The 100,865-nt window shown below is 59.0% G+C and carries 96 protein-coding genes and 3 pseudogenes; 57 read left to right on the top strand and 42 right to left on the bottom strand.

The annotated features are described in order from the left end of the window. Positions 1-369 precede the first annotated feature (369 nt). From JFC13_RS17880 to JFC13_RS17855, 6 genes are all read left to right on the top strand, one after another. Positions 370-1,527, top strand: coding sequence for a 3'-5' exonuclease family protein (locus JFC13_RS17880; protein WP_232488764.1), 1,158 nt, complete (start codon positions 370-372; stop codon positions 1,525-1,527). Between the two features lie 6 nt (positions 1,528-1,533). Beyond that, entirely contained in the window at positions 1,534-1,779 is a 246-nt protein-coding gene (locus tag JFC13_RS17875; protein ID WP_198398400.1) for a hypothetical protein, read from the top strand. 52 nt (positions 1,780-1,831) lie between these two features. Further along, complete coding sequence (locus JFC13_RS17870; RefSeq protein ID WP_198398399.1) at positions 1,832-2,605, top strand: HNH endonuclease family protein; 774 nt, start codon at positions 1,832-1,834, stop codon at positions 2,603-2,605. A 147-nt stretch (positions 2,606-2,752) separates the two neighbouring features. Beyond that, the gene (locus tag JFC13_RS17865) at positions 2,753-3,139 is read left to right on the top strand and encodes a hypothetical protein (RefSeq protein WP_198398398.1); all 387 of its coding nucleotides are present in this window, start codon (positions 2,753-2,755) and stop codon (positions 3,137-3,139) included. A 278-nt stretch (positions 3,140-3,417) separates the two neighbouring features. Then, positions 3,418-4,044 carry a hypothetical protein gene (locus tag JFC13_RS17860; RefSeq protein WP_198398397.1) on the top strand — a complete coding sequence of 209 codons (627 nt, stop codon included), beginning with the start codon at positions 3,418-3,420 and terminating at the stop codon, positions 4,042-4,044. A 66-nt stretch (positions 4,045-4,110) separates the two neighbouring features. Next, positions 4,111-4,860, top strand: a complete 750-nt coding sequence (locus JFC13_RS17855; RefSeq protein ID WP_198398396.1) for a DUF4352 domain-containing protein — start codon at positions 4,111-4,113, stop codon at positions 4,858-4,860. Position 4,861: 1 nt separating this feature from the next. Here JFC13_RS17855 and JFC13_RS17850 read toward each other — a convergent pair whose 3' ends face one another. Then, positions 4,862-5,032, bottom strand: a complete 171-nt coding sequence (locus JFC13_RS17850) for a hypothetical protein (protein ID WP_198398395.1) — start codon at positions 5,030-5,032, stop codon at positions 4,862-4,864. Between the two features lie 234 nt (positions 5,033-5,266). Here JFC13_RS17850 and JFC13_RS17845 point away from each other — a divergent pair, with 234 nt between their 5' ends. The 3 genes from JFC13_RS17845 to JFC13_RS17835 all read left to right on the top strand — a co-directional run bounded on the left by JFC13_RS17845 (position 5,267) and on the right by JFC13_RS17835 (position 7,255). Beyond that, a complete protein-coding gene (locus tag JFC13_RS17845; RefSeq protein WP_198398394.1) occupies positions 5,267-6,163 on the top strand; it encodes a hypothetical protein in 897 nt (298 codons plus the stop codon). A gap of 8 nt (positions 6,164-6,171) precedes the next feature. Further along, the gene (locus JFC13_RS17840) at positions 6,172-6,681 is read left to right on the top strand and encodes a hypothetical protein (protein WP_198398393.1); all 510 of its coding nucleotides are present in this window, start codon (positions 6,172-6,174) and stop codon (positions 6,679-6,681) included. Between the two features lie 256 nt (positions 6,682-6,937). Beyond that, positions 6,938-7,255 carry a helix-turn-helix domain-containing protein gene (locus tag JFC13_RS17835; protein ID WP_198398392.1) on the top strand — a complete coding sequence of 106 codons (318 nt, stop codon included), beginning with the start codon at positions 6,938-6,940 and terminating at the stop codon, positions 7,253-7,255. A gap of 516 nt (positions 7,256-7,771) precedes the next feature. Here the strand turns inward: JFC13_RS17835 and JFC13_RS17830 are convergent. After that, positions 7,772-8,974: an IS110 family RNA-guided transposase gene (locus JFC13_RS17830; RefSeq protein ID WP_198398391.1), complete on the bottom strand. Its 1,203-nt coding sequence runs from the start codon at positions 8,972-8,974 to the stop codon at positions 7,772-7,774. A gap of 1,149 nt (positions 8,975-10,123) precedes the next feature. On the opposite strand from JFC13_RS17830, the gene JFC13_RS17825 reads away from it, so the two are divergent. The 13 genes and pseudogenes from JFC13_RS17825 to JFC13_RS17770 all read left to right on the top strand — a co-directional run bounded on the left by JFC13_RS17825 (position 10,124) and on the right by JFC13_RS17770 (position 21,738). Further along, positions 10,124-11,143 (top strand): variant leucine-rich repeat-containing protein, encoded by a 1,020-nt coding sequence (locus JFC13_RS17825; protein ID WP_198398390.1) that lies wholly within the window; start codon positions 10,124-10,126, stop codon positions 11,141-11,143. A 651-nt stretch (positions 11,144-11,794) separates the two neighbouring features. Next, the gene (locus JFC13_RS17820) at positions 11,795-12,241 is read left to right on the top strand and encodes a hypothetical protein (protein ID WP_198398389.1); all 447 of its coding nucleotides are present in this window, start codon (positions 11,795-11,797) and stop codon (positions 12,239-12,241) included. A gap of 113 nt (positions 12,242-12,354) precedes the next feature. Continuing rightward, the gene (locus tag JFC13_RS17815) at positions 12,355-13,572 is read left to right on the top strand and encodes a hypothetical protein (RefSeq protein WP_198398388.1); all 1,218 of its coding nucleotides are present in this window, start codon (positions 12,355-12,357) and stop codon (positions 13,570-13,572) included. 14 nt (positions 13,573-13,586) lie between these two features. Further along, entirely contained in the window at positions 13,587-13,994 is a 408-nt protein-coding gene (locus JFC13_RS17810) for a hypothetical protein (protein WP_198398387.1), read from the top strand. A gap of 145 nt (positions 13,995-14,139) precedes the next feature. Beyond that, on the top strand, positions 14,140-14,451 hold the full coding sequence (locus JFC13_RS17805) for a hypothetical protein (RefSeq protein WP_198398386.1): 312 nt from the start codon (positions 14,140-14,142) through the stop codon (positions 14,449-14,451). Between the two features lie 5 nt (positions 14,452-14,456). Continuing rightward, positions 14,457-14,693, top strand: a complete 237-nt coding sequence (locus JFC13_RS20100; RefSeq protein WP_456298617.1) for a DUF7768 domain-containing protein — start codon at positions 14,457-14,459, stop codon at positions 14,691-14,693. Then, positions 14,594-14,824 (top strand): annotated as a pseudogene (locus tag JFC13_RS17800) (DUF7768 domain-containing protein); the annotation flags it as partial. The gene JFC13_RS20100 and the pseudogene JFC13_RS17800, both read left to right, overlap by 100 nt. Next, entirely contained in the window at positions 14,821-15,411 is a 591-nt protein-coding gene (locus JFC13_RS17795) for a hypothetical protein (RefSeq protein ID WP_198398384.1), read from the top strand. The pseudogene JFC13_RS17800 and the gene JFC13_RS17795, both read left to right, overlap by 4 nt. Next, entirely contained in the window at positions 15,398-16,495 is a 1,098-nt protein-coding gene (locus JFC13_RS17790; RefSeq protein ID WP_198398383.1) for a hypothetical protein, read from the top strand. The genes JFC13_RS17795 and JFC13_RS17790 overlap by 14 nt, the downstream gene beginning before the upstream one ends. Continuing rightward, on the top strand, positions 16,495-16,977 hold the full coding sequence (locus JFC13_RS17785; RefSeq protein ID WP_232488774.1) for an HNH endonuclease: 483 nt from the start codon (positions 16,495-16,497) through the stop codon (positions 16,975-16,977). The genes JFC13_RS17790 and JFC13_RS17785 overlap by 1 nt, the downstream gene beginning before the upstream one ends. A 129-nt stretch (positions 16,978-17,106) precedes the next feature. After that, positions 17,107-20,454, top strand: a complete 3,348-nt coding sequence (locus JFC13_RS19720) for a peptidoglycan DD-metalloendopeptidase family protein (RefSeq protein WP_198398382.1) — start codon at positions 17,107-17,109, stop codon at positions 20,452-20,454. 190 nt (positions 20,455-20,644) lie between these two features. Further along, positions 20,645-21,118: a hypothetical protein gene (locus JFC13_RS17775; RefSeq protein WP_198398381.1), complete on the top strand. Its 474-nt coding sequence runs from the start codon at positions 20,645-20,647 to the stop codon at positions 21,116-21,118. Next, on the top strand, positions 21,115-21,738 hold the full coding sequence (locus JFC13_RS17770) for a hypothetical protein (protein WP_198398380.1): 624 nt from the start codon (positions 21,115-21,117) through the stop codon (positions 21,736-21,738). The genes JFC13_RS17775 and JFC13_RS17770 overlap by 4 nt, the downstream gene beginning before the upstream one ends. A gap of 93 nt (positions 21,739-21,831) precedes the next feature. Here the strand turns inward: JFC13_RS17770 and JFC13_RS17765 are convergent, their stop codons facing one another. Then, positions 21,832-22,197, bottom strand: coding sequence for a hypothetical protein (locus JFC13_RS17765; protein ID WP_198398379.1), 366 nt, complete (start codon positions 22,195-22,197; stop codon positions 21,832-21,834). After that, entirely contained in the window at positions 22,194-22,691 is a 498-nt protein-coding gene (locus tag JFC13_RS17760) for an ImmA/IrrE family metallo-endopeptidase (protein WP_198398378.1), read from the bottom strand. Before JFC13_RS17760 ends, JFC13_RS17765 begins: the two co-directional genes overlap by 4 nt. 442 nt (positions 22,692-23,133) lie before the next feature. On the opposite strand from JFC13_RS17760, the gene JFC13_RS17755 reads away from it, so the two are divergent. The 5 genes from JFC13_RS17755 to JFC13_RS17735 all read left to right on the top strand — a co-directional run bounded on the left by JFC13_RS17755 (position 23,134) and on the right by JFC13_RS17735 (position 29,663). After that, entirely contained in the window at positions 23,134-24,234 is a 1,101-nt protein-coding gene (locus JFC13_RS17755; protein WP_198398377.1) for a hypothetical protein, read from the top strand. Positions 24,235-24,325: 91 nt separating this feature from the next. Then, entirely contained in the window at positions 24,326-24,673 is a 348-nt protein-coding gene (locus JFC13_RS17750) for a hypothetical protein (protein ID WP_198398376.1), read from the top strand. A gap of 73 nt (positions 24,674-24,746) precedes the next feature. Further along, entirely contained in the window at positions 24,747-25,616 is an 870-nt protein-coding gene (locus JFC13_RS17745; protein WP_198398375.1) for a hypothetical protein, read from the top strand. Positions 25,617-25,619: 3 nt separating this feature from the next. Then, a complete protein-coding gene (locus JFC13_RS17740) occupies positions 25,620-28,865 on the top strand; it encodes a hypothetical protein (protein WP_198398374.1) in 3,246 nt (1,081 codons plus the stop codon). Between the two features lie 378 nt (positions 28,866-29,243). Beyond that, complete coding sequence (locus tag JFC13_RS17735; RefSeq protein ID WP_198398373.1) at positions 29,244-29,663, top strand: hypothetical protein; 420 nt, start codon at positions 29,244-29,246, stop codon at positions 29,661-29,663. Positions 29,664-29,815: 152 nt separating this feature from the next. Here JFC13_RS17735 and JFC13_RS17730 read toward each other — a convergent pair whose 3' ends face one another. From JFC13_RS17730 to JFC13_RS17630, 21 genes and pseudogenes are all read right to left on the bottom strand, one after another. Next, a complete protein-coding gene (locus JFC13_RS17730; RefSeq protein ID WP_198398372.1) occupies positions 29,816-30,403 on the bottom strand; it encodes a PIN domain-containing protein in 588 nt (195 codons plus the stop codon). An 18-nt stretch (positions 30,404-30,421) separates the two neighbouring features. After that, a complete protein-coding gene (locus tag JFC13_RS19540) occupies positions 30,422-30,730 on the bottom strand; it encodes a helix-turn-helix domain-containing protein (protein WP_232488763.1) in 309 nt (102 codons plus the stop codon). A 510-nt stretch (positions 30,731-31,240) separates the two neighbouring features. Further along, entirely contained in the window at positions 31,241-32,077 is an 837-nt protein-coding gene (locus tag JFC13_RS17720) for a C40 family peptidase (RefSeq protein ID WP_198398371.1), read from the bottom strand. A gap of 780 nt (positions 32,078-32,857) precedes the next feature. Then, the gene (locus tag JFC13_RS17715; protein ID WP_198398370.1) at positions 32,858-33,439 is read right to left on the bottom strand and encodes a YdhK family protein; all 582 of its coding nucleotides are present in this window, start codon (positions 33,437-33,439) and stop codon (positions 32,858-32,860) included. A gap of 344 nt (positions 33,440-33,783) precedes the next feature. Then, positions 33,784-35,205 carry an NADH-quinone oxidoreductase subunit N gene (locus JFC13_RS17710; RefSeq protein ID WP_198398369.1) on the bottom strand — a complete coding sequence of 474 codons (1,422 nt, stop codon included), beginning with the start codon at positions 35,203-35,205 and terminating at the stop codon, positions 33,784-33,786. 15 nt (positions 35,206-35,220) lie between these two features. After that, positions 35,221-36,717, bottom strand: a complete 1,497-nt coding sequence (locus tag JFC13_RS17705; RefSeq protein WP_232488762.1) for a complex I subunit 4 family protein — start codon at positions 36,715-36,717, stop codon at positions 35,221-35,223. Further along, positions 36,714-38,549, bottom strand: a complete 1,836-nt coding sequence (locus JFC13_RS17700) for an NADH-quinone oxidoreductase subunit 5 family protein (RefSeq protein WP_198398368.1) — start codon at positions 38,547-38,549, stop codon at positions 36,714-36,716. Before JFC13_RS17700 ends, JFC13_RS17705 begins: the two co-directional genes overlap by 4 nt. After that, positions 38,546-38,848, bottom strand: a complete 303-nt coding sequence (locus JFC13_RS17695; protein ID WP_198398367.1) for an NADH-quinone oxidoreductase subunit NuoK — start codon at positions 38,846-38,848, stop codon at positions 38,546-38,548. Before JFC13_RS17695 ends, JFC13_RS17700 begins: the two co-directional genes overlap by 4 nt. Continuing rightward, positions 38,845-39,408: an NADH-quinone oxidoreductase subunit J gene (locus JFC13_RS17690; protein ID WP_198398366.1), complete on the bottom strand. Its 564-nt coding sequence runs from the start codon at positions 39,406-39,408 to the stop codon at positions 38,845-38,847. The genes JFC13_RS17695 and JFC13_RS17690 overlap by 4 nt, the downstream gene beginning before the upstream one ends. A gap of 3 nt (positions 39,409-39,411) precedes the next feature. Continuing rightward, positions 39,412-40,350, bottom strand: coding sequence for a complex I subunit 1 family protein (locus JFC13_RS17685; protein WP_198398365.1), 939 nt, complete (start codon positions 40,348-40,350; stop codon positions 39,412-39,414). Beyond that, positions 40,340-41,581 (bottom strand): hypothetical protein, encoded by a 1,242-nt coding sequence (locus tag JFC13_RS19535; RefSeq protein ID WP_232488761.1) that lies wholly within the window; start codon positions 41,579-41,581, stop codon positions 40,340-40,342. The genes JFC13_RS17685 and JFC13_RS19535 overlap by 11 nt, the downstream gene beginning before the upstream one ends. Next, positions 41,572-41,895, bottom strand: a complete 324-nt coding sequence (locus tag JFC13_RS17675) for an NADH-quinone oxidoreductase subunit A (protein ID WP_198398404.1) — start codon at positions 41,893-41,895, stop codon at positions 41,572-41,574. Before JFC13_RS17675 ends, JFC13_RS19535 begins: the two co-directional genes overlap by 10 nt. Before the next feature lie 106 nt (positions 41,896-42,001). Next, on the bottom strand, positions 42,002-42,376 hold the full coding sequence (locus JFC13_RS17670) for a metal-sensitive transcriptional regulator (RefSeq protein WP_198398364.1): 375 nt from the start codon (positions 42,374-42,376) through the stop codon (positions 42,002-42,004). A 394-nt stretch (positions 42,377-42,770) separates the two neighbouring features. Then, the gene (locus tag JFC13_RS17665) at positions 42,771-43,805 is read right to left on the bottom strand and encodes a cation diffusion facilitator family transporter (RefSeq protein ID WP_198398363.1); all 1,035 of its coding nucleotides are present in this window, start codon (positions 43,803-43,805) and stop codon (positions 42,771-42,773) included. Next, positions 43,806-44,171, bottom strand: coding sequence for an ArsR/SmtB family transcription factor (locus JFC13_RS17660; protein ID WP_198398362.1), 366 nt, complete (start codon positions 44,169-44,171; stop codon positions 43,806-43,808). Between the two features lie 858 nt (positions 44,172-45,029). Then, positions 45,030-46,253, bottom strand: a complete 1,224-nt coding sequence (locus JFC13_RS17655; protein WP_198398361.1) for a DUF1015 family protein — start codon at positions 46,251-46,253, stop codon at positions 45,030-45,032. Further along, entirely contained in the window at positions 46,247-47,518 is a 1,272-nt protein-coding gene (locus JFC13_RS17650; protein WP_198398360.1) for an MFS transporter, read from the bottom strand. The genes JFC13_RS17655 and JFC13_RS17650 overlap by 7 nt, the downstream gene beginning before the upstream one ends. Next, positions 47,515-48,504, bottom strand: coding sequence for a 2,3-diaminopropionate biosynthesis protein SbnA (gene sbnA, locus JFC13_RS17645; RefSeq protein ID WP_198398359.1), 990 nt, complete (start codon positions 48,502-48,504; stop codon positions 47,515-47,517). Before sbnA ends, JFC13_RS17650 begins: the two co-directional genes overlap by 4 nt. A 1,041-nt stretch (positions 48,505-49,545) precedes the next feature. Next, positions 49,546-50,124: pseudogene (locus tag JFC13_RS17640) on the bottom strand (recombinase family protein). Between the two features lie 350 nt (positions 50,125-50,474). Next, the gene (locus tag JFC13_RS17635) at positions 50,475-50,891 is read right to left on the bottom strand and encodes a DUF302 domain-containing protein (RefSeq protein WP_198398358.1); all 417 of its coding nucleotides are present in this window, start codon (positions 50,889-50,891) and stop codon (positions 50,475-50,477) included. Positions 50,892-50,957: 66 nt separating this feature from the next. Beyond that, positions 50,958-51,215, bottom strand: a complete 258-nt coding sequence (locus JFC13_RS17630; protein WP_198398357.1) for a metal-sensitive transcriptional regulator — start codon at positions 51,213-51,215, stop codon at positions 50,958-50,960. Between the two features lie 125 nt (positions 51,216-51,340). Between JFC13_RS17630 and JFC13_RS17625 the strand changes: the two genes are divergently transcribed. The 4 genes from JFC13_RS17625 (at position 51,341) to JFC13_RS17610 (ending at position 55,598) form a co-directional block, all read left to right on the top strand. After that, the gene (locus JFC13_RS17625; RefSeq protein WP_198398356.1) at positions 51,341-52,717 is read left to right on the top strand and encodes an MBL fold metallo-hydrolase; all 1,377 of its coding nucleotides are present in this window, start codon (positions 51,341-51,343) and stop codon (positions 52,715-52,717) included. A 249-nt stretch (positions 52,718-52,966) separates the two neighbouring features. Beyond that, positions 52,967-53,593, top strand: coding sequence for a rhodanese-like domain-containing protein (locus tag JFC13_RS17620; protein ID WP_198398355.1), 627 nt, complete (start codon positions 52,967-52,969; stop codon positions 53,591-53,593). Then, positions 53,593-54,360, top strand: coding sequence for a sulfite exporter TauE/SafE family protein (locus JFC13_RS17615; protein ID WP_198398403.1), 768 nt, complete (start codon positions 53,593-53,595; stop codon positions 54,358-54,360). The genes JFC13_RS17620 and JFC13_RS17615 overlap by 1 nt, the downstream gene beginning before the upstream one ends. Positions 54,361-55,016: 656 nt before the next feature. Continuing rightward, positions 55,017-55,598: a recombinase family protein gene (locus JFC13_RS17610; protein ID WP_198398354.1), complete on the top strand. Its 582-nt coding sequence runs from the start codon at positions 55,017-55,019 to the stop codon at positions 55,596-55,598. A 293-nt stretch (positions 55,599-55,891) separates the two neighbouring features. Here JFC13_RS17610 and merA read toward each other — a convergent pair whose 3' ends face one another. Continuing rightward, a complete protein-coding gene (gene merA, locus JFC13_RS17605) occupies positions 55,892-57,325 on the bottom strand; it encodes a mercury(II) reductase (RefSeq protein WP_198398353.1) in 1,434 nt (477 codons plus the stop codon). A gap of 176 nt (positions 57,326-57,501) precedes the next feature. Between merA and JFC13_RS17600 the strand changes: the two genes are divergently transcribed. Continuing rightward, positions 57,502-57,891 carry a heavy metal-responsive transcriptional regulator gene (locus JFC13_RS17600; RefSeq protein ID WP_198398352.1) on the top strand — a complete coding sequence of 130 codons (390 nt, stop codon included), beginning with the start codon at positions 57,502-57,504 and terminating at the stop codon, positions 57,889-57,891. 62 nt (positions 57,892-57,953) lie between these two features. On the opposite strand, the gene JFC13_RS17595 is transcribed toward JFC13_RS17600, so the two are convergent. The 5 genes from JFC13_RS17595 to JFC13_RS17575 all read right to left on the bottom strand — a co-directional run bounded on the left by JFC13_RS17595 (position 57,954) and on the right by JFC13_RS17575 (position 61,893). Then, positions 57,954-58,553 carry a cadmium resistance transporter gene (locus tag JFC13_RS17595; RefSeq protein WP_198398351.1) on the bottom strand — a complete coding sequence of 200 codons (600 nt, stop codon included), beginning with the start codon at positions 58,551-58,553 and terminating at the stop codon, positions 57,954-57,956. Between the two features lie 54 nt (positions 58,554-58,607). After that, complete coding sequence (gene cmtR, locus JFC13_RS17590) at positions 58,608-58,997, bottom strand: Cd(II)/Pb(II)-sensing metalloregulatory transcriptional regulator CmtR (RefSeq protein ID WP_425546554.1); 390 nt, start codon at positions 58,995-58,997, stop codon at positions 58,608-58,610. Between the two features lie 94 nt (positions 58,998-59,091). Continuing rightward, a complete protein-coding gene (locus JFC13_RS17585; protein ID WP_198398349.1) occupies positions 59,092-59,901 on the bottom strand; it encodes an AAA family ATPase in 810 nt (269 codons plus the stop codon). Next, positions 59,901-60,941 (bottom strand): Mu transposase C-terminal domain-containing protein, encoded by a 1,041-nt coding sequence (locus tag JFC13_RS17580; RefSeq protein ID WP_332839460.1) that lies wholly within the window; start codon positions 60,939-60,941, stop codon positions 59,901-59,903. The genes JFC13_RS17585 and JFC13_RS17580 overlap by 1 nt, the downstream gene beginning before the upstream one ends. A 349-nt stretch (positions 60,942-61,290) precedes the next feature. After that, the gene (locus JFC13_RS17575; RefSeq protein ID WP_198398347.1) at positions 61,291-61,893 is read right to left on the bottom strand and encodes a recombinase family protein; all 603 of its coding nucleotides are present in this window, start codon (positions 61,891-61,893) and stop codon (positions 61,291-61,293) included. 432 nt (positions 61,894-62,325) lie between these two features. Here JFC13_RS17575 and JFC13_RS17570 point away from each other — a divergent pair, with 432 nt between their 5' ends. The 3 genes from JFC13_RS17570 (at position 62,326) to JFC13_RS17560 (ending at position 66,156) form a co-directional block, all read left to right on the top strand. Beyond that, the gene (locus tag JFC13_RS17570) at positions 62,326-62,901 is read left to right on the top strand and encodes a copper resistance CopC family protein (protein WP_198398346.1); all 576 of its coding nucleotides are present in this window, start codon (positions 62,326-62,328) and stop codon (positions 62,899-62,901) included. Positions 62,902-63,046: 145 nt separating this feature from the next. Next, positions 63,047-64,999: a cytochrome c oxidase assembly protein gene (locus tag JFC13_RS17565; RefSeq protein ID WP_198398345.1), complete on the top strand. Its 1,953-nt coding sequence runs from the start codon at positions 63,047-63,049 to the stop codon at positions 64,997-64,999. A 242-nt stretch (positions 65,000-65,241) separates the two neighbouring features. Beyond that, on the top strand, positions 65,242-66,156 hold the full coding sequence (locus JFC13_RS17560) for a cytochrome c oxidase assembly protein (RefSeq protein WP_232488760.1): 915 nt from the start codon (positions 65,242-65,244) through the stop codon (positions 66,154-66,156). 266 nt (positions 66,157-66,422) lie between these two features. On the opposite strand, the gene JFC13_RS17555 is transcribed toward JFC13_RS17560, so the two are convergent. Both JFC13_RS17555 and JFC13_RS19715 read right to left on the bottom strand, forming a co-directional pair. Continuing rightward, the gene (locus tag JFC13_RS17555; protein WP_198398402.1) at positions 66,423-67,193 is read right to left on the bottom strand and encodes a cytochrome c biogenesis CcdA family protein; all 771 of its coding nucleotides are present in this window, start codon (positions 67,191-67,193) and stop codon (positions 66,423-66,425) included. Next, complete coding sequence (locus tag JFC13_RS19715; protein ID WP_269770072.1) at positions 67,193-67,750, bottom strand: TlpA family protein disulfide reductase; 558 nt, start codon at positions 67,748-67,750, stop codon at positions 67,193-67,195. The genes JFC13_RS17555 and JFC13_RS19715 overlap by 1 nt, the downstream gene beginning before the upstream one ends. A gap of 190 nt (positions 67,751-67,940) precedes the next feature. On the opposite strand from JFC13_RS19715, the gene cmtR (JFC13_RS17545) reads away from it, so the two are divergent. From cmtR (JFC13_RS17545) to JFC13_RS19525, 9 genes are all read left to right on the top strand, one after another. Beyond that, positions 67,941-68,321 carry a Cd(II)/Pb(II)-sensing metalloregulatory transcriptional regulator CmtR gene (gene cmtR / locus JFC13_RS17545; RefSeq protein WP_198398342.1) on the top strand — a complete coding sequence of 127 codons (381 nt, stop codon included), beginning with the start codon at positions 67,941-67,943 and terminating at the stop codon, positions 68,319-68,321. Positions 68,322-68,350: 29 nt separating this feature from the next. Further along, entirely contained in the window at positions 68,351-70,327 is a 1,977-nt protein-coding gene (locus tag JFC13_RS17540; RefSeq protein WP_332839458.1) for a heavy metal translocating P-type ATPase, read from the top strand. A 26-nt stretch (positions 70,328-70,353) separates the two neighbouring features. Further along, positions 70,354-70,974 carry a DsbA family protein gene (locus JFC13_RS17535; protein ID WP_198398340.1) on the top strand — a complete coding sequence of 207 codons (621 nt, stop codon included), beginning with the start codon at positions 70,354-70,356 and terminating at the stop codon, positions 70,972-70,974. Continuing rightward, positions 70,955-71,581: a vitamin K epoxide reductase family protein gene (locus JFC13_RS17530; protein WP_198398339.1), complete on the top strand. Its 627-nt coding sequence runs from the start codon at positions 70,955-70,957 to the stop codon at positions 71,579-71,581. The genes JFC13_RS17535 and JFC13_RS17530 overlap by 20 nt, the downstream gene beginning before the upstream one ends. Positions 71,582-72,062: 481 nt before the next feature. Continuing rightward, the gene (locus JFC13_RS20065) at positions 72,063-72,707 is read left to right on the top strand and encodes a GNAT family N-acetyltransferase (RefSeq protein ID WP_198398338.1); all 645 of its coding nucleotides are present in this window, start codon (positions 72,063-72,065) and stop codon (positions 72,705-72,707) included. Between the two features lie 146 nt (positions 72,708-72,853). After that, positions 72,854-73,732: a hypothetical protein gene (locus JFC13_RS17520; RefSeq protein ID WP_198398337.1), complete on the top strand. Its 879-nt coding sequence runs from the start codon at positions 72,854-72,856 to the stop codon at positions 73,730-73,732. A gap of 229 nt (positions 73,733-73,961) precedes the next feature. Continuing rightward, positions 73,962-74,678: a response regulator transcription factor gene (locus JFC13_RS17515; protein WP_198398336.1), complete on the top strand. Its 717-nt coding sequence runs from the start codon at positions 73,962-73,964 to the stop codon at positions 74,676-74,678. Continuing rightward, on the top strand, positions 74,675-75,793 hold the full coding sequence (locus tag JFC13_RS17510; RefSeq protein WP_198398335.1) for a HAMP domain-containing sensor histidine kinase: 1,119 nt from the start codon (positions 74,675-74,677) through the stop codon (positions 75,791-75,793). The genes JFC13_RS17515 and JFC13_RS17510 overlap by 4 nt, the downstream gene beginning before the upstream one ends. Positions 75,794-75,844: 51 nt before the next feature. Beyond that, the gene (locus JFC13_RS19525; RefSeq protein ID WP_232488758.1) at positions 75,845-75,988 is read left to right on the top strand and encodes a hypothetical protein; all 144 of its coding nucleotides are present in this window, start codon (positions 75,845-75,847) and stop codon (positions 75,986-75,988) included. A 443-nt stretch (positions 75,989-76,431) separates the two neighbouring features. Here JFC13_RS19525 and JFC13_RS17505 read toward each other — a convergent pair whose 3' ends face one another. Further along, the gene (locus JFC13_RS17505) at positions 76,432-77,079 is read right to left on the bottom strand and encodes a TetR/AcrR family transcriptional regulator (RefSeq protein WP_198398334.1); all 648 of its coding nucleotides are present in this window, start codon (positions 77,077-77,079) and stop codon (positions 76,432-76,434) included. Between the two features lie 158 nt (positions 77,080-77,237). On the opposite strand from JFC13_RS17505, the gene JFC13_RS17500 reads away from it, so the two are divergent. The 5 genes from JFC13_RS17500 (at position 77,238) to JFC13_RS17480 (ending at position 82,712) form a co-directional block, all read left to right on the top strand. After that, a complete protein-coding gene (locus JFC13_RS17500) occupies positions 77,238-78,797 on the top strand; it encodes an MFS transporter (RefSeq protein ID WP_198398333.1) in 1,560 nt (519 codons plus the stop codon). 61 nt (positions 78,798-78,858) lie between these two features. Continuing rightward, entirely contained in the window at positions 78,859-79,068 is a 210-nt protein-coding gene (locus JFC13_RS17495; RefSeq protein ID WP_198398332.1) for a heavy-metal-associated domain-containing protein, read from the top strand. 1 nt (position 79,069) lies between these two features. After that, positions 79,070-80,083: a heavy-metal-associated domain-containing protein gene (locus tag JFC13_RS17490; protein ID WP_198398331.1), complete on the top strand. Its 1,014-nt coding sequence runs from the start codon at positions 79,070-79,072 to the stop codon at positions 80,081-80,083. Beyond that, entirely contained in the window at positions 80,073-82,397 is a 2,325-nt protein-coding gene (locus JFC13_RS17485) for a heavy metal translocating P-type ATPase (protein ID WP_198398330.1), read from the top strand. Before JFC13_RS17490 ends, JFC13_RS17485 begins: the two co-directional genes overlap by 11 nt. Positions 82,398-82,439: 42 nt before the next feature. Beyond that, entirely contained in the window at positions 82,440-82,712 is a 273-nt protein-coding gene (locus tag JFC13_RS17480) for a hypothetical protein (protein WP_198398329.1), read from the top strand. Here JFC13_RS17480 and JFC13_RS17475 read toward each other — a convergent pair. After that, the gene (locus JFC13_RS17475) at positions 82,709-82,897 is read right to left on the bottom strand and encodes a hypothetical protein (protein ID WP_198398328.1); all 189 of its coding nucleotides are present in this window, start codon (positions 82,895-82,897) and stop codon (positions 82,709-82,711) included. The two genes, JFC13_RS17480 and JFC13_RS17475, sit on opposite strands and share 4 nt — an antisense overlap. Before the next feature lie 381 nt (positions 82,898-83,278). Here JFC13_RS17475 and JFC13_RS17470 point away from each other — a divergent pair, with 381 nt between their 5' ends. Then, entirely contained in the window at positions 83,279-83,689 is a 411-nt protein-coding gene (locus JFC13_RS17470) for a four-helix bundle copper-binding protein (protein ID WP_198398327.1), read from the top strand. A gap of 154 nt (positions 83,690-83,843) precedes the next feature. On the opposite strand, the gene JFC13_RS17465 is transcribed toward JFC13_RS17470, so the two are convergent. Next, on the bottom strand, positions 83,844-84,422 hold the full coding sequence (locus JFC13_RS17465) for a CueP family metal-binding protein (protein ID WP_198398326.1): 579 nt from the start codon (positions 84,420-84,422) through the stop codon (positions 83,844-83,846). A gap of 205 nt (positions 84,423-84,627) precedes the next feature. Here JFC13_RS17465 and JFC13_RS17460 point away from each other — a divergent pair, with 205 nt between their 5' ends. The 7 genes and pseudogenes from JFC13_RS17460 (at position 84,628) to JFC13_RS17430 (ending at position 92,478) form a co-directional block, all read left to right on the top strand. Beyond that, on the top strand, positions 84,628-84,837 hold the full coding sequence (locus tag JFC13_RS17460) for a heavy-metal-associated domain-containing protein (RefSeq protein WP_198398325.1): 210 nt from the start codon (positions 84,628-84,630) through the stop codon (positions 84,835-84,837). A gap of 150 nt (positions 84,838-84,987) precedes the next feature. Continuing rightward, positions 84,988-85,356 (top strand): annotated as a pseudogene (locus JFC13_RS17455) (metal-sensitive transcriptional regulator). Between the two features lie 37 nt (positions 85,357-85,393). Further along, entirely contained in the window at positions 85,394-87,622 is a 2,229-nt protein-coding gene (locus tag JFC13_RS17450) for a copper-translocating P-type ATPase (protein ID WP_198398324.1), read from the top strand. A gap of 87 nt (positions 87,623-87,709) precedes the next feature. After that, positions 87,710-89,254, top strand: coding sequence for a multicopper oxidase family protein (locus JFC13_RS17445; protein ID WP_198398323.1), 1,545 nt, complete (start codon positions 87,710-87,712; stop codon positions 89,252-89,254). Between the two features lie 181 nt (positions 89,255-89,435). Further along, positions 89,436-90,065, top strand: a complete 630-nt coding sequence (locus JFC13_RS17440) for a TlpA family protein disulfide reductase (protein ID WP_198398322.1) — start codon at positions 89,436-89,438, stop codon at positions 90,063-90,065. After that, positions 90,062-90,838, top strand: coding sequence for a cytochrome c biogenesis CcdA family protein (locus tag JFC13_RS17435; RefSeq protein WP_198398321.1), 777 nt, complete (start codon positions 90,062-90,064; stop codon positions 90,836-90,838). The genes JFC13_RS17440 and JFC13_RS17435 overlap by 4 nt, the downstream gene beginning before the upstream one ends. A 320-nt stretch (positions 90,839-91,158) precedes the next feature. Then, the gene (locus JFC13_RS17430; protein ID WP_198398320.1) at positions 91,159-92,478 is read left to right on the top strand and encodes an AAA family ATPase; all 1,320 of its coding nucleotides are present in this window, start codon (positions 91,159-91,161) and stop codon (positions 92,476-92,478) included. A 208-nt stretch (positions 92,479-92,686) separates the two neighbouring features. On the opposite strand, the gene JFC13_RS17425 is transcribed toward JFC13_RS17430, so the two are convergent. The 6 genes from JFC13_RS17425 to JFC13_RS17400 form a co-directional block, all read right to left on the bottom strand. Continuing rightward, positions 92,687-93,232 carry a hypothetical protein gene (locus tag JFC13_RS17425; protein ID WP_198398319.1) on the bottom strand — a complete coding sequence of 182 codons (546 nt, stop codon included), beginning with the start codon at positions 93,230-93,232 and terminating at the stop codon, positions 92,687-92,689. A 14-nt stretch (positions 93,233-93,246) separates the two neighbouring features. Beyond that, positions 93,247-95,490, bottom strand: a complete 2,244-nt coding sequence (locus JFC13_RS17420) for a DEAD/DEAH box helicase (protein WP_198398318.1) — start codon at positions 95,488-95,490, stop codon at positions 93,247-93,249. Beyond that, entirely contained in the window at positions 95,487-97,961 is a 2,475-nt protein-coding gene (locus JFC13_RS19955; protein WP_198398317.1) for an ATP-dependent DNA helicase, read from the bottom strand. The genes JFC13_RS17420 and JFC13_RS19955 overlap by 4 nt, the downstream gene beginning before the upstream one ends. 96 nt (positions 97,962-98,057) lie before the next feature. Next, a complete protein-coding gene (locus JFC13_RS17410) occupies positions 98,058-99,209 on the bottom strand; it encodes a hypothetical protein (protein WP_198398316.1) in 1,152 nt (383 codons plus the stop codon). Between the two features lie 46 nt (positions 99,210-99,255). Then, positions 99,256-99,648, bottom strand: coding sequence for a hypothetical protein (locus JFC13_RS17405; RefSeq protein ID WP_198398315.1), 393 nt, complete (start codon positions 99,646-99,648; stop codon positions 99,256-99,258). Further along, entirely contained in the window at positions 99,645-100,571 is a 927-nt protein-coding gene (locus JFC13_RS17400) for a hypothetical protein (protein ID WP_198398314.1), read from the bottom strand. The genes JFC13_RS17405 and JFC13_RS17400 overlap by 4 nt, the downstream gene beginning before the upstream one ends. Positions 100,572-100,865 lie beyond the last annotated feature (294 nt).

The following is a 100,865-nucleotide window of genomic DNA, read 5'->3' as shown; positions in this document are numbered from 1 at the left end:
TAGGTTCGTGAGTAATGTAGTAATGACCGATCCAGTCACAAAACAGCCCACCTGATCTGGGCAAACGAGTAAAAACCGCTACTACCGGCCCCGTAGCAACACGAAGTAACGGTAGTCAGCCCCCGTAGTAACCACCACCAGAGACGCTGGAGAAGCGCCGCATGAACGTCCCCAGCCATTGCAGCGGCGCATCGTGACGACGACCTGACTTGTAGCCACGTGGCGCCTCGATCCCAGGCTCGAATGCTGCTGACGTATCTGGCTTCTTGGAGCCAGCCGCGGTCGACGGTGAGAGATTGCGCCGAGCCACGGGGCTGCCCCAATACTGTTTTGGCTGACAGCACGCTTCACCCCTAGGAAGGCATCGACATGGGCACCATCGCCATGACTGCACAGACACACTTTGCATGGATTTCGACGACCGCGGTTTCATCATCGCCAACACCGATCGCGTTGAGGATCGAAGTCACGAAGGGATCCGACTTCGCTCCCGTGGCCGCGACGACCGTTTTCATCAAACCCGACCGAACGGTGCCAGTCTCGGAAGTCATTGCCAACCTCAATGATGACGAAGCGGCAGCTCTACGACCCAGCGGACTCCTCGACACATACTTTTCCGACCGAGCGCCATTGCCAGCAGAGGCCGACGCCACACTGGCTTCCTTCATCGATGATCTTGGCGATATCGGGCATTTGTACTTGGCCGCCTCAAATGTCTCATCACTGCGGAGTGAGCTTGGGACCAACTTTCCGGAACTCTTCTCGCGTCTGCACTACCGCAGCATCGACGTCGACTCAGTCGAAGCCTTCACTTCGATCTTCTTCAACAGGGCTCGGCCTCGATTGGTCGAGGGTCCAAGGCTCGTGGATCCAGAGACGGCCATCGCAACCACTCGTCGTGCGGTAACCAACTGCCGCACCATGTGGCAGTTCCCGACGAATCCCTCCTACACCGACGAGAATGCCATCGTTTTGTTCACTGATGTGGAGACTACGGGACTGAGCCACCTGGATGAGGCGTTGCTCGAAGTGGGCATGATCGCCACCCGCGGACCCGCTATGGAGGAGATCGGCCGTTTCCAGACACTCCTGCGGCCTCAAGGACTCGAGCCGGAGACTATTGTTGCCGACTTCTCCGACTTCATCGCCGACATGCACTCCACATCGGGATTGACTGCGGACTATCTGGCCGGCCCCGTACCGACCACGGTCGAAGCCGACAAGGACGTAGCCGAGTTCATCACATCCTTGCCTGCCAAGCCGGACTATTTCGGTGGGGCATCGATGACGTTGGACAGAAACTTCCTCTCGGCCAACCTCGACTCCTACCAGCTCATCCCTGCCGTCAATCTCGATGCCACATCGGTGACAACAATGGTCAGTACCCTTCTCGACCCACCAGATGTCGCCATGGGCACCGTCCACCGTGCGATCGATGATGTGGAGTACAACATTCGCCAGTTCACCTCGATGGCTAGGGCGCTCAATTCTCAGGCGTCGGCCATAATCGATTCAGGGAAGGAATGAGCCCCCATGGACTGCCTCAAAGACTTCATTGCCATCGCTGACCGTCTTGCCTTACACGGTTGGGTAAAGCCAACGTTGAAAGCTCGACTGGACCAGTCACTGACTGCCGTTGCTCCGAACGACCTCGATGCAGACTCGAGAACCTGGATCAAGGAATCAGTGACCCATCCGGGCGCCCTCCAGCCGGTCCTGTGCGCCATCACAGCGATCAACACGAGGGCCGCCAACCTCGCAGAGGCTGCGACGACCTAAGCACCTGAACTGATGTGGGGACCCATGTGAGCTCCCCACATCAGTTGCCAGTATGAGAAAAGCAATCTTCACCCTCGTCGCCGCGGCCATCGCCGCATTCTTCATCTACACGAACACGGACATCGTCGACGCCGGCTCCAACGAAGCCGCAGAAGAAGCAACACCAGCCGGGCCCCGAGTCTCGGTCGAGCTCAACGACCTCATCGGCTCCGACGGTTCGGCCACCATCGGCACAGTTGATCGAGACAAGGCCACAGCCCTCATTGCATCGTTGGAGACGTCAAAGGCCGCCTCGATGAAAGGCTACGACCGTATCCCCCAGTACGGGGACTGGTTGACTGGCGACGACTCCTCGGACCCCTCGTTCTGTGGAGACACACGCAACGACGTTCTCAACCGAGACTTCGACGACATCACCTACGTACACGACGACGATTGCCAGATTGCCACAGGCACCCTGGCCGATCCATACACCGGCGAGACCATCGATTTCACCCGCGGACCCTCCACATCCGCGGAGGTTCAGATTGAACACATCGTCTCCCTCGGCTACACCTACCGCATGGGCGCCAAGGATTGGACTCAGGACAAGCGCGAAGCAATCGCGAATGACCCCGCTAACCTCATCGCCGTCGATGGTCCAGCCAACCAATCCAAGTCCGACCTCGGGCCCGAAGACTGGATGCCGACCGACTCGGGCAATCCCGCCTATGACTGCACATTCGTCGCCCGATACGCCTTCGTCGCTGACAAGTACGAGCTTCCCGTGACGCCAGCTGATCGCAAGGCCATGACGTCAACGATCAAGGCTTGCGAGAACAACTAGCGGAGGTTCGAGGCTGGTCAGCGGTAGACGAGTCCCTTTTGTTTCGACTGCGAGCAAGATCGGCGCATAGACAAGTAGAGCGGCCGGACTGCTCTCGCGATAGCCCCGGAGGCAGAGTCATTTTCTGGTCCACACCCGATGGAAGGCATGATCATGGAAGACCCGACCACCTCACTCACCAGTGCCGAGCGCGAGAAACTCTTCAACCCTGCTGCACACGTCGACTCTCCTCCCCTGGCCTGCCAGTCAGATAAGGAGATGTCGTCATTGCAGTCCGCTCTGGATTTCCTCACTCTCGGTCAGCGTGAAACGCTGGAAACGATCGTCATGAACATCGCCAATGAGCGGGGCAACCGAGCCCTTGACACCATTCGCGAGGAGATCACGAGAACCACCGAAGGTCTGCCCGACGACCAGTCCACGCTCAACGGTGTCAGCGACCCTGTCAACTCTGCCTTAGTTATCGGTGACGAATATGCTGATGCCATCGACGAAGCATTCGAGAGCCGTTTGCCGCTTCTCGGCTGTTGGTAGAAGTCCGTCGCTATCGCCGATGGGTTAAGGCGAAACACGTCGACTCCTAAGCAGATGATCTAGGTCCAAGTCTCGGGCGGAGACACGCGAAAGGTACAGACTGTCGAGAACGGGTGGCTGACTCATTTCGTTGATCGCCGCACGTAGTGAGGGTATGAACAATCTCAATCGTGTGCAGTCGGGCGTTCCCGAAGGTGGACAATTCTCTGAGTCGGCGAAGTCACGTCCACAGGCTGGCAGAGCTCTCTGCGAGCCTGGCTGTTGGTGACGATGGCGATATGGACTTCGATGATGATGACAGGTTCTCGGTACGAGAGAACGTCGGACTCGACCGCCTATCTGGCGCCGACCGGAACGCGGCAGCCCAATTTCTCTCAGACGAAGACGGCTTCCGCCAGCGTCGCATCCGAATGAAGTCTGCCGCTGATGCAATGGCCGACATCGACCCACGGGTAAGGACCGTTCGTATCAGCATCGATGACCCGGACCCAGGACTGTCCACCGCCACAGTAGTGCGCGCATTCAATGATCGTGGCGAGAATCTGGGACTCGACGTCGGACAGGAGCAGCGCCTCAACGCCGAGTTAGCTCATGCCGGTTTCGATGCTGAGGACGTTCACACTTCGGTAGGAGAGTACGTGAGAGGACCATCCCCGTTTCGACGGGCCGATGAGAGCAACCAGCACACGTTCTTGGTATCTCGCACGCGAGAGCTCGACGATCTGTCGGCGCAGTCGGCCATCAACCGAACTGAGAATGTCTCCGCAGACCTGTGTGATCGGCTGGAGGACCCAGATTCCGCATTCGCTTACCAACCAACTGATGCCGGAGAGAACATGTATCTCGTCCACTGCTCAACTGACGGCCACTACTCTCTACTCCCCACGCTCCACCTCTGCACTTGATAACAAATTGAGAACTTAACTAGATTTCGTGCCGACTACTACAAATGTTAGGCATAAGCTCCGATCATGCCTAAGAAATTCCTCGCCACACTTGCCGCCGCCATCGCCCTCACTGGCTGCGCTAGCAACAGTTCGTCTCAAGTCAGCAGTCCCTCCACTTCTGCCGAGCAAACCGAACCAGCGAAGGCTACAACAACTCCACTGAGTCAAGCGGAATGGGTCGAGCTCTGTGGGCCGGATGGAACTTCACCGGACGATCCTCAGTGCACAGCCGATATGAGCACGGGCGACGAGGAACCGATGGAAGGTTCCGATTTCATGGAGAAGCAGGGCGAGTGGTTCATCTTCACAACCACAGACGACGAAAACGTACTCGAGAAGTGGGACGTTCGAATCGACACCGTCGAACTCACAGTTGTTCTCCCCAAAGCGAAGTCCAATGAAGGTTGGGACGGAGGTGAGGAGATTCCTGAGTACGTTGATGCTACTCCTGCTGAGGGCAACGAGTTCCTACATGTTGAGTACACCGTCAAGAACACAAATAGGCAGCCGCTAGATCTTCCTCTTGAGCCGTCCGTACAGTTCAGCGACGGCGAAGTGTTCGCTCCCCTAGGTGAAGATGCCAGTGACTACACGTGGAACCTCAACCAGCAACATGTAAATCCGGCCGGAGATACTCAGAACCCTGGCACAGAAGCTCAGGGAGACTTCGTAATCGAGATTCCGCAAGGATCTGAGATCGAAGCTCTAATCATCACCGACGCATTCATGGGATCCAGTGCCGAAGCGGCAATCGCGATTGATCCCATTTCGTAAATCATTTCCCCATCCACCACACATCGTCCGGTCGCAACCACGCGCCGAGAGCCGAGCAGCGGCGGTCCTTGAGCTCGACGAAGATCGCACCGTCGAAACCCTGTCGGGTCGCCACGCCGTCGACGCCCTCAACGCCGTCACGCTCCCACTCGATGCGGGCACGCACTGGCATTGGTGGGCGGTCCTGGTACGAGCCGCGGCCGCCGGCTGCGTTGTGGATACCTTGCTAGCAGCGCCAGGTGGCCGTGCCTTAGCAGTCGGAATCGGTCATGCGTTCTATTATGCGTCAGGTGCAGTCTCGACTCCATAACGAATTTCAGTTGAGGCTCAGCTCAGTCGGCCCCTGACGGCTGCGGCGCTTAGCATTCCATTGGATGACCGTCTGGCATAGAAGCGAGGAAACCGAGTGGCCCCGAAGAAGACAAAGACAGTCCGGTTCTTTCAGCTTGCCATGCTCATAGGTGGAGACCTCAGCTACCCGAACACTTTCGATTGGACGCCGATCCTAGACAACCTCCGAGCTCGACGCGGAAAGGACCGCAAGATAAAAGACATTTGGTTCACTGCCGACGATAATGTTCAAACTTTCGGAATTCACAATCCAATTGGCAATGACTTCATGAGTAGCATTTCCGAGGAGGACGGAACGATTGAGGATCACTTGGCCGAAGAGGGCGGGGAAAAACTCGCCTACTCGACGGCTGTCATCCCTTTTCCTGGAACTCGGTTCTTCGCCACGGTGTATGGCGCCGCGCACTCCCCCAAGCAAGGCAGGGTCGCCGACTTGGCAACGACAATTCGGCCTCTGGCTGACGGCGCATTTTGGAAGGTGAAGCCGATTGTTGACCAGCGCAAGATCGAACAGTTGCGGGCTGCAAGGGGAGTTCTTCGTTTTTCCTCGACGTTCTCAACTCAGCGCGACCTCTACGATCCAAACGAGACTGACGCCGGTCCCGCAATGATGGGCGATGCGATGGCCGACAGCCTTGGAGGCGACCTTGAGTTGTCGCTCGATCTAAATCTGACGCCATACTCGAGGCAACGCCTGCCAGTTCTCAAGCGGTTTAAGGACTCGATCATCAAGGAATTGCGTTACCTCGCGGGATCCAAAAGCAACGCTGAGGCTACGATTATCTCGCAAGACGGCCAGGAAGAAGTGATCAGTCTCGTGGAGAAGGATCTTGCAATGGACTTCGTTCTGGACCTCGAGGACCGCCCACCGCGCTTTTCGGAACTTCGAAAGCTTCTTGAAGACAACCGCGCTAAGCTAGAGGAGACGCGAAAGCAGACGATCGATGACTAGGGGGCGTCATGGACCGCAAATTCTCCATACGCGTGCTGGACGTCTGGACTAGACGACCCGTTTCTGATTTCATACTTGCCGTCCTGCTGGCCGTGGCCGTATTCGCTTGGTGCCCGATCCTTATTGACGACGGGGCTACACGCAATACCCTTTACACAGCAGTTGCCGCATTCTCCGGCATCATTCTCGCCGCTTCCACCTTCGCCGCCGGCCTGCTCTACAACTCCACGGCGAGCTTGGTTGTTCATGTCCGAAAACTCTATGCTGCAGAAATCCGTAGCAACTGGACGCTCATTCTGGTCTATTGCTTCACTGCAGGTCTGGCTTCGATTGCGGCGTTTGCCGTAGATCAACTCAGCATGCACTTCACTGATGCGCTGGTGTTCGGTTCTGTCGTTCTACTGGCCACCTCAATGAGTCGAGTCATCTTCTGGACTCGATTCGTTCTGTTCTCTTCTGAGCTAGATACGCACAATCGCATCGTGAAGGATATTCCTTACCGCGACGCACCTCAGTAGATCGGCTCAACGCTTACACCAAGAATAGATGGCCCCGACCCCACCGTGAGGTGAGGCCGGGACTCTGTTGCGACTGCGTGCGTTAGTCTGTTGCCATGCTCTCAACGCCGAGCCCAGTATGAGCGCCTGCGCCGTCGTGTGGTGTGACCGTGCCCCGGTGGCGCGTGGGCTGTGCAACCGCTGCTATGCGAGGTACAAGCGCGGCCTCGGCCCAAACGAGACACGGCGGTACACGACGCGAGAGACTAAAGACCGTGTGCGTTATGAGGTCACGGCACGGCGCGAAGCGGATGAGTCTATCGCCGACATTGCCGCCTCGATGGGTGTCAATGAGTCGACGCTGGGCAAGTGGTTCCGGGAATGGGGTGTGCGGCCGGCTGTTGGCACACACGGGCGCTCTCTGGCGCCGAACCGGTGGAAGCCGTGGACACGTGAAGATGCTGTGGTCGCGTACACGCGCACGGACCTGTCGATCGCTGAGCGTGCTGCGATGCTCGGTCGGCCATACAGGGGCGTCGCTGGTTTCGTCCGCGACTACCGGCAACGATCGACCGACCCATACGGGATCAAGTAAGCGCGAAAGGGCACCATTCCGACGAGCGAGTGATGGTCTCCAAGTAGGCAGCGGCAGTATAATCTAATCCCGGCGCCGACCAGCATTGGAGGATGAAGCTCATGGCAATTCCACGCGATCAATTCAAGCTGGCTATTGCTCTGGCTGCCGCAACGGCGATGATGGCTGGCATCACCACTATCATCACCTTGGCACGCTCTCGTAGGACTGTGGGAGACCATGAGTACCATCCCTGGGACCACACTGTTTCGCCCTCCGACAGTGCCGCGTAGTCTCGAAATAGTCTTGAGAACGACAAAGAGGCCCTCGGTATAATAAGTGGCCCATTCGAACTGTAAGGGTGAATTATGGACCTGACTCAGAACAGCCAAGACGAGTGCACTCTCCGCAACAACGATGGCACGGTTGTATATCACGTTGCCATCAGTGGTGACGTGTTCAAGGACATTAATGTTCCGGAACTTCAACCAGCCCAAGACATCCAGTTTGAACTTGCTCCGCCCGTTACATTCATTGTCAAGCAGCAGCCGGGGTCTTCTGTTCATAGAAGGCCCCGTGCTTGACCATTGCGAACAGAACATTGAGCCGACGACGTGCTAGGCACATGACCGCCGCGTTATGACGTTTGCCCTCGGCTCGTTTCCGTTCGTAATAGGCCTTCGACAACGGGTCATGACACGACGCAATCCATGCTGAATGGAACAACGCGTTCTTCAGCCGTTTGTTACCCGCCCGCGACGGGAACTCACCCCGGATCGACGTTCCCGAACGTCGAGTGACCGGAGCAATCCCGGCATACGCGGCCAAGTGCCCAGGAGTCTTGAAAGCAGAGAAATCACCGGCGGATAGGAGGATCTGGGATGCGGTCTTAACGCCGACTCCCGGCATGGACGTTAAGACCTGAAGAAGAGGGAGCGAATCAGCCAGCTCCTCAGCCTCTGCCTCGATCTCCTTACGTTCGGCCTTCAACGCCTTGATCCGCATCGCGTGCCGCGGCACCACCGACTCCGACGCCGCGGTACCCGGCACAACGACAGTCTGTTCAGCCAGGGCATCAAAGATGGCGTCGATGAGGTGTGATGGGTCTTTTCGGGTGTGGTTCTTCGCCCACCGTTTCACCCCAGACTTCCCCGCCGCACGTAGCCCGGCCGGGCCCCGGTAGCGGACCAACAGATCTAAGACAATCGTCCTGGTCAACACGGTGCCTTTGAAGACACGCTCCAGCGCCGGATGGATCTGGAGCAACAACGACCGTAACCGGTTGATGGCTCTCGTGATGTCATGAGCAAGGTCCTCATCCGTGCCGGCCAGGACCTTGAGATTAGCCAGCACGTCGGACTCACGGTCCACTGATCGCAGCGTGTGTGGCATCGTCCTCGCTGTGTCGGCGATGATGAACGCATCCCGGGCATCGGTCTTCGCCTGCCCCGGATACAAGTCAGCAGCCTTACGCATCGCCAACCCTGGAAGATAGGCAATATCGGCATCACAATCCCTGGCCACGGCCACCGGCAGCGCCCCGATTGTGTTCGGTTGATCGACGATCACCAGCACGCGACCGTACTCGTGTTGCAGGGTAGTGATCACGCCCCTCAACGCGGTCTCATCTTGCGGGAGTTCATGGTCATAGACCCGCTCTCCAGATGGGTCGAGTCCGCACCCGTGATGGTTTGTTTTGCCGACGTCGAGTCCTAACCACACGTCGTATTCGGTGTTCATGACAGTCCTCCTCGACCATCCAACCAGTGGTCGTTGGTTGTCATGACACCCGATGCTGGCACCCACGTTACGACGAGACCTCAGACAAAGCTGGGCCGAGCCCCTATCAGCAGTCAACGCGCGTCCTGGATTCCTGGCGGCAACACCCCCCGGATCATTCGTGACAGGGCAAGACAGCCATACCAGGACCAGCGACCAGACCCCGTTTAGGGCCTGTGAATAAATATAGGGGCACCCCCCTACGGCGTTCGGGAGAGTTGCGAGTCACGTGGGAAACGCACCTCGGAGAAAAGCAAGTGCTCAAGCAGGCGCTTCACTAGGCAACGAGGAATCGCACAAACCCCGCTGCGGAGTGAGGCCGAGACCAAAGCAAATCCGTGGTTTCTTTGCATCGGATACAATGGTGTACTTTGGGACGACCAGTACCTGACCTAGAGTTGATCCAAATATCCGCTTGAATCTGCCTGATGGAGAGACGGGTTGTATACGCTCCTCAATAATACCGAGGCCTCGACGTTCGACCTATTCTTGGCGGGTAAACGTGTGGCTTCGTTGCATTACACGTTCGACTCATTTGAAAATGAGTTCCACTTCTTCTATTGCGAGTCCATTGAGGAGAAAGACACGGACAAGCATCGCCAAGAGCTCATGACACGGGCTATCGCTGAGGCTCGGCGTCGTTGGCTCAGGGTGAATGTCACTTGCCCTATTGGACTCGCGTACATGGAGCTGGGCGCGTCGTAAATGGCAATAAACGTAACATGATCACGATCAGGTCGACGTAAGCTACTGCGACAAAACGTGCGAAATATCCAGCATTTGCTGGGCGCCTTTCAACTCCTCGGGCGGCGCTCGAACCCGATTTCAAGGTAGGACATCCGACAACAACGTTTACGAGGCCATTAACGAAGTCACGCGAGGAGATCGGGCGACCTTTGAGATCACCGACATCGACGCCAACGGGGCGATTACCGCAGGCGGCAATGCAATCGACTCTCCCGTTGGGCTTCAGACGTTCAGTCCTCATGAGGTGAGGTTGGACCGTACATGGGTTCAACGATCAGCACGCCACCACTCGATCAAGCACTTTGGAGTGCCACAGGATGAGAGCTGAGGCCCACTTGGGGCGTTGCCGCACGTATTGAGGGTATGAGCAACCTCAATCGCGTGCAGGCGGGTATCCCCGAAGGTGGACAGTTCTCCGAGGCAGTGAAATCACGTCCAGATTTGCCGCCATTGGATGAGAACTTAGCTCAGACGTGGTCTCGGGAATATGTGCCCTCTGCCGATGCTGATGCGGCCATGGGCTCGCTGGAGACCACGATTGCTCAGATGAGTGATGAACAGCGCCAGGAGCTCTTGGAGACTGAAGAACGGGCCCTGGCATCGACTGACCCTGAGGAGCTGGCCCATCTGGCCTCCCACCCGTCCCCTCTGGTGCGTGGCGCCGTCGCTGCCAACGAGTCGATGGATGAGCGGGCACTGGTGACGATGCGCGATGACCCGGACCCATTCGTGAGGGTCTCAGCGCTGGAGAATCCGAATATGAGCGACCACGCGGTCATCCAGTACGCGAAGACTCGAGCCGGTGACGACGAGCTGCGAGCCTGCCTGACCGGACGAGTGGAGAACTCAAATGTCGCGGCGGCGGTGGCTGCCAACCCGAGGACTCCTCCAGAGACCCTGTCGCACTTGGCTTCGATCAGAGAAGACTCTGTTCAGGCCGAGATTGCTGCTAACCCGTCTGCGAGACCTGAGGCACTGAACTACCTCTCAGCCCACCCGAACCCATCCATCCGTGCCGCTGTGGCCGCCAATCCTCACGTCCCTGCGAGAACGTTCGGCACCCTGGAACGCGAAGGCGACCCCAACGTTGCCGGAGTCATAGATGCTCAACGGCGCAGCCACGACTCCGCTTTCTATGACGGCAGAGACGTCTACGAGGCCAAAGCTTGGAATAAGGAGCAGAAGGCCTACCGCAAGCATGTGAAGAAGATGGCCAAGCGCGGCCTCGATGAGAAGGGCCAGCCGCTTCCGCAATCCCAGCTGGGTAAGAGCCGGCGTCGTGGAGGGAGGTTGGGACGCCGCGTTGTCTCCTACTGGGTGCTGCGCGGCTCCTACGACATTCTGCGCGGGAGCGTGAGGGCAACTATGCGAATGTTCAAGTAGCAGGAGCGAACCACGACCGGATCCCACATCTGACGATGGCGAGAAACACCAGACCATGGTCTCGAGGAAAAGGTATTCCCATGGCGTGCACGCCGAAACCAATCCGTAGACAGAACAAATTACTCACTTCCCAGATGAGGAAGCATCAGCGCCAGTGTCCGGAGGCAGCGGTGGTTTTGATCGATGAAAGCTGAATTGTGTTCGATGGCTACCGCAGCGCACTTTTTGGAGAAGATGAAGCGCGAAAGGCGAGGCAGTGATGACACCCAGCTGCATCGTCAAGCACTGTCTCCAGTCGTCCAGCGGCTAACCGATCTCCCCTAGGGAGCTGTCGAGCTGACGGGCGAGAAGGGCGACCCTTAGAGCCAGGACAGATCCCCACTCCTGAATGAGGTAGGACGCAATGCCTTATTACTTCTAGGAGAAGATCATGCCTACCTGTCACAACTGCGACCGCGTGTACGAGTCCAATGGGATCACCAGGCATCGGATGGCTCACCAGCGTCGCGGCGAAACCGTGATTGTGACGATGCGCTCCGGTACGTGGGAGTACCCGCCTCTGCCGGCAACTCAGCCGGACTCAACTTCTATTACAGATGCCGACAAGTCCGATGAGCCCTGAAAGCACTCAGATTGAGGAGAGTACCGCACGTGCACACGCCAACGATCATCCTCTCCCAGGCGCAGACCGGTAATGGTTACTGGCAGCAGCAGTGGGAGCAGGCGGTGAAACAGGCCACCGATCTGAACGCAATCCTGCCTGCGCTGGGCCTCCTCGCCACTGTCGTTGTCTTCTTCATCTTCATTCTGCCGCGCATCGACTCCGGTGATGGCCCGCAAGTGATCTGCGCGTTTTACGCCCCGGCAGTCGGGCTCTTCGCCGCCTATCTGACGTACTCCACTGAACAGATATACCAGTTGGGGTGGATAGTGGGACTGGCAGTGATCACCGGCTCTGCCGTCATTGCGATTGCCAGCGTCATCGCTGATCGTCGCACGCCGAATTGGCACGAAGCTACACGTGAGGGGATGCAGAACTCCGTCGATGGAAATCGTTGGGGATGCACAAGGAGCCATCAACATTCCCCACGACAATGAGATTTGAAGGACGGCGCGTGTACTCCCATGCGCGTGCCGTCCTTCCTTTGTCCGTAGCTTCGAAACACCCGCCGTGCGCCACGCCACAGACCCAGCTCGGTAGACAGCGAAGGATGGTTCGCGTTTTGAAAATAAGGAGCGCGGGCTGTCCTTCTACCAATTTATGCAGAACCACGATTAGTAGCGATCTCTATAGCTGGTACGGGCGGTCAATCAAGCGTTCTCCTGCCTCTGACCGCCCGTCTCTCATCACCGCCCATTCGTTGCGCCGGGCAAGCCACATCGGATGGGCGGTGATGTGTCTGCTCGTTGCCGCACGTATAGAAGACATGAGCAATCTCAATCGCGTCCAGTCCGGCATCCCCGAAGGTGGCCAGTTTTCGGAGTCATCGAAGGCCCGACCCAGTATCGAAGACCTCGGCGGTTTCTACGACTCTTTCGCTGAGGCTGGCCAACCAGATCTCTCGACAGATAGCTTCGACGGGCCCGAGGTACCACTGCGTCATATTGCCAGTGACTCGGAGTCTCTGGCCGGTAGTAACCTACCCGGCAAGCACCCCGACAACCCCAATGCCATCAACCTGCCCGGATACGTCCACCCTCAGACTCGCAGCGCATTCTTCGACGCCCAGTGGGCCTTCGATAGTGGCGAAGATCGACAGGCAGCTGCCGAGCATTTGAAGTCGCGCTTGCCGAGTTTGAACGATGACGAGCGCCAGAAGGTCCTCGATCGCTACCTGTTTGCCGTCAACAACTCGGAGCTGGGCGAAGACGGCGAGATCATTGCACAGGCCGTTGAAGATAACGACGCCAAGATGGGTATTCTCAACGCCGCGCAGGCACCTTTCACCCCGACCGGAGCTTCCACCTCAGCCAACCGCTATGGCTACCAGTCCCCCGCGATGTACGGCAACAAATACGACAGGACGATGTCGACGACAGAGGCGGCCAAAGCCATCCGGGCAGACATCAAAGAGGCAGCGGCGACTGGATACTTGCCCTCCGATCTGACTTACAGCGTGCGTAAGTCCAGTGCATCAGCACTGAGCATCGAGGTTCAGGGGCTGACCGATGACCAGATCTATGCGCCGGTCGATGACATGGAGCCGGCATATGTGGGCAGGCGTCAACGACCGGAAGCAGTCGAGCTCCAGGCACGCATCGACTCAATCTCGAACTCGTATCGCATGGATGAATCGGACTCGATGACCGACTACTTCGAGACAAATTTCTACGCCTTCTCCCGCATCGAGGATGAAGACTCTGCCCGCTTCCGCGAGGGTGAAAAAGAACGATTGAAGGCAAACCGCCTGACCAGATTGGGCAAATAGGGCACAATAGAAGTGTGCAGAACAGAATTGGCTCAGGAGTCCCCGATGGTGGTCAGTACGCCGAGACTGCCAAAACACGCCCCAGCGTCGGCGGTTTCAACCTTGCTGACGGCAACGACTCCAACCCCCATGACAGGCCAACTCGAGACTTCCTTGATGCCGGGCTTGCCTCTGGGCGCCTGCCGATCGGGCCCGCGTATTCGGTCTCCCAGATCATCACCCGCTCGGGCCAATCCGAGGTCGTGACGATCAGGAACATGCCTGCGCCGTTTGCACCAACACCGGCGCCGTCACTGGGCCGAGAGTACTCCCCTTCCACCTCGGCGGCCGTCGAACACTGCGGCGCCCGGTCAAGCGTGAGAGTTATGACTGGCCCACGCGAATGGCTTCGTCGAGAGCTCATTACCTCCCGCCGAGCCTGACGCAGCTCAACACAATCCGGCCTTCGTTCAGAGGGCCGGATTTGTCATACCACCTCTAATTCGAACATCACCATAGATCACTTATTCTAAGTATTTTTCTTGCTGTTTTGAGTAGCCACACTCGCGGGCGTGCTCTATAGCAGGTATGACAACGAATCCCACCAACACCTCCACTAAGATCACCGTCGACGCCGGGGATCTGCTCGGCCTCATGACCGCTTCCTACGCGGCCCATGACGCAGTGATCACCTGGCGCAGGACCAACGGACCAGTCTTTCCTCTCATCGAAGCACTGGCCGCCTCACACAAGTCGTCAATGACGCTGCTGAACTCGCTGTCGGACAGTATCGAAGACGGCAACCAGGATAATGCTCTGGCCGTGCTTCGCGCCTCGAACTCCGACGATTCAGATGACTGCATCTCGACTGCTGAAACCGGCTCCGAGGCTCAGCGGTGAGACGAATGGTTCTCGAATCCCCTTTCGCCGGTGACACCCCAACGAACTTGGCCTACGCCAGGGCCGCAATGCATGACTCGCTCATGCGCGGAGAAGCTCCTTTCGCCTCTCACATGCTCTACACCCAGTCGCGGACTCTGATGAGTACGAACGCGGACTGGGCATCGAAGCAAACCTCGAATGGATGGCCGGAGCTGAAGGTGTCGCCGTCTACATCGATCGTGGGATCACGCCGGGGATGACATTGGGCATCAAAGCCGCCACTCGCGCGGGACTCGACATCGAGGAGCGCAGTCTCCCTGCCTGGTGCAACCACGTGGTCACAGACGACCTTGACCTCAACAATCCCGCACGAAAGGCGGCCATGTCGTGAACTCCTCAAAGAATAAGGGCGACCGCGGAGAGCGTGAGGTCCTCGCTCTGTTCGAGACCCGACTTGCTGACCATCTCGTCCCGGGCGCACAACGTGGGAAGAACGCTGGCCAACCCCATGATCGCGGCGACCTCTTCGTCCTCGACGGATTCGCCGTCCAGGTCAAATACTTCAAAGCCTCCAACCTCGGTGGTGCTGTGAGACAAGCCGCCTATGGTGCCGCCGAGCAAGCTACCAATGGTTTCAAGAACCACGGCGTCGGAATGTCGATCATCGAAGGTGCTCGCAAGGGCAGCGTGAGAGTACTCGCCTCCTATACCCCCGACATGGCACTAGCCCTCCCCGGAGTAGAACACGTCGCACAATTCGGCACCATATCGAAGCTCAAGGCTTGGATCACCGACGATGCCGGCCCGTACGGCTACCGTGCTTATCCCCGCAGTCACCGGTGGGCGACGCTGACCAGCGACCCCGTGACGATCGTTGGCACATTCGAGGCCTTCGAAACCTCATATCTGGAACTCGCTGATGCCAACACTCTGCCGATGACCGCACCTCGAAAAGGAGATTCTGTTGAACTTGTATAGCGCCACCCGCCAAGACCTGCCAACCGATGTCCCTCGCAGACAGTTCCTGCTGCGTGCAGACGATTGGGCCCTCCTCCCCCGCGACCCAGTAACGACGTCGAGGCTCTACGCGGACTTCCAAGAAGCTTCGGGCATCGACCACGAGGAGCTGATGACTTCACCGATGTCGAAGCTCCCATTGCCCTTCTTCCACCCCCACCTCATCCGTGACGGTGATGCCTACGACATCCGCAAACGGTTCCGGCACATCAATGCTTCTTTCATGTGGCATCCGATCATGTGGCTGCCGACCGAGCTGACCAAGCCCCGGTTCTCAGAAAATGACAACGGCTACGTCGATGCCATCGAAGACAGCGAATCGGCAATGGTGCGCATCTTCCTCGAACTCTCCGCAGCCGGCATGTATGACACAGCAACCGGTGGGTGGCTTGATGTGCTCGGCCTTTACGGTTTGGCTTCGACGGATCAGCGCACCCACTCGAGAGTCGCTGCTTGGCTGGCAGGTGAGGCAGATCCTGTTCTCGATTCCATCGACCTCAGCCCGTATTTCGCCTACCCCGAGGCTCAGGATTGGGCCCTTCTGACAGCGACCGAGATCCGTGAACCGCTGCTGGGCGCCTCGTACTACCGAGTGGCGGAGGACTCACTGACCATCCTCGACGTGTTCTCAGACCCCGTTCGCTATACCGACACGGCACACAATGGGGACTCGCTCACTCCACTGCGCACCGAGGTAACGTCCCTGCTGAAGATGGCTGAGGTGATGTATCGCAGCGTCGACTCCTCCGACTTCAAATTGCCAGACGGCTACACCACGATGGTCGATGTGCTTGCCGAGCACAGGGCGAAGGTTCAGGGCTTCTCCGGCTCCTATGACGAGTTCATCGACGAGGCCATTCCACCCCTGACTGACCTGTTCACCGCGATCCGGACAGAGTATGTCGGGTTCCTTCGCGTCCTCCTCGACATCATCCATGCATACGAAGACCTCGGCGACCCCAGCGATCCCGCTTGGGCTGAAGCCAATTTTTCCGGTGGCAATGAACCTGACGGTGAGGAAGAAGGCAGGGAGCTCGATCGGTGATGGATCTCGACATCGACGCCTTCGTGGACGGAGCTGGCAGTCTCATCGACGTCATCACCGCTGTCGTCACCTGGCTATCGGCACACACCGCAGCCACGTTCGTCCTGGCGGCCGTCCTCATCGTCATAGTCATTGCCCGAGCAATGGCACGGCGGACCTCGACGACCGACCCCACACGGCTCTTCACCTCCGACCAACGCCGAGAGGGGATGGTCCGGGCTGAGAATCGGTGTGAGATGCCGAAACTCTTCGGGCTCATGCGCTGTCGCAGGCGAGCCGAGCACGGTGACCACTTCTTCCCTTGGTCCCGTGGAGGGGCGACGACGATGAGCAATTATGTCGCCGCGTGTGCCAAGTGCAACCTCGCCAAGTCCAATCACGTGCCTACCCGGCTCACAACAGGGCTCATCGCACTGCGCCGTCGTCGCTACTTCCCCGACGGCAACCGGACTCAACCGGGCCAGCGATATCAAGGCATTTGAGCACTGCCCCGAATTTCGGCGCATAGACAAAGGTGAGGGGGAATTTTGACCGAAGATGACAAGACAACGAATGGGCCGCGGCGGCCCACACCCGCACCTGCTTCAACCAGCTCTGGTGATAAGGGTCGGTTGTTCGCGCCCACTGATGCCGAGCGTGCTCAACGTAAGCAGGCTGCACTCGACGAAGAAGCTGCAACACAGCAGGAAACAACCGGTCCTGACATCTCTGCCCCCGCGACACCAGCCCGTCCTGCCTACGATTCTCAGAAGACGACTGATGGCCTGCGCAAGGCAGCCGATGCTGCCGAGTCTTCCCCCCTGCCCACCAACGATGACAAAGCCCAAACGCTCAGTGGGCTGGCTGACAACATCGATCAGGCTCAAGCCACGGGCGGCAAGCTCAATACGACCGATCCCGACGCCACTGGTGTCGACAAGATCACCGACAGCATCGGTGAAGGGCTTGCCGCGGGCACCGGTGCCATCAGTGATCTCGCCTCCGCAGACGCCAAATCAGGAGAGGGAAAGACTCCCTCCTTGCCGGGTGGCCTGAGCCAGAAGAAGCCCAGCGCTTCCACACCCGATGCCAAACCATCTACGAACTCGCCGGTGTCCGGTTCTTCCCCAAGCGACAAATCACCGTCCACCCCCGGTGCCACCAATCCAATCGGCAAGGCCGAGAAGTCCGTCGACGCCCACGTCATCGGCACTGCCGATACCGCCATCGACAACGCTCTCGACGACCCAGCCAAGGGGTTCGGCGGGGCTGCCGGAAAGATGGCTTCGGCCACAGGCATGACGAAGTGGAATCCAAAGACTTTAGCGGGGAAGGCTGCCAAGTCAGACATCTCCACAGTTGCCAAGGAGACTGCGCGCGGAGCCTACGACGGCGCCAAAACGGGCAAGGGCGAACTGACGACGATCGGAGTCAAAGCCGCAGTCGGAGCGCTCAAAGGCGTGTTCAAGACTCGGGCGTTTAAGAACACCCTCAAGATCGGGATCTTCGGCTTCGTCGGAGCAGCGGCACTGGCCTTCACCGCCGGGTTTATGGCCCTGACAATGCTCACCAGCACTCTGAAATCGATCAGCGACTCGACCCTGGGCGAATTCGCCTTCGGCACGTATGAGAACTACCAACGGGCGGTTTCCGGCGATGCCTCTGGCGCCGGAGTCGAACAGGTCAAAGACACCAGTGTTTTGGTCTACAAGGGAGGCAAATGGGTCAAAGGCAAAGTCAAGGATAAGGTCGACGAGACCTCAACAACCGTGACCGAGTCCATCCATGACCATGCCAGAAGCGTGGGCAACAAAGCCGTACACATGTTCGACGGCAAGGGCGAGGACATCGAGTTCTCTCTGGGCATGTCCGTCATTGACAAGTACTGGGCCAAACCTGAAACTGCCGATGTTCCCAATGGAGATGACGGCGATAGCAAGGACGATGACTCTGACGGAAATGATGATGAGAAGACCGTCGAACCGCAGAGCTATTCGCCCGCCGACCTTGCTACGACATCTCTGAACCAGTCGCCCACGTCGGCGACCCTCGCGGCACCGGTCGCCGCTGACAGCAGTGATGAGGTCACCGGAACCCTGAGCTACGACGTCGACCTCGACAAGGTCGAAGAGCTCGGCGCCGATGAAGACGATCTCGTCAACGATGAGGCGTTCGAAAAGTTCATGGCCAGGATCGTGGCCAAAGAGATCAAGAAGAACACGAAAAAACCCGGCCTCATCGCCACCTTGTCTCAGGGGGCCCAGCGAGACGGCACAGGCAAAGGGTACATTCCCGACAACGCCCGCGATTCCAACGCCTCGATGGTTGACGTCTACACCGAAGCGGTGAAAAAGCTGCCGCTGACTGGTATCGAGGACACCGCCGATAGCCTGGTCAAGAATGCCCAGAATTGGTGGTTCGGAGTCGACTGCGAACCACCGGGTGGTTCGGGCACCGGCGACGGCGGATCATTTGACGGCAAGGGTGTACCGAAGAAAGCGATCCCGTGGATTGAGAAGGCTGCGGCATCGTCGAAGACGAAAATCCCTGCCGCATTCTTCGCCTACATCATGGACCGCGAAACCGACTTCCGTCCTGACCTCTTCGCCAGCGACAGCAATGGCGGTACGTGGGGTCTCTTCCAAATCAACGAGGCCATCTGGACGGAGATTTACGGAGGCGGGTTCTCAACCGACAAGAACAACAACGGCACCTGGGACGTCAAGGAACCCCTCATACACTCCGAATACGGAGCGAAGTATTTCGACAAGCGATTGGCCACTGTCCGCGGTATGCGTAAGGCGAATCGGGACGCTGCCTACGCGAAAGACCTCACTGAGCTCGAGGCTCTGATGATCGCCCACAACTCCGGCGAGGGCAATCTGCAGAAATACCCGGACCTGCCCGCAGTGACGATGAGCTATCTCGACGAGTTCCGCAAGAAGTTCAAGGAATACGGCGGAGGCGAGCCGGGTGGCAAGTCCGACGAAGGCAATGCTGACACTGTCGCCGATGAGCCAGGAGACGACGGTGATGACTCGAGCGAAGACGGCGGCAAGTCATCAGGCAAGCTGGTCAAGCCTCAGGGCAAACACCCCAAGACATCTGACCGCAAGTCCCGCTGGGGCAAGTTCCACGCAGGCACCGACTATGGAATGCCCATCGGCACCGACCTGCCAGCCATGTTCGATGGCACGGTGACCTTCTCCGGGTGGATGAGCGGCTACGGCAACTACACGATTGTGAAAGGAACCTGGAACGGCGAGACTCTCGGCTACGCCTATGCCCACCAGGACAAGCAGAACGTCAAGGTCGGTGACAAGGTTCAAGCCGGCGAGATCATCGGCGTCTCCGGCAACACCGGCATCGGCACTGGTCCACACCTTCACCTTGAGTTGCGTACCGGTGAGTTCACGGGACCCGGTCGTGAACACAACACTGCCGATGCTGATGACTTCCTCAACTCCAACGGCGCCAAGGTCGGTGGGAACAAGCCGAAACCCGACAACGGCGGGGCTGACAATGCCGCCTGCGAGACGGCAGGCAAAGAGCCTGGCGACAAGGTCACGGGTGGAGATCTCAGCAATGAGGAGTGCCCGAGAGTGGAGAAGCAGATCGAGGGTGCTCAGGACGGCATCATCCGAGTCGCCCGAGCTATCTGCGGCGAATTCGATGAGAAGGAGTTGAAGTCCTTTGGCGGTGTTCGTAAATCGTCGTGGATCGGCAACAAATCCGATCACTACACCGGCAACGCCCTCGACATCATGATCAACGACTCTGGAAAGAACGACGCCGAATTGGGCGGCAGAGTTGCGAAGTATCTGCAACAAAATGCCAAGGAGCTGAACATGAAATACGTCATCTGGGATCAGAAGATCTGGTATCCGGGCAAAGGCCTCGATGACTGGAAACAGATGGAAGACCGTGGATCACCAACACAGAATCATAAGGACCATGTTCACTTCTCACTCAAGCACTAAGCGCCGGCCTCTGGTGGTTGTCTCCTGCCTCTTCGGACTGACATGCCTCTTCGGACTGACACTGGCTCTTGCTGGCTGCCAGTCTGGCGCTGACGACACTGTGCCACGAGACCCCGGCGCACCAGAACAGGTCCCCGAAGCTCAGCCTGATAGCGAGAGTCCCTCCGAAGAGGCAGAAGAGGCCGCGACGGTGTCGATTTCCCCAGCGTTGTTCAAAAGGCTCAGCGCTGATGAAGCTAAAGCCACCCAGCAAGCGATCGGCTGCCTCTACGCCTTTGATGGGACAAATCAGCATTCGGTCTCTGATGCCGTGGCCAATTGCGAGCAACTCATGACCAGTGATCTCAAGGACCAATTCTCGTCCATGGGCGCGGTCGTCCCCTCTGTGCCCGAAGGCTTTGACTGGGACGAGGTCATCGGAGAAGAGGGGCGAGTGACCGGCATCGAAGCTACTGCTGTCGGCGATGGCGGGGAGCTGGGCGAAGGCGCGGCCAAGAACCTCAAAATGCCGACCTTTGACCTGACTCTGGAAATCGAGGGCTCAGAGACGACCGAGATCACGTTCATGCTCGACCTGGCCATCAGCCGCGACAAGGACACGCTGCCGTGGCACGTCGACCACTTTGACGCCTACGACAACACGGATGGACAAGGACAGCTATGAATCTCATGAAAAGCCTCATCGTCATTGGTGTTCCTGCGGCCATCATCGCCCTGATCGTGGCCGCCTTCCTCGTCTTCTCTGGCCCCAAAGACGACGGAGAAGGCAACAGTCCCGCCCCGACGCACATCTCTGAAGGCGATATCGAGGAGGAGACGACACCGGCTACTGAGGAGACGCACGACCCTGCCAAGGCTGAAGAAGACGAGGTGCAGGAGGTTGCCAAAGACTTCACCCGTGCATACGTGAGCATGTCCTACGAAGACGACTCCCCAAACCCGTGGGTGGATGCCATCAAAGAATTCTCGACGCCGAAGTTTTACGACTCTCGCACCAACGACGTCGATGTTGATGACGGTGGCACCATGGTCAGCGAAATGGAGCGTCGCCACATGAGCGAGTTCCCCGAATTCGACGACACCTACGTCCAGAAGGACGATGCGAAGACCTACCGGGTCTACGTCCAATACCAAGTCGTCAACGAGTCCGATGGCGGCCGTTTCCTCACTGGTGAGTTCTCAGTCGTCACTGTGGTCAAAACCGGTGGCAAATGGCTGGTTTCAGACGAAGGGACCAGTGAGGACGCCCAGAAAGGTTTCTTTGACCAAGGCCACGATCACTGACGCTGACTACGACGGAGTCGCGTAAACACCTGCATGGAACTGAACTGACCTCGCCTCTTCCTACTCTGAGACGGCAATCTATCTTGGCGTGTTCTAATCCGTACGTTGAGAATGGTCGCCGATGTCAATCGAGCTCCCGCGATACACACTTGTCGTCAAGATTCCGATGAGAATGAAGGGTTGAACCCCAACTGCCGCGATCGCAGCGACTTCCCCCGACGCTGTCAGCTCAAGCACGCCGAACCCAAAAAGCAATACAAACGCAATCATGACCAAGAAACTGATACCCACCAGCAAGCAGATCAGCTTGAATAGAAACTTCTGCTGCCCATTTCGCTGATCAACTCCCGAAGCAATGGCGTCGGCGAGGTCGGAAGGCCCTTTCGATATTGAAACATCGGTTTCACTCAGGGCGTCCGTGGTGGCATCGGAGTAGTCTTCAGATTCGTCGGGCCTCATTCGGGATTTTTGGCCAAACGATTGATACGTTTCTTGACTGCATCTACTGACACGTCAAAGTACTCAGCTAAATCAACTGCGCTGTAGCCGAAGGAGCGTAGTCGTTCGATCTCGTCCTTTGGCATGAGTAACGAACCAGCGAACTCATCTGCGAAGAACTCATGCAGGTCATACGCCTGGCCGCGTTTGAGCTCCTCAAAAGAATATTCATCATCGTTGGCGACACTGCGTCGCTCTACTACGTGACCGAGTTCGTGGGCCCAGGTAAAACGGTTTCGCCGACTCACATGGCGAGAGTTCAAGATAATTTTGGCTGGTTTGCCCTGTTCTTTGGATACAACACCGGATAGATCATTACCGAGGTCGGAAGCATATGCATCCGCATTCAGTTCGGTATTGAACGGACGGAGCTTCACTGGGTAGCTGCCATCCCAGCATCGATCAAGAAGCTTCTCAGCCTCACTACGAGCCTTTCGATAGACAAGCTCAGCCATTACAGTCACCCCGTCTCGCGTGTACCTCAATTAGCGTTCCAGTAGCTAGAACTGTTCCATTCGCCACTGACATGGACTTAGTTATCACCCTACTTCAACCCGTCTTCTCACCTGATTCAACACGCAAAGAAGCGGCGGACGATCGGATCGTCACATGCACAGTCTAGCTCGATCGCCGCACACAAAGGACGCTGTGCTACTTCACATAGACTCCGCTCTTCTCCAACAAATCGACAATTGGCGATGGTCGCATCAAATCTAACGATTTCCTCGTCATCAAGGTCGTCAGCCGCCCTGGGCCTTCCTCCTCCGACCCTGTGCCTGTATCTTCCAGTTCGTCGCTTCCGGGGAAGCCATAGCTACAGCTTCATTTCCCTGTTGAATGACAACCCGTCGCCGGTGCTCTGTGACGGGTTGTCATTTTGCCGCACGTATACCGGGCATGAGCACTTTCACAACCAACCGCGTCCAGGCTGGTATCCCCAAGGGCGGCCAGTTCGCGCAGTCGGCCAGGTCGCGTCCTGCTGTCTCCGATCTCATTGTCGACAATGAAGACGACGGCGATGCTGGCCAACCTCTGACCGACGATCATCTCTTCCATGTCGAGAAGCCAGTCAACTACCTCTGGAATCGCTACGGTGCTTCCTCATCGAATCCGGACTATACGCGCGAGGAGATGATGCAGAACTCCTACGTCAAAGTCATGGAATCCATCGCTGATGGCAAGCGGGCGAAGACCCCGAAGGCGTATGTGACGAAGCTGGTGAAGAACTGCTTCGCCGAGGCATTCCGCAACGGCTCCGATTACCGCACAATCAAGACCCGCTCAGAGATCGACGCCAGAGCCTCCGCCATGTCACAGAACTTGGGTCGCGGGCTCAGACCATCCGAGATTGATCGCATCACCGAAGAGGTCCGTGCCTCAAAAGACAAGCACGACCGTCCGAGCAAGGATCGTCTAGCACGTTCCAAAATCACGGTCTCCGCCACTGATGACATCACACTGGTCGCCGAGCTCAACTCTTCAAACGTGGGATCAGTTGAAGACGCCTACTTCACCAGTGAAGCTCCCGAGGTCGCTGGTTCGGAGGCTCTACTGAGTGAGGCCGAAGAGCGAGGGATGCACAACGCCTACGGCCTTCGACGCAAAGCCTCGACTGCCATCCTCGCCCACCACGGGGCGCCGGCAGTCGTTCCGAACTCAGTGAAGTCTCACCGGCGCAACGCAGCTCGAAAGGCGCTGCAGACCCAGGGCATCCACACGGCGATGCACGACCATAACAACGGCTACTCCACTGATGGCACCCAGGCGCTGTTCACCCCGTGGTCGGGTCGCAACACCCTTTCGGTCGATCAGAAGGATGCGATCGTCGATGCTCTTTCGACCGGTGATGGCGAGTATGCCTGGGATCTGTGGACGGGCAGTGCAGCTGTTTCTGACACTGCAACGAACAACAAAGACGAGGGGGTCAAGGCCAAGCCGAAGGTGCAGAAGGACGATGCCGAGACAGAGGATTCGCAGCCCTCATTCGCCTGGTTCTAAGGGATGTCGGGACTGCCTTGGAATTCGGCGCATAGATAGAGGTAGAGGCGTCAAAGCCTGGTCCTCGACAGCACACAGATAAGGAAAGAGTATGAACCCCTCAGAACCCATCATCATGGCTGCAGAGCTCGACCTTCGAGGCAATTGGGACACCATCTGGTCCGCCATCTCCAGCGACTCAGACGTCACCAAGCTCCTCGGTATCTTCGGCACGATCATCGTCATCGCCGCCATTGTCGGCTTCATCTGGGCCAAGCGTCGTGGTGATGGAGGAGGCGGTGGCGGTGGCAACCAGCATCAGGGCCGCACGAAGTTCCTCATCGGAGCTCTCGTCGTCGGCACCCTCATGGCAGCACCTTCCGTCATTCTTCCGCTGGCTCTGGGCATCGCTGACCTCGTCGGCAATGTCGGTATCCGCCTGTTCGAAAAAATCTTCTGACAGCTTGAGGCCAGGCAAAACCCCTGCCCGCTTGGGTAAGGGATTGACAACGAGGAAGGCGCGGTGAGTGCTGATGTCCAGCACGGATGAGAAGAAGACGTATCCGATCATCTTCACGCTGACCGACCTCACGGGCAAGCAAGCCCAGACGGGTCGGACAACAGTCATGTGGGGCACGGAAGTCCCTCGTCGCTACGTCTACTTGACGGTGGCAGGCTTCTTCCCTGGCATGTTGGCTATGGCAATCACCGCGCCTTTCCTCGGTGTGTATGCCTTTGGTGCCTTCGCCTTCGTGATCATCTCGATCATCGTCATGGTTGAGTGGCGGTCCCGCACTGGACTGAAACAGCGTCTTTACAAGACGGTCTACGACTCGGTGACCGCGATTGAGAACGAGTTCATCCTGTGCGGGAAGCGGATCCCCGTCGCCGCTTACTCCCCCGGCGTCATCTATCGTTCGACCGTTATCTCCGATGTGGGCAATAAGGAGATGAGCAAGGCCTCATCGATGCCGGGCATCGGTTCGGGTGACGTTGACGGGGTCCACGACATCTTTTCCGACCTCGTGGGTGATGAGGATGCGCAGGCCGTCATCCTGCGCAGCGCCGAATTGCCTCATTCGAAAGCCGAGGCACCTGCAAAATCCCGCAAGTTCGGTCGCCGAAGCCCTCATGCACCCAGTGCCGACGAGCTCGAAATGGCCGCGGCAGCCGGCCACCTCAAGGCCTCGGAGTTCAGAGACCCGAGCTTCGACGGCCTCGAACTCGATGCTCCAGTACTCGAGCCATCAGCCGTTGACGAAGAGTTGGAAGCCGCCCCCACGCCTCGGAAGAGGCGAGGGAAGACGAATGAGGTCACGAAGACCGCATCTTCAGCACCCAGCACACCAACAGACACCGCCGACCTCGGATGTGTCGATGATGCACTTGAAGGATTCCTGTAAGCCATGGCGTTCGTTCCCCGCACCACACTGGATCTGCCAACACCGAAGACGAAGGCAGCGAGCACCACCGCGGCCCCGAAAGAATCCGGTTTTGACTTCAGAGACCGGATCCTTCGTGCTCTCCAGTGGTCGCTGCTCGGGGCCGTCCTGCTCTCTTTCATCGTCGGTGCCGCACCTTCGGCCGACACCCCCGAGGACTGGGTTGGAGGAGATCTCACAGATACTTCTGGCCACCGCACTTCGATTCAGGCCTCCACCGACTTCATCACGGCAGCAGGCGATGACAAGGACGACAGCAAGAAGGGCACCTGGAAGGAAGATTGCTTCGTCGAGCCCGATCCCAAGGACCACAAAGAGGGCATTGTCGACGATCCGGGATGCGTGCAGACCGTTGACAAGAAGTCGTGGACTGAACCGTGGAATCAGTTCTTCTCGGGCACATCGAATAAGGACAAGCTTGGGTCCCAGACCTGGAGCTCGCGTCTTCTCCCCCTCTACCGCTGGGACAACGCGACTACGACGATCTTTAACAATGTTGCCGGCAACCAGATGTCAAACGCCCAATCGAACTCACACGCCCTCATCAACGGCGGAGTCATGGCCATAGGCAATGGCGAATTCTCGATGACGACCACCTTGGCCCGCACCGCCTCAGACTTCGACTTCCTCGACGTCGCCGGTTACTACGTTGACCTGTCGTTCGCCAAAATCGGTGAAATGCTCCTCAACGGCTTCGTAGGTCTGACAGTTGTCTCTGCCATCGTCATCGCCGCCTGGCGCTACTACCGCCGAGGCGGAGTGGGCGTGAGCCTGTTTTCTCTCCTGCTCAAGCCCCTCGTCCTCGTCGTCGTCTTCATTGTCCTCACCTCCGGCGCCCAAGACACCGTCAAAGACGGGGAAACGAACGACTCGAAACCAGGCACTGGATCGCCCTGGTGGGTGGGCAAGACTCTGACCACATCAGTCGAGACCTTAGCCGACCCGGTGCAAGGCATGATCACTGAGACGCTCGAACCCTTCCACCCAAACGCTGAGGACGGCTACCACGACAAGGTCAACTCGTGCTGGGCTCAGAGACAGTCCATGCAGGACGCATACAAGCACTATGCCAAGAAGGCTGGTGGCAACGCCTCGACTGCGCAGACGATCTCAGCAATGTGGGAAAATACCGGCCTTATGGCTTGGATGACCTCACAGTACGGGACCGATATGGACACCTACGAGTCCCGAACGTACTGCCGCCTTCTGGACGACATGGGAAACATCCCGGCCAACGAGCGATACATCGCACCCCTCGAAGACCATGATCTGAAGCCAAAGAGCACTGCCCCATGGGGAAGCTACAGCGACCCCCAGGAGCGCTCGACAAACCAGTTCTACTGGGCTGCCTGCACACTCGACGAAAACGACAATTGGTCGCTCAGCGCTGCTTGGAAGCGGGCCCTCGATGACAAGGCTAAGTATGTGAAGTGCGATGATTGGTACAACAAACCATACAATCGCGCACACCTCACTGGTGAAGACAACGTACTGACGCCTTCGACCGAGGGTCAAGGCGAGATCGACAAACAGTTTAAGCGCGATCCTGGGGTGAACAGCTACGTCCAGCGGTTCATGGGATACGACCGTGGCGGGTTCCAGACGATGACTCTGTTCTACCTTCTGGCGGCGACTCTGACGATGCTCGCATTCGGACTCGTCTCGGTCCTCATCCTCGGAGCAAAGGTGATGCTGGTCGTCGCACTCATTGCCCTCATCGCAGCCATCCTCAAAGATGTCCTCCCCTTCGCGGCTGCCTCGGCAGTCAAAGAGACCGCGTTGACGTTTGTCGGGGCCACCATTGTCTCCGTCTTCGCCTCCCTGATTTTCATCGTGGTCACAATGATTGCCTCCGTTCTCACTTCGGGGGGACTCGCAATTCTGGGTCGCGGATCTCTCGCCGCAATGTTGTGGACCGGTTTTGCCCCAATCCTTGCCATCTTGGTTCTGCACATCATGTTCAAGAAGTGGTTCAAGAAGCCTTCACCTTTCACCCCTTCAGGTGCAATGGCGTGGGCTGGGGGCAAGCCGACCGGTGAAGCCTTCGGAGAGGGTGCGAACGCCCTGACTGGTGGCGGAGGCAGTGGAAGTAGCGGATCTGGTGGTCGCAATCCGTTCTCAGGCGGAGGCAAAGGCTCCGGCGACATTCCCAATAGCAACCGCGGACTCGACGGCGAGGACGGAATGGATCCGAAGGGTCTCGGTGGACCGAAGACACCGGCGTCGGCTGGAGCCCGAGGCCTCGGAGCCGGAGCTAATGGAACGGGTGCACCCAACGACGCTGCGAATGCGAGCATCGATGACACCTTGCTGCCGCCGCGTGCACCGATGTCGTTCGATGAGGCCAAGGCCATGCGAGAGGACGATGCGATCGCACGAAAGGAGGCCAAAGCCGACGACAAGGCGATGATGAAGGAGACTAAGCGCGCCCGTCAATTTGAGCACAACGATGCCAAACAACGGGAGGGTCTGCTCAAGGCCAATGCCAAGCAGCAGGCAGCTATGGGTATAGCTGGAGCGAAGTCCGATGCGAAAGATGCCAAAGGCGCGCTGAAGAGTTCAGACGTCTCTGGCTTGCAGCGTTTCAAGGACGCACAGGCCATTCGTCGGGACCGTCGGGCAGCCGTTGACTCGCACAAGGAGATGAAGTCACACCTGACGAATACCGCTGGCAGTGCCGCGATCGCTGGACAACAGGCCCAAGCAGCCAAAGCCGATGCTGGTATGTCGATGGCCAATATGGCTCAGCAAGCTTCAGCTGGAGTAATAGACAACGCAATGCCGGGGCCAGTGAGCGTGAATCAGACCAATGCTGGCAATGGCCACGACCATCAAATGGATCCACGGGCCTCGGAGAATACTCGACCAGATCAGTTCGCCGAGGATCAGTTCATCGACGCACAGGAAGGCAAGCACTTCGACGACCCCTATGCAGGTATACCGACAACCGGTGAATCGCTGGCAGGCCAAACTCCAGACGTTGGTGGACCCCCGGTAGGCGAGAACCAACCCAGCCAACCACAGGCTCAGCCAGAATCTCTGCCTGTGCCAGTTCCGGCTCCGCGGCCTGAGCCCGGTCGGGCGTTTCAGCCAGCTGAGCCACCTCGACCGCAGGCACGGGAGCCGTTCCAACCGGACTCGCCAGTTGTGGGTCGACCTGCTCGCTCGTCGATGACTCCGGATTCGGGAGATATGCCGCCCAAGATTTGAGAACAAGGGCTGTGATAAATTGGCGAAATCAAGAGATTACATGGGAGGAATCATCTTGGCGTTCGTCACTGCACAGTTGCCACCTATTTCAGGATTCGCCGCGCCCGACACAATTGGGCGCGGCGAATCGTCGTTATTTCGCAGACGCGCTGGTCAGCGCCGAATAGGGTGTCGAAGGTTCGTAGGATCGACATAAAACTCTCGCGTGAGAGCTCGATTGAACACTCCGCACGTGATTTACAGGTGGGAATCAACCAGGGTTGGTTATTGAACAACTTGTCGTGGTCAGCCTGAATTCAACAAGGACCTATCAACTTCCCGTCCTATCATGTGCCTAGAGAGGCTGTGCGACGGAAGAACTGCGACGAAGGACAGACGATGAAGTACACAAAGCCAGCAGCCCTGGCCATGGCGGCAATGGCTATTACGACTCTCAGCGCGTGTGGTGGAGCCGGCGAGGTTCCGGAAGACCCGTATGATGCTCTAGCGTGGGCCGCCGAGAACTACACAAACGGTAATGCGAAGGACGTGGCTGAGGCTATTCCTGCGAAGGAACAGTCCCCCGACGGGTACACCGAGTCAATCGGCAACGGCTATGTCAGCGAGAAGTCAAAATGTAAGGTCGATCCAGACAGCCTCAATGGGGTTCAAAGTAAACTAGTATCGGCCGACGTTTGGTGTGAGGAGCCTCTGTCTAAGGCACAGCAAGTTGAGGGTGATCCTGTGATCTACTTCCGACTCGGCGATGATGGCAAACCGTACGATCTCAAATTTGCTGATACGTTCCCCGCACCGTAATAGTTCGCCGCATCTGGCAGCACTTCAACGGCTCGCCCGTGACTGACAGACGAAATTGCGACAAGTACCCGCCTCGTTCGTAGAGGCGGGCACTTTCTTTCGTGTTTGCGCTATGGTCCGAATGCATCCGATCTGTGGGCAGAAGTCGAATCTTACTTGGAATCGAAGTCGTTGCGCACGATCGCGGTGGCAGCGTTCATTTCATATCTGCGACCGAGCTCGTCAAGGAAGCCCGCCTCCAACATTGCTGGGTACTTCCTACCCGAGCGTTGCGCCCATGCAGTCACCGCGGCCGCACCAAGATCCGGTCGCATACTGACTGTCTCGTGCGCGAAGTCGACGGCTCCAATAATTTGAAGGCCTTCGGGAATGCTGTCGAGCGGGAAGTCCCTCATATTCTCAATGACGATACATCCTGCTCCGCCCACGACGGCAGCTGCCAGAACATGTTCGTCATCGGGATCGGGGAGACCGTATGTTCCTTCTAGACCTTCCCAACCGTGGACAATTGAGTCAGCGAAGGATTCGCGCATTCGGCTGCTCAGGTGAAGGGCGACGGCACGCGAACCATCCAGGTCTCGCCCTCGATCAAGTAGCTTGAGCTCCTCACTGGTCTCAACTTCTGAAAGGATGCTTTCGCTGAAGATAAACCGATAGGCACCCTCGGCGGCAAGGGATAACAAGAAGTCCCGTTGAAGGCTGGGCCAAAGTAGGCAACTATCGAGGAGAGCCGTGTACATATAGCTCTCGTGCCATCCTTAGACGGCGCGTCGACGATCGGCAACGATCTTTCGGGCCTTCTTCATCCGAGCCAGCGCCTGCTCGCGGCCTTCCTTACCTTCGTCATAGCTACCCATTTCAGCGATAGCCGCATGCTGCTCAGCCTTTCGCTGTTCTTTATATGCGAGGACATCGGCCAACCATACGCGGCGGTGTGTGTTTGGCTTCTCGAAGGGGATCTTGCCCTCGTCAAGCAGCTTGACGAGTGTTGGGCGTGTGATGCCGAGAAGTTCGGCCGCCTGCTGCGTCGTCATCGTCAGTGAGTTCGGGGTGATCGTGACAGCCATGCCAGATCGCATGGCGTCTACAGCTTTAACCAGGATCTCGTAGATTTCATGTGGCAGTTCCACCTGATCGCCTGCGTCCGGCCCCGAAAGATAGAAACGAGGCTCGAGTCGGGAGCCCGTCTTCGCGGCGTGGGCTTCGATGAAATCGTAGACCTCACCAGTGCCCTGGACTCCTGGCGCGAAGAAGGTGTCCTGTGCCGCTGCACTTGTACGGATGAAATCTCGTTTCCTGATTTTCGTTTCTTACGTTTCATTAACCATAGTACGTCGGCCATCTGCACGTCTACCGGCTGCTGTCTCGCACGAAATCGCCAAATTCGCGAACCCGATGCCGATAGAGGCCTCCGGCACAGTCACTTTATGACCACTCGCGAAGTGGAAATGTTGTTCACCAGGCTTGTATGCCACGAGCAGGCAGCTGATATCAGATCCCCATCCGGGCATGGAGAAGCCCCTTGCTTGACTCGAGGACCGTCGAGTCAAGCAAGGGGCTTCAGTATATGAACTGGATTAGAGAACGCGAATGAACTGAACTCCGCTCATCCAGCTGTAGCTGCGTTTCGATGTCCCAGAGCCTGGTGAACCGGCGTCGTACATCTGTCCGTCGCCAGCATAGATGCCGATGTGACCGGGTGCCCAAATGAGGTCACCGGGCTTCGCCTCAGACTTGGACACAACCTGCCCGGAAGCCTTCTGAGCACTCGAGTTGCGAGGCAGGTCGACACCAGCCTTGCCGTAGACCCATGAAGTATAACCGGAGCAGTCCCAACCGCTCTGAGTGGTTCCGCCATAAACGTATGGAGTGCCAGTTCCCTTTTCTGCCCAAGCGATAACTTGCTCGGCCTTCGAACCGTCGATCGACCCTGCATTATCGCCAGAGCCGGATTCTTTACTTTCGCCCTTGTCTGACTTCTCGCTGTCACCGGTGTCCGCAGTGCCGGCGTTTGCAGATTCTTTCGAGTCGCCGGAGTCCGAAGAAGTGGTTTCGGCAGGTTCTGGCTTGGGTTCTGGTTTCGGAGCGGCCTTGGCAGCGATGGTCTCAACGTCGGCGCTGAAGGAAGAGTCCTGTTTCTTGTCCTTGGACTCGTCTACTGCGACAGTTGCCGATTGCTTCTCGAATTCAACCTGCGTCTGAGATTCTGACTCTGCTGAGACCGCGGCGTTGTCGTCGGCTCCCTGGCCTGCTGCCGGAAGAATGGCTGCAGTGAGCAGGCCACCGCTGGCAGCAACTACGGCTGCACGACGTCCAAAGACGGCGGAGTTGGCATTCAGGATGTCAGTCAGTTCGGTCAAAGGAGTCTTGACCTTGGCTTCTGCGGCGCGGCGGCCATGCTGCTTACGTGCCACGTTTTCCTCTCGTCGTCTATTGGGAAGGTCCCAACCGCCACTTTCGGTCCTCAGGATTTTCGCTTTGAGTGTGGCGTGCGGTTCTCAGTGCGAAGTCGTCATTCGTGTGTGCGACCTTCACAACTATAACGAATTGGTGACCAGTTGTCACGTTTCTGTTACACGCAGTCAGTTGTCTTAGGCAGTTTTCGGCGTTAACCGAGGTCAGCAGCCTATGACGCGACAAAATACTCGTAACATTTGGGTATCAAGCAACGCAGAACGGCGCAATTTTGCACTGCCTAGACTTCGACCGACAGCGAAATGTAACGATTCAGGAAGGATCAATTTCGCAGACCGTGGTTGGAGACTGCCGGAGCATTTCAATACTCTCAATGAATCGGCGCTGGCCGCATCGGCCCGCTTTGTTGCGGTTGAACTCCCGCTCAAGAGACACGCGAGGTTCGCGAGAAGACATGCGTCCAGGTGGTGCTTCGACTCAGCCTCGGTCACGACAACACTGCGGCTGCCAGTTCTACTGGGCGCCCGCGTCCGGCCTCCGAGGCTGCACTAGGGACGGATTATATGTGAGCATCACAGTTGGATAGCACTTCGAAGAGATGGAGCTTTACGTCCGACTTTGCTTCTTGCTACCTGCGCGCGCCTACTCAACCTCACCAACACCAGTCAAGAATGTTTGAGGTGGGTCGTTTCGTCCGCGACGGAGACAACCCACCTCAACGTTTCTGGGCAGCAGCTTTCAGCACCATTCCTGGTCGAGCGCTGTCCCAACCCTTGGAGTCATTTGACTGGTTGAACCTCGTCTTCAACAACCCACTTGTGGTTCGTCATCGTCATGTCGTTCATATCAACATCAACCATGTAGACGGTCTCTTCGGTCGAGCTATCGATCGTTGCCTTCGCACCTTTCATTCCAGGCATATGGTCAGCATTAATCGTCACTTTCGCACCGTCCTTCAACGGAGCCTTCCCGGGATTGTCGAGTTCTTCATGGACGACCCATTTGTGATCCTTGACCGGCTCGCCACCGTCGGTGGGCGTGTAGCTGACCGAATAGGTCGTGGTGTCAAAGGCGCCCGAGATCGTTGCCTTTGCTCCTTCCATTCCCGGCATGTGGTCGGCCGTGAGAGTAACGTCATCACCAATGGCGTATTTCGGGTCAGATGCTTCTTTGATGCCTTCTGGTGGGTCGCCGCCATCGGCGGCATGGGCGTGGCCTTCGCTCGATGGCGACTCGGTCTGAGTCTGTTCCTGGGACGGCTGTGCCGCTTCGTCTTCTTCGGGACTGGAGCACCCGGACAAGGCCAAGGCGGCCGCGGCAGCAACCGCTGCAATGGACATTAACGGCTTGAGCTTCTTCATATCTCTCCTTCATTGCCTCGCGCCAGGACCGTCCGAAAGCCCAGGGTGGGCCTTCTGTGCACTCATGGGTCAGCTCATGACTGTGGGCCTTCGCAGACACTTTCGGCGCGAGTTAAGTAAGACCCCGCACTCATGTCGGTTTATTACCCACCGCGGCTCTCACAATATACCCTGATAGGGTATATTGTCGACACGAAGGTTGTGTCATGAACAAGCAGTGATCGGTGCGTTCGGTACAACACTCGAAATCATAGGAGGGCTACAACCGCACTTGTGATTGTGGCTCATTTCTTGAATGGACACAGAGCGAAGGGGGCAAATACTTTGACACAACGGCCCCATCGTCAGGATGGTATGGAGCGAGCTAGTACATCCCAGAAGAAGCCAGCGGATATTCCGAGCCCTAGACTACCCACTGCTGCTATGACAGCTATTGTCGCTGGCCACCTTGTTGCGCCCCCGGACGATGGAAGGCTTGCGGCGTTCGTTGACGGGCGTGAAAACACTGTGCCAAACCAGCGAAGATAGTAGAAAAGACTGAGCAGGGTGTTGAGCATCACCACGAGTGCCAGCCAACCGTATCCTCCGTCCCAGGCTGCGGTTGCAGTGGTAAATTTTCCGACAAATACTGCCAATGGCGGGATGCCAATTAGGCTCAGTAGCGAGACCAGCAGCGCCATTGCCAATCCAGGCCGGAACTTGGCCAATCCTCGGTATGCCGTTACCTCCCGGAGTGTGGGAAGTGCCGCGGTGACTGCGAAAGCGCCAATGTTGGCAAGTGCATATGCGCCGAGGTAGAACAGCATCGAAGGCAGAGCGAGATCGCTGCGTCCGGTGGCGGCGATAGGTACGAGAAGGAAGCCAACCTGGGCAACTGTCGACCAGCCCAGGAGCCTGCGCGGATCACGTTGCCAGTAGGCGGCAAGGTTTCCCAGGAACATTGACGCCGCGGCCAGTACCGCTATAACGGTCAGCCAGGAATGGTTCTCTGCTGAGACCGTGGTCAACAATCGATAGATGGCGACGACTGCGCCGACTTTGGGCACGGTGGTGAGAAAGGTCGCCGCGGTGACGCCCGTGCCTTGGGCCGCATCAGGCACCCAGAAATGGGCCGGTATTCCACCTGCTTTGAACAGCAACCCGGCGAGCACACTGAGCACACCGACGCCCACTACCGCGGAGGGTGCCTCGGTTAAGGCTTGTGTCAGGCGGGTGTAGCCCGTGTCGCCGGTGAGCGCATAGAGAACAGTGACCCCGAGCATGAGCACGATCCCGGACAATGCCCCGAGGAAATAGGTCTTCATGGCTGCTTCGGCTCCGGCCGCTCCGCCGGTCAGCCCCACAATTGCATAGAGTGGAATGCTGGCAAGCAGAAACCCGGCGATCAGGACGAGTAGATCAGTAGCTCCAGCCAATATCATCACCCCGGTGGTGGCGAAGAGCAAAAGTGCGTAAGTGTCAGATTCTCGGGGAGCTCCCGCGAGCTCTCCGGAAGCCACGCCCAATATCAACAGGGTTGTCAGTGCGGCGATGACGCGGGCAGCGCTAGTGGCAGTGTCGACGGCGAAGGTGTCGGAGAACGCGGTCTGCGGAGGTCCAGCCATGGCCAGCGCAGCTGTGAACGCGGCTCCCAGTAGCGCCACAGCAGTCGCTATACGAGTGATCCACTGACGGTGGCGAGCGATGAACGAACCACCTAACAAAACGCTGAGTCCGCCGACGAAGGTGATGATTTCTGGAAGCAATAGCATTGGTTGCATTTGCATTGAGACGCCCACCTGTTATCTCCCGACTATGTTGACGAGGACGGCCGAGGCAGGTTCGATGACGCCGAGGATCGTCTGGGGCACTATACCGATGAGCAGCGATAACGCCAGCAGAGGAGCGATCGACCACAGCTCTCGACCATGTAAGTCGGCAAACCCTATCGACAAGCCCTGGGTGGGACCGGCAAATACGCGTTGGAGTGCCCGCAGGAACAATGCCGCGGTGATGAGGATCCCAGGCAATGCGAGGACAGCGATCGGTGCAACCGCGATGCTGCCGGCAAAGATCTGAAACTCGGCGATAAATCCCGAGAGCCCTGGCAGTCCCAACGAAGCAAACGAGGCGATGGCAAACAAAGCCGCGAATCGAGGTGCAGGAGCTGCCAGGCCGCCGTAAGAGTCCATGTCGTATGTCTGCGCACGAGATTGCATCAATCCGGCCAGAAGGAAGAGAGCAGCGGTAATCAAGCCGTGGCTGACCATCTGAACGATTGCGCCAGTGACTGCTACAGAACGAGCCTGTGCGGTGTCATCGATGACTAGACCGACTGCGCCAAGCGCCAGGATGATATATCCCATGTGGTTGACAGAGGTGTAAGCAATCATTCGCTTAAGATTGGACTGTGCCAATGCTACGAGCGCCCCGTAGAGGACTGAAACCATACCCACGATGATGATCGGCCAGGCCCAGTTCTGCCATGCCTCGGGCAGGATCGGCATGGCGATGCGCACAAAACCGTACGTACCCATCTTGAGTAGCACACCCGCCAGAACGGCTGAGCCGGTGGCGGGGGCGTCCGTGTGAGCCGGTGGCAACCAAGTGTGGAAGGGCACAGTGGGAGTCTTGACCGCCAACCCCACCACGATCGCTGTCAACACCACGCCGCCGGCCACCGGATCGTTTTTGAGAGGGGTGGATGCAACGAGTTCGAGGATGTCAAAGGTGTGCGGGTCCGAGAACACGTAGAGGCCGATGAATCCCAGCAGCAGGGCCAGTGAGCCCAAGAACGTGTAGAGGAAGAACTTCAGCGCGGACCGAGCAGCGTTGCCGTGGCCCCAGCCTGCGATGACGAAGTACATACCCACGATCGATAGATCGAAGAACACAAAGAACACGATGAGGTCGGCCGAGACGAACACACCCAGGCTCACACCTTCAAGGAACAAGAACAGTGCTGTTTGGGTCCGTGGCCGGTCGGAGTTCTTCAGCGCATAGATGGCAGCGGCGAGGAAGATAACTGTCGTCATGGCCAGCAGAGGCAACGACAGTCCGTCAACGCCGACGTGATAGCTGCTGTTGACTCCTGGGATCCAGGGCACCTGCTCGTCGAATGCCAACTTGTTGGGTCCTGGATCCTCGTATCCGACCCACAGGATGCCCACGAGCACGACTTCCGCGGCGCTGATGACGACCCACACCCAGCGAGCTGCTGCGGGCCGAATGCCGGGCACCAACGCAACGACTGTGGCGATGACCAGTGGCAGGAAAACGATCAGACTCAGCATGTTCATCCCATCATGGTGCAAAGTGTCCAGACCACAACGGCGGCGATGAGCACCGTGACAGTCTGGAGGAAGTATTGGTGAATTGCCCCTGTTTGGGGACTCCGTGCAAGCTGACCCAGGCGCCCGACCCGGATGGCGATGGCAGAAACACCACGATCGATCCCGCGGATATCGGCCCAGGCCGCAGTCAGCGCCAGCCGGTAAGCAGCGCCTGAGAGCATCGTGAGCGAGCGATCGACGACCTTGTCATCAAACCAAGCCAGAGCACGTGCTAGACCGAGAACAGGTCGGACGACGACGGCATGTGCAGCCGCTTCCAACCCAAACCACTCGAGAGCCCACCGCGGTTCCGGCGCCCGCACCCACACCATTGCCAGCAAACCGACCACCGCGATCCCTGCTGAGACGGCCAATTCACCGATTGAGACCTCAGCGGGCCCACCGATGGCGTCCGCGAGCACGCCGAGCAACGGAGGAAGGGCGAGTACACCAAGCGTGACAGCTCCGACAGCAAACGCGGCCAGCGGGGCCTGCTCCAAGGCTGTCACTTTGCCGGTGCCCTGCGATCGAATTTCCCAGTCAGTGCCGGGGCGAGCCCACATCGTCCACACGAGTTTACCTGCGTAGGCCGCCGACAAGGCACCTGCAACCAGCCCAGCTGCATAGAGGAAAGGAGAGGATACGAGAGCGACTGTGAGCACGGAATCCTTCGTCGCCCACAACGACAAAGGAGCGATTCCGGCAAGCGCAAGCGCACCGGCAGTCGCAGCCACACCGACGACACGCCATCGACGGGCCACTCCTCGCAAGCTCTCAAGCTCCTCTGTGCCCACGGCAGACAACCACGCGCCCGCCGTGAGAAACAACAGCGCCTTGACCGATGCGTGCGCAACCAAATGTGCGGCTCCACCGTTAACAGCTCCAACCCCGGCAGCAAGCACGACGAAGCCGAGCTGAGCCACTGTTGAAGCAGCCAGTAGTTGTTTGAAATCCCGCTGCCCCAACGCCACGAATCCCATGAGCACCGCAGTACCCACTCCGACCCAGGCAGTGACCGGCCCGCCCCAGCCAGTTGAGGCCAACAATGGTTCGATCCGCAACAATAGATATCCACCCATGGCGACCATCGCCGCCGAGTGGAGAAGCGCACTGACCGGGCTCGGGCCCTTCATCGCTCCTGACAGCCAGAACGAGAACGGCAGCTGTGCGGCCTTGCCCAAGGCGGCGACCAAGATCCCGGCGGCGGCCACGTCACGCCACGGGTCGGCAGCCGATGACAAGCTGGCTAGATCCATTCCAGCACCACCAGCGAGTGCGGCACCGGCGGCGACATAGAGGCCGAGGTCAGCTGTGCGCGTTGTGATAAAGGCAGTCAGCCCCGCTGAAACACGGTCGGAATCTCGCCACCAGAACCCGATCAAGGCGTAGGAAGTCGCCCCCATTAGCTCCCAAGCGAAAAGGAGTGCAGGCAGACTGGCAGCAGTCGCAGTCACCAGAGCGGAGCTGGAGAAAAGTAACATCAATCCGAAGAAACGAGACCGCGAGCGGCGGATATTACCTGCAGCGAAGACCAAAACGAGGAAGGTCACTGCTGCAATCATCGGCACGATCAGAGCTGCGAGAGCATCGACGTTCAACGCAAAGTTCGCCCCGGCGAGGAACGGGTAGGACGTCGAAGGGCGGGCCGCGGCAGTGAACACTGCCAACACCGTCGCTACCCCCGCCGTCAGCACGGCAATCGGAGCCGCGCTCCGCTCGGTTCGGGCCACGGCGAGCACGCCGCCCACGACTGCTGGAAGCGCAACCATGGTCACGAGCGCAATCTGCGCCCCGGTCACCGTGACAGCTCCTGAGCCATGTCAGTCATATCCGTTTGCCGACGGCGGTGCAATAGAGTTGCCACAGCAAATCCCATCGCCATCTCCACCGTCATCGCTGCCAATATCACCAACAGCAATACCTGCCCCGAGGGGTCCGGTGCGAGGAACCACCAGAATCCACCCGCCGCCAACAGGATTCCGTTGATCATCAGCTCTAGGCCCATCATCACCATCACAACCACCTGTTGAGACAGTGCACCATAGAGTCCGACCGCGAACAGTGCCGAGGCCACCACCAACACGGCTTCGAGAGTCATTTCTGCGCACCTCCGAGGGAAGCACCGTTGCTTCCACGTTGACGTAGATCATCGCCAAACCGGTCATAGCGAGTGCGCCCGGCCGCGAGGACAACCCCGGCGACTATCGTGGCGACCATGACAGCGCCGACGACGGCCATGACCAGCATCTTCCCGTCCATGATCTCCAGTCCGAGTGCATGCGTGAGGTCATCGGGCGGGCCACCTCGCCTGTCTGGCCATGGAACAAGGAGAGCGCCACCTGCCAACACCACGAAGGCACCGACTGACGCTCCAATGGCCGTCTTTTTCCCGTGTGTCATGTCCATCGGCATGAGTGCGGGATTCATTCCCATGAACATCACCATGTAGACGGCCATCACCGCCATTTCCATGACCATCATTAAGATCGTGATCAACCCGAGGTAGTTCTGCTGCAGCAGAAGAATCTGCCCACCCACGGCAATGAACGACACAGCTAACGCATATGTCGCTCGCGCCATGGAATTGACGACGAAGACGGCCAGACCCGTGGCCACGGCGATCACGGCGAGAACCCAGAACGCGATACCGATCAGCATGCTTCAGCCTTTCCATACGGCAACGACGGACACGACAAGATCTTGGACGACAATGGCCGGAAGCAGGATCGTCCAACCGATAGACATGAATCGATCGGGACGTAGGAGGGGGACCTTTCGCCGTAGCCACACCAATACAGCCAAGACCACTAAGGTTTTAATCAGAACCCAGGCCCATGCCGGCAACCACGGTCCAGCGCCACCGCCGAGGAACAGTGGTACCGAGAACGCGGCCCCAGCTGCTAAGAACAGGTAGCGTCCGGCGTGGAAGACCAAGCGGTCGACTGCAGACAGCTCGGCTCCCGCGCCTCCTGCAATGTCGGTGGCCAGCGCTGCTGCGAACGGGCCCCACACGGAGAACCCCATTACGCCGATGAGGTAGATCAGAAATGCCACAGGCATCCACACCACAAACCACACGTCGTCCTGTTGGGCGCTGGCCACTGCCCCGACACGGAGACTGCCAGCAGCGATCGCCGGGGCCACCAGTGCAAACATCAACGGCAGTTCGTAGGCCAGCCCGTGAGCCAGGAACCGATACCCGCCTACCAGACTGTGCGTCGAATTCGCTCCCCACCCGGTCAGCCACACTAAGGCCCAGACTAAGACGTCAATGGTGTTGAACCACACGACGCCGACATCGAGGTCGGCCAACGTCCACCTGCCCAAGGGGATGACGGCAACCATCAAGAAGGCACCAATGAACATTCCGATTCCGCCAACTCGCCACAACAGGGTGTCTGCAGCAACAGTGGTACGTCGACGCTGTCGCAATAACCGTGCAAGACGACTGGGCAGTGTGAACCACCCTCCGCCAGCACCGTGGGCTCGTGCCGATAGACCCGCGTCGAGAGTGACGGCGAAGACCGCGAAGCCGCATAGAAGGGTTCCTGCAATTACCGCCCATAGAGCAGAAACTGTGACTACTGCACTATCGGTCATGCTCCACCTCTTTATCGATGAAGCAAAGTTCCAGATTCACACTCGCCACGGCAAGCCGCAGGGTTGCCAGTTCCATCCCACTGACCAACTCCGGCAGAACCTGCCACGGGACTAACTCGTCTTCCTCCGAGGCAGAGACCCTGCCGTCGACTTCGGCCCGGACCCGATCAATTGTACGAAGCATTCGATCATAGGCATCTCCCCCGCAACCGACTGACAGCCCATATCGGTCCAGATCGACTTGATCGAGAACGAGGATTCCCCGCAAGGACCAACGCAGCAACCATGATCTCCGGATTGCGCGAGTCATCCGCACAAGCGCATCACTGGCGGCAACTTGATCTCCACGCAACAGAAAGTCTCTGGCCCGGCGGGCACGAGCGGCTAAGTCGTCAGCTCCGGCCAATGCCAATAGCGCCATGACGCTGTCGCAATGAAGCGCGGCCCGAAGACCGTTGTGAGAAATTTCAGACTCGTTTCCATGATCGCCGCTGTCAACGATGGAGACATCCGAGCCGATCACGACATCGCCCTGGATACTGCAGGTGAGCACAAGCCCAGCCGGCCAGTACGGAAGCACAGGGCCCAGCGGCAGATGTAAGACATCCATTTCAAGACCGTCTCGGTCCTGCCCACCTTCAGCTAACGGCACCCCGCCAGGAGACATGTCCATCCCACCATGACCCTCGTGCTCGCCGTGGTCCACCCCCGCGTGCTCGTCGTGCTTCATTCCCGCGTGCTCGTCGTGATCGTTGTGGTTCATTCCCGCGTGGTCGTCGTGGTTCATTCCACCATGACCCTCGTGATTGTCATGGCCCATCCCCGCGTGGTTACCATGATCGTCATGATCCATGTGATCCACGGGACCCTCGGGAATCCAAGGCTCCTGTGCCCGCTCCTGTGCGTCCCTTTTGTGGTGCTCGGTGTCGAGATAGAGGATTGCAGCTTCGTCAAGAGCAGAATTGACCGCGCGGGGAGAGACCATGTCGGCGCGGACTCGAGGTCCGGGCATTTGCTGCCAGAGCCGATCTACTAGTGGTGTGAGCTCAGGCCCAGACACGCCACAAACTGCGAGCACGTCCGCATCGGCTGCCGTCAATGCACGCCGCCAACCTCGACGCAACATCTGGTGCTCAAGTTCCATCCGCGTCAACCACTGGCCCGGGACCTCGACGATAAGGACACGGACAACTCGAAGTGCCAACCGCGAGATCATCTCGGTCACGCCCATCGGAAGGCCCCTTCCCGCCAAGCCCACGCGACAGCGATCAAGAGCGCCCCAAGAAACAGAAACATCTCAACAACAGCAGAGATCCCCTTCTCAGCAACGACTACAGCCCAGGGGTACATGAATAGCATCTCAACATCGAATGCGAGGAAGACGATCGAGGCAACGTACCAGCGGACATGAAATCGCGACAGGGCATGTTCCTGCGGAAACCATCCCGACTGAGCAGGAAGGACCGTCAATGGTTGAGCCAGCACACTCGCACCCCGGTGAAGTCCGTAAGCTAGAGCTACAGCGATTGTCGCAACCAGGCCCATTCCTACGATTCCGTCCAAGGGCAATCGTCCTTCCTCATCGTTGAGACAAACAAGGTAGTCGCTGAACGCCCGAGTGAAGTGAGTCGTTTAACGTACCCTTGCGGGATTAACTGCGCATCAGGCGGCTGATGGCTTCAGAGACTTCATCGAGCTTGTCATCGGCTTCTGCTCCGCCGTCCTTGACCGCGTCGACGACGCAGCTGCGCATATGGTCGTCGAGGAGTCCTCGAGCGACATTGCGCAGTGCTGATTGGATGGCTGAGACCTGGGTGAGGATGTCGATGCAATACTTCTCTTCATCGACCATCCTCTCGATACCTCGAACCTGTCCCTCGATGCGTGCCAGCCGTCGCTGATATTGACCCTTGTCACGGATATAGCCGTGACGGTGATCCGGAGTGCCACAGTCTTCCGTCTGTCGGGCTTCTGGGTTATCGGTCTGGTCGCCGTTGGCAGTGACCACGCCGTCAGTGGTGCTCATTAGGTGCTCCTGAGGCTTCATTAACTTGAAGTGCGTGCAATTTAACAGCTTTCAAGCGATCGGGCGATCATGCCGACGCGTCTTGATTACCGTCTTCCTGCACCATCCTAACGACTGCGGCGGGGGCAATTTCGGTCTCTAAGCTCAGAACGAGCTGTCCAGCCGTATGCGACATATCGATTCCAATCGCACCTGGGATGTCTTGAACTTCCTCACAGAGCGACCTCTCGCAATCCACACGTCATCCTGGAAACTATGAATCCGTTCATCTGCTTCATATGAATCTCCTACTACGCTGTAGCAAAAATCAACGTCCAGAAACGACTATATACCCTACAGGGGTATTTGTGTCAATAGCGTCAGTTGCCCTGCGACCTGTTGGAGGAAGAGAAGCTCAGTGTCCGTCTTCTATCGCAAACAGTGTGCAGTTTTGAGCCGTCGATGTTGGCGTGACGGTGACGTCGCCGACACTGGGCAGTTCATCGCGGAGCCTGGCATCAACGATGGCTTGGACTTCATGGAAAGTCGCGACTGTCAGATGGGCAGTAGTGACGACGGACGTCTGGATGTCGAGTCGGTGGCCATTCCATCGCAATCGTAATTTCGTAACGTCAGCGACTTCGGGGGCGGAGAGAATCGCCTGAGTCGCTGAAGCGGTCAGTGTTGGGTCGACCCCGTCGAGAAGACGTTGGCCGATGTCTTTGGCTGTCGTGATCAAGAGGACGAAGATTGCCACTGAGATGACGATACCGATCGCCGGGTCAGCCCAGGCCAAACCGAACCAGACTCCGATGACGCCGATCACCACGGCTAAGGAGGTCAAACCATCAGTGCGGGCGTGGATTCCATCGGCGACAAGCGCCGCTGAGCCGATTCTCCTGCCGGTGCGAATTCGGTAGATCGCGACGAGCTCGTTTCCGGCAAAGCCGACAATTCCCGCAGCGAAGACCCACCCCGTATTGGCGATTGCCTGAGGCTCGAGGAGGCGTCGAACGGATTCGACACCTGCCAGGACCGCAGAGAGGCCGATCATGGCCACAATGAAGAGTCCAGCGAGGTCTTCAACTCGGCCCATGCCCCACGTGAATCGCTGTGTGGGTGGCCTGCGGGAAAGCGTGAACGCGATCCATAGTGGAATGGCGGTGAGAGCATCAGCGAAGTTATGGATTGTGTCGGCAAGGAGGGCTACCGAGCCGCTGATGGCGACAATCGCGACTTGAATGACTGCTGTGATCGACAGGATGACGAGGGATATTTTGACTGCCCGGATGCCGTGATGGCTTGCCACAAGTGCGTCATCGATTGAATCACTGGCGTCGTGACTATGGGGCACGAAGAGCCCGTAGATCACGCCCTTTACCCCTGTCGGGTGCTCATGATGGTGGACTTCGTGAGCGCGGTCATGCTCGTGATGGCCGGATGCATTCATTTATGACCTGCTGGCCTGTTCGGCGGCCACGCTATGGTGGCTGCGTCCGATGGTGTGTTCGGCCTGCTCGATGGCGTCGACGACGAGTCGTCGGGCGTGTTCATCAGTGAGGCGGTAAAACACCTTGGTTCCTTCATGTCGGCTCGTGACCATCCTCGACATGCGCAGGCGCGCCAAGTGCTGGGAAACCGAGGTCGGAGACTTGTCGACGATGTCTGCCAAGTGATTGACCGACAGCTCGCCATCGCGGAGTGCCAGGATAATCTTCACGCGTGTGGCATCGGCCAGGAGGCTGAAGACTTCAACGGCGAGATCAACGAACTCACTGTCGGGAGTCAGCTGGCATTGCTTCTTATCTGCGTACATACGTAGATACTAAGACAGTCGGCCGAGATGAGCAATGCTTACTGTTCTCACTCATTCGAAGAATGAGGCTCGTTCCTCTCGGGTAGCGCCCACTGGGTCGAGCGGGTCGGGAACTTCTGGGACGTCCCGATGGCTACTCGTCGATCATCGAGAACATAGATCATCCCGATATTTAGCACCTCCAGAACCGTGCCGGGTTCTGTATCAGTGATCAGCACTTAGACACGTCATGAAAAGCCACTGGCTACCTCGCGGACGTGACGAGATTAGCGGATCCGGTCACTGTCGACGACACCAAACGAGTGTCCGCTCGCCTGACGTTGAGCTCTTAAACGACAAAAAGGATCAGCATGAATTGGCAATGATCTTCATCGGGCTGCCCTGAATTTATCGATGCCTCTGCAACCAACCACAGCTGCACTCGCGGTTAGGTTTTCGTCACAACCACCGTTCGCTTGGCCGCGGCAAACACCGGTTGAACGGATCGCACGCGGCAACGTCCTCCGCCCGCACGACTCTTCCCGTGCCGCCAATTGAGTAGCCTTGGAATCCGTCAGGATCAGATTCGCTGTCATGATTGATGCCTCAGCCATTGAATGAGCTATGAGAATCAAAAAGTTCGAGGAAACTGCTGACGGTGCCGTCAGAGCCACCGCGAGCGTCTTGGTTATCGGAACTGACGCCGCAGTGATTCATTGAATATCCCAGCGACGCGCAAAGACACCGCAGTGGGACACAACTGTGCCCCACTGCGGTGTCCGAATCATCAGGGGCAATGATGGGGCGACGACGGTAATGATCTAGTCATCCGGTCTCCAACGATTGCGTGGCAACAGAGCAAATCATTGGCCCTTGCACTCAGTCCCCTTCGATTGTCCGAAAAACGAGCCCTGGATGTGGCTTTGGGCCGAAAGAGGTGGATTTGCGTGGAAGGCAGACCCCCGCATACGCCGCTGACTCGAGGTCGTCGCGGGTCGGCGGAGTTGTGAGAACTGCTATCCCACCGTTGTCCAGCACTCGCTGCACCGCTGACTGTGCGGTGTGCTCATACCCGATGGTCTCTGAATGATCTGGGATCTGCCACAAGTGGTCGATCAACGTTGCGTGCAGAATCGTGAGATGCATAGTGCGTAAGGAGGAGGGAGAGCTCCGTAGCACCTCATTCAAAAAATCAGGGTGAGGGTCGGTCGCCATGTATGCCCCCTGAGAGGTCACGATGACGAAGGCAGGTCCATTTGCCGCGTACTGGTCTAGGGCCGCGATCCAATCATCAACACCTCCAGAGAGCGGTTGCACTGTGAACCGGGTGCGCGCCGCGTCGAGAGCCTGTCGGGGATCGGCCGATGGCAACACCCGGTGGATAGGCGAGAGCTGTAGCGGACTGTCTTCAACATCAACGAGAAGCACCGGAAAATAGTCCCAGGCGCATCCTTCGTCGTTGTTTGATTCGTTCGAGCGCTGCAACTGCAGTGCGGCTGCGTGTCTGTGATGGCCATCGGCGATATGGGCCGGTTTGGTGCGAAGCTCTTCAGTAACCGCTTCAATCCAGTAGTTGTCGGTGATGGGCCAGGTCCGGTGCAGCTGTCCATCTGGTGACAGAACTTCTGTTGCTGGTTCCCTTGTCAGGGCATGTCTGATGCATTCAGCGGTGGAACCATTACCCGAGAACCCGAGCAGCACCGGATCCAAATTCATCTGGGCACCTTTCATGAGCTCAGCGATCGTATTGACCTTCTCAGGTATCACTTGCTCATGCGGGCACAGCTCGCTTTGCACATGAGCCGCGGTTAGAACGCCACGTTGTACACCCTGGGGGCCGGTCTGCTCGTAGACATAGATTGCTGGTTCCCGATCTTGGACAACCGCACCGGTTTGTTGCCACGCGCCGAAAGTTGCGGAGAGCTGGCTTGGTGATCCGTGGTGAGTCCACGGTACGGCGCTGCTGGACGAAACGCAGTGGTCCTCGGTGGAGCGCCAGCCACGGAATGGGGACACGTTGACCCCAACGCCGTTTCGATGGTGCGAATTGTCCTGGGACGTCTGTACTGGCTCTCGGTCATGAAGATTGTTGCTGATTAACATGTAGTCCTCATAAAGTTTTGTTGTTGTTTTGTTCGTACCGCCGGGAGAACGAGGACGAAGCTGAGCAAGCAGGCTCCGGCCATGATCAAAATGACGGTCGGGATTGATAGAGCTCCGACTAACGGGCCAGCCAATAGCGGGCCAGCAGATTGGCCAACGAGCAGAAAACTATTGGCTGTACCGATGAAAGAGCTCTTCTGAGAATCTGGTGCGTGGTGACTGAAGTGATGGAACAGAGATTGTGCCAGCGCTGCGAAGCAGAATCCCTGCACAAGTCGAAGCGGGAGCATCAGGAAGGGTGAGAGAGGCAACGCGAGCACCGCGATGCTCACGGCGCAACCTCCGATGGCAAGCGCAAGGGCATGCAGCGGACGCCCTGTGGCGTCGTTGCGTCTCCCCCACCAGAACGATCCGACCAACGTTCCCGACCACATCACAGAGTGAAGGATCCCCACCCAGAGGCTTCCCGAATCCCCACTGTCGACAATACGGTCGACGTGCAGCGCGTAGACGGGGATGAGACCGTACACTCCGAAATAGACTGCTGCCGCGGCCAGTGCCAGCGTGGTAGCTCCTGGTACTTGACGTAGCGTTCCGTGCTGACGGGATTTGCCATTCCGAGTGGGGTTGGTGGTGTTTTGCTGACGCCGCTGGGGCTCGCGCAGTCCGACGGCGCACACGATAGCCAGGACCGTGGCCAAGATCGCGATGCTGAACATCAGCAGCTTCAACCCGCCGGTGCCGACAAGTAGCCCTCCGGCAATGGGACCGGCCAGCGCCCCGGCAGCAGTAGCGCTGAAGGATTTCCCTAACGATGATCCGCGCTTCTTATTCGACCCGGTCGACCCGGCGAACGCCGAAGCGGCTTCGACGACCCCGCCGAGAAATCCTTGAAGCAGTCGCCCTGCGACGAGAGCTAACGGGGTGGCGGCGGTCGCCATGACGAGCATGGCCACCGCTAATCCGAGAAGTGCTCGAACCACCATCCATTTGCGACCGATACGATCGCCGAGCTTTGCCCACAACGGGGTCGCCACAGTCAGGGCCAAGGCAGGGGCAGCAATTGCGACTCCCGCCCATGTCTGTGTCTCGGCGGTACCACTGGTCCCGATCTGATCCAAGTAAAAGGGCATGATCGGTACCAGCATCATCAGCCCGGCAGTGTTGACGAACTGTCCCACCCACAGCAGAGCCATGTTGCGCGAGTCGTAGCCGCGCAATTCCCAACGCAGAGATTTGCGGGTGACGACTTGCTGCGTCGTCACGACGAAACGACAGCTGCCGGCTCATGCTGCGGGGCAGGGAGGTTAGCCACCCACTCGTCGTCGTAAACCATATCCAGGTACCGTTCTCCACGGTCGGGCAAAACAGTCAGAATTCGGCTACCGACCGGCGTTTTAGGTAGCAGCTCCTGCAGCGCGGCAACTACTGCCCCTGAGGATCCACCTCCCAGCACACCTTCGGTGGCCACCAAGTGCCGGCACCCCTGAGCGGCGCTGGCATCGTCAACATGGATGACGTCATCGATCTCGGACGGGGAGAACAATTCCGGGACGCGGCTTGCCCCATACCCAGGGATTTCCCGGGATGCAGGAGGTGCACCGAAGATGACCGATCCCACAGCGTCGACCGCAACCACTTGCATTTTCGGGAACTTGTCTCGTAGTCGCCGCGCCAATCCCAGGATCGATCCCGTAGTCGAGACAGCCGCAACGAGGAAATCAACAGGTTCATCGATCGCCTCCAATATCTCTTGGCCAGCGGTCTCGTGGTAAGCACGCCAGTTCAGTTCGTTGGCGTACTGATTGACCCACACACTGTCGGGGTCTCCGGCGGCGAGTTCCTGGGCTCGGCGAACGCGGGTACCGAGGTATCCGCCGTGCTCGTCTTGTTCGCTCACCATCTCAATGTCAGCTCCAACGGTCTTGAGCAAACGGAGGTTCGTCGACGTGGTTTTCGGGTCCACCACCGCTGTGAATGTGAGATCGTTCAGTTTGGCCATGGTGGCTAACGCGACTCCAAGGTTGCCTGAAGTACTTTCAATTAGGCGCATTCCAGGGCGCAACAGTCCGGAGTTCAATCCGTGTTCGATGATGAAACGTGCCGGTCGGTCTTTCATGCTGCCTGCCGGATTGAGCATCTCAAGTTTGGCGATAACCTCTCGAGAAGGATCGGGGAAGCAGCGATCCAACCGGAGCAAGGGGGTGTTTCCGACACAGGTCATTAAGGAGTTGTGGATGTTTTCGGGCATGACTGTCTACTTTCGTTCACGTGATGCATTGCGTTTCAGAGAAGGTGAAGGGCCGCGCGTTGGATACGCGCGGTTCTTCTAAATCCGTTGAATGCAAAGCTCGCAAACGAGATTGGGAGCATGTCTGACCTGGTCTGACAAGACCTGTATGGGATAAGTCAGCTCGATCCGAGGGATGACCTGCAAGCAGGGTAATGCTGGCCCCAGGCCGAGCGTGGTCGTGTCCACCCTCAACGCAGACGGCTCGTCGCATTCGAACTCGTGGTCATGGTCAACGTCGATAGCAGTAGCCATCGAGGAACCTAGATCCGATTTTCCGAACGTAGAGTCAGCGGCCGCGGATGTCTCGGTCGAGCTTTCAGTTTGGACGTCAGCAGTACTACCGGCATGTTCCCCGTGTGACAGATGACTGCTGGGACTGCTGTGCTGGAGAGCCGCAAGATGCAGGACGAAAGCAACTGCCGCGAGCATGACAAGGAGCTGAAACACACGACGCGCGCCCAGGGGCACGTTCACTGATGCTTCACGGCGACGAACGGTCGCAAGTAGATCCTGCATAGATTTCACGGGCACTCCTTTCTCAGCATCGGGAACGCCCTTGGGCGGTCAGCAAATGTGCGGTGAGTCTTTCCAGCCAGCAGTTCGTGCTCATGAAAAAACAAGGCACGATGATTATATTCATGCCTGATTGAGAGAATGCTCGACCTGAGCTGTACTGTGCCTCTGATAGTGAACTTTGCGTGAAATGTCCTTGAGAACTACATTTGGCCAACCGCGTCCGGCCAGCATACGATTCCCTCCCCACGGCGAGCAGCACAACGCGATGACACCAAGGAAGACAAAGCTGTCAGCAATTCCCGTATCGTTGAAATTCTGGCGCTGGTGAGGGGATGTTGAGTTCAGTGTGACCGGATTTTCAGCGCTCGGCTTGCGGCGCGATACTGATCTATTGATAGCGAGACCGGCCAGTGCCGGCATGCTGAGCAATGGCTGGAGACTTTGCCATCAGTATGCAGTGTGTCACTGCACCGGTGGCCAATATCACTCCGGCTCGATCAAGGTTTCGTGATTGCAGGTGGCGTAACGGTGGCGGTACAAGGTTGCTCGTGACCAGCCGACGAGACGGGTTGCGTCCTTGGGCAGTGCGTCCTTTCGCGCGACCGTTTTCAGCGATTGCCGGCTTCTCAGCGATCTCGTCTGGGTCAACTGGTGGACGGTCGAACTGCGTCCCGTTCTGTTTAGCCGCGGCGATGCCAGCATTGACGCGTTCGGTGATGAGTTCGCGTTCGTACTCGGCCAACGTGGCGAGCATTCCCCGCGTCATCCACCGCGATGATGTGTCAGGATCAATGTTGTCTGAGATCGACCGGACCTTCGCTCCCCCATCGTGGAGAAGGTCCACGGTTGCGAGCACATCGAGCAGCGATGGTCCGAGATGGTCGATGCGCCACACTACGACGGTGTCGCCGTCCTCGGAATAGTCGAGCAGTCGCTTTATACTCGACCGCTGTCTTGCGATTTTACTGCCGGAGATGACGGCGTAGTACACACCCCGTTTGTGGACTCAGCATCGACGAGTACATCGAGTTGGAGTTGCGCGTCCTGGCCGGCGGTGCTCATTCTCGTGCGAGCTTCAGCGCTCAATGGCAGTTTTCTCGCAACACTCGGTGGCAGCTCTGAGATTATCGCCTATCTGTTTTCAGCCCTGGCCTACGCGGAGTCTTGTATGCCATGGGTTTTGAAATGGATTGGCTATGAGGTAGTTCACGTGCGAATCGGACTGCAATCGTTAGTTCAGAAGGTGATTGCGCAGTTTTCAGGTGCCGTATGCACACTTTCGGCACGAAAGGTTTCAGACAGTTGCCGCGGCTGGTTTCTTATACCGATCGCTCGGCTCCAGCTTGACAACGACAGGAACGGGTAGCGCCTAGGTGTCTATCTCAATCAGCAGTGGCCGCTTGAACGGACCTTCAGGCCCCGGCGCTGGGCAGTTGCGCTAGTGCGGCGCGCAGCCGAGTATTGGCATCGTCGGCTACGTCTCTGACAGCGGCAGTGCCACTGATGTCGACCATGGTTTGCGGGTCAATGGCCTGTACCACTGTGGTGTCGGGTAACGGGCCGCGGCGTACAACGACATTGCAGGGTAGCAGCGTCCCCAGATCCGGCTCTGCAGTGAGGCCGCGCTGAGCCAATCCGGGGTTGCAAGCGCCCAGGATGACATAGTCGCCGATTTCGTCTGCGGCATCGGTGCCGAGTTTGTTCTCGAAGGTGGATCGCACATCGATCTCAGAGAGGACACCGAACCCCTGATCAGACAGGGCCTGCTTGGTCCGTTCCACGGCGTCAGCGTAGGAAAGGTTGGCGGTGATCGTGTGGGTGTAGCTCATCTGCTGCTCCTTAATGGCTGTTCCTGCATTTGCTCGAAGAACACTTCGCGCGGTCACTGAGACTGCTCAGGCCAGTGAGAGGAAGAGTTTCTCCAGGTCCTTCTTGTCGATGCTGGGGTCCTCCTGGTCCATGCACTGCTGAAGACCGCTGGCGATGATGGCAAACCCAGCCTTATCCAGCGCCCGGGAGACTGCGGCGAGCTGGGTCACCACGTCCTTGCAATCGCTGCCGTCTTGAAGCATACGTGTGACAGCGCCGAGTTGACCCTGGGCCCGCTTAAGTCGATTCACGACCGGGCCAAGATCAGTAGTATCCAGTTGCATTACTTCCTCCATCGTCTTCTCAGTTTACTTAGCAAGTATATACCCCCAGGGGCTTATTGCATACCCGGTGGGGTATATGTCAGACTGATTTGCATCACCCCACAACAACCCTTTTGGAGGATGACATGATCGTGAAGCAGTATTACCTCGGCTGCCTGTCCCATGGCTCGTACCTGATCGGTGATGAAACCACCGGTCAAGCGATCGTCGTTGACCCTCGTCGCGACATCGCGGAGTACCTTGCCGATGCCGAGACCAATAATCTGACCATCAGCGGGGTGATCAACACCCACTTCCATGCCGACTTCGTCGCCGGCCACCTCGAACTGTCAGCCGCTACCGGAGCGTGGATCGGCTACGGTCATCGGGCCGAAACCGAATACGAGATCCGCACCTTCAGCCACGGCGACAAGGTCTCTCTCGGACAGGTCGAACTTGAAGTCCTCGAGACCCCAGGACACACGTGGGAGTCGATCAGCATCCTGGTGCGCGAACACGCCGGCGATGCCACACCGGAAGCTGTTTTGACTGGCGACGCGCTGTTCATCGGCGATGTCGGACGACCGGATTTGGCCGCCGCTGTCGGTGCCGATCCCGATGAACTGGCTCGGGCTCTCTATGCGTCTATCCACACTGTGCTGATGCAACTGCCCGACAGTGTTCGTGTCCTTCCAGCCCACGGTGCCGGTTCTGCTTGCGGGAAGAACCTCTCCGACGAGCTCGAATCCACGATCGGTGCCCAGCGGATGATGAACCTGTCTGTCCAACCCATGCCCGAGGACGAATTCGTAGCCATGGTCCGCAGCGGACAGCCGGCCATACCCGAATACTTCGCTGCCGACGCGGTGTTGAACCGCAAGGACCGGTCGCTGATCGGTTCATCCGGCGCCCTGAATGCCCTGTCGATGCGGGAGCTGCAAGATGCCGATGGCCGTGGCGCCTCCATACTTGATACCCGCTCACCGCAAGACTTCGCTGCAGGCCACCTCGCTGGATCCCTGAACGTCGGCCTTGATGGACGTTTCGCTGAAACTGCTGGGATGGTCGTGGGCGCCGAAGACGAGATCATCATCATCGCCGAGTCGGGACGCGAAGATGAGGCTGCTTTGCGGCTGGGCCGGATCGGCTTCGACCGCGTCACCGGCTATCTTGACTCTCCCGTCCAGGCGTTTGCCGAGCTCGGTGGAATCGTCGAGACCGGGCCTCGAGTCGACGTTGAAACCTTCGATCAGTTGCGCAACGGCAGAGTCACCGTCGTTGATGTGCGCAACCCGGGCGAAGTTGAAGACGGTGCGGTGCCCGGCTCACTGCATATCCCGCTGGCAGAACTCGCCCGCCGCCACGACGAGGTTCCCTCAGGTCCGGTCCTCGTCCACTGTGCTGGCGGTTGGCGCTCCAGTGTCGGTGCCAGCCTGTTGCGCACTCTCGGTCATGCCGACGTCAGGGATCTGGACGGCGGCTATCACGCCTGGGCTGAAGTCAACGTTCCCGCTAACGCCTAAGACACTTGCATCGACGAGCTCGACCCAGCCGGCCTGTCATCACCGTCTGTACGGGCGGGAAGCGAAGCGCTCGTGCCGCCACCGATCTCGGGATCGCCGGTTTTCGCGCCGACACAATGGCTGGCGGCATGAGTGCGTGGAGGGCCGAAGGCCGCCCTGTCGATACACCCTGACTGACTCGCAACACCGCTGGCATGTGCGATACCGGCAACAGCCGTTAGCGCACATGCATTACTCGAAAGTGAACATATGAAACTATCACCACACACCGAAGCAGACGTGACCACCGTGGATTCGGCAACTCTGATCTCGTGGATCGATGCCCACACTGACTTGATCATCCTCGACGTGCGCACCGGTGCTGAGTTCGAATCCGTGCATATCCGCGGCTCTTACAACGTTCCGTTGCCACTGCTGTCCGAACACGCCGATGAACTGACCGAACGGCTTGGTCAACGAGTCGTATTGGTGTGCCAGTCCGGTGCTCGCGCCGAACAAGCCCGCCAGCGACTCGGTGCCGCCGGCATCGAGACCCTGCACGTTCTCACTGGCGGTGTTCCGGCATTCGTGGCAGCTGGGGGCAGTGTCGTTCGCGGAACCCAGCGTTGGGACTTGGAACGCCAAGTCCGCCTGGTGGCGGGCTCACTGGTCATCACTGGACTCGCCGGTGGCAAATTCCTCTCACCAAAATTCCGTATCCTCGCCGGAGCCATCGGCAGCGGATTGACCTTCTCCGCTGCGACCAATTCCTGCGCCATGGGTAAAGCATTGGCAGCCATGCCCTGGAATCGCAGCGCCGAAGAACCGACCCGCGAATCGGCCATCCTGCAGCTGCCGACCCCTCAGACCGCCGGCGGAGAGTCCCTGATCTCGTGATCGCCGCCGCACTGGTACTGGGTCTCCTGGTTGGAGGCGTTCTCGGCCTGGTCGGGGCCGGCGGTTCCATCATCGCCGTCCCCGCCCTGGTCTACGGGGTGGGGATGAGCACCCACGAAGCGATCCCTTCCGCCCTACTCGTCGTCGGAGCCTCCTCAATCGCGGCCGTACTCCCTCGTATTCGTACCGGTATCAGCTGGCGGATAGCCCTTCGAGTGGGAGCCGCCGGAATCCCAGCGGCGTGGGCAGGTGCTGCCGTTGGCCGTCTCGTCAACGACACCGTGCTAATGCTCGCCTTCGCAGTCATCATGATCGCTGCAGGAATCCGCATGCTCTCACCCGTCCGAGAGACAGCCAGCCGTGACGAGACTGGCAGAAACTCCTTTCTGCGAAGTCACCTTCTGCAGTCTTTGACTGTGGGGTTGGGAATCGGGTTTTTAACCGGGCTGCTTGGCGTCGGCGGAGGCTTCCTCATCGTTCCCGCATTGACAATCTTTCTGGGGTTGTCCATGGCTCAGGCCGTCGGGACATCACTGATCATCATCGCGATTAACTCTGCGGCCGGCTTCACTGCCCACGCTGCTGGATACAGTCCCGATTGGATCACTACCCTGGCATTCGCGATACCCGCGATCATCGGCTCACTCGTTGCTGGACGTGTGGCACACAAACTCAACAACAAACACGTCCGCATCGCTTTTGCCAGCCTCGTGTTCATCGTTGCTGCCACGGTTATGACCAGTACAATTGTCAGTATCGTTAATTGAAAGACCACCGCACTCTCTCGGTGGCCGGGTGGCAGAAAAGCTGAATATAACGAAAGAGCGCTGAGCCACCCACGGACTCCACAAGCACGCATTCTCACTGTCAATTCCACTGTGCGCGAAGAGGCTCTGCGCTCATCCATCTCTGGTTGAGTTCCGCCCCTTCACAGAGTCTTGGATACCAGGGGTTACGAGACGGAGAGGTGTCGGGGCACTCGGGCATTATGTGTCTTAGGAATTCGAGGCTTGGCTCGAGGGAAAGAGGTGAACTTCCCTGTCATATCGGCCTCAGAGGCATACCTAAGGGCGCATTGATGGAGTGGCTTTTCAAGGTGGTCATTCGCTTCGCAGAACGACTACCTTAGATTCGCATCTTCTCGGGAACGTTGGAAAAGCGTCGGGAAGTCAACAGAGACCTCCGCTGATTGAAACGGAAGCTGCAATCGGATGTGATGCAGCTGCTGGAGCTTACTAGTTGTCTCGTATCCCTAGGGATACGAGACGTCTCATTGGTGCTGGGATCTGGGACTTCCACGCTGCCCTGAGTTCCGTGGATTTCAGGCGTTGCTAGCCAGGCAAGCGATTCTTGCAACTATGTCTTGTAACCTGTTGAACGAATTGGTGTACTCACCGCTAGTTACGAGACACATTGGAGCACCGTGGCGAAACTCATCGGATATGCGCGCGTATCAACTCGCGACCAATCTACCGATCGACAACGGGCCGACCTCCTTGCTGCCGGAGTCCGGCGAGATGATCTCTATATCGATCACGGAGTTTCGGGAGCTCGGGCCTCACGCCCTGAGTTTGACCGCGCGCTCGAAGCACTCATCGACGGAGACACTCTCGTCATTACCACCCTCGATAGGCTCGGTCGGTCGACCCAGAACATGCTCGCATTCGCTGACGAGCTTCGGAACCGGGGTACGGGTTTGCGTGTTCTCAACCTTGGCGGCGGCGATGTCGACACGGCAACCCCAATGGGGTCGATGCTGTATACGATCATGGCCGCGCTGGCCCAGATGGAACACGAGATCAAACGGGAGCGAGTGACCGACTCCATCAGAAAACGCCGTGACGCCGGCCTCGACCTCGGAGGCCGGCCCCGCCGAATCACAGACAGCCAAATCCGTAAGGCGATTCGCCTAGTCGAGGGCGGTGAACCGGCAGCGCAAGTCGCACGAGATCTCGGAATGTCCAGAGCCACGCTCTACCGGCGAGCACGCGTACTCGTGGAATAGGCAGTCCCGGTAGTTCAACGACCGCCATCTACCTTTGAAACTCACACTCATCTGAATAGTGTCGTTTTGCGCAGGTGACTTCTGAAGATGCGCGGCCGTGTGTACACAAGCGCTGAAATGCCAGTATTCAATAGCCGACTGCGCAACCCCAAGAACACGAGGCTGGACGTGCAGTCGACTTCAGAAGATGACAGAAGAGACGTCTTCGCTGTGACTCTTAACTTCGTGTGGCGGTTTTTCGCAGCTTCGTTTGGCGGTCGGGGGCAGTCTTGCTACTGGTCGATAGGTTTGGTTCAGGCGGCGCAGCAGGAGAGTTTGCTGACGTCGGTGGTGAAGGATTGGGCTGCGATTTTGATGCCTTCGGCCATGGTTAGGTAGGGGCTCCATAGGTTGGCTACCTGGTCGAGGGTCATTGCGGCTTGGATGATGTAGACCCCGGTGGCAGCGAGGTCGGCGGCCTCTTTGGCGACGGCGGTGATTCCTAGGATGCGGTCGTTGTCGGCATCGGCGACGATTTTGATGAAGCCGCGGATGTCGCGGTTGACCATCGCCCGGGGCACGTACTCTAGCGGCAGCACCCGGCATTGACATCGGTATCCGGCTGCCTGGGCTTGTGCGTCGGTCATGCCCACCGCGGCCAGATTCGGTGAGGTGAAAGTGACTCGGGGAAGGGTTGTGTAATCGAGGCTGCGTTTGGTGTTGGTGAACATGTTCTCTGCTGCCAGGCCACCGTGGGCTGAGGCTGCGTAGACGAATTGTGGATGACCGGTGACGTCCCCAGCGGCCCAGATCCGGTGGTTGCTGGTGGCCAGGGTCTCGTCGATGAGGACTTCACCGCGGACTCCGGTGGCCACTCCCACTGTGTCCAGGTTCAGGCCGCCGGTGACCGCGTGACGCCCGGTGGCTACCAGCAGCTGCTGAGCTGTGAAGGTCTGCTCGTCTCCGTCCACGGTGGCGGTGACCATGACCTCGTCGTTACTGGAATCGGTGGTCACTTTGGTGATGAGCGCACGTGGGACCACTTCGATACCTTCATGGGCGAACACCTCGGCCAGCACCTCGTGTGCTTCGGGTTCCTCGGTCGAGGCCAGCCGGGACCGGACCAGCATGGTGACCTGAGTGCCCAGCCTGGCGAAGAGCTGGGCCTGTTCCAGCCCCACGTAGCCCCCGCCGACCACCAGCATCGATGCCGGGACCTCGTCCAGTTCCATCGCTGTGGCCGAGGTGAGGTAGTCGACCCCGTCGAGGCCTTCGATCTCCGGGATGGTGGGGGTAGATCCGGTCGCGACCAGGTAATGGGAAGAGTGCACTGTCTCTACCGCCCCGTCGTCGGTGGTGATCTGCAGCGCCGGGTCCTGCTGGCTGCCGGTGAAGGAGGCCTGCCCCTGACGCAGCTGCCACCCGTAATCGGTCATCAGGTCCAGATACTTCTCGGTGCGCATCCCCTCCACCAGCGTTTGCTTGCCTTCGATCAGCTCTGGCATGTCGACTGGTCCGGTGGTAGCGCTGATGCCGGGAAACCGGTCGGCGTCGGCGGCGGTGTGGCGTGCCTCGGCGGCGGCCAACAGCGCTTTCGAGGGCACGCAGCCGGTGTTCACGCAGGTGCCACCCACGGTGCCGCGTTCGACCATGAGTACGGTCTTTCCCAGGGTGGTGGCCCGGATCGCGGCGGCGAACGCACCACTGCCGGAGCCGAGGATCGCCAGATCCACATCTTGTGACGACATACCTGACATTCTGCTCTTCCTCCTCGGCGCACATCGGAAATGTGCGGACGCTTCGCGCAACCGATCGGCCGGCGCTGCCCTCAGTGTGGACCTTCCACTAGGGTGGAAGGTCAAGACCGTGCAGAGGCCTCGGTGCGATGCGGCCAAGGCTCGTACTGGAAGGCAAGGAGGAGCCGATGCGGATCGGAGAAGTCGCCAATGCCGCCGGGGTCAGCACCAAGGCTGTGCGATTCTACGAGGAGATCGACCTGCTGCCGGCCCCGGCCCGCTCTGCCAACGGCTACCGGGACTACCACCCCGAGATCCTGCACCGACTGGGATTCATCACCCGCGGCCGCAGAGCAGGCCTGAGCCTATCCCAGGTGCGGGAAATCCTGGCCCTGCACGAGACCGGGCAGACACCGTGTGCTCATGTGCGCGAGACACTGCACCAGCAGCTCGCCGACCTTGATGAGCAGATCGCCGCTCTGAGCGCGCTGCGCGCCACCGTCGCCCAGCACCACCACATCGCCACCGCCGGCAACCCCAACGACTGTGACCCCGAACAAATCTGCAGTTACCTATGACACACGACGTAGAAGATCATCTCGAATAGTTCGATCAAGGTGCTTTCGTTGGGCGAATTGTTTTAGAGGCCGAAAGCGCCGCCTTCGATGAGGATGACCAAGCCCAGGCCGATCAGCACCACTGGAAACAGGATGTGTTCCCAGCGCTCCAAGACTTCAGCGATCGGTTTGCGGGTGGCAATGAACTTCGCCAGGAACACCAGCACAGCGATCAACACGAAGAAGACGATGCCGTAGACCATCAGGGAGCTTGTGCTGACGGTAGCGAACACGGGCACGTAGACGCCGATATTGTCACCACCGTTGGCGAAGGTGACCCCCGCTACGGTCAGTGCACTGATCCTCTTTCCGGCGACTCTCTCCTGGCCATCATCGTCTTCGGCATCGCCACGCCAGGCTTTCCAGGCCATGTAGAGGCCCAGCAGCAGGGGAATCAGCCCAAAGTAGGGAAGCAGTCCTTCGGGAAGAAAGCTTCGGGCTGCCAGCGCGACGGTGACCGAGGCCAACAGGATGGCTCCAAATCCCACGTAATGCCCCAGCAGAATTCTCCACGTTGTCCCGCGGGACCCCGCCCCGCGGGCGAAGAACAGAGACAGCACGATGAGGTCATCAATGCTGGTGACGATGAACAGCCCGATGGCCTGCAAGATCGCAGTGAGCAAGTTTAGAACTACTTTCAGTGAAGCGCTGGTGAAAATACTGGGGCAGAGCAGCGCTCACGCCGCCTGCTTCGGGGCCTGGCACCCGGTGATTGAGCACTCCGGGTCCAAACAGGGCGCATGCTCGTCTACAGCCAGAGTGGTCTCGACCAACGCGTTCAGAGCCCGGGTCAGGTGAGCGTCGACGATCTCATAACGAGTCCGTCGTCCCTGCAGCTCAGCGACGACGATGCCACAGTCCCGCAGACACCCCAGATGGTTCGACACATTCGAACGAGTCAAGCCCAGGAACTGGGCAAGTTCAGCCGGGTACCTCGGTTCCTCCAGCAACATCAACAGGATTCTTGACCGCGTTGCGTCGGCCATCGCTCGACCCAATCGATTCATCACATCAAGGCGAGAGGCAACAGTTGTGAGTTTCGACGATAAACGGCGGTCTTCTGTCAGTAGAGGATGGCGGCATTCCTATAGCACGACACTTACCCCTGGGCTTAGCCGAGCTTCAACTGCCCGTCGAATATTCGCCGCAAGGCTGACGATGCTAATTGCCGATGACGAGGATGCTCGCGGCTGCCTCAACGACATCATCGGTGACGGTCTCGAGTTGGTTGATCCTCATGACTCGCCGGATCTGCGGGAAGAGTCGTTCAAGCAAACGGAAGTTGCCACGCGTGATTCTCTCGATAGCGGCCACGGCTTGGGCGTCGGTGAAGTCATCCATATCGAGAGTCACCCCCAAGCGTTTCCACTGGCGTTCGAGGACGAAAAGGAGTTCATCGCGGCCGAGCGAACGGTAGATGTGGGAAAACCCGAGGCGTGAGTACAGCTGTGGGTAGTGGCGAAATCGTTGATCGATTCCGGGCATGCCGATGAAGATGATTGCCAATTCGTGCCGGTCATGCTCATCGCGAAGAAGTTCCAGAGACGTTGGGGTCAGTCGTTCTGCTTCGTCGATGATGACCAGTTCCACTAGTTTCGTTACGTCTCCAACACGGAAGCCGGTGACCTTTCCAATCGTGCGTAAGTGTTCGTCAATGCAGATTCCGACCCGCATCTGTAAATGTTGGATGTCGGTCATGATCTGCTTGTGCCGAGGCAGAACTTCAGGGGTGTAGAAAATGGTTCGAGACCGGTGGGCGGTGGCGTGGACTTTCGCGTCGTCTTCGCTACGTGGTCCCCATTCGTCGACGAAAGTGCCGACTTCATCCCAGTGGGCGTATCGTCGGGCTGAGAGTGTCTTGCCGACACCTGCTTCACCGTGGCAGATGCCGATTGTTTTGTCTTTGCGTACTGCTGTGGCGAATTCTTTGAAGCGGCGATGTTCCTTGGTGATGATGAATTCTCGTGCCATTACTCGTCCTCTTCATAGGTGCGCAGCTTCGATCGCGGCCGCGAAGGTTCGTTAGTGTGTTGCAGTTCTTTCCGGTGCGCGATTCTGGGGATGCGTTCGTTGATGTCTTTGCGCAATTGGTGGCGTCGGATCCTGCGGGCGGATTCGACTTCTCTGAGGCTGAGTCGCTGGTTCGGGTTTGTTTGGTCGATGGCTACGCAGATGAGGGTGTCGTGTTCGTAGACGCGGATCTCTGAAATGTCGCGGGGATCGTATCGGATCGTCACTGGTTTCCCGACGAGTGGCGCGAGTGTGGGTGAGAGATAGCGTTGGCCTTGAAAGTGGATGCCGTCGCGGCGGACGGTGCGGTGTTTAGGCACTGTCAGCAACAGTCCGTCGAGCTCGTCCAGTGTCTCGGGAATTCGTGGAAGCCACCCTTGACCGATCCAGGCTGCTTTGGGGCTGGTTTTGATCTCTCGGTGCGGACGTTCGTTGTAGGTCGTGATGAAGTCGCCGATCGTCTGGTCCAGTGCGGGCAGGTCCATTGCGGGCGACGGGTTTTTCTCGTGGCCTCCGGAGTATCCGGGCAGGGTGGAGAGGAGCTCGGTGTTGAGGGTGCCGAAGAAGCGCTCGATCTTGCCGCGGCCTTGCGGGCGGGCGATGGTTGAGTAGATGATCCGGATTTTCAACGCGGTGGCAGTGTAATCGAGGTGGTGGCTGGTGAAGTCGCTGCCGTGGTCGACGTGGAGGACGTCAGGGATGCCGCACATGGCCCAAGCTGGGTCATCTTTGCGCCAGATCGCCTGCCGGAGTGCTAACGCAGTATTCATTGCTGAGGGCGCTCCGGTGAAGACCATGTATCCACAAATTGCTCGGGAGCAGTCGTCGAGGATTGTCGTCAGCCATGGGCGTTCCGGGCGTCCACTGGCATCGGTGATGACGATGTCGAGTTCTGTGTGATCTGCCTGCCAGGTGTCATTGGGATGCTCGGCTGTGTGCCGGTATATAAGTTCGTGCTGGTCCCTGTATGCAGCAGGGCCGTCGAGGGCCAGAGTCACCATGGCCGGATCCAAGCACTCTAGGATTGAGCGGACCGTCCCATAGCTTGGCGCTGCCTTGCCTATTCGTTTTGCTTCTTGAACTGTGAAGCGGTGGAGAGTAGCGATACTCGGACGTGGGCGGGTGAGGCCGAGTCGTTCGATGAACGCTTGAAGCTCAGGATGGGTACGCCTGGATCCAGTGTCCTGTCGGGTCTGCGGTTCGAGAGCGGCAATCCCGCCAGTCTTATACAGCTGGTGCCAACGTTGCAGTGTGCGCAAGCCGAGGCCGGTCGCTTGGGCGAGAGCTGTCAGAGCGATATCGTCTTCGACGTGTAGTCGAAGTATTCGCCACTTCTCTGGCCCGTCCACCTCACACCGGTTTAGTCAGTGTGTCGTGAGTGCCGTCAGCTTGACGGTGTCGGTACAAGGTTGCTCTCGACCATCCCACCAAACGGGCTGCATCTTCAGCGGTGCGTCCTTTGGCGCGGGCTTCTTCGGCGATCGCGAGCTTCTGTGCGGTCTCGTCTGGGTCCACTGGTGGCCGTCCGAACTTGGTGCCTGTCTGCTTGGCTGCGGCGATGCCTGCGTTGACGCGTTCGGTGATGAGTTCACGTTCATATTCGGCCAGGGTGGCGAGCATTCCCAACATCATTCGTCCCGACGAGGTCTCGGGGTCGATGTTGTCTGAGACGGAACGGACCTTCACGCCCCGGTCGCGAAGAAGGTTTACGGTTGCCAGCACGTCGAGAAGTGATCGGCCGAGCCGGTCGATGCGCCATACAACGACGGTGTCGCCGTCTTCGGCATATTCGAGTAGTCGCTTCATGCCCGGTCGCTGTTTTGCCGTCTTACTACCAGAGGTCACATCTGAGAACACATCTCGTTTCTGGACTCCAGCACCGACGAGTGCATCTATTTGGAGCTGCGCATCTTGTCCGGCGGTGCTGATTCGTGTGTATCCCAGAAGCCTCATGCTCCAAGAATGACTCACAAACTCCGGAAAGTCACGACTGTAAGACAATTTGCGGCGAGACGGGTTAGCGAGACACTTCTCAGCCCGTGATCTCGGGCGTCAATGCCAGTCCTTGCTGAGTGATTTGAGCGTCTTATAAAACTATAGATTATTTGAACACTGTCGATCGGCGCTGTCTCTGCGGAAGGGTCAGTGGTTGATGTATGGTCGTTTGGGCAAGCATCTTGCCAAGTCGCGCCTTCTCGCTATTAGTTCTCCGGAGGGGGTCAGGTGTGGGGCGGGTGCGTTCTCTGCGAATATATTCTACAGTGAGTAGAAATGTGCGGCATCTGGATGGGCCACTTGGGCGGCGTTCAACGCCGCCAGAATTTGATCACTAGGAGTATCAGCATGCAAGGAACTGGGCGAATGGTATCGTGGGTCAGCGCAGGAATGCTGGCCATGCTGTTGCTCGCACTGGGTCTAATGATGCCAGCGCCGGCTGCTGCCCATGATGAAATAACTGCTTCGACTCCGGAAGATGGGGCGACTCTGGGTGAAGCTCCCAAAGAGATTAAGCTGGATTTCAGCGGAGAATTACAGCAAATGGGCTCCGAAGTTCAAGTGACTTCCGGTGATGAAGACGTCTCCGTCGACGAACCTGTCATTGCGGGACAAACGATCACCAGCGCTCTTCCGGATGACCCGCCAGCCGGGAAATACAAGATGGTATGGCGGGTCGTATCCTCGGATGGCCACCCAATCAGCGGCGAATCTACCTTCACCATCACAAGCAGCAAGACAGAAAAACAGGAACCGACACCGACCAAGACCGAACAGAACGTCGCAGACAGCAATGAACCCACCACTGCGTCCGCAACTACAGATGCCAGCGACGAAGCTTCCTATTCCGCAATCTCGCCGACACTTGTAATTCTGTTAGGTCTCGGGCTCGCCGCCATCATCGCGATCGTCACCATTATTGTGGTCAGAAAGACCAACGATCAATCAACTGATGAGACACAGTAATCCTCGGCTTCGAGCTTGCGCATTCTCGTAGTCGCGGTGAGGTTCGTCGCGAGGCGATGGCACGCGATATCCATGGCTGCGCCTGGAAGGTTCTGATTGAACAATTCAGTCTGCGATCACGGACGCAGCAAAAGGATGAACCTTGATGACCAACTCCACCCAAAAATTCTCCGTTGAAGCAAGGGCCCACCGCCGGCTCATGCTGACAAGCCTGGCTATTGCTGTCCTGGTCACGACGATTGTTCTGGTAACCGCGCTGGAGTTCTCTGGCGTAACCGATCCGCGCCAGCTGCTCGATCCGGGGGCCCTGGTGCGGTGGGCGTTGCCGATCATGACCACAATCCACCATTTGGCCATGTCGCTGACCTGGGCGGCGCTGGTATTTGCCGTCACGGTCATTCCTCACAACGACGATAGCCAGGCGGTGCACAAGCGAACAATGTCCATCGCCTTGGTAGCGGCCACAGTGTGGACGCTCGCGGCAGTGGCTATGATCATCCTCGGCTACGCCGACACCAGTGGGCAGGCATTGTCAGGTTCGGATGAGTTCGCTTCACAGCTGCTTTTCTACGTCTTCGGCATCATTCTCGGTCAAGCATGGGGCGCGACAGCCGCCATCGCGGCCCTGACCGCAACACTGATCGCCATGGTCTCATCCCGGACTGGAATCACTATCATTGCGGTGGTCTCCCTGGCTGCGGTGATACCGCTGTCGCAGCTGGGCCACGTCGCCGGTGTCGAAGACCACGACGGAGCCGTCAACGCCCTCGCCCTCCACTACCTCGGGGCCGGCCTATGGACCGGAGGAATTGTCATCCTGGCCGCGATCAGCCCCATCCTTATCAAAATCGGTCCCCAGGCGGCCGAGCGTGTTCTGCCACGATTCTCTGGACTGGCATTAATCGCATTCTGTCTGGTCGTTGTCTCTGGGGTCATCAACACGGTCTACCGCCTCGACAGCTGGGCTGCACTGGCATCCGTATACGGAGCCCTGGTGATCGTGAAAACCCTGGCCACGGTGGCACTGGGACTTGCCGGGTATCTCAATCGTCGCCTCATCACTGCCCAGGGTGCTCGGAAAGGGGTGCGCTCTCGCATATGGCAGATGATCGCCGGCGAGGTGATCGTGCTCTCAGCAGTCATGGCGCTGGGAGCTGTTCTGGCTCGGACCAACCCGGGGGCCGAACGAATCCGAGAACCGGACATCACCCCGGCAGAAGTGCTCACCGACTACGTGCTGCCACCACCTCTGGGCGTATCAGAATGGGTGACGCAATGGCGGTTCGACTGGCTGTGGATCGCGGCCACTGTCCTCCCTGTCACCGCCTACATATATGGAGTCCTCCGGCTCCGGGCCCAGGGACAAACATGGCCTGTGCTCCGGACGGTAGCCTTCGTCTCCGGCCTCGTGGTGTTGATTTACATGACCAGTGGAGTGCCCAACATCTACGCTCCCATCCTCTTGAGCATCCACACTCTCCGCCACCTTGCTCTGGCCTTCGTCGTTCCCATGCTATTGCTGGCAGGCCACCCACACCACCTGATCAACCGTCTGGTCCAACCGCGAACCGACGGGACAACAGGCTGGTATGAAATCGTGCATGGATGGAAGACTTCGACTGTCGGGCAGTTGCTCTCGCGCCCGAGTGTCACGGCTGTTCTGGTCGTGGCGGTGGCCGTCGGCCTCTACTACACACCAATGTTCCCCCTGGCACTGAACACGCTCATTGGTCAAGAACTGATGAACACCGCAGCACTGGTCGCCGGGCTCATCTTTACAAACAGTGTCCTCACTACCAGCGCCGGGCACACAGGCAGGAACCGGCAGACTCTAACTGTGCTCACGGTTGCCATCGCAGTGGGAGCGTGGGCGGTCCTCATCGCAGTCTCGCCCACCCTGTTGCAACCAGAGTGGTTCACTGAACTCGGCAGAGAATGGGGGCTGCCCCCGCTTTCCGACCAGCACCGTGGTGCCACCAGCATCGTGCTGGCCGGATTCATGCCACTCCTGGTGATGGCCGTCTACTCGTTGTTCAAACCTGACCCCAGCACGACTGCCGCCACTTCCGCTGCGACTCCAGAAATGGCCCGCACATGAGGCAGCGACCACACCAACGCCTCCGGCCCAGCGCGCTGAACACATTCTTGGACGTATCGTTGAGACACTGCTCCAACACTCGGCTCCCAGGGACCACAGTGCGAAGAGGTCTCAAAAACTGTGTCGCAGGCTGCCAAAAGTAGCGTCACGAAGGTGAGGACGCGAGTGGTGGAAATTTGGATGAGAGAGATGAGGTCGTGCGAGTGGCAGAACTGATGTGGACACCAACCCAGGCTCCATCCATGGAAGCTTTCCTCGGGTTTAACTTACAACCCATTCCGATCATTCCTGTCATCGCTGGGATCCTTGCTCTGGCCTATATTGCCGGATGGATCCGACTCCGACTCCTGAAACGGCCATGGCCGTTCTGGAGAGGCATGCTTTTCCTCCTCGGATGCCTTCTCTTGGCTGCCGTGATGGGCTTGGCCATCGAAGGCTACGGACAACTCATGTTCTCGGTATTCATGTTCCAGCAAATGACGCTGATGATGGCCGTGCCACCGCTGCTCCTCCTCGGTGCACCGGGAACGCTGCTGCTGCGCGCCACTCCTCGCAATCTTCCCGGGAGAATCGCACTCAAGGTCGCGATCTTCGGTCTACGGTCGTGGGCGGGAAAGGTCATTGTCCACCCATTTTTCTCGATCCCACTCTTCCTCGCTCTCTTCTATGGCCTCTATCTCTCAGACGCGGCAAGCACCCTGTTGGGCATTGGAATTGTCGGACACGTCGGATTGGAACTGGTCTTCCTGTTCACCGGCATCGTCTTCAACGCCACGCTCATTCCCGCCGATCCTCTGCCAGTGCCCGAATCACATATCGTGCGCATCTTCCACTCCTTCCTCGAAGCCGGCCTTCACGCCTTCTTCGGCGTGATCGTCATGATGGCGACGCTGCCGCTTGTGGACCGGTTTACCCAAGCCCCGGGGGCTTGGGGGATCGATGTCATGGAGGACCAGAAACTCGCGGGAGGGATCGCGTGGGCCTATGGTGAGGGGCCAGCTGTGGCGATTTTGCTTGTCGTTCTCATCACGTGGTTTCGCCAAGAAGATAAGAACAACCGGGTCAGAGACCGTCACGTCGATGCCTTCGGTGATAAAGAACTCGAGGCGTACAACGCATACCTGGGACGACTCGCCAGCGGCGAGGAACGAATCTAACCCCTCCATATTCGGAGAAGCCGGATCGGCGCAAGTATTCATATAGGCAGAGCAACGCTCGCGCTGGGGCCCTCTTAAATGCCAGTACCAGGTTTCTTCGGCCAGGGCGCTAGCGTGAAGTAGCATGGCTTGCCGACGGGCTAGGACGACCAACTTCGTTGAAGACTGGCCCCAGGCTCACCTGAAGACACTGTTCAGTATTGCCACGCAGCCAAATCCAGTCTTCGGCAATCCGAGGCAACGTTCTTGCATACCGAACAAGAGTCTCAGACCACTGTGGCAAATCCACCAATTAGGCCCTGCAAACCATTCACCCATTGAGTCCACACGCCGGTGATCAGCAGTATTCCTATTCCGATAAGAACGGCTCCTCCAGCGCGGGTGATGGCGACATGATGGTCTTTGACCCATCGCATGCGGCCACCTCCTCTAATGAGCAGCAAGGAGACAAGCAGGAAGGGAATGCCAAGACCCAGACAATAGCTCAGCGTCAGGATTGTCCCGCGAAGCATCGCTCCGGTTCCTGTCGGCCCAAAGCTCGTCGTTAACGCAAGCACTGCCGCTAATGTCGGTCCCATGCACGGTGCCCAACTGAACGCGAAAGCACCGCCGAGAAGCGGGGCTCCCCACAGCCCTGCCTGAGGGCGACTTCTGATGCGCCACTCCCGCTGGAGGACGTTCAAGCCACCCATGAAAATGATCCCTGCAATGATGACGATCGCGCCCATAATGCGATTGATCACGTCTGCCCAGCCACTGAGAAGTATTCCCGTGAGAGAAAAGACGAGTCCGATCGCCACGAAGACAGCAGAGAAGCCGAGCATGAAGAGAAACACGCCAATGAGAACGCGGAATGTCTTCTGCTCTTCGAGTGACTTTCCCGCGAGCCCAGTCACATACCCGAGGTAGCCAGGAACGAGCGGTAGTACGCACGGTGACAGGAAGGAGATTACTCCGGCAATCGCGGCAATCGGAATCGCCAGCAGCATGGGTCCCGAGCTTGCTATCTGGGAGAACTGCTCGCCAATTGATGCCATCATGACCGGGATTCGCCATCGAGTACATCAGTGATGAGACCATCGAGAGTTGAGCGGTCAACGACGCCCACGACACGAGCGGCGGGACGGCCCTTGGAATCGAGAACCACAGTCGAAGGCACAGCCTGGGGCGGCAGCAGACCACTCAGCGCCGACACTGCCCGACCTTCTTTGTCGAGCATCGACGGGTAAGTGATGCCGAACTGCCGAGCGAACGCGTCGGCAGCGGCCGCTTCGTCTCGGACGTTTATTCCAAGAAATCGGACCTCGTCGTCGCGGAACGATTCGTAGCTGTCTTGGAGGTCTGGTGCCTCCTCTCGGCAGGGTGGGCAAGCTGCGTACCACAAGTTCAAGACGACTGGCCCACCTTGCCAATCATGGAGATCGAACATATCCCCGCTTGTCGTCTCTCCCGCCAGTTCCACAGTCGCAGAGCGTTCCGATTCGGGAATCTGAGTAACGACTCCCTTACCTGACACGTACCCTTGGTCGTTTGAACCAGAAGATGCCTCGGCCCCGTTGTCGGCGGGAGCGCATCCTGTCACCACCGCCAGCATGAGAGCGAGCACAGCGCCGCCATAAGCCAGACGTGAGAAGTTGTGGGCTCGAGATCGCGGCGCATGCGTGTTTCGCACGGGGCTCCTTGGATGCAATAGATATTCAACCGTATTCTACGGTTGGTAGAATACGGTCAACGCTACCTTAGGTTCCACCCAGATAGGTCATCAAGTAATGTATAGTCATTGTATGCTGACTATTGCTTCTCGTGTAAATGTGATGAACCGATTGGGCCGGGCCATGGCAGATGGGACACGGTCGCGGATCCTGCTGTCCCTGTTAGATAAGCCGGGCTATCCCGCGCAACTGGCGCGTGACCTTCGGCTGACGCGAACAAACGTGTCGAATCATTTGGCGTGCCTACGTGGGTGCGGGATTGTTGTCGCTGAACCCGAGGGTCGACAGACCCGGTACGAGATCGCCGATCCCCATCTTGCTGCCGCGCTGATGGCGCTGGTGGATGTGACGCTGGCCGTCGACGAGCATGAACCCTGCATCGATCCGACCTGCTCCGTTCCCGGGTGCTGTACGCCCCATGACGAGCCCCTCGCAGCTGAGGCTCTGCAGTGAGTCGCGAATGTTGTGGCCCCGACGACGCAGTGACGCCTGACCCAGTTGACGCCGATGAGGTGGCCGGTCTCGATGAGCACGAGGAGGTGCCGCCGTGGTGGCGCGATCGTGCCCTGGCGTTACCTGTCGCCTCCGGATTGCTGTGGGTGGCCGGTCTCATTCTGCAATGGACCGGTCTAGAGATTCCTGCGCTGGTCGTCTTCGCGCTCGGCCTGGCGGCCGGTGCGTGGACCTTCGTACCGGGCACGTTGAAGCGTTTGTTCACAGCCCAGGGCCGCGGGCGTTTGGGCGTAGGACTGCTGATGACGATTGCCGCGATCGGTGCCGTCCTCCTTGGCCACATCGGTGAGGCGGCGGCATTGGCTTTCCTGTTCTCTGTTGCCGAGGCCCTGGAGGACCGCGCAATGGATCGCGCGCAGCAGGGGCTGCGCGCCCTGCTCTCACTCATTCCCGACACCGCCCGCATCTCCCGGTTGGCCGGCGAACAGACAATCCCAGCCGCAGACGTTCGCGAGCTTGATGTGCTCGTCGTTGGTGCCGGAGAGCGAGTCGCCACCGACGGAGTTGTGACCACCGGCCGCTCCTCGGTGGATACCTCAGCGATCACGGGGGAATCGATCCCGGTCGAGGTCGTCCCCGGTGACGAGGTGTTGGCGGGCTCGGTCAATGGTTCCGGTACGCTCAATATCGAAGCCAGCGCCGACGGACGTGACAATTCGCTGACGAAGATCGTGCATCTCGTCGAGCAGGCACACGCGAACAAGGGTGAGCGTGCCCGCATGGCCGATCGTATTGCCCGCCCCCTGGTGCCGCTCGTGCTGATCGCTGCTACGCTGATCGCGGCATTCGGGTTTGTCATCGGTGACCCGGGTACCTGGATCGAGCGGGCCCTGGTGGTGCTCGTGGCAGCATCGCCATGTGCGTTGGCGATCGCGGTGCCGGTCACGGTGATTTCTGCGATCGGGTCAGCGAGTAAATTGGGTGTCGTCATCAAGTCCGGTGCCGCGTTCGAGCAATTCGGGACCATCGGTCGAGTCGCGTTCGATAAGACCGGTACTCTCACCCGCAACCAGCCCCGGGTCGTGGCCACCCACACCAGCGGAGATCACACTCAGACGCAGATTCTCGATTTCGCTGCGGCACTGGAAAAATCGAGCACGCACCCGCTTGCCGAGGCTATCAGTGTCGCCGCATCCACCCACCCGGAGGCCACGGACGTCGACGAACTCCCCGGCCACGGTCTTACCGGAACGGTCCAGGGGCGACGTGTGCGCGTCGGTAGTCCCCGTTGGATCACCCCGCACGGCCTGACTGAGCAGGCTGCGGAGCTGGCCGATCAGGGTATGAGCATCATCGTCGTCGAGATCGATGACCAAATCGGTGGGGTGATTGGTATCCGTGATGAGCTGCGCCCCGAGGCCGCCGAGGCGATCACGGCTCTGCGTGACCAGGGTATCTCGACAGTGATGCTCACTGGTGATAACACCCGCACTGCTCAAGCGATCGCTGCCCAGGCCGGCATCGATGAGGTCCATGCCGAGCAGCTGCCTGAGCACAAGGCCGAGCACATCCGCGCCTCGACCGACCAGGTGCCAACGGCGATGATCGGCGATGGCATCAACGACGCCCCCGCCTTGGCCTCGGCCACCGTTGGCATCGCGATGGGCGTGTCCGGGTCCGCAGCCGCGGTGGAGACGGCCGACATCGCATTCACCGGCACCGACCTGCGGTTGATCCCCGACGCCCTGGCCCATGCCAAGAAGGGCCGGTCAATCATGACTGGCAATATCGCCCTGGCTGTAGCGATTATCGTGGTGCTCTTCCCACTGGCGCTCTTTGGCGTGCTCGGCCTCGCTGCCGTCGTGCTGGTACACGAGATCGCCGAGGTCATCGTGATCCTCAACGGCCTCCGGGCCGCCCGGTCGAAGCGCCGTATCTACCCATCCAATGTCAGCGACGCAACCACACCGTCGTCGACGAACTCTGTGAAAGCGAGCGACTATTGAGCCGCAACGTGAAAGTGTCCCGGGCAATGATCGGTGTTGCCGCCCTCGTCCTCGTCGGACTGCTGGTGGTCAATAACGGCGATGACGAACCGCAACAAAAAGCCACACCGGCCGGTGGAGACACCAGCGACTTACTAGTCCGTGACGACAGTCCCCGCCTATCTGAAGGCGGGGAGGTGGTGTTCGTGGAATTCCTCGACTTCGAGTGCGAGGGGTGTCTGTCTCTTTACCCGGTGATCGAGGACCTGCGCGAAGAGTACGGGGACCGCGTGACCTTTGTCGTGAGGCATATGCCGATGCACAACAACTCCGTCAACGCTGCACTGGCAGCCGAGGCCGCCGCTGAGCAGGGCGAGTTCGAGGCCATGTATCAGCGCTTGTTCGACACGGCCGAAGAATGGGGCCACCAAGAGACATCACAACGCAAGGCGTTTGACAAATACGCTCAGGACCTCGGCCTGGACATGGACAAGTACACCGCAGCCTATGATGATCCGGCCACACTCGAACGCATCGAACAGAGCCAGAAAGACGGACAGACGCTCGGGGTCACCGGAACACCCACGTTCTTCCTCGATGGCCAGAAACTCGAACCCCAAAGCGTCACTGATCTGGAGGAAGCCTTCGATGCTGCCCTCCAAGACTGAGACTCACACCGAGACCAAGACCCGGGACACCCAAATCGTGCGCGTCTCGGGCCTGGGGGTGTTGTTCGTAGCGGGCGGCGTCATCGGTTTGATCGCGGCTGTGGTTTTGCTGGTAGAGAAGATGGCACTAGCAGCCAATCCTGACTACATCCCCAGCTGCAACGTGAATCCGGTCCTCTCCTGCGGCTCGGTAATGGCGACTGCGCAGGCCGAGGCTTTCGGCATCCCCAACCCGATCATCGGCGTCGCCGGTTTCGCCATCGTCGCGGCCATCGGCACAGGTCTACTCGCGGGAGGCCGATACGCAGCATGGTTCTGGATTAGCGTTCAGGTCGGAGTGACGTTCGCGGTCGTGTTCGTCCATTGGCTGATCTACCAGAGCCTCTACGTCATCGACGCACTGTGCCCTTACTGCATGGTCGTCTGGGCCGTGACGATCCCGATCTTCTGGTACACGACAGCTAGAAACCTTCGAGCACTGGGCAAAAAGCAAACGTGGATCACGTTACTGAATGAGTACCGTGGGGCGATCCTGACTGGCTGGTTCCTTATCATCATCACTCTGATCGCCAACCGCTTCTGGGACTATTGGACAACGCTCTTGTGACACGCGACGCCGACGAGCCGCCAGCGTTCTTGGAAGTCGCGACCACCTCGTATTGAGCCGTAGACCAGCCTGTAGATCCTACTTACTTGTGCCGCCATTTAAGTCTGGAGGAAGGCCGCCATTTAAGTCTGCAGCTCACAGCCCTATAGGCAGCATTTTGGGACAATGGGCACGGGCTCATCACACGAGCCCCGGTGAGATCACACCGGCGCTACGATTTCGAGCTCCGCCATTGTCAGGCCGTAGCGAATTGACCGAGACTGAACGACAAGATCGAATTTCCAGCCCGGATCCAGCCTCGCGCAGAAAACTTCAAAACAAGATCGGTCATGAGCACAGTCCGGTGAAAGTAGAAGCCACTTTGCGACGAAAGGGGCTGTAATGTGGCGTCAGTCACCGTAGCCTTGAAGCTTTGATGAAGAATCACGTCGCAGAAGGAAAATGGGCCCGTCGGCCTGCTGCTTCGGCTTAGATTTATGTCATGTCTAAGCCGCAAATGCTTAAAGCCACTACTCGACCGATGGAATTGGCAGATCTAGAGTCGGTTGCAAAGCAACACCTTGCTCATTTGCCAGCAGGGTTCTTCGGCAGCCTGGGCGAAAGGTTTCTCGTCGCGTACTATCGCACATATCTCACGAGTCCGGTCGCTGTCGCATTGATTGTCGAAGTGGACGGACAACCAGTCGGGTATTTGGTCGGAACGGTTGACGAAGCTAGTCATCGTCAACACGTAATCAGGCTTGAAAGAACTCGATTAGCAATCACTGGACTGTGGTGCATGGCTATGCGCCCACAGATTGTTCCTCGCTTCGTGAGAACTCGTCTGCGCAAGTACGGAAGAGCGATCAGGCTCAGCGTCCATCGCAACGCTCGGAGTCAACGACCGAGGCGCCTAGGCGTTCTACACCACATCGCGATCACGTCAACTAAGCAAAGATGCGGCCTCGGATCCGAACTTGTCAGCAAGTTCGTTTCCATTGGACAGATCCATTCCGTTGAAGCTTTCCAGCTACTGACTCACACGAGCAACCAATCTGCGAAGCGCTTTTATCTGAAGCACGGCTGGTCCGTCAAAGACGAAATATCCGACAATGACGGAGAGGAATGGGTGTTGATGACTTGCTAATCACAAAACTTCGTTCAATTCGCATAAAGCTCGTCGGTATCCTCTTGTTGACATCGATGCTGGTAACAGGATGTTCACTCGTGTCAGAACCTGAAGATCGATCGCTCACATCTCCAACTGTAGACGCCGTTCCCACGCTCCCGTCTATGAGCTCGTTCGAACTCGTCGACGCTGAGAAACACCGCAAAATCAAGCAGTCCGGGGTCAGCTTTCTCGAAGCGATTCTGAATTACAAGGACGGGGATCAGGGCTTCGACTCCGCCCAGCAACGGGCAAAGCGACAGGGTGTATCAGCCTATGATGTCCAGGCGTTGGAAGACTTGAAACCGCTCATCAGCAGCAGTGATGCGACATCCACGTCGATAGTCTATCCGCAGCTCGGCGGCCTGACCGAAAATGAAGGGGCGCTGATTGTCGTTCTTGAAGTAACCCGCCAAAGCGGAACTAAGCTGAGGACGTCAACATTAACTCTGGACGTTCGCATGAAGCTTTTCGACGGCATCTGGAAGGTCAGCCGTATAAAAGGTACGGATAATCTGGCAGAGACCGAGACGGGACACTCTGCGTCGCCCGGAGCGAGTCCCGGATACGAAACATTGAGTCAGGACGAACGTGACTTCGTCAGTGCCCAAGACATAGATCTTCCGGACAGTGCAATCTCGGACATCCTCACAGGTGACATCCAACCGCTTCCACTGAAGATTTCAAATGAGTTCGCAAAGAACTACAAAATCTCGGTTGCAGTCCTGCGGACAGGACATCCTAGAAACGTTTTTGCCACTGAGAGAGTAAGCAATCACACGCGAGGGAGGGCCATCGATGTTTGGGAGATCGACGGCGTTGCCATTGCCGAATTAGCTACTCGTCCGAAAGAGAACAATCCTGCCTACGAACTCATGTCTCTCGCACTTGAGATGGGAGCAGACGAGGTCGGCGGACCTTGGCGCATCGCAACTCAGTTTGGCGCGACATTCAGCAACGAGGTGCATCAGGACCATATACATATCGGGGTTGAACCGAAATGACCTCCGTGCTCGTCGCGCTGTCTTCACCTCTTGGTCCGTTGCGGGAGAACAGCGCGAAGGTGGACTCATCCAATATAGGTGGTGGCATCGAACAGCAATCGGTTGCCTGTAGCGATAGTTTCAACGGAGCACGTCGTGCGAGAACGCAGCTCACGAAAACTTGGCATGAGCCCACCGGATTTCGACGCAATGTGCAGGTACACAGGATCTCAACGGGCACACTAGACTCATGACTCATTCCGAAAACACCGAAACTAGCCTTGGGCGAGTCCTTGTCGTCGAGGATGAAAAGTCGTTGGCTCAGATGGTGTCTATCTATCTCGGTCGTACCGGCTTTGACGTCACTCAGGTACATACAGGCGTTCAAGCGCTTAGTGTAGCCCGCGAATGGGAACCTGATGTGGTGTTACTGGATCTGGGATTGCCCGGAGCAGACGGGATCGAAGTCTGCCGCAGTATTCGCTCGTTCTCGGAGTGCTATGTCCTCATCGTCACGGCACGAGGCAGTGAGGATGACAAGCTGGTCGGGCTGGCAGCAGGTGCAGACGATTACATCACAAAACCGTTCAGCGTAAGGGAACTAGTGGCTCGAGTACAGGCGGTGTTACGCCGTCCTCGCACCGGTGACACGACTCGAGGGCAGGGTTCCCGACAGTTTCTGAATCTCGCAATAGACCTCGCCGCCCACGAGGTCCGTTGTGACGGATTCAGGGTTTCACTGACCCGCACGGAGTTTGACCTTCTCGTCATCCTGTCAGCACGTCCCCATAAAGCTTGGTCACGCAGAGAACTCTTGGATGCGGTCTGGGATCCCTCGTGGGTGGGTGATGAACGTGTTGTCGATGTCCATATCGGCCACCTCCGCCACAAGCTCAAAGCGGCTGCGCAAGGTACAGATTTTGTCGAAACTGTGCGCGGAGTTGGTTACCGAATGGTGGCACTTTGAGCAATCGCCCCGCAAGACACGGTTTAGCGTTTCGGCTTCTGGGCAGTCATTTGCTGGTAACGGTCACCAGCTTATCTACAGCGGCAGTAGTGACTACGCTGGTCGGCCCGGCACTATTTCACCAACACATACTGATCCCGGACAGTTCAGAAGGTTCGGACCAGATTGTGCATGCGGAGCAGTCTTTTCGGGAAGCGAACCTGATCACACTCCTCGTGGCACTGGTGTCTGCACTGGTGTGCGCCTTAGTGGTGACATGGTGGCTGTCTCGCAGGATCCAGGTCCCCCTAGAGCAATTGACTCAGGCCACCACCGGAATGGCCAATGGCAACTACAATGTGCGAGTTCCGCAAATGGGGGCTGGAACCGAAGTCGACGCCTTAGCTGAGGCGTTCAACTCCATGGCCCATCGGCTGGAGAGAACTGAAGATACCCGCCGCCGACTGCTTTCGGATCTCGCTCATGAAATGGGCACTCCCCTGTCAGTACTGACTGTTTACGTCGAGGGACTCCAGGATGGAGTGACTTCCTGGAATTCTGCCACAAGCGAGGTAATGGACGAACAGCTGGGACGGCTGACCCGGCTTGTCGAAGACATCGATGATGTCTCCCGTGCGGAGGAAGGAAGAATTGATCTTGACATTTCTGAAGTGGCCGTATCAGAGCTCACAAACTCCTCGGCTGCAGCGTTCCACGAAGCCTTTGATGCCAAAGGCGTATCACTTCTAGTCGAAAACGCTGAAGCAAATCAACGAGTTTGCGTTGACCGGCATCGTATGGCTCAAGTGATCGACAACTTACTATCCAACGCATTACGACACACTCCACCTGGAGGACTCGTAAACATCAGCATCCATTCTCAGGATGAAACGTCGATTGTCCTTGCCGTCCGTGACACAGGAGAGGGACTCACCCCCGACCAAATCAGTCACATCTTCGAACGCTTCTATCGGAGTGACACTGCCCGCGACCGCGAGCACGGAGGGTCAGGAATCGGCCTCACCATATCTCGAGCGCTGATGGAAGCCCAGGGAGGCGCATTGAATGCCAAGTCGCAGGGAATTGGCCACGGCTGCCTTTTCACACTCCGTCTGCCACGACAGGCTATTCGGTAGATCTCTTTGGGCTTCAAGGCAACATGGCCGCATCCACTGTTAGACACGCATATGAAAAAGGACGGCGTCGCAACTTTCTTCGCGCGCGATACCGGTGGTCGACACATCGGCTCGATGACGCCGCTACGAGACTGCCACCTCGGCGATCCGCTCGGGGTTCTTCACATCATCGGAGTGACCACGCCCTGCGGCTGATGCAGTTTCAGTAGTCTGCACGCGATGGGCTCCCCAACCGAGTTAGCGCCGGGGGCGTGAGAGCGGGTGATCAAGGCGACGACGTAGCCGACATCGGCATGTAAGGATACGGTCTCCGAGGCTACGAGCCCCACCGAGCATTAGCACGCGGTCCGCGTCGGCTATGGAGCACACGGTGAGGAGGCCACGAGCGCGTACGGCTTGACCGCGTGCCGGCTCCCGTTGGTGATGACGAGCGTATCGAAGGCTCGTCGCCCGGCGGTGGCGAGGCGAACCTCTAGGGTTCGCGGGCCGGTGGGGCCACGCCCTTGTTGGCCCGGGTCCGATTGGAAGGCTGTTCGCCGGTTCGGGTGAACAACTCGACGTCGACGCCCGAAGCGTGCAGAGCTTTCACGGTTGCGGTTCGGCTGCGTCGGCGCTACTAAGTCCGTCTGTCGAGCGCATTAGGTGTCCTCCGTCGTGACTATGATCTGGGTGAAGGCTGGCAACAGGACTGCGTCGATGTACCAGGGTGCGTCGCCCGGGTCGAGGCGTCCTGCTCGGACTTCCTCCGCTGCGCCGTTCATTACCACGTGAGTCGTGGTCAGCAACCAGGTCACGGGCAGGTCCGTCCGGAACGCGCCCTCGCGCTGACCCCGGAGCAGTAGCGTGCGCATGCGCGCCTCGGCCTTCTCGTGCAGCTCGCGGATGCGGGCTGCGGGAAGTTCTTTCTGCGCGGCCGCCAACAAGGCGCCTGATTGGTCGACGAGCACCCAGCTGGAAGAAACCAGGCGCTGGAACGCCGCGGCGGCCTCGCCGTCGAGAGAGACTTCTTTCAGAACCTCTTCGCCGCGTTCAAGGCTGTCCACCAACGCTTCTTCGATGAGCTCGGCGCGGGTCTGGAAGTGGCCATACAACGTCATCCGGCCCACTCCGGCCTCAGCGGCGATGTCGGCGACCGAGGCGTCAAGGTTCCCGCGGATCGCCGTCACCGTCGCCGCCAGGATCTTCGCCCGGTTGCGCTGGGCGTCGGCCCGCTGGTTGGCCGCGCGGGTCGCTGTCGCAGGGGCACGCCGGGTGCCCCGTGTCGGCCGAGCCCTATTCGTCGGCATCGTCCACCTCACAAGTCGTACGGGAATGTATGACATAGTGTAGCTGTTATATTCCGTACACCGATGATTGAGTTACGGTGCCGTCGCCCGACTGGCGACGAACAAACGAGAGGAGTAGAGCGCTATGAGTACGACACACACGTCTCCGGGGGTGCGACATGAGTAGCACAAACGCACCGGCAACACAGACCGGCGCCAAGCAATGGTGGGGTCTGACAGTCCTGGTGATCCCTTCCACGCTGCTGTTCATGATGCTGACGATCCTGTTTCTTGCGGCACCGAACTTGGCTACCGACCTGAACCCGTCGAGCGCGGAGCTGCTGTGGATTCTCGACATCTATGGCTTCGTGATGGCCGGATTCCTGGTCGCGATGGGCGTGCTCGGAGACCGGGTGGGTAAACGCCGCCTGATGGTGATCGGCGCGATCTTGTTCGCAGTTGTCTCCATCGCGGCAGCACTGACGACTGAGCCATCGCTGATGATCGTCTGGCGCGCAATCCTGGGTCTGGCAGGTGCGATGATGCTGCCCGCCACACTCGGACTAATCTTCGTGCTGTTCTCCGATGCCAAACAGCGCGGCGTGGCCATCGGGATATGGGCCGGCGGCATCTCAGCTGGTGTCGCGCTCGGCCCCTTGCTCAGCGGCCTGCTGCTGGAGGCGTATGGATGGGAGGCCACCTTCCTGGTGGCTGTGCCGATCATGGCCCTGGTGGTCATCGGTGCACCACCCCTCGTGCCCGAGCACCGCGACCCCAAGGCGCGGTTCGACCTCTTCAGCGCACTGCTGTTGGTGGCGTCCTTGCTGGCGATCATCTACGGCATCAAGCGGTTCGCCACGCAGCAACCGGCAAGCTTCTCGATTGCACTGCTGACGATCGGTGCTCTGATCGGTTTGTGGTTCGTGATCAGGCAGCTGCGTGCGAAGCAACCGCTGCTGGACGTGCGCTTGTTCCGCAACCGGACGGTCAGCGGAGCTCTCGCAGTCTTCCTGCTTTCCGCGGCGGCCCTGGGCGGTGTCTACCAGCTGTTTGCACAGTACCTCCAGCAGGTACAGGGCCTTTCACCCTTGCAGGCCGGGTTCGCGATTCTGCCGGCAGCAGCGGTACTGATCGTGGTTTCCGCCCTCTCACCGGTGTTCGCCCGGAAGTTCCGGCCCGGGAATGTGATCGCGACCGGCCTGCTCACCCAGGTCGTCGGCTACGTCCTGTTCACCCAGCTCGACACTGGGACAGGTCTGGCGCTGGTGATTGCCAGTTTCGTGATCACCTATCCCGGGGTTGCCCCGTCGATGGCCTTGACCACCGAATTGGTGGTGAGTTCGGTCCCGCCGGAGAAGGCTGGTGGCGCCTCGGGGCTCGCGACCACGGTGAACGATCTCGGCATCTCCCTCGGCGTCGCGCTGATCGGCAGTGTCGGCGCGGTTGCCTACCGCAATCAGATTGCCGGCACGCTCCCGGGCGGGTTGCCCGCTGACGCGGCGGCCGCGGCCGCCGACAGCATCGATGGCGCACTGGTCTCGGCCAGGGAACTGCCGGGAGCGCTCGGTGAACAGTTGGTCGCTGCGGCCCAGGAGGCATTCACCGGCGGACTGAATACCGCCGCGATCGTTTCGGCCGTCCTAGCCGGCACCGCCGCGATCATCGCCGCAACCCGCCTGCGCCACGTTCGCCCAACCGGCGAGGCTCAGCAGGCCACCGATGAGACGGTCAACGGTTGATTTGATACCCCACGGGGGTATATAGTTTCAGAAATGGCACACGAGTGAAGGAGTTTCAATCATGAACACGACCGAGTACCAGGTGACCGGGATGAGCTGTGGGCACTGTGAGACCGCGATCCGGGCGGAGGTCTCCGAGATCCCCGGCGTTACGGGCATCGAGGTCAGCGCGACCACCGGCCGCCTGGCTGTGACCACCGACAATCCGGTCGATGACGCCGCAGTGCTCGCGGCGGTCGACGAGGCCGGATACACCGCTGTCAGGAGCTGAGATGAAGGCACCTGCACGGCTGGGCCTGTACGGGCTGGTCCTCGTGGCCGTGTTCGCCGTGGCTGGATTCACGGCGAACGCGGCCATTCCCGAGGAGACCGTGCAGAGCTGGGCAGAAGACACCGCACAGAACACCCATCACGACGAAGGAGACACCATGGACGCCGCTGGGCACGAGGGCGGCGACACAGGCGAGACGGCTGCCCTCGGCCTGGGCATCGCGCAGGATGGTTACCAGCTCACCGCAGTGACCGCCCCCACCGACACCGGTACCGAGGAAACCCTGTCCCTGACGATCACCGGCCCGAACGGGAACCCGGTGACCGACTTCGAGCTGGAGCACGAGAAGGAACTGCACCTGATCGCCGTTCGAGCCGACGGCCAGCACTTTCGCCATGTCCATCCCGAGATGAACGACGACGGCACCTGGACGATCCCGTGGCAGTGGGACGCGGCCGGGATCTATCGGATCTTCGCAGACTTCATTCCCGCGGAGGCCGGTGAAGGACTGACCTTGTCGACCTCGGTACAGGTGGGCGGTACCTACGATCCCGCACCGGCTACCGAACCGGTCACCACGACCACCGTCGACGGCTTCGACGTCAGCGTCGAGGGCGATCTCACCGCCGGCGTGACCACCCAACTGACCATGACCATCACCCGGGCCGGTGAACTAGTCACAGAGCTGGAGCCCTACCTGGGCACCTTCGGCCACCTCGTCGCCCTGCGTGACGGGGACCTCGCCTACCTGCACGTCCGCCCCCATGGGGACGCCCCGCAGGCCGGCCAGACGTCTGGTCCGGAGATCGTATTCGAGGCCACCGCACCTACCGAGGGCCGCTACCTGCTCTACCTGGACTTCAAAGTTGACGGCGAGGTCCACACAGCCCCGCTGGTGATCGATACGACCACCAGCTCGGGCGAGAGCGACGGCGGGCACCCCGAAGATGGGGGTTTCGGTCAGGAGCCGGGCACCGGTGGCGAGCATCAGGAAGGAGAAGGCCATGACCACTGAAAACACCAGTATCGGGGTCGCCGGCATCGAGTTGCAGATCGGTGGCATGACGTGCGCCTCGTGCGCGAACCGGATCGAGAAGAAGCTCAACAAGCTCGACGGTGTCACCGCGAGCGTGAACTACGCGACCGAGAAGGCCAGCGTCACTGGTCCCGACGACCTGGACCCGCAGGCCCTGATCGCGGAGGTCGAGAAGACCGGCTACACCGCCGCGCTTCCGGCGCCTGCCAAGGGCCACAGTGACAGTTCAGAGGAGGGGGGCGAGTCGGCCGAGGACAGAGAGCTGCGTTCTCTGCGTCAGCGCCTGATCGGCGCCGCGGTCCTCGCGGTGCCAGTGATCGCGATGGCGATGATCCCAGCCTTGCAGTTCGACTACTGGGGCTTTGCCTCACTCGTCCTCGCCGCCCCCGTCGTGGTCTGGGCCGGGTGGCCCTTCCACCGCGCCACGTGGATGAACCTCAAGCACGGTGCGGCCACGATGGACACGCTCATCTCGGTGGGCACGACCGCGGCGTTGATCTGGTCCATCGTCGCCCTGTTCTTCGGCACCGCCGGCCAGCCCGGCGTCACCCACGCTTTCGAGCTGACCATCTCCCGCTCCGACGGGCTCGGGAACATCTACCTCGAAGTCGCCGCCGGGGTGATCACGTTCATCCTGATGGGCCGCTACTTCGAGAAGCGTTCCAAGCGTCGCGCCGGGACTGCCCTGCGTGCCCTGTTGGAGATGGGGGCAAAGGAAGTCTCTGTCCTTCGCGACGGCACCGAACAGCGCGTCTCCGTCGACGAGCTCGTGGTCGGCGACGAGTTCGTCGTCCGGCCCGGCGAGAAGATCGCCACCGACGGGACCATCGCCTCCGGCAACTCCGCGATCGACGCCTCGATGCTCACCGGCGAATCTGTGCCGGTCGAGGCGAGCGAGGGCGACAACGTCACCGGCGCGACCGTCAACGCCGGCGGACGCCTCGTCGTCAAGGCCACAAGGGTCGGCTCGGACACGCAGCTGGCGCAGATGGCGCAGATGGTGGAGGACGCCCAATCAGGCAAGGCGGAGATCCAGCGACTGGCCGACCGTGTCTCCGGGGTGTTCGTGCCAATCGCGATCGCCATCGCCGTCGCTACGCTCGGCGCGTGGATCGGCGCAGGCTTCCCGCTGTCGGCCGGCTTCACCGCCGCCGTCGCGGTGCTGATCATCGCCTGCCCCTGCGCTCTCGGCCTGGCGACACCGACCGCACTGCTGGTCGGCACCGGGCGCGGCGCGCAAATGGGTGTGCTCATCAAGGGCCCCGAAACCCTCGAATCCACCCGCAAGGTCGACACGATCGTCCTCGACAAGACCGGCACCGTCACCACAGGGAAGATGACCCTGACCGACGTGATCGCCGCTGACGGGGTTGACCGTGACGAGCTGCTGCGAGTCGCTGGCGGTCTGGAGGACTACTCCGAGCACCCCATCGCCCAGGCCATCGCTACCGGAGCGATCACCGAGGTCGGTGACCTGCCGGCGCCGGAGTCCTTCGAGAACATCGAGGGCAAGGGCGTCCAGGGCGTCATCGACGGCCACGCCGTCCTCGCCGGACGCGAGTCCCTGCTGGCGGACTGGTCGATCCACCTCGACCAGGACCTCAAGGCCGCCAAGCAGGCCGCCGAGGCCGAGGGCAAGACGGCCATCGCCATCGGCTGGGACGGACAGGCGCGGGGGGTGCTGGTCGTCTCCGACCAGATCAAGCCCACCAGCGCCCAGGCCATCGCCCAGTTCAAGGAGCTCGGGCTGACGCCGGTGCTACTGACCGGCGACAACCAGGCGGTGGCTGAGCAGGTCGCCGCCGAGGTCGGCATCGACCAGGTCATCGCCGAGGTCATGCCCAAGGACAAGGTCGACGTCGTCGCCCGACTCCAAGACGAGGGCAAGGTCGTGGCGATGGTCGGCGACGGCGTCAACGACGCCCCCGCCCTCGCCCAGGCCGACCTCGGTCTGGCGATGGGCACCGGCACCGATGTGGCGATCGAGGCCGCCGACATCACTCTCGTCCGGGGCGACCTACGGGCGGCCGCGGACGCGATCCGGCTGGCCCGGCGCACGCTGCGGACGATCAAGACGAACCTGTTCTGGGCCTTCGCCTACAACACCGCCGCGATCCCCCTGGCCGCCTTCGGGCTCCTCAACCCGATGCTCGCGGGCGCAGCGATGGCGCTCTCGTCGGTGTTCGTCGTCTCCAACAGCCTGCGGCTGCGGACCTTCAAGGCCCGCGCGGACGACGCCAGCGACCCGGCACCGGCCGGTCCGGCACCAGCCCGCGAGCCGGTGGCCGCCTGATCCACCCATCCGTCATCACCCAACCATGAAAGGAAATATCTGATGACTGCACATGAGAACCTCAATCTCACCGACGCCTCGGCCGCCGAGGGAGGAAGCTGTTGTGGCCACGCTCCCAGCGCCGAGTCCACCGCTCATACCCCGGCCGCAGACATGGCCAAGTGCCCGGTCATGGTCGGCACCCCCGTTGTTAAGGCCGAGGCAGAGGCCGCCGGCCTCTACCGCGACTACAACGGTGAGCGGTATTGGCTGTGCTGCGGTTCATGCGGGCCGCTCTTCGACGCCGACCCCGACCGGTACGTGAACGCCGCCTAAGCAATTCCCTCCTCGGTGATTCCGCGCTCCTCGATCCAAGCTTCAGGGGGCGCGGAATCACCGACGACAGCAGTCGAAACTACTTCAGCGACAACAGCTTCGCCGGGAAAGAACGTTGAGATGAACAGAAGGATGACGACTGCCTGCCGCAGCAGCCCTGAACCCTCCACGCAGGTAGACGTCATAACGCTTAGCCCTGTATTGGCCAGATCCGCCCAGTCCCGTTTTGGATTCGACGCGCATTACTGGAACGGGCTCAACGGGCTAATGAAAATGTTCTCATCGAAGGTCTCGGACACGGTGGCCGGACAGTAAATGAATAGCACTTGGCGGGTACGCCGCTATGGGGCGCGTTTAGCATATTCGAGTACCAAACTTTTCCCAGCTCTCGTGGCATACTTTTTCACAAGACGCGTCAGCCCGACTTCCCGCCGGCGTCTCCGCTTGAGGACGCGGGACTTTATGTGAGTCCTGCGCCCCCTTCCACCCGCGCGAAACGTTGATTAGTCTCGACGGAGTAGGCAGATGCCTACCGGCTTTCTCGGATCGACAGAAGGAGCGAAATCATGACTCATCATGTGGCCTCAATGCTGGAGACCTACCCGAAGAACCTTGGTGACATCGACCGGCAAAAGTTGGCTGAATGTATCGAAGCCTGCTTCGAATGCGCGCGGACCTGCACTGCCTGCGCCGATGCCTGCCTCGCGGAGGACACAGTAGCCGAGCTGACACAGTGCATCCGCCTGAACCAGGACTGTGCCGACGTCTGCGCAGCCACCGGCCGCGTGCTCTCTCGCCAAACCGGCACCAACATCGACCTCAACCGCGTTCTACTCGAAACCTGCCGCACGGCGTGCCGCACCTGCGCCGAAGAATGTGAAAAGCATGCGGAGATGCACGCACATTGCAGGACGTGCGCCGAAGCATGCCGACGCTGCGAACAGGCCTGCGCAGACCTCCTGGCCTCGCTGGACTGAGAACAGCGCGCAATTACGCGACAGGAGTCCGAACAATCCTGGGCAGTGTTCATTCCAAAGCACACTTGATGTGACTACAGGTATGAACACTGCCCAGGATTGTTTTTGCCGTACTCGAGACCTGCTCGACAAGCAGGGAATGCGAGCTGGAGCGTTAGGCGAGCTGGAGATCAGTAACGCAGGTCGCACCCTCATCGGTTGTGGCGAACTCGGTCGAACCAACCTTCTCATCGTAGCCAATTTTGATGGTTCCCTGGATATCGCTTGGCACCCAGAACCCGACGAAACCGTTATCGAAGGTCGTCGCTTGTTCATCGACCACGTTGTCGCCAGTGGATTCATCGGTGATCCGGACATCAAGCTTTTTGTTGCCGAGCTCTCCCTGGCAGGTCGTCAGGCTGTGATAAAAGCAGTCGTGAGTGGTGTTTACATACGGTGCAATCGAAAGATACGTCTTCTCTGCCGGTAGATCGAGTGTCACTTCCTGTGCTTCGCCGGCCAGTACCAGTTCATCAGGATAGACCGAAGCCATGAGATCAGTTGGTCGCTTCTCTACTGCCAGTTGGTCGAGGTGATTGATGGCTTCAACGGCGTCCATTCCTGCCAGCCCGTGATCTGAAAGGAATTCCTCCGACGAGACCTGGTCGACATCGGGCCACGGATCTGAGTTCTCGGTTGCGCATCCAGCCAGCACAAGTGTCAGGGCTGCTATAGCAATTCCTCGTCGTTTCACTTCATCTCCTCGCGTTTGATTCGGGGCTCTGCCCGGTGTTTCTTTTCAATACCGGAATGGGACCGGTCGCTGCCGCGCGGCTCATGATTATGGTGTCAATCACAAACCTCGAGCGAGTTGCCTTTTCCATTGACAATAATACCCCCACTGGGTATATGGTCGGGATCAGATACCTGCCCCAGGTATCCAATTATGGAGGAACAACATGAGCGAGAACAGTGAGTTCAACGTTTCAGGCATGACATGCGGACACTGCGAAATGTCAGTCCGTGAAGAAGTCCAGGAGATTCCGGGCGTGACAGACGTTCAGGTTTCTCACCAGACCGGAAAGCTCGTTGTCACCTCGAATTCCAACGTCTCGGACGCCGTCATCAAAGCTGTGCAGGAAGCGGGATACCAGGCAGCGCCCGCATAGAAGCGGCATGATTCGAAGCCCGTTTCTGCCGAATGCCCGGCTCGCTTACCACTCCGAGGCCTGGCAACATTCGGCGTACCGCGCGGACTGACGACCCGGTGTCCCACCACGATCATTTCCATCACCGCATGAAACCTGAGGAGCATCCACATGGCGACTAGCCAAGAGCCAGCCGACGTCACCATCTGTCAGTCGAATAGAGCTCAAGAGGATTCCTCTTGCCATGTCGCTGGTCATGAGCACGGATACATCCGAAACAAGGGTCAATATCAGCGACGGCTGGCACGCATCGAGGGACAGGTTCGGGGTATCGAGCGGATGGTGGAACAAGAGCAGTAGTGCATCGACATCCTCACCCAGGTCTCTGCCATCCAATCAGCATTGCGCAATGTCGCTCGAGGGCTTCTCGATGACCATATGCGCAGCTGCGTCGTCGACGCGGTCAAGGACGGCGGAGCAGAAGCCGATGACAAGCTCGACGAAGTCTCTGAAGCCATCAGCCGTCTGATGCGCAGCTGAACGACCATTGCCAGTAGTCCGGTAGCAGGAGGACAATATGAGTACCCCACACCACCACGATCACCACACCGGCGCGCACGAATCGCCCCAGACTCATGCCTCGGCGTCTGCGACGAACCACGACAATTCAGAGCACCACCTCGACCACCACTCCCCCAGCGCTCAGAACCACGAAGCGCACGACCACGATTCGCACAGCGGCCATGGGGGCCATGCCGGCCATGGTGATCATGCGGCGATGTTCAAGAACAAATTCTGGTTGAGCCTGGCACTGTCGATCCCGGTCGTGTTCTTCAGCCCGATGTTTGCCGGCCTCCTCGGGTATACGCCACCGGAGTTCCCGGGAGTCGATTGGATTGCCCCTGTGTTGGGCACCGTCATCTACTTCTATGGCGGCATGCCGTTCCTCACCGGCGGATGGTCGGAACTGAAGTCACGCCAACCGGGCATGATGCTGCTCATCGCCATGGCCATCACCGTCGCGTTCGTGGCCTCGTGGATCACCAGCCTGGGCATCGGTGGTTTCATGCTCGACTTCTGGTGGGAACTAGCCCTGCTCGTTGTCATCATGCTGCTGGGTCACTGGATGGAGATGCGTGCCTTGGGCGCAGCATCGGGTGCGCTCGACGCTCTTGCCGATCTGATCCCAGACGAGGCAGACAAGGTCACCGACGACGGAACCGTGACCGTACCGATCAGTGAGCTCACGGCCGGAGACATCGTGCTCGTACGGTCCGGGGCACGGGTACCGGCCGATGGCAGCATCGTCGACGGGGCGGCAGAATTCGACGAATCCATGATCACCGGCGAATCAAAGACCGTCACCCGCGAGAACGGGGATCATGTGGTGGCTGGCACCGTCGCGACAGACAACTCCGTGCGAGTCTCCGTCGAAGCCATCGGCGAGGACACCGCGCTGGCTGGCATCCAACGCCTGGTCGCCGAGGCCCAGCAATCCTCATCCCGGGCACAAGCACTGGCTGACCGGGCCGCGGCCTGGCTGTTCTGGTTCGCACTGGGGGCAGGCATCATCACATTCCTTGTGTGGCTCCTCATCGGCCAACCCGATGATGCTGTCATCCGTACTGTGACTGTCCTCGTCATCGCCTGCCCTCACGCATTGGGTCTGGCAATTCCTCTCGTCATCGCGATCTCCACAGAGCGAGCCGCCAAGGCCGGAGTACTGATCAAGAACCGTATAGCACTGGAGCGGATGCGCACGGTCGATGTCGTCCTCTTCGACAAGACAGGCACCCTCACCGAGGGCGCTCACGCAGTCACCGACATCGCAACGACTTCGGACATCACGGACGGGAAGCTGCTGGCCATCGCCGCCGCAGCCGAAGCAGACAGTGAACACCCTGTGGGCCGAGCAATCGTGACGGCAGCCAATGATCACGAGGAAGCCTCGACGATGGCCTTGGTCGGCTCCGAGTTCAGTTCCGCCACCGGGCGAGGAGTACGCGCGGTCGTCGACGGTGCAGAAATCACCGTCGGTGGGCCCAACATGCTGCGCGAGCTCAACCTCGACCCACCAGCTGATATTGCCGCCAAGACTCACGAATGGGTCGATCGTGGAGCCAGCATCCTGCACGTGGTCTCCGACAGACAGATCATCGGGGCCCTGGCTCTAGAAGATCGAGTTCGGCCGGAATCACGGGCAGCAGTGAAGGCCCTGCACAGTCGAAGTGTGGCTGTTGCCATGATCACCGGCGACGCTCATCAAGTCGCTGACGCAGTGGCCGCAGATCTGGGAATCGACGAGGTCTTCGCCGACGTCCTCCCCCAGGACAAGGACACCAAGGTCGCTGAGCTTCAGAGTCGCGGACAGGCCGTGGCCATGGTCGGAGACGGCGTCAATGATGCCCCTGCCCTGGCACGAGCCGAGGTCGGAATCGCCATCGGCGCCGGCACGGACGTGGCGATGGAATCAGCAGGAGTCGTCCTCGCCGGCAACGACCCCCGTGCCGTGCTGTCGATGATCGACCTCTCACGGGCCAGCTACCGCAAGATGCTGCAGAACCTGGCCTGGGCCACCGGCTACAACGTCCTCGCCGTCCCACTTGCCGCTGGCGTCCTCGCTCCCATCGGGTTCGTCTTGTCCCCGGCAGTCGGGGCCATCCTGATGTCGTTGTCGACGATCGTCGTCGCGCTCAATGCCCAACTGCTGCGTCGAGTCGATCTCGACCCAGCCACACTCGCAGCACTGCCCATCACCGGTTCATCCTCGTCATCTGACCGGGTCGATACCACTAACCGTTCCTGACCATCAGTCCGAGAAATTGTGGCCACCACTGTGCTCTATCGGGCATAGCTCACGAGCCGGGTCGTTAGTGCCTGGGAAAGAAGAAATATGAATAAATCAACTGCGCCTTTCGAAGTGAACCGACGTTCTGTCCTGGGGTTCTCCGTCGTGACCGCTGCTACGGCTGCACTTGCCGCCTGTACCCCCACCAAACCAGGGGCCGGGAACGCTTCAGTGACGCGGATCCTGCCGACCGACCCGCTCGTTGCACAGACTGAAGCGAATCGGGTCGCCACCGGCAAGACCATTTCGAAGACACTGACCACAAGCCCTGTATCAGCGACCATTGCCGGCAAGAAGACTCCCACCTGGGGCTACAACGGTTCCCTCGTCGCACCCACCCTCCGCGGACAGGTCGGAGACCAACTCGCTGTCACGGTGCAAAACGATCTCGACGAATCTACAACCATCCACTGGCACGGCCTGGCGTTGCGCAACAATGCCGACGGTGTACCGAAAGTGTCTCAGAAAGCCATCGGAGCAGGTCAAGACTACGACTACACTTTCAAGCTTCCTCACCCAGGTACTTACTGGTACCACTCCCACTTAGAAATGCAGCGAGAACGCGCCCTATACGGCGCTCTGATCATCGAGGACCCGCAGGAAACCCTCGAATACGACAAGGATTGGGTCATCGTGCTCGATGACTGGCTCGACGGCGTCAGCGCTACTCCGGACGAAGTCTTAAAAGAGGTTTCCAAGGGAATGGGTAGCATGGAAGGCATGGGCCACGATGACGGCGGACCCATGAAAATGGGGAATCTGCTGATGGGAGCTACCAGCGATTTCCTGGGCGGCGATGCCGGTGACATCGCCTACCCCCTGCACCTCTTTAATGGGCAGGACACCAAGGACCCGGAGACGTTCAAGGCTAAACCCGGGGAACGGATCCGTTTACGCATTATCAACGCCTCTGCGGATACTGCCTACCGTGTTGGAGTTCCTAACCAGCAGCTCAGCGTGACTCATACAGATGGCTTTCCAGTCAAACATGTGAAAGCCGACGCGGTCGTGGTCGGTATGGGTGAGCGCATTGACGCGATTCTGGTCGCCAAAGAGGGCTACACGCCCCTGATTGCCTTGGCCGAAGGCAAGAATCAGATGACCTACGGGCTGCTCTCCACCGGAATCGGCGACGCTCCGTCTGCTGACAAGCTCCCCAGGAAGCTGGAAGGCAAAGTTGTCGACGGAGGTCAACTGGCGGCCGATCCGTCAGTGAACCTGCCCTCGAAAACGGTGGACCGCACTCACGAACTGCGCCTGACCGGTGGAATGGAAAAGTTCGACTGGGGTATCAATGGACACCGCTTTGACTTGGCCTCCCCGTACGAGAATGCGTTCGATATCAAGAAGGGCGAGCGGGTGGAAGTGAAATTCGTCAACGACACGCAGATGTGGCACCCAATGCACATTCACGGCCACACTTTCCAAGTCGGCGACGAGGGCGCACGTAAAGACACCGTGATCGTGAGACCTGGGGATACCATGAGCGTTTACTTCGATGCCGACAACCCCGGCCAGTGGCTCACGCACTGTCACAATGCCTACCACGCCGAACGCGGCATGATGGGGGTCTTCTCCTACATCAAGTAGTGGGCGGGCCCCGATTGATGAAGTGCCCAGCCAGACGGGCCCGCTGGGTCGCCTGAACCTTTGCCACTGTGCGACATCTCAGTGAGCTGGGTCCATTCGCCTGAAATTTCAACTAACCTAGTATAGGATTCTACGTAGCGTAGAATCCTATACTTATAATCTTCGTGGTCAAGGAGCCAACGTGCGAAATACGCATGCACAGCAATCTCGAGTCTGTTCCTTCTCTCGTCTGGCTTATGGGAGTGCTGTGGTCGCGATCGTGCTGGCTGCAGTGACTGGGTGCGCGCCCACGAACAAGAGCGCCGACGCATCCGGATCAAACGACCAAGGGTATGTCTCAGGCACGGGAATCATTACTCAAATCCCCGAATCAGAACGCTCAGAAGCTGTGAAGCTGGCAGGACAGACGACAAGCGGGGACTCATTCGACCTCCATGATTGGCACGGCAGCCCGGTCGTCTTGAACTTGTGGTACGCAGCTTGCCCGCCGTGTCGAGAAGAGGCACCAGACCTTCAGAAAAGCTACGAGTCATTCCGCGAGGAGAGAGTGCGATTTCTTGGAATTAATGTCCGAGATCAAGCTGCCGCGTCTGATGCCTTTACTCGACACTTCGGCATCACTTACCCCTCCATGCTCGACAACGAAGGTCGGGCAGTGTCAGCGTTGAGCGGTCTTCTGCCTCCCCAAGCTGTGCCGTCGACGGTAGTTCTGGACTCAAATGGCCGCCCCGCCGCTCGTGTCGTTGGCATTGTCGACCGTTCAACTCTCGACGGGCTCATTACGGATGTCCTCGACGAAGAGACGAGATGACTATGGCGACAATTGGTGAGCAGTTCTCTCAGATAGCAAGCTCGGGCCCCATGTTGTTGGCAGTTCCGATTGCTGCGGTTGCCGGGGTGATCTCTTTCCTGTCCCCGTGCGTGCTGCCTCTGGTTCCCGGCTATCTTGGCTATGTCACTGGACTTGCAGGTAAGTCTCTTGAAGACCAGAAGACTTTCCGCGTGCTCGTTGGCGTGTTTTTGTTCATGCTCGGCTTTTCGGCGGTGTTCGTCACAATTGGACTCGTCTTTTCTCTCACTGGAATACTTCTCAGCGCCTGGGCGGACGTAATCAATCGCATCATGGGCGCGATCGTCATCATCGCCGGGATCATTTTCATGGGCGGGTTGAGTTTTCTGCAGCGAGAGTGGCGTATCAAGAGTCGCCCTCAGGCGGGACTGTGGGGGGCACCGCTTCTCGGGGGTGCTTTCGCGTTCAGTTGGGCACCGTGCATGGGCCCGACGCTAGCCGCAGTGCTTGCATTGACGACCAGTTTTGGACCGACCGGAACCGATGCCCTGCTTCGAGGCACCATACTGACGTTGAGCTACTGCCTGGGCCTTGGCATTCCCTTCCTGCTTGTTTCTCTCCTGTTGATCAGAGGCGGGGGCCGCATGAGATGGGTCAAAGACCATCATGTCGCAATCACCCGTGCAGGAGGCGTCGTCCTGATCGGAATAGGAATACTCCTGATCACCGGAGTATGGACTCAATGGGTGAATGGACTGCAAGGACTCGTTGGCGGATTCACCACGGTGGTCTGAAAAGCTCATCACACCGCAAGCTCACTCCGAAACGAAGGGAACAATCCAAGATCTGGTGGCATCGACCATGGTCTGTATTCAGAGAAACTGAGAGAATATGCACTTTGCCGATTACATTCAGTGTCAAGCAGCAGCCGGGTGGTCACGACTAGTCATTTCTGACTGATTGGCGGAACTTAACAAGCTCGTGGCTCCAACAGTTCAGTAGATCGATCAACAATTCACCGTGCCGTACGAGTCCGCGCCAAAAACGAAAGGATGCTTTGGAGGGCCCCGTTGTGACCGTCGAGCCACTGTCTCGTCCCACGACAGTGGTGAGTATGACGGGATTATCACTCAAAGACATCGGCTTGACACCCTCGGTTGCGGTCAAGGAATCGACAACCGACGATCAGCCTAACCAGCAGAAGAAATCCACCAAGAAGCCGCTGATCGGGCCTATGCCTATTGAACCCGGCTCAGTCTTTGCCCACGCCCTCTACAACGTTTGGAAGGGCACCCGCACCACTATCATCAAGTCACCTCCCGGTGCTGGCAAGTCCACTCTTGTCGCCAGGCTGGCCTATTACCTCCACTCCGAGCTGCCGACCCTGCCAGTGACAGTGGTGACTCCAACCAATGGCTCCGGTCAGGCACTCATCACTCGTATCGCCGAGGCGTTCGGCTCCGATGCCGTGGTCGCCGCATCGTCGAAAATCATGCCAGAGGCCTGGTCTGAGCGCGTCGGATTCGGCAGTGCACTGGGCACCGGCGCAATTGCCGTGCAGACCATCGCATCGGCCGGAATGAGCCGGAAGAACACGGAAAAGGGCGACGGTGGACTCTATATCGTCGACGAGGCCTACCAGTCCTCGTTCTCAGACACCATTGCCGCAATCGACAAGGCAGACCAGGTACTCTTCGTCGGCGACCCAGGCCAGATCGGTCCAGTCGTCACTGTCGATACCAAAGTCTTTGACCGTGCTCACACTCCCCCGCACATTCCGGCACCAATCGCCTTTGAGCGTGACCTTGAGGCAGTCGTTCTGTCGTTGGACCACACCTACCGACTTGGCCAGACCACGACTGACATCATCCAGCACTTCTACGACTTCCCATTCGATTCCAGGCGGTCAGAGAAGTACGTCGAGGGCCACGCCGAGGTAGAGACTTCCGTTGTCGCCACCGCGCCGGTCGCCCACGATCCAGACCTCCTCGATGAAGTCTGCGACAAGGTCGTCGAGCTTTTGAGAAGGAAGTACGTTCAAGTCGACGAAGAAGGAAACGTCGAAGACATGTATCTCGCCGGTCGCCACATGGCCGTAGTGGTCGCCCATAATGCACAGCGGTCCTATATCGAGTCTCGGTTGGCCGGGTTGCTCGACCCCTACGACAGCGCCTCGATCACTGTTGGTACTGCTGACAGCCTCCAAGGCGGCCAATGGCTTGCCGTGGTCGCTCTTGATCCGTTTGCCGGTGTCAAGGCAGTCACCAACCACCATTCTTCACCGGGTCGCCTGTGTGTGATGCTCTCCCGCCACACCGCGCATCTGTCGTTCATCACATGTGAGGATTGGAAGCTGTCGATTGCATCCGCCGATGTCTCCGGGTCCGAGCGCGAAGCTCATCGGAAAGTGCGACGGATGCTCATCAATGCCTGAACCCAATGAGCAGTAGAAAAGGCCGACCAGCATATTTGCCGGTCGGCCTTTTCGTTGTCACCAGCTTGATGCGGCGAAATGAACATCTCCATGCATTCGAATCAATGGGGTCAACTAGTTCGTTATCTGACCGATTAGATCGTTGACTATCCAATATTTGAGTGTCTGGCGCTCACTGCTCACCCCACCGTCTCAGGCTGGTAGTCCATCATTCTTCAACATCGGCGTCCATCGCCCAAATCTCGTCGTCTTCACCTGTCTTTGCACTGGTCCACACCTCGGTATCCACGTCCTGCCCTGGCGTGCTCACCGGTGTCATCTCAGTCGGATCGTCCTCGCTCGGATCGGCGGGGGCCGGCGTCTGACCCTTCGGCACGAGAGTAGCCTTCTTCGATTTGTGGATCGTCTTCTCGCCACAGTCCAAGCTCATGCGGCACCTGGACCCATAGTCGTTGGCCGAATAGCAGTGTTCTCCACACGACGAGCAGTAGATGAGGTGGACCAGCGGGGCTGCCGTGAGCGGTGCGAGCACGGCCGAGTGCTTGGCCATGGCTTCCATCTGCCAATCTGTGAGCAGTGTTTTACGGATACCCTGAACTGCATTACTATCCCCGCGCTCAAGTGACCGATTGAGGTCAGGCAACGACTTGGCCTTTGTCCGGGACAGCAGAGTCAGCACGACTCCGGCGATGCGGATGACCTCGGGGCCCTCATCTGCCGTGGCAATGTACTGAGCCGATTTCAGGAAGTCCATATCCCTTCTATGCCTCAACTAGCTAGCTCAGTCGCGCGTTCGGCCCGCCATTGGGCGAGCTTGCCCTTCTTCTCCCCGATGATCGCTTGGCCAACGACATCGACGATGATGTCCGTCAGCGACATGGCGACACCTTGAGTGCCGGTGGTGACCATGTTGTCGCCTCCGACCACCACGTCCTCGAGTATCGAGCCCTTCGTCTCCAGAGAGGCGTGAAGTCGTTCGTCGAGGGTGTCGACGGCTGCATATGCGGTGACGATGACGGGACGGGTCTGACCGATACGAGCCGAGCGATCCTCGGCCTGCGAGATCTGCGGCGGCCGCCAGTCGGTTTCAGCAAAAATCATGTCCGACGACCGGGTCAGTGTGATGGCGGTGTTGGCCGCGGTGATCGAGGCAATGAGCACTCCGACTCCCCCAGCCTGGAAGGAGTCAATGATGTCGTCGCGTTCGTCGTGTCCTGTCTTTCCACTGATGAGGCGGACGTCTGCAACCTTCTCGGCTGCCAGCTTGTCCAAGATGGCCTCGGCGACATCTTTGTGATGAACCCAGGTGATGAGTGGCCGGTCGTATGCGGCGTCGGCGGCGTCGGAAGTCGATTCCAAATGTTCGGTGATGGCCTCGGAAACGATGTCGACCTTGGCCATCCCTGCCGCTCGACGCAGAGGCGATGAAAGGCTGATGGGGTCAGGCAATTCAGCCATAAGAGCTTCGACGCTGGGCCACCGACCTTTGGTCTCGTGGAACTCGGCAGCGACCTCGCCGATCTTCATCAGCAGCTCACGGTGGGCCTGTCGGTAGTCACGCATGGGCACATCTACCCACTCGACGCGGCGAGTCTTCTTGGGCAAGAACGGAAGCACATCGCCTTTGGTTCGCCGAACCCACACGTGCGCATCGAGGATACGGCCAAGCTGCGGAAGCTTCTTCTTCACAGGCATGAACGCATTGAACCGGTTGCGGGAGCAGTATTCGTTGAGGAAGGCATCTTTGCCACCGAAGACCGGAGTCAGGTGGCCCGTGATCTCAAGCTGGTTGGCCAACTGGTCTGGGGATCCATCGAGCGGGGTGCCGGAGAGGCCGATCGTGAGCTTCTGGGTGGCATAGGAGAGTCTGCGCACCGCCGTCGACTTCCCTGCCCCCCACGTCTTCTGCCTGTGGATCTCATCGACGATGAGCACTTCAGGCGACCACTTCTGCAAATCGGATAGCACTTGCGGGCGTGAGCGGAGCATGTCGTCTGAGACGATGACGATTCCCGCTTCGGGGAAGTCTTTGACCTTGCGGCTGGACACGATTTTGTTGATCGGCAAACTGTCGAGCTCACCGTCGTCACCATGGATTGGGAACCGGGCGGCAGTAAATCCACCGTCGGCCTTAGCCCGACCGGGTTCGATCACTGTGACCTCCCTGTCGATGGCGCCGGCACAAGCATGGGCCAGACCTGAGAACGTAGTCTCGCGTTCCCAATTGGTCAGGGATACGGGAGGGCCCACGACAACGACTCGAGACGGCTTGATGATGGCAGCTGCGGCCAGCGCAGACCTGGTCTTACCCAATCCGGGTTCATCCGCGATATATCCTTGCCCAGATGCGGCCGCCAGGGCACCGAGGCGCTGATAAGCGAAGAGGTCGAGTCCGAACCATTCAGGTACATCACCGACGTGAGCGATGAGTTCATTCATGTGTTCGCCGGCTTCTGCTGAGTCTTTGGCGGACGCCAGGACAGTCACCGAACCGGCCACGGCCTCTTCGACTCGCACACGGCCTTTAGCCTCTCGGGCGGCCTCGATGGTCTCGTCGTCGAAGTCGATTCCTTCGACGGGCTCCCCTGCGCGCAGAATGTCTGCCACGGGGATAGTGAAGCGCTGCCTCTGTCGGTCCCAGGACGCCGAGAGCCCGAGTAAAGCCAGGGTGGGCTCGTAGCCGAGAAGTCGTGGTCGAATGAAGACTTCGCGCTCATTCTTGGCCAACTTGCTCACCGGTTCGACCAGATCATCGAGGTCGATGATGTCTGCGAACTCGTCATCGCCGAGGTCGATGGTGAACCCGGCGCGGGTGAAGCGTTTCTGTGGGTTGATCCCGGTGCCGGTGACGATCCATTCGCCGTCTTCTGGAGACCACCGACGTGAAGGCATCGACCTGATGAAATCCAGCAGAGAGTGGCCCGGATTCCTCGCGTGGTCGACGTCTCGGTCGAAGGCCGCGTGAAGTTCGGGCTGTCGCAGGGTGCCCTCGATTCTCAGTCGCGGCTTCATGACCGGCTCCGCTGGGCGAACTGGTCGGCCAACCACGACACAGCATCATCGGTCGATGAGAGTTTCGTGCCGAAGGGTTTGATGATCTGTTTGTAGTAGCGGTACGACGGGTTGCGCTTGTTCGTCAGGTCCGACTTCGGAGAGATTCGAGGATCGAGGAGAGCGACCATACCTGTGTCGGAGATCGAGCGAATCAGCCTTCCAGCGGCCTGTTCGAGGAGGACTGCGGCATCGGAGCCGTAGACGTCGTCTTGTTCGAGAAAGCCGGAAACCCCGTCGGAGGAGATGAGATCGGCTCTGGCATTGTCGACAGCGTTCATCGGGGCCCGAGGGATGCGGTCGATGATGACCAGACTCAGAGCGTCACCAGGCACGTCGAGGCCGGTCATCATGCCACGAGTAGCAACGAGGACTGATGACTCATTCGAGGTGAAGTTGTGCCTGAGTACGCTGGCCCCGGCCGAGGACCACTGATCATAGACCGGCACGTCGAGGGCTGACCGCAGCGCGTGAGCATACGCCTTGCCGCCCTCAGCGGAGGTCGCTAGGACGAGGGCAGAGCCACCATTGGAGCGAATGAGCTCAGTCATCGTCTCGATAGACCAGGTTCGGTGCTTGGCGTAGTCGAGCTTCTTGCGCCTGCCGAATCCGCGGCAGAGCTGGTCTGGGTCGACTCCCCCATCGTCGGTTGAGACTCGTGGAGAGAAGAACGCGGAAGCGGCGTAGGCGTCATCGAAGACCGAGGCATAATCGATGACATCGGTATCGAGACCGATATCTCTGGGAAACGTGCCTGGCAGTGTGGCTGAGACGCAGGTGACCGAGAGCGGGTAAGAATTGCCTTGTCGCCAGAAGGGCACGTCTCGGGCGATCTGGTCGTCATCGTCTTCAATGTCACCGCGCTGGGCGTCTTCTGCCGCCTGTGCTGCCAGTTCTGCTGGGTCGGCGGGTTCGTACCCGGTGAAGACTCGTTCGCCCAGGATCTTGGCCACACCGACTGCTGAGGTATTCAGACTCAGGCCCGAGTCGTTTTTGGCGATCCACCGCGCGCGGCCAGGACGATGTTCACCTGCCTGGATGAGCACACTTCGGAGCTCGGCCAGTTGACGAATCGCAGAAGCCAATCGATCAGAGCGACGCAGCTGGACGGGGGACATGGTCTCTGACTTTCCCAGACCGTTCTTCTCTGCCAGGAGCGCGTTCTTTGTCGTCGTTACCCAGGCGTCGAATGATGCGCGGAACCCTTCGGTTGGGTCGGTGTCTTCGTCAATGGTCATCTCGCCGGTGGAATCGCCCATCATCTCGCCCAGGTGTGTGCGCATGAGGTCACGGACGGTTGATGAGGCGTGGACGGCTTTGTCGGCGGCCTCGTCATCGTCGAGGAGCTTGCTCACGGTGCTGGCAAGCTTGCCGATGATCTGTGAGGACACTGCCCCGGAGGCTTGCTTACGGGTGATAGCCGGAAGTTCGTGGGCTTCGTCGATGATGAGATGGTCGATTGGGCCGATGGTCTTGTTCGACACAATCACGGGTGCGTCCACTGCGGCCTGGATCGCCAGGAACGTGTGGTTGGTGACGATCACGTCGGCGTCGGCGGCTCTTTGCCGTGAGATGTTGGGTGGGCAGATCGCGGCCAGTGGGCAGGTGGCCGGGCAATCCGTACGCTGCTGGGTGGCTGAGAGCTTCACCGGTGTCGGCAGGGCGTGTGGGTAGTCGGAGAGGTCGTGGACGTTGGGTCCGCTCGTGTCCATGCCTGTCGTCGTCGCCCATGTGTAGAACTCACGTGTGGGTGGGTCGAGCAGCCCGTGGGATTCGGTGACGAACTTGGCCATGCGGCCTTTGACGAATGCGGCGAATCCGTCTGAGCTCTCGGCCTCTTCGTCGTTGGTCAGTGGTGCTGTCAGGCGTTCGATGCCGTCGACGACGGTGGAATGTTTGGTCGACGCCGCGGTGTCGATGGCATCGGTGACTGAGAGCATGAGCGAGCGAGGGCACACATAGTTGCTGAAGCCCTTGAGTACGGTGACATCGGTCGTGTCATAGCCGCCCTGGTCGAGGGCGGCGTTGATATGTGGCGCGTCTTGGTCAACGATCTGACGCTGTAGGGCGAGGTCCTTCGTCGACACAACCGTGCGGTGGCCGTACTTGGCGGCATGGAACATTGCTGGCGCCAAGTAGCCCAGGGACTTGCCCGTGCCGGTTTTGGCTCGCCCCAGGAGTGCGGGCTGTGGCGCAGTCCCTGTTACAGCGGTAGAGCGATTGGTGATCGAGGTCGACATTACGTCGGCCACATCATCGCAAAGATCCTGCTGGCCGCGCCTCGGGCTCCCTTTGGCCCCGAGCTTGTGAGAGACGGCGGCAGCGAGGAGGTCACTCGACGAGTCGATCGATCCGGTGCCGACAACAGTGTCCACAGTGGAGTTCACTTGGTGGCTTTGGCTCGGCTTCTCGGTCGCAGTCGTTGTGGCCACGCGCAGCCTCCGTCCTTGCTTCGTTTGGATTTATTGGTCTACTTCTTACTGAGTGCGCCGGTGGGAGTGGCTCATAGCCCACCAGCGCATATGCCCTCAGTGATCGATCGCAGCGGCGAGTTCGATGTGGATGGGCACCTTGCGACTGATCTTGGACACTGGTTCACCGTCTGAGTTCTTGATATTGCCGGGACGTGCCCATCGGGTAGCCGAGGCTTTGCCGATGAAGACCGGGGCCTCAACCGCATATCCGCCGATCTGGCTCAGGCGCATGGCAGGGGTGGAGAGAACCTTCTGGACGATTTCATCTTCGAGACGCATCCGTGACTTGCGGTCGGCATCGAGCCAGATCTCACGAACCTTGGCGCGGTTCATTTTCTCCCCCATGTTCTCGTCAGCGACGATGAGCAGCGACCGGTCGACTTTGGTCTTCAACGGACCCTCGACGATGAAGCTCTGCTGATCCGGACCTGCCTCAATGCGGGTCGTGGCACCGGTCAGAACTGAGCGCTCACGCAGGATCGGGTCAAGGTGGGTCAGAACGTTGTCGAGGCCTCCGAGGAAGTTCAGCTGGCGGTAGCAGCCGACATTCGATCGGAACCACGCCGAGCCGAGCAAGTAGGCTTCGGCTTTGAGACGGTCCTGGTAGAACTTCTTCAAGTAACCTGCACGTGCTTCGATGGGTGAGATGGCTAGTTCCATGAGTTCGAACCACCCAGCCTTCGAGTTCTCGACGTCGAAGGCCTCACACCAGAAGTCGATGGACTCGACTGGGGCATCTTCGGGAGTCCAGAATCGTTCGTAGAGCAGATCGGTCAGGACGCAGATGCGCGAGGAAAACTTGTAGGCCGCCAACATCTCAAACTGTCGCTTCGTCCCGCCTGGCAATTTCTCAGATTCGGCCACGCTGGACTTGATCGCATTGAAGACTCGACGGTCCAGGCACACGATGGACTGATCGGCAGGCGGGTACGGGTTCTTTCGATCCGCATCGGTGACTTCTTCGTGGATGAAGTCAGTCGACAGGGTTGAGGCGATGACTGTGCTGGTGACGGTTCTAGGTCGTTCGTCGGGAGCCGAGGACATTCTCACCGACCGCCCGGTCGCCGAAGGGAACGCGATGAACATCTTCTCCCTGCGCAGGCCCGGCACACAATCACGACGCACCGGCAGTCCGATCGCCGAAGGATCGTTGAGGTCTTTTGTGGACTGCTTACGCTGCTTGGCATCGAATGTCTCGGCTGTCATTACGGCTCCCATGGGGTGTTTCCTCTCTCGCATGTGTCTGTGGCGTCTACTTCCTCTTGTGGTGGGCTGTCGTAGTGGCTCCCGGATCTGTCGTGTCATAGCGCGAGCCATCACGGTAGTGGCGGTTCATGGCCCAGACATCGGCGATGATGAGGGCGAGCATCGATACTGCCGGATGGATCCACATGATGATCAGGGCAATGACCACCCACCGATACCAGTGGGCGAAGTCAGCGAAGATCCACATGGCGAGGATGCCGGGGACGACCAGGGCCACGGCGAGACTGATGTCGTAAGGGGTGGTGGGAACCATCGACGCGGAGAGGACGTGGAGGCACGCGACGACTCCAAATACTGTCCATCTCAGTAACGGTGAGCCCATGGCCACAGTGAATGTCTTGGCGACGGATGTCGCGATTCGGGTGATGAACGTTTTCATGCGGCGAAGGCTCCTTGGGTACGCAGATGGTTGACCAGGAGGGTGTATCCGGCCTGGTCGATGTCGGTCTCGTCTTGGGCTGACAGCGGGGTGGTCATGAGGGCTGAGGCGACGATATGGCGCACGACTTCGGGTTTGGGTGATCCGGCGACAGCGAATGCTCGTAGCATTTTCACTGTCTGGCGAACTCGGGTCTCTTCGACGCTCGTGCGCGATAGGAAGCGAACGCTCGGTGCGATGGCTGAGACCATCGAGCGCAGTTGCCTCGCGCGTTCGTTCCCGCGCTTGGGCGTGAGCGTGGAAAACCATTTGCCGAGACGAAAGCCCACGAATCTATCGTCGATGGGTACCTCGACTCGATCAGGGTGACGATCTCGCCACGACTGGTAGAGGTTCAAATACTGGGCGTCCGAGATTCCATCGAGGCGGAACGGCTCCTGAGAGGGGGCCGCCTCGGCAGTCGGAGGACTCTGTTCGGTGCTATTCGCCTTCAGTCCCGCCCCACCAGCGCGGAAGAACCGGTGTTCGCTGAGTCTGGTCACGCCAAGAACTTCTTTGACGATTGATTTGCGACGATCGGTGTCGACGCTGAGTGAGTCGGAGAATGCGTCGATGAAACCTGATAGAGGGAAGCCATCGTCACAGACATGGCGAGCACCGATAGTTGCCTTGGCACCTGCATGAGCTTTGATATGGATCAGGCCATCGATGAATTGCTGCTCACGAAGATCGGAGATCCCAGCGGCAGCCACATATGCCTCGCGCTCGGAGTCACTCAGGGCTCCCTTGGCAACACGAGTCTGGACGACGTGAACCCACAACCCCAGAGGCAAGCCGTCGCCGTCGACGAATGTCCGTGGCACCGACTGGACTCCCGCTGAGCGTGCTGCCTTGAGGCTGGCAAGTCCTTGCCGGAAACTCACGCGAGCAGGCTGGAGCACTCGGATGATCGACTGGCCGCCAAAGCTCGACAGATAAGTCAGGAATCGTGCGTGATTAGGACAGCGTGTTGTGTTCATACTCGCCCCAGAGGTGGGCGCCGCCCATGGCTCAGCAGCCGCGCTTCTCCAGCCTCTCTGGTGGTGGTTACTACGGGGCCTGACTACCGTTACTTCGTGTTGCTACGGGACCGGTAGTAGCGGTTTTTACTCGTTTGCCAAGGTCAGGTGGGCTGTTTTGTGACTGGATCGGTCATTACTACATTACTCACGAACCTA

The sequence above is a fragment of the Brevibacterium antiquum genome (assembly GCF_016107655.1).
Taxonomy (GTDB): Bacteria; Actinomycetota; Actinomycetes; order Actinomycetales; family Brevibacteriaceae; genus Brevibacterium; species Brevibacterium antiquum.
The sequence above is the reverse complement of the archived record's forward strand: the minus strand, read 5'-3'. Positions and strand labels throughout refer to the sequence as shown.

Bases quoted from the DNA above. Each gene is read 5' to 3' on its own strand.
- JFC13_RS17880 (WP_232488764.1), top strand. From the start codon at position 370: ATGGGCACCATCGCCATGACTGCACAGACACACTTTGCATGGATTTCG.
- JFC13_RS17875 (WP_198398400.1), top strand. From the start codon at position 1,534: ATGGACTGCCTCAAAGACTTCATTGCCATCGCTGACCGTCTTGCCTTA.
- JFC13_RS17870 (WP_198398399.1), top strand. From the start codon at position 1,832: ATGAGAAAAGCAATCTTCACCCTCGTCGCCGCGGCCATCGCCGCATTC.
- JFC13_RS17865 (WP_198398398.1), top strand. From the start codon at position 2,753: ATGATCATGGAAGACCCGACCACCTCACTCACCAGTGCCGAGCGCGAG.
- JFC13_RS17860 (WP_198398397.1), top strand. From the start codon at position 3,418: ATGGACTTCGATGATGATGACAGGTTCTCGGTACGAGAGAACGTCGGA.
- JFC13_RS17855 (WP_198398396.1), top strand. From the start codon at position 4,111: ATGCCTAAGAAATTCCTCGCCACACTTGCCGCCGCCATCGCCCTCACT.
- JFC13_RS17850 (WP_198398395.1), bottom strand. From the start codon at position 5,032: ATGCCAGTGCGTGCCCGCATCGAGTGGGAGCGTGACGGCGTTGAGGGC.
- JFC13_RS17840 (WP_198398393.1), top strand. From the start codon at position 6,172: ATGGACCGCAAATTCTCCATACGCGTGCTGGACGTCTGGACTAGACGA.
- JFC13_RS17830 (WP_198398391.1), bottom strand. From the start codon at position 8,974: ATGAACACCGAATACGACGTGTGGTTAGGACTCGACGTCGGCAAAACA.
- JFC13_RS17825 (WP_198398390.1), top strand. From the start codon at position 10,124: ATGAGCAACCTCAATCGCGTGCAGGCGGGTATCCCCGAAGGTGGACAG.
- JFC13_RS17815 (WP_198398388.1), top strand. From the start codon at position 12,355: ATGGTTCGCGTTTTGAAAATAAGGAGCGCGGGCTGTCCTTCTACCAAT.
- JFC13_RS17805 (WP_198398386.1), top strand. From the start codon at position 14,140: ATGACAACGAATCCCACCAACACCTCCACTAAGATCACCGTCGACGCC.
- JFC13_RS20100 (WP_456298617.1), top strand. From the start codon at position 14,457: ATGGTTCTCGAATCCCCTTTCGCCGGTGACACCCCAACGAACTTGGCC.
- JFC13_RS17785 (WP_232488774.1), top strand. From the start codon at position 16,495: ATGGATCTCGACATCGACGCCTTCGTGGACGGAGCTGGCAGTCTCATC.
- JFC13_RS17770 (WP_198398380.1), top strand. From the start codon at position 21,115: ATGAATCTCATGAAAAGCCTCATCGTCATTGGTGTTCCTGCGGCCATC.
- JFC13_RS17765 (WP_198398379.1), bottom strand. From the start codon at position 22,197: ATGAGGCCCGACGAATCTGAAGACTACTCCGATGCCACCACGGACGCC.
- JFC13_RS17760 (WP_198398378.1), bottom strand. From the start codon at position 22,691: ATGGCTGAGCTTGTCTATCGAAAGGCTCGTAGTGAGGCTGAGAAGCTT.
- JFC13_RS17755 (WP_198398377.1), top strand. From the start codon at position 23,134: ATGAGCACTTTCACAACCAACCGCGTCCAGGCTGGTATCCCCAAGGGC.
- JFC13_RS17750 (WP_198398376.1), top strand. From the start codon at position 24,326: ATGAACCCCTCAGAACCCATCATCATGGCTGCAGAGCTCGACCTTCGA.
- JFC13_RS17745 (WP_198398375.1), top strand. From the start codon at position 24,747: ATGTCCAGCACGGATGAGAAGAAGACGTATCCGATCATCTTCACGCTG.
- JFC13_RS17740 (WP_198398374.1), top strand. From the start codon at position 25,620: ATGGCGTTCGTTCCCCGCACCACACTGGATCTGCCAACACCGAAGACG.
- JFC13_RS17735 (WP_198398373.1), top strand. From the start codon at position 29,244: ATGAAGTACACAAAGCCAGCAGCCCTGGCCATGGCGGCAATGGCTATT.
- JFC13_RS17730 (WP_198398372.1), bottom strand. From the start codon at position 30,403: ATGTACACGGCTCTCCTCGATAGTTGCCTACTTTGGCCCAGCCTTCAA.
- JFC13_RS19540 (WP_232488763.1), bottom strand. From the start codon at position 30,730: ATGGCTGTCACGATCACCCCGAACTCACTGACGATGACGACGCAGCAG.
- JFC13_RS17715 (WP_198398370.1), bottom strand. From the start codon at position 33,439: ATGAAGAAGCTCAAGCCGTTAATGTCCATTGCAGCGGTTGCTGCCGCG.
- JFC13_RS17710 (WP_198398369.1), bottom strand. From the start codon at position 35,205: ATGCAAATGCAACCAATGCTATTGCTTCCAGAAATCATCACCTTCGTC.
- JFC13_RS17705 (WP_232488762.1), bottom strand. From the start codon at position 36,717: ATGAACATGCTGAGTCTGATCGTTTTCCTGCCACTGGTCATCGCCACA.
- JFC13_RS17695 (WP_198398367.1), bottom strand. From the start codon at position 38,848: ATGACTCTCGAAGCCGTGTTGGTGGTGGCCTCGGCACTGTTCGCGGTC.
- JFC13_RS17690 (WP_198398366.1), bottom strand. From the start codon at position 39,408: ATGCTGATCGGTATCGCGTTCTGGGTTCTCGCCGTGATCGCCGTGGCC.
- JFC13_RS17685 (WP_198398365.1), bottom strand. From the start codon at position 40,350: ATGACCGATAGTGCAGTAGTCACAGTTTCTGCTCTATGGGCGGTAATT.
- JFC13_RS19535 (WP_232488761.1), bottom strand. From the start codon at position 41,581: ATGGGCGTGACCGAGATGATCTCGCGGTTGGCACTTCGAGTTGTCCGT.
- JFC13_RS17675 (WP_198398404.1), bottom strand. From the start codon at position 41,895: ATGGGCCTGGTTGCGACAATCGCTGTAGCTCTAGCTTACGGACTTCAC.
- JFC13_RS17670 (WP_198398364.1), bottom strand. From the start codon at position 42,376: ATGAGCACCACTGACGGCGTGGTCACTGCCAACGGCGACCAGACCGAT.
- JFC13_RS17665 (WP_198398363.1), bottom strand. From the start codon at position 43,805: ATGAATGCATCCGGCCATCACGAGCATGACCGCGCTCACGAAGTCCAC.
- JFC13_RS17660 (WP_198398362.1), bottom strand. From the start codon at position 44,171: ATGTACGCAGATAAGAAGCAATGCCAGCTGACTCCCGACAGTGAGTTC.
- JFC13_RS17655 (WP_198398361.1), bottom strand. From the start codon at position 46,253: ATGTTAATCAGCAACAATCTTCATGACCGAGAGCCAGTACAGACGTCC.
- sbnA (WP_198398359.1), bottom strand. From the start codon at position 48,504: ATGCCCGAAAACATCCACAACTCCTTAATGACCTGTGTCGGAAACACC.
- JFC13_RS17635 (WP_198398358.1), bottom strand. From the start codon at position 50,891: ATGAGCTACACCCACACGATCACCGCCAACCTTTCCTACGCTGACGCC.
- JFC13_RS17630 (WP_198398357.1), bottom strand. From the start codon at position 51,215: ATGCAACTGGATACTACTGATCTTGGCCCGGTCGTGAATCGACTTAAG.
- JFC13_RS17625 (WP_198398356.1), top strand. From the start codon at position 51,341: ATGATCGTGAAGCAGTATTACCTCGGCTGCCTGTCCCATGGCTCGTAC.
- JFC13_RS17620 (WP_198398355.1), top strand. From the start codon at position 52,967: ATGAAACTATCACCACACACCGAAGCAGACGTGACCACCGTGGATTCG.
- merA (WP_198398353.1), bottom strand. From the start codon at position 57,325: ATGTCGTCACAAGATGTGGATCTGGCGATCCTCGGCTCCGGCAGTGGT.
- JFC13_RS17600 (WP_198398352.1), top strand. From the start codon at position 57,502: ATGCGGATCGGAGAAGTCGCCAATGCCGCCGGGGTCAGCACCAAGGCT.
- JFC13_RS17585 (WP_198398349.1), bottom strand. From the start codon at position 59,901: ATGGCACGAGAATTCATCATCACCAAGGAACATCGCCGCTTCAAAGAA.
- JFC13_RS17580 (WP_332839460.1), bottom strand. From the start codon at position 60,941: ATGGTGACTCTGGCCCTCGACGGCCCTGCTGCATACAGGGACCAGCAC.
- JFC13_RS17575 (WP_198398347.1), bottom strand. From the start codon at position 61,893: ATGAGGCTTCTGGGATACACACGAATCAGCACCGCCGGACAAGATGCG.
- JFC13_RS17570 (WP_198398346.1), top strand. From the start codon at position 62,326: ATGCTGGCCATGCTGTTGCTCGCACTGGGTCTAATGATGCCAGCGCCG.
- JFC13_RS17565 (WP_198398345.1), top strand. From the start codon at position 63,047: ATGACCAACTCCACCCAAAAATTCTCCGTTGAAGCAAGGGCCCACCGC.
- JFC13_RS17560 (WP_232488760.1), top strand. From the start codon at position 65,242: ATGGAAGCTTTCCTCGGGTTTAACTTACAACCCATTCCGATCATTCCT.
- JFC13_RS17555 (WP_198398402.1), bottom strand. From the start codon at position 67,193: ATGGCATCAATTGGCGAGCAGTTCTCCCAGATAGCAAGCTCGGGACCC.
- JFC13_RS19715 (WP_269770072.1), bottom strand. From the start codon at position 67,750: ATGCTGGCGGTGGTGACAGGATGCGCTCCCGCCGACAACGGGGCCGAG.
- cmtR (WP_198398342.1), top strand. From the start codon at position 67,941: ATGCTGACTATTGCTTCTCGTGTAAATGTGATGAACCGATTGGGCCGG.
- JFC13_RS17535 (WP_198398340.1), top strand. From the start codon at position 70,354: ATGATCGGTGTTGCCGCCCTCGTCCTCGTCGGACTGCTGGTGGTCAAT.
- JFC13_RS17530 (WP_198398339.1), top strand. From the start codon at position 70,955: ATGCTGCCCTCCAAGACTGAGACTCACACCGAGACCAAGACCCGGGAC.
- JFC13_RS20065 (WP_198398338.1), top strand. From the start codon at position 72,063: ATGTCTAAGCCGCAAATGCTTAAAGCCACTACTCGACCGATGGAATTG.
- JFC13_RS17520 (WP_198398337.1), top strand. From the start codon at position 72,854: ATGAGCTCGTTCGAACTCGTCGACGCTGAGAAACACCGCAAAATCAAG.
- JFC13_RS17515 (WP_198398336.1), top strand. From the start codon at position 73,962: ATGACTCATTCCGAAAACACCGAAACTAGCCTTGGGCGAGTCCTTGTC.
- JFC13_RS19525 (WP_232488758.1), top strand. From the start codon at position 75,845: ATGAAAAAGGACGGCGTCGCAACTTTCTTCGCGCGCGATACCGGTGGT.
- JFC13_RS17505 (WP_198398334.1), bottom strand. From the start codon at position 77,079: ATGCCGACGAATAGGGCTCGGCCGACACGGGGCACCCGGCGTGCCCCT.
- JFC13_RS17500 (WP_198398333.1), top strand. From the start codon at position 77,238: ATGAGTAGCACAAACGCACCGGCAACACAGACCGGCGCCAAGCAATGG.
- JFC13_RS17495 (WP_198398332.1), top strand. From the start codon at position 78,859: ATGAACACGACCGAGTACCAGGTGACCGGGATGAGCTGTGGGCACTGT.
- JFC13_RS17490 (WP_198398331.1), top strand. From the start codon at position 79,070: ATGAAGGCACCTGCACGGCTGGGCCTGTACGGGCTGGTCCTCGTGGCC.
- JFC13_RS17485 (WP_198398330.1), top strand. From the start codon at position 80,073: ATGACCACTGAAAACACCAGTATCGGGGTCGCCGGCATCGAGTTGCAG.
- JFC13_RS17480 (WP_198398329.1), top strand. From the start codon at position 82,440: ATGACTGCACATGAGAACCTCAATCTCACCGACGCCTCGGCCGCCGAG.
- JFC13_RS17475 (WP_198398328.1), bottom strand. From the start codon at position 82,897: ATGACGTCTACCTGCGTGGAGGGTTCAGGGCTGCTGCGGCAGGCAGTC.
- JFC13_RS17470 (WP_198398327.1), top strand. From the start codon at position 83,279: ATGACTCATCATGTGGCCTCAATGCTGGAGACCTACCCGAAGAACCTT.
- JFC13_RS17460 (WP_198398325.1), top strand. From the start codon at position 84,628: ATGAGCGAGAACAGTGAGTTCAACGTTTCAGGCATGACATGCGGACAC.
- JFC13_RS17450 (WP_198398324.1), top strand. From the start codon at position 85,394: ATGAGTACCCCACACCACCACGATCACCACACCGGCGCGCACGAATCG.
- JFC13_RS17445 (WP_198398323.1), top strand. From the start codon at position 87,710: ATGAATAAATCAACTGCGCCTTTCGAAGTGAACCGACGTTCTGTCCTG.
- JFC13_RS17435 (WP_198398321.1), top strand. From the start codon at position 90,062: ATGACTATGGCGACAATTGGTGAGCAGTTCTCTCAGATAGCAAGCTCG.
- JFC13_RS17430 (WP_198398320.1), top strand. From the start codon at position 91,159: ATGACGGGATTATCACTCAAAGACATCGGCTTGACACCCTCGGTTGCG.
- JFC13_RS17425 (WP_198398319.1), bottom strand. From the start codon at position 93,232: ATGGACTTCCTGAAATCGGCTCAGTACATTGCCACGGCAGATGAGGGC.
- JFC13_RS17420 (WP_198398318.1), bottom strand. From the start codon at position 95,490: ATGAAGCCGCGACTGAGAATCGAGGGCACCCTGCGACAGCCCGAACTT.
- JFC13_RS17410 (WP_198398316.1), bottom strand. From the start codon at position 99,209: ATGACAGCCGAGACATTCGATGCCAAGCAGCGTAAGCAGTCCACAAAA.
- JFC13_RS17405 (WP_198398315.1), bottom strand. From the start codon at position 99,648: ATGAAAACGTTCATCACCCGAATCGCGACATCCGTCGCCAAGACATTC.